107 protein-coding genes and 2 pseudogenes are annotated in these 110,662 nt (G+C 73.4%); 54 read left to right on the forward strand and 55 right to left on the reverse strand.

What is annotated here, in order from left to right; genetic code table 11:
* Positions 1–2,205 precede the first annotated feature (2,205 nt).
* The 3 genes from ACFYVJ_RS29505 (at position 2,206) to ACFYVJ_RS29515 (ending at position 5,059) form a co-directional block, all read left to right on the forward strand.
* Positions 2,206–3,057: a class I SAM-dependent methyltransferase gene (locus tag ACFYVJ_RS29505; RefSeq protein ID WP_388897795.1), complete on the forward strand. Its 852-nt coding sequence runs from the start codon at positions 2,206–2,208 to the stop codon at positions 3,055–3,057.
* A 126-nt stretch (positions 3,058–3,183) separates the two neighbouring features.
* Entirely contained in the window at positions 3,184–4,527 is a 1,344-nt protein-coding gene (gene mshA / locus ACFYVJ_RS29510) for a D-inositol-3-phosphate glycosyltransferase (RefSeq protein WP_388897798.1), read from the forward strand.
* Positions 4,520–5,059, forward strand: a complete 540-nt coding sequence (locus ACFYVJ_RS29515; RefSeq protein ID WP_388897801.1) for a YbjN domain-containing protein — start codon at positions 4,520–4,522, stop codon at positions 5,057–5,059. Before mshA ends, ACFYVJ_RS29515 begins: the two co-directional genes overlap by 8 nt.
* Here ACFYVJ_RS29515 and ACFYVJ_RS29520 read toward each other — a convergent pair.
* Positions 5,010–5,687, reverse strand: coding sequence for a TetR/AcrR family transcriptional regulator (locus ACFYVJ_RS29520; protein ID WP_388897804.1), 678 nt, complete (start codon positions 5,685–5,687; stop codon positions 5,010–5,012). The two genes, ACFYVJ_RS29515 and ACFYVJ_RS29520, sit on opposite strands and share 50 nt — an antisense overlap.
* A gap of 79 nt (positions 5,688–5,766) precedes the next feature.
* On the opposite strand from ACFYVJ_RS29520, the gene ACFYVJ_RS29525 reads away from it, so the two are divergent.
* The gene (locus ACFYVJ_RS29525; RefSeq protein ID WP_388897807.1) at positions 5,767–6,183 is read left to right on the forward strand and encodes a VOC family protein; all 417 of its coding nucleotides are present in this window, start codon (positions 5,767–5,769) and stop codon (positions 6,181–6,183) included.
* A 49-nt stretch (positions 6,184–6,232) separates the two neighbouring features.
* On the opposite strand, the gene ACFYVJ_RS29530 is transcribed toward ACFYVJ_RS29525, so the two are convergent.
* From ACFYVJ_RS29530 to mshD, 4 genes are all read right to left on the reverse strand, one after another.
* Positions 6,233–6,667 (reverse strand): NUDIX hydrolase, encoded by a 435-nt coding sequence (locus ACFYVJ_RS29530; RefSeq protein ID WP_388897810.1) that lies wholly within the window; start codon positions 6,665–6,667, stop codon positions 6,233–6,235.
* Complete coding sequence (locus ACFYVJ_RS29535; protein ID WP_388898071.1) at positions 6,664–7,740, reverse strand: hypothetical protein; 1,077 nt, start codon at positions 7,738–7,740, stop codon at positions 6,664–6,666. Before ACFYVJ_RS29535 ends, ACFYVJ_RS29530 begins: the two co-directional genes overlap by 4 nt.
* A 577-nt stretch (positions 7,741–8,317) precedes the next feature.
* Positions 8,318–10,573 (reverse strand): RNA degradosome polyphosphate kinase, encoded by a 2,256-nt coding sequence (locus ACFYVJ_RS29540; protein WP_388897813.1) that lies wholly within the window; start codon positions 10,571–10,573, stop codon positions 8,318–8,320.
* A 148-nt stretch (positions 10,574–10,721) separates the two neighbouring features.
* Positions 10,722–11,666: a mycothiol synthase gene (mshD, locus tag ACFYVJ_RS29545; protein WP_388897816.1), complete on the reverse strand. Its 945-nt coding sequence runs from the start codon at positions 11,664–11,666 to the stop codon at positions 10,722–10,724.
* Positions 11,667–11,798: 132 nt separating this feature from the next.
* Between mshD and ACFYVJ_RS29550 the strand changes: the two genes are divergently transcribed.
* Positions 11,799–13,634 carry a bifunctional metallophosphatase/5'-nucleotidase gene (locus tag ACFYVJ_RS29550; RefSeq protein WP_388897819.1) on the forward strand — a complete coding sequence of 612 codons (1,836 nt, stop codon included), beginning with the start codon at positions 11,799–11,801 and terminating at the stop codon, positions 13,632–13,634.
* 159 nt (positions 13,635–13,793) lie between these two features.
* Positions 13,794–14,597: an SAM-dependent methyltransferase gene (locus tag ACFYVJ_RS29555; RefSeq protein ID WP_388897822.1), complete on the forward strand. Its 804-nt coding sequence runs from the start codon at positions 13,794–13,796 to the stop codon at positions 14,595–14,597.
* Positions 14,598–14,639: 42 nt separating this feature from the next.
* Here ACFYVJ_RS29555 and ACFYVJ_RS29560 read toward each other — a convergent pair whose 3' ends face one another.
* The 5 genes from ACFYVJ_RS29560 to ACFYVJ_RS29580 form a co-directional block, all read right to left on the reverse strand.
* On the reverse strand, positions 14,640–15,062 hold the full coding sequence (locus ACFYVJ_RS29560; protein ID WP_388897825.1) for an SSI family serine proteinase inhibitor: 423 nt from the start codon (positions 15,060–15,062) through the stop codon (positions 14,640–14,642).
* 244 nt (positions 15,063–15,306) lie between these two features.
* Positions 15,307–16,767: a sensor histidine kinase gene (locus ACFYVJ_RS29565; RefSeq protein WP_388897828.1), complete on the reverse strand. Its 1,461-nt coding sequence runs from the start codon at positions 16,765–16,767 to the stop codon at positions 15,307–15,309.
* Positions 16,764–17,498: a response regulator transcription factor gene (locus tag ACFYVJ_RS29570; RefSeq protein WP_388897831.1), complete on the reverse strand. Its 735-nt coding sequence runs from the start codon at positions 17,496–17,498 to the stop codon at positions 16,764–16,766. The genes ACFYVJ_RS29565 and ACFYVJ_RS29570 overlap by 4 nt, the downstream gene beginning before the upstream one ends.
* Positions 17,499–17,502: 4 nt before the next feature.
* Positions 17,503–18,531, reverse strand: coding sequence for a S1C family serine protease (locus ACFYVJ_RS29575; protein ID WP_388897834.1), 1,029 nt, complete (start codon positions 18,529–18,531; stop codon positions 17,503–17,505).
* A gap of 154 nt (positions 18,532–18,685) precedes the next feature.
* Entirely contained in the window at positions 18,686–18,922 is a 237-nt protein-coding gene (locus ACFYVJ_RS29580; protein WP_388897837.1) for a hypothetical protein, read from the reverse strand.
* A gap of 2,543 nt (positions 18,923–21,465) precedes the next feature.
* Here ACFYVJ_RS29580 and ACFYVJ_RS29585 point away from each other — a divergent pair.
* Both ACFYVJ_RS29585 and ACFYVJ_RS29590 read left to right on the forward strand, forming a co-directional pair.
* Positions 21,466–22,284, forward strand: a complete 819-nt coding sequence (locus ACFYVJ_RS29585) for an SAM-dependent methyltransferase (protein WP_388897840.1) — start codon at positions 21,466–21,468, stop codon at positions 22,282–22,284.
* 13 nt (positions 22,285–22,297) lie between these two features.
* Positions 22,298–22,951 carry a hypothetical protein gene (locus ACFYVJ_RS29590; protein ID WP_388897843.1) on the forward strand — a complete coding sequence of 218 codons (654 nt, stop codon included), beginning with the start codon at positions 22,298–22,300 and terminating at the stop codon, positions 22,949–22,951.
* Here ACFYVJ_RS29590 and ACFYVJ_RS29595 read toward each other — a convergent pair.
* Together ACFYVJ_RS29595 and ACFYVJ_RS29600 are read right to left on the reverse strand one after the other, a co-directional pair.
* The gene (locus tag ACFYVJ_RS29595; RefSeq protein ID WP_388897846.1) at positions 22,923–23,117 is read right to left on the reverse strand and encodes a DUF397 domain-containing protein; all 195 of its coding nucleotides are present in this window, start codon (positions 23,115–23,117) and stop codon (positions 22,923–22,925) included. The two genes, ACFYVJ_RS29590 and ACFYVJ_RS29595, sit on opposite strands and share 29 nt — an antisense overlap.
* 10 nt (positions 23,118–23,127) lie before the next feature.
* The gene (locus ACFYVJ_RS29600) at positions 23,128–24,000 is read right to left on the reverse strand and encodes a helix-turn-helix domain-containing protein (protein WP_388897849.1); all 873 of its coding nucleotides are present in this window, start codon (positions 23,998–24,000) and stop codon (positions 23,128–23,130) included.
* A 196-nt stretch (positions 24,001–24,196) separates the two neighbouring features.
* On the opposite strand from ACFYVJ_RS29600, the pseudogene ACFYVJ_RS29605 reads away from it, so the two are divergent.
* Positions 24,197–24,511, forward strand: a pseudogene (locus tag ACFYVJ_RS29605) (ATP-binding protein); the annotation flags it as partial.
* Between the two features lie 149 nt (positions 24,512–24,660).
* Here ACFYVJ_RS29605 and ACFYVJ_RS29610 read toward each other — a convergent pair.
* Positions 24,661–25,677 (reverse strand): LacI family DNA-binding transcriptional regulator, encoded by a 1,017-nt coding sequence (locus ACFYVJ_RS29610; RefSeq protein ID WP_388897852.1) that lies wholly within the window; start codon positions 25,675–25,677, stop codon positions 24,661–24,663.
* Positions 25,678–25,752: 75 nt separating this feature from the next.
* Positions 25,753–26,490, reverse strand: a complete 738-nt coding sequence (locus tag ACFYVJ_RS29615; protein WP_388897855.1) for a response regulator transcription factor — start codon at positions 26,488–26,490, stop codon at positions 25,753–25,755.
* A 160-nt stretch (positions 26,491–26,650) separates the two neighbouring features.
* Here ACFYVJ_RS29615 and ACFYVJ_RS29620 point away from each other — a divergent pair, with 160 nt between their 5' ends.
* Entirely contained in the window at positions 26,651–27,589 is a 939-nt protein-coding gene (locus ACFYVJ_RS29620; RefSeq protein WP_388897858.1) for an alpha/beta hydrolase family protein, read from the forward strand.
* Here ACFYVJ_RS29620 and ACFYVJ_RS29625 read toward each other — a convergent pair.
* The 3 genes from ACFYVJ_RS29625 to ACFYVJ_RS29635 form a co-directional block, all read right to left on the reverse strand.
* Entirely contained in the window at positions 27,570–28,169 is a 600-nt protein-coding gene (locus ACFYVJ_RS29625) for a Uma2 family endonuclease (protein ID WP_388897861.1), read from the reverse strand. The genes ACFYVJ_RS29620 and ACFYVJ_RS29625 overlap by 20 nt on opposite strands.
* An 89-nt stretch (positions 28,170–28,258) precedes the next feature.
* Positions 28,259–30,097 carry an ABC transporter ATP-binding protein gene (locus tag ACFYVJ_RS29630; RefSeq protein ID WP_388898074.1) on the reverse strand — a complete coding sequence of 613 codons (1,839 nt, stop codon included), beginning with the start codon at positions 30,095–30,097 and terminating at the stop codon, positions 28,259–28,261.
* A gap of 133 nt (positions 30,098–30,230) precedes the next feature.
* The gene (locus ACFYVJ_RS29635) at positions 30,231–31,976 is read right to left on the reverse strand and encodes an ABC transporter ATP-binding protein (RefSeq protein ID WP_388897863.1); all 1,746 of its coding nucleotides are present in this window, start codon (positions 31,974–31,976) and stop codon (positions 30,231–30,233) included.
* Between the two features lie 98 nt (positions 31,977–32,074).
* On the opposite strand from ACFYVJ_RS29635, the gene ACFYVJ_RS29640 reads away from it, so the two are divergent.
* The 7 genes from ACFYVJ_RS29640 to ACFYVJ_RS29670 all read left to right on the forward strand — a co-directional run bounded on the left by ACFYVJ_RS29640 (position 32,075) and on the right by ACFYVJ_RS29670 (position 37,033).
* Complete coding sequence (locus tag ACFYVJ_RS29640) at positions 32,075–32,332, forward strand: MoaD/ThiS family protein (protein ID WP_388898077.1); 258 nt, start codon at positions 32,075–32,077, stop codon at positions 32,330–32,332.
* 7 nt (positions 32,333–32,339) lie between these two features.
* Complete coding sequence (locus ACFYVJ_RS29645; RefSeq protein ID WP_388897866.1) at positions 32,340–34,202, forward strand: hypothetical protein; 1,863 nt, start codon at positions 32,340–32,342, stop codon at positions 34,200–34,202.
* A gap of 97 nt (positions 34,203–34,299) precedes the next feature.
* On the forward strand, positions 34,300–35,028 hold the full coding sequence (locus ACFYVJ_RS29650; protein ID WP_388897868.1) for a DUF2993 domain-containing protein: 729 nt from the start codon (positions 34,300–34,302) through the stop codon (positions 35,026–35,028).
* Positions 35,029–35,288: 260 nt separating this feature from the next.
* Entirely contained in the window at positions 35,289–35,387 is a 99-nt protein-coding gene (locus ACFYVJ_RS29655; RefSeq protein ID WP_367648459.1) for a putative leader peptide, read from the forward strand.
* A gap of 165 nt (positions 35,388–35,552) precedes the next feature.
* The gene (locus tag ACFYVJ_RS29660; protein ID WP_388897871.1) at positions 35,553–36,395 is read left to right on the forward strand and encodes a sulfurtransferase; all 843 of its coding nucleotides are present in this window, start codon (positions 35,553–35,555) and stop codon (positions 36,393–36,395) included.
* Positions 36,396–36,439: 44 nt separating this feature from the next.
* Positions 36,440–36,727: a DUF1416 domain-containing protein gene (locus ACFYVJ_RS29665; protein WP_101423859.1), complete on the forward strand. Its 288-nt coding sequence runs from the start codon at positions 36,440–36,442 to the stop codon at positions 36,725–36,727.
* Positions 36,728–36,781: 54 nt separating this feature from the next.
* Positions 36,782–37,033 (forward strand): DUF3099 domain-containing protein, encoded by a 252-nt coding sequence (locus tag ACFYVJ_RS29670; protein WP_388897874.1) that lies wholly within the window; start codon positions 36,782–36,784, stop codon positions 37,031–37,033.
* Between the two features lie 69 nt (positions 37,034–37,102).
* On the opposite strand, the gene ACFYVJ_RS29675 is transcribed toward ACFYVJ_RS29670, so the two are convergent.
* Positions 37,103–37,465 (reverse strand): DsrE family protein, encoded by a 363-nt coding sequence (locus ACFYVJ_RS29675; protein ID WP_047016435.1) that lies wholly within the window; start codon positions 37,463–37,465, stop codon positions 37,103–37,105.
* Positions 37,466–37,549: 84 nt separating this feature from the next.
* Here ACFYVJ_RS29675 and ACFYVJ_RS29680 point away from each other — a divergent pair, with 84 nt between their 5' ends.
* From ACFYVJ_RS29680 to ACFYVJ_RS29705, 6 genes are all read left to right on the forward strand, one after another.
* Positions 37,550–38,503 (forward strand): hypothetical protein, encoded by a 954-nt coding sequence (locus tag ACFYVJ_RS29680; RefSeq protein WP_388897876.1) that lies wholly within the window; start codon positions 37,550–37,552, stop codon positions 38,501–38,503.
* Positions 38,500–39,330, forward strand: coding sequence for a hypothetical protein (locus tag ACFYVJ_RS29685; protein WP_388897878.1), 831 nt, complete (start codon positions 38,500–38,502; stop codon positions 39,328–39,330). Before ACFYVJ_RS29680 ends, ACFYVJ_RS29685 begins: the two co-directional genes overlap by 4 nt.
* The gene (locus ACFYVJ_RS29690; protein ID WP_388897881.1) at positions 39,327–40,367 is read left to right on the forward strand and encodes a hypothetical protein; all 1,041 of its coding nucleotides are present in this window, start codon (positions 39,327–39,329) and stop codon (positions 40,365–40,367) included. Before ACFYVJ_RS29685 ends, ACFYVJ_RS29690 begins: the two co-directional genes overlap by 4 nt.
* Positions 40,368–40,581: 214 nt before the next feature.
* Positions 40,582–41,148 carry an FABP family protein gene (locus tag ACFYVJ_RS29695; RefSeq protein WP_388897884.1) on the forward strand — a complete coding sequence of 189 codons (567 nt, stop codon included), beginning with the start codon at positions 40,582–40,584 and terminating at the stop codon, positions 41,146–41,148.
* Positions 41,149–41,275: 127 nt separating this feature from the next.
* Complete coding sequence (locus ACFYVJ_RS29700) at positions 41,276–41,728, forward strand: Fur family transcriptional regulator (protein WP_388897886.1); 453 nt, start codon at positions 41,276–41,278, stop codon at positions 41,726–41,728.
* Positions 41,729–41,826: 98 nt separating this feature from the next.
* Positions 41,827–42,795 (forward strand): YgfZ/GcvT domain-containing protein, encoded by a 969-nt coding sequence (locus tag ACFYVJ_RS29705; protein ID WP_388897889.1) that lies wholly within the window; start codon positions 41,827–41,829, stop codon positions 42,793–42,795.
* A gap of 181 nt (positions 42,796–42,976) precedes the next feature.
* On the opposite strand, the gene dtd is transcribed toward ACFYVJ_RS29705, so the two are convergent.
* Positions 42,977–43,402, reverse strand: a complete 426-nt coding sequence (dtd, locus tag ACFYVJ_RS29710; protein ID WP_388897892.1) for a D-aminoacyl-tRNA deacylase — start codon at positions 43,400–43,402, stop codon at positions 42,977–42,979.
* A gap of 182 nt (positions 43,403–43,584) precedes the next feature.
* On the opposite strand from dtd, the gene ACFYVJ_RS29715 reads away from it, so the two are divergent.
* The 3 genes from ACFYVJ_RS29715 (at position 43,585) to ACFYVJ_RS29725 (ending at position 46,697) form a co-directional block, all read left to right on the forward strand.
* Complete coding sequence (locus ACFYVJ_RS29715; RefSeq protein WP_388897895.1) at positions 43,585–44,277, forward strand: ABC transporter substrate-binding protein; 693 nt, start codon at positions 43,585–43,587, stop codon at positions 44,275–44,277.
* A 61-nt stretch (positions 44,278–44,338) separates the two neighbouring features.
* The gene (locus ACFYVJ_RS29720; RefSeq protein WP_388897898.1) at positions 44,339–45,367 is read left to right on the forward strand and encodes an asparaginase; all 1,029 of its coding nucleotides are present in this window, start codon (positions 44,339–44,341) and stop codon (positions 45,365–45,367) included.
* A gap of 73 nt (positions 45,368–45,440) precedes the next feature.
* On the forward strand, positions 45,441–46,697 hold the full coding sequence (locus ACFYVJ_RS29725) for a GNAT family N-acetyltransferase (RefSeq protein ID WP_388897900.1): 1,257 nt from the start codon (positions 45,441–45,443) through the stop codon (positions 46,695–46,697).
* Positions 46,698–46,719: 22 nt separating this feature from the next.
* Here ACFYVJ_RS29725 and ACFYVJ_RS29730 read toward each other — a convergent pair whose 3' ends face one another.
* A complete protein-coding gene (locus ACFYVJ_RS29730) occupies positions 46,720–46,935 on the reverse strand; it encodes a hypothetical protein (RefSeq protein WP_101423848.1) in 216 nt (71 codons plus the stop codon).
* A gap of 230 nt (positions 46,936–47,165) precedes the next feature.
* Here ACFYVJ_RS29730 and ACFYVJ_RS29735 point away from each other — a divergent pair, with 230 nt between their 5' ends.
* From ACFYVJ_RS29735 to ACFYVJ_RS29755, 5 genes are all read left to right on the forward strand, one after another.
* A complete protein-coding gene (locus ACFYVJ_RS29735) occupies positions 47,166–48,056 on the forward strand; it encodes a winged helix-turn-helix domain-containing protein (protein ID WP_388897903.1) in 891 nt (296 codons plus the stop codon).
* 279 nt (positions 48,057–48,335) lie between these two features.
* A complete protein-coding gene (locus tag ACFYVJ_RS29740) occupies positions 48,336–49,202 on the forward strand; it encodes a winged helix-turn-helix domain-containing protein (RefSeq protein WP_388897906.1) in 867 nt (288 codons plus the stop codon).
* Positions 49,199–49,906: an HAD family hydrolase gene (locus ACFYVJ_RS29745; RefSeq protein WP_388897909.1), complete on the forward strand. Its 708-nt coding sequence runs from the start codon at positions 49,199–49,201 to the stop codon at positions 49,904–49,906. The genes ACFYVJ_RS29740 and ACFYVJ_RS29745 overlap by 4 nt, the downstream gene beginning before the upstream one ends.
* 238 nt (positions 49,907–50,144) lie before the next feature.
* A complete protein-coding gene (locus ACFYVJ_RS29750; RefSeq protein ID WP_388897912.1) occupies positions 50,145–51,110 on the forward strand; it encodes a phosphotransferase family protein in 966 nt (321 codons plus the stop codon).
* A gap of 9 nt (positions 51,111–51,119) precedes the next feature.
* Complete coding sequence (locus ACFYVJ_RS29755) at positions 51,120–51,524, forward strand: ankyrin repeat domain-containing protein (RefSeq protein WP_388897914.1); 405 nt, start codon at positions 51,120–51,122, stop codon at positions 51,522–51,524.
* A 213-nt stretch (positions 51,525–51,737) separates the two neighbouring features.
* On the opposite strand, the gene ACFYVJ_RS29760 is transcribed toward ACFYVJ_RS29755, so the two are convergent.
* Positions 51,738–52,499 carry an ABC transporter permease gene (locus ACFYVJ_RS29760; RefSeq protein ID WP_388897917.1) on the reverse strand — a complete coding sequence of 254 codons (762 nt, stop codon included), beginning with the start codon at positions 52,497–52,499 and terminating at the stop codon, positions 51,738–51,740.
* Positions 52,492–53,433 (reverse strand): ATP-binding cassette domain-containing protein, encoded by a 942-nt coding sequence (locus tag ACFYVJ_RS29765; protein ID WP_388897920.1) that lies wholly within the window; start codon positions 53,431–53,433, stop codon positions 52,492–52,494. The genes ACFYVJ_RS29760 and ACFYVJ_RS29765 overlap by 8 nt, the downstream gene beginning before the upstream one ends.
* Positions 53,434–53,552: 119 nt before the next feature.
* Between ACFYVJ_RS29765 and ACFYVJ_RS29770 the strand changes: the two genes are divergently transcribed.
* Entirely contained in the window at positions 53,553–54,362 is an 810-nt protein-coding gene (locus ACFYVJ_RS29770) for a TetR/AcrR family transcriptional regulator (RefSeq protein ID WP_388897923.1), read from the forward strand.
* A gap of 62 nt (positions 54,363–54,424) precedes the next feature.
* Complete coding sequence (locus ACFYVJ_RS29775) at positions 54,425–55,288, forward strand: GNAT family N-acetyltransferase (RefSeq protein ID WP_388897926.1); 864 nt, start codon at positions 54,425–54,427, stop codon at positions 55,286–55,288.
* Here ACFYVJ_RS29775 and ACFYVJ_RS29780 read toward each other — a convergent pair.
* Together ACFYVJ_RS29780 and ACFYVJ_RS29785 are read right to left on the reverse strand one after the other, a co-directional pair.
* Complete coding sequence (locus ACFYVJ_RS29780; protein ID WP_388897929.1) at positions 55,191–56,210, reverse strand: hypothetical protein; 1,020 nt, start codon at positions 56,208–56,210, stop codon at positions 55,191–55,193. The genes ACFYVJ_RS29775 and ACFYVJ_RS29780 overlap by 98 nt on opposite strands.
* A 175-nt stretch (positions 56,211–56,385) precedes the next feature.
* Positions 56,386–57,447: a MerR family transcriptional regulator gene (locus ACFYVJ_RS29785; RefSeq protein ID WP_388897931.1), complete on the reverse strand. Its 1,062-nt coding sequence runs from the start codon at positions 57,445–57,447 to the stop codon at positions 56,386–56,388.
* 133 nt (positions 57,448–57,580) lie between these two features.
* Between ACFYVJ_RS29785 and ACFYVJ_RS29790 the strand changes: the two genes are divergently transcribed.
* From ACFYVJ_RS29790 to ACFYVJ_RS29810, 5 genes are all read left to right on the forward strand, one after another.
* Positions 57,581–57,955 (forward strand): VOC family protein, encoded by a 375-nt coding sequence (locus ACFYVJ_RS29790; RefSeq protein ID WP_388898080.1) that lies wholly within the window; start codon positions 57,581–57,583, stop codon positions 57,953–57,955.
* Positions 57,956–58,060: 105 nt separating this feature from the next.
* Positions 58,061–58,807 carry a phosphotransferase family protein gene (locus ACFYVJ_RS29795; protein ID WP_388897934.1) on the forward strand — a complete coding sequence of 249 codons (747 nt, stop codon included), beginning with the start codon at positions 58,061–58,063 and terminating at the stop codon, positions 58,805–58,807.
* Positions 58,808–58,950: 143 nt separating this feature from the next.
* The gene (locus ACFYVJ_RS29800) at positions 58,951–59,421 is read left to right on the forward strand and encodes a helix-turn-helix domain-containing protein (protein ID WP_388897937.1); all 471 of its coding nucleotides are present in this window, start codon (positions 58,951–58,953) and stop codon (positions 59,419–59,421) included.
* Positions 59,418–60,041 (forward strand): hypothetical protein, encoded by a 624-nt coding sequence (locus tag ACFYVJ_RS29805; RefSeq protein WP_388897940.1) that lies wholly within the window; start codon positions 59,418–59,420, stop codon positions 60,039–60,041. Before ACFYVJ_RS29800 ends, ACFYVJ_RS29805 begins: the two co-directional genes overlap by 4 nt.
* A 103-nt stretch (positions 60,042–60,144) precedes the next feature.
* Positions 60,145–60,477, forward strand: coding sequence for a DUF2516 family protein (locus ACFYVJ_RS29810; RefSeq protein WP_388897942.1), 333 nt, complete (start codon positions 60,145–60,147; stop codon positions 60,475–60,477).
* A gap of 15 nt (positions 60,478–60,492) precedes the next feature.
* Here ACFYVJ_RS29810 and ACFYVJ_RS29815 read toward each other — a convergent pair whose 3' ends face one another.
* From ACFYVJ_RS29815 to dacB, 3 genes are all read right to left on the reverse strand, one after another.
* Positions 60,493–61,908, reverse strand: a complete 1,416-nt coding sequence (locus ACFYVJ_RS29815; RefSeq protein ID WP_388897945.1) for a PP2C family protein-serine/threonine phosphatase — start codon at positions 61,906–61,908, stop codon at positions 60,493–60,495.
* Positions 61,909–62,220: 312 nt separating this feature from the next.
* Positions 62,221–63,279, reverse strand: a complete 1,059-nt coding sequence (locus ACFYVJ_RS29820; RefSeq protein WP_388897948.1) for an NlpC/P60 family protein — start codon at positions 63,277–63,279, stop codon at positions 62,221–62,223.
* 553 nt (positions 63,280–63,832) lie between these two features.
* Positions 63,833–65,395 (reverse strand): D-alanyl-D-alanine carboxypeptidase/D-alanyl-D-alanine-endopeptidase, encoded by a 1,563-nt coding sequence (dacB, locus tag ACFYVJ_RS29825; RefSeq protein ID WP_388897951.1) that lies wholly within the window; start codon positions 65,393–65,395, stop codon positions 63,833–63,835.
* 86 nt (positions 65,396–65,481) lie between these two features.
* Between dacB and ACFYVJ_RS29830 the strand changes: the two genes are divergently transcribed.
* Positions 65,482–65,976 (forward strand): inorganic diphosphatase, encoded by a 495-nt coding sequence (locus ACFYVJ_RS29830; RefSeq protein WP_018835994.1) that lies wholly within the window; start codon positions 65,482–65,484, stop codon positions 65,974–65,976.
* A 108-nt stretch (positions 65,977–66,084) separates the two neighbouring features.
* On the opposite strand, the gene ACFYVJ_RS29835 is transcribed toward ACFYVJ_RS29830, so the two are convergent.
* The 7 genes from ACFYVJ_RS29835 to ACFYVJ_RS29865 form a co-directional block, all read right to left on the reverse strand.
* Positions 66,085–67,743 carry a threonine/serine exporter ThrE family protein gene (locus tag ACFYVJ_RS29835; RefSeq protein ID WP_388897954.1) on the reverse strand — a complete coding sequence of 553 codons (1,659 nt, stop codon included), beginning with the start codon at positions 67,741–67,743 and terminating at the stop codon, positions 66,085–66,087.
* A 226-nt stretch (positions 67,744–67,969) separates the two neighbouring features.
* On the reverse strand, positions 67,970–68,812 hold the full coding sequence (locus ACFYVJ_RS29840; protein WP_388897957.1) for an ABC transporter permease: 843 nt from the start codon (positions 68,810–68,812) through the stop codon (positions 67,970–67,972).
* Positions 68,809–69,885 (reverse strand): ATP-binding cassette domain-containing protein, encoded by a 1,077-nt coding sequence (locus ACFYVJ_RS29845; RefSeq protein ID WP_388897960.1) that lies wholly within the window; start codon positions 69,883–69,885, stop codon positions 68,809–68,811. Before ACFYVJ_RS29845 ends, ACFYVJ_RS29840 begins: the two co-directional genes overlap by 4 nt.
* 81 nt (positions 69,886–69,966) lie before the next feature.
* Entirely contained in the window at positions 69,967–70,584 is a 618-nt protein-coding gene (locus ACFYVJ_RS29850) for a PadR family transcriptional regulator (RefSeq protein WP_388897963.1), read from the reverse strand.
* Between the two features lie 138 nt (positions 70,585–70,722).
* Positions 70,723–71,166 carry a CBS domain-containing protein gene (locus ACFYVJ_RS29855; protein WP_388897966.1) on the reverse strand — a complete coding sequence of 148 codons (444 nt, stop codon included), beginning with the start codon at positions 71,164–71,166 and terminating at the stop codon, positions 70,723–70,725.
* Between the two features lie 161 nt (positions 71,167–71,327).
* Complete coding sequence (locus ACFYVJ_RS29860; protein ID WP_388897968.1) at positions 71,328–72,785, reverse strand: aldehyde dehydrogenase family protein; 1,458 nt, start codon at positions 72,783–72,785, stop codon at positions 71,328–71,330.
* Positions 72,786–72,875: 90 nt separating this feature from the next.
* Complete coding sequence (locus tag ACFYVJ_RS29865) at positions 72,876–73,736, reverse strand: helix-turn-helix domain-containing protein (protein WP_388897970.1); 861 nt, start codon at positions 73,734–73,736, stop codon at positions 72,876–72,878.
* Between the two features lie 284 nt (positions 73,737–74,020).
* Between ACFYVJ_RS29865 and ACFYVJ_RS29870 the strand changes: the two genes are divergently transcribed.
* Complete coding sequence (locus tag ACFYVJ_RS29870) at positions 74,021–74,509, forward strand: ATP-binding protein (protein WP_388897972.1); 489 nt, start codon at positions 74,021–74,023, stop codon at positions 74,507–74,509.
* 545 nt (positions 74,510–75,054) lie between these two features.
* On the opposite strand, the gene ACFYVJ_RS29875 is transcribed toward ACFYVJ_RS29870, so the two are convergent.
* A complete protein-coding gene (locus ACFYVJ_RS29875; protein WP_018835984.1) occupies positions 75,055–75,294 on the reverse strand; it encodes a DUF397 domain-containing protein in 240 nt (79 codons plus the stop codon).
* A 187-nt stretch (positions 75,295–75,481) separates the two neighbouring features.
* Positions 75,482–75,676: a hypothetical protein gene (locus ACFYVJ_RS29880; RefSeq protein ID WP_027753143.1), complete on the reverse strand. Its 195-nt coding sequence runs from the start codon at positions 75,674–75,676 to the stop codon at positions 75,482–75,484.
* Between the two features lie 171 nt (positions 75,677–75,847).
* On the opposite strand from ACFYVJ_RS29880, the gene ACFYVJ_RS29885 reads away from it, so the two are divergent.
* Positions 75,848–78,256 carry a phosphoketolase gene (locus tag ACFYVJ_RS29885; RefSeq protein WP_388897975.1) on the forward strand — a complete coding sequence of 803 codons (2,409 nt, stop codon included), beginning with the start codon at positions 75,848–75,850 and terminating at the stop codon, positions 78,254–78,256.
* Between the two features lie 89 nt (positions 78,257–78,345).
* Here ACFYVJ_RS29885 and ACFYVJ_RS29890 read toward each other — a convergent pair whose 3' ends face one another.
* Entirely contained in the window at positions 78,346–79,755 is a 1,410-nt protein-coding gene (locus ACFYVJ_RS29890; RefSeq protein ID WP_388897976.1) for a family 2B encapsulin nanocompartment shell protein, read from the reverse strand.
* A 155-nt stretch (positions 79,756–79,910) separates the two neighbouring features.
* Between ACFYVJ_RS29890 and ACFYVJ_RS29895 the strand changes: the two genes are divergently transcribed.
* The gene (locus ACFYVJ_RS29895) at positions 79,911–80,963 is read left to right on the forward strand and encodes an NAD-dependent epimerase/dehydratase family protein (protein WP_388897978.1); all 1,053 of its coding nucleotides are present in this window, start codon (positions 79,911–79,913) and stop codon (positions 80,961–80,963) included.
* 50 nt (positions 80,964–81,013) lie between these two features.
* On the opposite strand, the gene ACFYVJ_RS29900 is transcribed toward ACFYVJ_RS29895, so the two are convergent.
* On the reverse strand, positions 81,014–82,162 hold the full coding sequence (locus ACFYVJ_RS29900) for a sensor histidine kinase (protein WP_388897981.1): 1,149 nt from the start codon (positions 82,160–82,162) through the stop codon (positions 81,014–81,016).
* On the reverse strand, positions 82,159–82,992 hold the full coding sequence (locus tag ACFYVJ_RS29905; protein WP_388897984.1) for a response regulator transcription factor: 834 nt from the start codon (positions 82,990–82,992) through the stop codon (positions 82,159–82,161). The genes ACFYVJ_RS29900 and ACFYVJ_RS29905 overlap by 4 nt, the downstream gene beginning before the upstream one ends.
* 124 nt (positions 82,993–83,116) lie before the next feature.
* Between ACFYVJ_RS29905 and ACFYVJ_RS29910 the strand changes: the two are divergent.
* The 3 genes and pseudogenes from ACFYVJ_RS29910 to ACFYVJ_RS29920 form a co-directional block, all read left to right on the forward strand.
* Positions 83,117–83,809, forward strand: a pseudogene (locus tag ACFYVJ_RS29910) (glycosyltransferase family 2 protein); the annotation flags it as partial.
* A 254-nt stretch (positions 83,810–84,063) separates the two neighbouring features.
* Positions 84,064–84,822 carry a DUF2064 domain-containing protein gene (locus ACFYVJ_RS29915; protein WP_388897987.1) on the forward strand — a complete coding sequence of 253 codons (759 nt, stop codon included), beginning with the start codon at positions 84,064–84,066 and terminating at the stop codon, positions 84,820–84,822.
* Entirely contained in the window at positions 84,819–85,649 is an 831-nt protein-coding gene (locus ACFYVJ_RS29920; protein ID WP_388897990.1) for a class I SAM-dependent methyltransferase, read from the forward strand. Before ACFYVJ_RS29915 ends, ACFYVJ_RS29920 begins: the two co-directional genes overlap by 4 nt.
* On the opposite strand, the gene ACFYVJ_RS29925 is transcribed toward ACFYVJ_RS29920, so the two are convergent.
* Together ACFYVJ_RS29925 and ACFYVJ_RS29930 are read right to left on the reverse strand one after the other, a co-directional pair.
* Positions 85,537–86,133: a hypothetical protein gene (locus ACFYVJ_RS29925; protein ID WP_388897993.1), complete on the reverse strand. Its 597-nt coding sequence runs from the start codon at positions 86,131–86,133 to the stop codon at positions 85,537–85,539. The genes ACFYVJ_RS29920 and ACFYVJ_RS29925 overlap by 113 nt on opposite strands.
* On the reverse strand, positions 86,130–87,401 hold the full coding sequence (locus ACFYVJ_RS29930) for a molybdopterin-dependent oxidoreductase (RefSeq protein ID WP_388897996.1): 1,272 nt from the start codon (positions 87,399–87,401) through the stop codon (positions 86,130–86,132). The genes ACFYVJ_RS29925 and ACFYVJ_RS29930 overlap by 4 nt, the downstream gene beginning before the upstream one ends.
* Before the next feature lie 113 nt (positions 87,402–87,514).
* Here ACFYVJ_RS29930 and ACFYVJ_RS29935 point away from each other — a divergent pair, with 113 nt between their 5' ends.
* Positions 87,515–88,957, forward strand: coding sequence for a hypothetical protein (locus ACFYVJ_RS29935; protein ID WP_388897999.1), 1,443 nt, complete (start codon positions 87,515–87,517; stop codon positions 88,955–88,957).
* 70 nt (positions 88,958–89,027) lie between these two features.
* Entirely contained in the window at positions 89,028–89,249 is a 222-nt protein-coding gene (locus ACFYVJ_RS29940) for a DUF2277 domain-containing protein (RefSeq protein WP_388898002.1), read from the forward strand.
* Between the two features lie 139 nt (positions 89,250–89,388).
* Here ACFYVJ_RS29940 and ACFYVJ_RS29945 read toward each other — a convergent pair whose 3' ends face one another.
* Entirely contained in the window at positions 89,389–90,207 is an 819-nt protein-coding gene (locus ACFYVJ_RS29945) for an SAM-dependent methyltransferase (RefSeq protein WP_388898005.1), read from the reverse strand.
* A gap of 171 nt (positions 90,208–90,378) precedes the next feature.
* A complete protein-coding gene (locus ACFYVJ_RS29950; protein ID WP_388898008.1) occupies positions 90,379–90,924 on the reverse strand; it encodes a MarR family winged helix-turn-helix transcriptional regulator in 546 nt (181 codons plus the stop codon).
* 63 nt (positions 90,925–90,987) lie between these two features.
* Here ACFYVJ_RS29950 and ACFYVJ_RS29955 point away from each other — a divergent pair, with 63 nt between their 5' ends.
* A complete protein-coding gene (locus ACFYVJ_RS29955) occupies positions 90,988–91,704 on the forward strand; it encodes an SDR family NAD(P)-dependent oxidoreductase (RefSeq protein WP_388898011.1) in 717 nt (238 codons plus the stop codon).
* 155 nt (positions 91,705–91,859) lie between these two features.
* On the opposite strand, the gene ACFYVJ_RS29960 is transcribed toward ACFYVJ_RS29955, so the two are convergent.
* The 4 genes from ACFYVJ_RS29960 to ACFYVJ_RS29975 all read right to left on the reverse strand — a co-directional run bounded on the left by ACFYVJ_RS29960 (position 91,860) and on the right by ACFYVJ_RS29975 (position 94,347).
* On the reverse strand, positions 91,860–92,057 hold the full coding sequence (locus ACFYVJ_RS29960; RefSeq protein WP_388898014.1) for a hypothetical protein: 198 nt from the start codon (positions 92,055–92,057) through the stop codon (positions 91,860–91,862).
* Positions 92,054–92,476 (reverse strand): recombinase family protein, encoded by a 423-nt coding sequence (locus tag ACFYVJ_RS29965; RefSeq protein ID WP_388898016.1) that lies wholly within the window; start codon positions 92,474–92,476, stop codon positions 92,054–92,056. The genes ACFYVJ_RS29960 and ACFYVJ_RS29965 overlap by 4 nt, the downstream gene beginning before the upstream one ends.
* A gap of 124 nt (positions 92,477–92,600) precedes the next feature.
* Positions 92,601–93,791, reverse strand: coding sequence for a helix-turn-helix domain-containing protein (locus ACFYVJ_RS29970; RefSeq protein ID WP_388898019.1), 1,191 nt, complete (start codon positions 93,789–93,791; stop codon positions 92,601–92,603).
* Positions 93,792–93,876: 85 nt separating this feature from the next.
* A complete protein-coding gene (locus ACFYVJ_RS29975; RefSeq protein ID WP_388898022.1) occupies positions 93,877–94,347 on the reverse strand; it encodes a GNAT family N-acetyltransferase in 471 nt (156 codons plus the stop codon).
* Between the two features lie 78 nt (positions 94,348–94,425).
* On the opposite strand from ACFYVJ_RS29975, the gene ACFYVJ_RS29980 reads away from it, so the two are divergent.
* Both ACFYVJ_RS29980 and ACFYVJ_RS29985 read left to right on the forward strand, forming a co-directional pair.
* A complete protein-coding gene (locus ACFYVJ_RS29980) occupies positions 94,426–95,049 on the forward strand; it encodes a TetR/AcrR family transcriptional regulator (protein ID WP_388898024.1) in 624 nt (207 codons plus the stop codon).
* Positions 95,033–96,724, forward strand: coding sequence for an acyl-CoA dehydrogenase family protein (locus ACFYVJ_RS29985; RefSeq protein ID WP_388898027.1), 1,692 nt, complete (start codon positions 95,033–95,035; stop codon positions 96,722–96,724). The genes ACFYVJ_RS29980 and ACFYVJ_RS29985 overlap by 17 nt, the downstream gene beginning before the upstream one ends.
* 174 nt (positions 96,725–96,898) lie before the next feature.
* Here the strand turns inward: ACFYVJ_RS29985 and ACFYVJ_RS29990 are convergent, their stop codons facing one another.
* The gene (locus tag ACFYVJ_RS29990) at positions 96,899–97,285 is read right to left on the reverse strand and encodes a hypothetical protein (protein WP_388898029.1); all 387 of its coding nucleotides are present in this window, start codon (positions 97,283–97,285) and stop codon (positions 96,899–96,901) included.
* A 54-nt stretch (positions 97,286–97,339) separates the two neighbouring features.
* On the reverse strand, positions 97,340–98,686 hold the full coding sequence (locus ACFYVJ_RS29995) for a hypothetical protein (protein ID WP_388898031.1): 1,347 nt from the start codon (positions 98,684–98,686) through the stop codon (positions 97,340–97,342).
* Between the two features lie 276 nt (positions 98,687–98,962).
* Here ACFYVJ_RS29995 and ACFYVJ_RS30000 point away from each other — a divergent pair, with 276 nt between their 5' ends.
* A complete protein-coding gene (locus tag ACFYVJ_RS30000; protein ID WP_388898034.1) occupies positions 98,963–99,850 on the forward strand; it encodes a phosphatidylinositol-specific phospholipase C/glycerophosphodiester phosphodiesterase family protein in 888 nt (295 codons plus the stop codon).
* A gap of 25 nt (positions 99,851–99,875) precedes the next feature.
* Here ACFYVJ_RS30000 and ACFYVJ_RS30005 read toward each other — a convergent pair whose 3' ends face one another.
* Positions 99,876–100,484, reverse strand: a complete 609-nt coding sequence (locus ACFYVJ_RS30005; RefSeq protein ID WP_388898037.1) for a TetR/AcrR family transcriptional regulator C-terminal ligand-binding domain-containing protein — start codon at positions 100,482–100,484, stop codon at positions 99,876–99,878.
* 98 nt (positions 100,485–100,582) lie between these two features.
* Here ACFYVJ_RS30005 and ACFYVJ_RS30010 point away from each other — a divergent pair, with 98 nt between their 5' ends.
* A complete protein-coding gene (locus ACFYVJ_RS30010; RefSeq protein WP_388898039.1) occupies positions 100,583–102,043 on the forward strand; it encodes an MFS transporter in 1,461 nt (486 codons plus the stop codon).
* Between the two features lie 65 nt (positions 102,044–102,108).
* Here ACFYVJ_RS30010 and ACFYVJ_RS30015 read toward each other — a convergent pair whose 3' ends face one another.
* On the reverse strand, positions 102,109–102,675 hold the full coding sequence (locus tag ACFYVJ_RS30015) for a TetR/AcrR family transcriptional regulator (protein ID WP_388898042.1): 567 nt from the start codon (positions 102,673–102,675) through the stop codon (positions 102,109–102,111).
* A 93-nt stretch (positions 102,676–102,768) separates the two neighbouring features.
* Between ACFYVJ_RS30015 and ACFYVJ_RS30020 the strand changes: the two genes are divergently transcribed.
* Together ACFYVJ_RS30020 and ACFYVJ_RS30025 are read left to right on the forward strand one after the other, a co-directional pair.
* On the forward strand, positions 102,769–103,182 hold the full coding sequence (locus tag ACFYVJ_RS30020) for an organic hydroperoxide resistance protein (protein ID WP_388898044.1): 414 nt from the start codon (positions 102,769–102,771) through the stop codon (positions 103,180–103,182).
* A gap of 51 nt (positions 103,183–103,233) precedes the next feature.
* On the forward strand, positions 103,234–103,986 hold the full coding sequence (locus ACFYVJ_RS30025; RefSeq protein ID WP_388898047.1) for a M23 family metallopeptidase: 753 nt from the start codon (positions 103,234–103,236) through the stop codon (positions 103,984–103,986).
* An 82-nt stretch (positions 103,987–104,068) separates the two neighbouring features.
* On the opposite strand, the gene ACFYVJ_RS30030 is transcribed toward ACFYVJ_RS30025, so the two are convergent.
* The 4 genes from ACFYVJ_RS30030 to ACFYVJ_RS30045 all read right to left on the reverse strand — a co-directional run bounded on the left by ACFYVJ_RS30030 (position 104,069) and on the right by ACFYVJ_RS30045 (position 110,580).
* Positions 104,069–107,173 carry a ThuA domain-containing protein gene (locus tag ACFYVJ_RS30030; RefSeq protein WP_388898050.1) on the reverse strand — a complete coding sequence of 1,035 codons (3,105 nt, stop codon included), beginning with the start codon at positions 107,171–107,173 and terminating at the stop codon, positions 104,069–104,071.
* Between the two features lie 229 nt (positions 107,174–107,402).
* Positions 107,403–108,272, reverse strand: coding sequence for a sugar phosphate isomerase/epimerase family protein (locus ACFYVJ_RS30035; protein WP_388898052.1), 870 nt, complete (start codon positions 108,270–108,272; stop codon positions 107,403–107,405).
* A complete protein-coding gene (locus ACFYVJ_RS30040; protein WP_388898058.1) occupies positions 108,272–109,513 on the reverse strand; it encodes a substrate-binding domain-containing protein in 1,242 nt (413 codons plus the stop codon). The genes ACFYVJ_RS30035 and ACFYVJ_RS30040 overlap by 1 nt, the downstream gene beginning before the upstream one ends.
* A complete protein-coding gene (locus ACFYVJ_RS30045) occupies positions 109,510–110,580 on the reverse strand; it encodes an ABC transporter permease (RefSeq protein ID WP_388898065.1) in 1,071 nt (356 codons plus the stop codon). Before ACFYVJ_RS30045 ends, ACFYVJ_RS30040 begins: the two co-directional genes overlap by 4 nt.
* Positions 110,581–110,662: the final 82 nt, after the last annotated feature.

Consider the following 110,662-nt stretch of genomic DNA (forward strand, 5'->3'; position numbering starts at 1 on the left):
TCGCCCGGGAGATCTACCACCACCTACCCCACACGACCCACACCACTAAACCGCTCCCACAAACCACTTGACGATCCATAGGAGCTTCAGCGCGGGGGTGGCGGGGCGTTGAGCTGGTACGTCGTGGGTGGGTCCGGGGGTACGTTGCCGGGCCCGCGGTGGTGCGTGAGGTGGCCCCGGAGGGAGCGGGCGCCCTGATGCTGTGCGAGGGACGCAGAGCCCCACGGACGGGGTGACCGGACCCGGCCGCGGGGCCTTCCCTGAGCGCTGATGCCCCGGGGCGATGCGGGGAAGAGGCCGGAGGCGGGCCGGGGCCTGTTGCGGGTTGCCCCGGTGGACGGGGGCGAAAACCGGCGCGGGGCCGGCCAGGTTGCGGGCGTTCCCGGCGCCGGGGTGGGGGCCCGGTGCAGGCGGGCCGGGGGCGGGGTGCTCCCGGAATCGGGGGGCGACGGCGGTGGAGGTGCGGACCCTGGTCGCCGGACTTGCCGACGCCGTAGGGGAGACGGGCGTCGGGGTGGGCGAACTCGTAGGCGAAAGGGCCCGACGTGTGTTTTGGAGCATCGGGCCCACCACGCCGGAGCCAGCCACGCCCCCGAAGGAACCCGCCCCGGCCGCAGCGGCGATCACACGCGACAAGCCGCGCCGTCCAGTGCCCGGAAATCGCGCACCCGGGGAGGCAACGCCCGACCCGCCGCCGCACGACGTTCGCCCGCCCGGTGACGGTTGCGCGCCGGGGTTCCGCGCGGCGTCGACCGCGCAGTGCGCGCGTGCCACCGGGCGAAACTCAGGCCCCAGGGCCCGAATCCGGCCCGGCCCCGGGGGTGTTACCGCGAGTTACGACCCAATCCCTCCGCCCGGACGCCACGGACCACGGCCAGCAGCCCTCGGAACCGCCGCGTGCGCCCCGATGCGCGAAAGCAGCGCGGGTAGGTGATTTGCCCCGTTCAGCGGGGGCGTTACCGCGAGTCCGGCCGCACTTCTCCGCATGGGCGCTCTGAACGGGCGTGGCCGGGCTCGGCATCGGGCGGGTGCGTACCGATGGGCGAAAGTCCGCCCGCGGGGGTAATTTGCCCCAGTTCAATGGAGGTGCCGCCCGGAGTTCCGCCCGCTCGCGTTCAATCGGGGTGGTCTGGGCGGTGGTTGGCGTGGCCGGGCGGGCGAAAGTCGGGACCGGTGGGCGTTTTGATCGGTTTTCGGGGCGGGTTGCCGCGAGTTTCTTCCCGGTCGCGTTCGTTCCGTGCGGTCCGGGTGGCTGTGGCCTGGGGAGTGCGCTGGGTGGGCGAAAGTCGGCGCCTGGGCGCCAAGACGAGCCGTATCCAGGGGTGTTCCGTAAGTTACGACCCAGTTTCTCCGCTCCGGTCGGGATCGCGGGGCGTATGCACGTCGCGTGGCAGGCGTTGGGCGTTGCATCCCCGGGTGCGCGGGTTCTGGGCACTGGCGGGCGCCGGGTGGTGTGCGCAATCGCCGCCGGGGCCGGAACCGGGCCCTCCGGGGTGCCGGCCGCCGGGCGAGGTGGGGCCCCGATGCTCCAAAAACCCCGTACGAACCGCTCCCACGCGACACCGCTCCACCCCCACCCGGACCCCCGGCACCGGCAGGCCCTCCCGTCCGCCAGGACCCCGGCCCCGGCCCGCCCCACGAACGCACCCCGACCCGGCTTCCCCGGTGCACCCCGGCCCCCGCGCACCCCGGCCTCCCGGCTCGGACCCCGCGTACCCGGCCCCACCCCCACGACGTACCAGCTCAACGCCCCGCCACCCCCGCGCTGTCACACCAGCCGCATACCCTTGGGTGGGTGTGAGGGGGAATGGCTACGGGGCGGGCGAGGCGGTGCAGCTCCGCAAGCCCTGCCGGAGGGAACTGATCGCAGAACTGCGCGCGGCGGGGGTACGGGTCCCGCGGTGACACGGCGGGGCAGGGGCGGGCGACACCCGGCACCCCGCACCCGGCACCCGGCACCCGGCACCCGGCACCCGGCGGGAACCCGCTCAGGGGCCGGCACGCTCCCGCGGGTCCGTGGCATCCCCCCGAAGGTCCCGCCCTCCGCCACCCCGCACCTGCGGCCGCGACGTGGTCGGCGGCTCGTACGCTGGACGCATGGTGTCCGGCACACTCCCCCGGGTCCGTGGCACCCCCCGAAGGTCCCGCCCACCGCCGCCCCCCACGTGCGGCCGGGAAGTCGCCGGCGGCTCGTACGCTGGACGCATGGTGTCCCAGCGGCGGCCCGGTCAGGCCGCGCCCCCGGCGCGGTCCGCGCGGCCCGTCGGGTCCGCGACCCGGGGGACGACCAACCCCAACCGGCTGCGCCGCATGGACCGCTGGATCGCCGCCGCCCACGGCCCCGCCCTGCGCCGCACCGCGCGCGCCGAGGGCCGGGCCGTCGCCGTCGACCTCGGGTACGGCGCCGCCCCCTGGACCGCCGTCGAACTGCTGGAGCGGCTGCGTACCGCCTGCCCGCGGGCCGAGGTCGCGGGCGTGGAGATCGATCCGGAGCGGGTGGCCGCGGCGCGCCCGTACGCCCGCGAAGGGCTGACGTTCCTGCGCGGCGGCTTCGAGGTCCCGCTGCCCGGCGGCGCCCGCCCGGCGCTGATCCGGGCGGCCAACGTGCTGCGGCAGTACGGGGAGGAGGAGGTCCCGGCCGCGTGGGCGCGGCTCACGGCACGGCTCGGCGCGGACGGGCTGCTGGTGGAGGGGACCTGCGACGAGGCGGGCCGGCGGCACGTGTGGGTGGCGCTGGGTACCGAGGGCCCGCGCACCGTCACCTTCGCCGCCCATCTGGCGACCCTCGCCGCGCCCTCGGACCTGGCGGAGCGGCTGCCGAAGGCGCTGATCCACCGCAACGTCCCGGGCGAGCCGGTGCACGCGTTCCTCCACGACTTCGACCGCGCCTGGTCGACGGCGGCCCCGTACGCCCCCCTGGGCGCCAGGCAGCGCTGGATCCGTACGGCGAGCGCCCTGTCGGCGGACTGGCCCCTGACCGACGGCCCGGGCCGCTGGCGCCAGGGCGAGCTGACGCTCCCCTGGGCCGCGGTGGCCCCGCGGGGCTGGGCGTCCTAGCCCGCCCGCACCGCCGCGGCCTGGGCCCCCGTGCCGGAGCCGCCCCGCGGGAATGAAGCCCCCCGCCGCCGGTGTTCCTCCCAGGACGGCGGGGAGGACGGCGATTCCGAGGAGGAAACAGCAGCCGTGAGCCACCACCTGTCCCGGCTCCGCGCGCTCGCGCGGCACCGGCGGCCGCGTCGCGTCGCCATGCTCTCCGTGCACACCTCGCCCCTGCATCAGCCGGGTACCGGCGACGCCGGGGGCATGAACGTCTACATCGTCGAACTGGCCCGCCGCCTCGCCGAGGTCGGCGTCGAGGTCGAGGTCTTCACCCGCGCCACCACCGCCGGCCTCCCGCCGGCCGTCGAGCTGGCGCCCGGCGTGCTCGTCCGGCACGTGGCCGCCGGCCCGTACGAGGGGCTGGCCAAGGAGGATCTGCCCGCGCAGCTCTGCGCGTTCACGCACGGCGTAATGCAGGCCGAGGCCGGGCACCGCCCCGGCTACTACGACCTCGTGCACTCCCACTACTGGCTCTCCGGCCAGGTCGGCTGGCTCGCCGCCGAGCGCTGGGGCGTGCCGCTCGTGCACGCGATGCACACCATGGCCAAGGTCAAGAACGCCGCGCTGGCCACCGGCGACAGCGCCGAGCCGGCCGCCCGCGTCATCGGCGAGAGCCAGGTCGTGCGGGCCGCGGACCGGCTCATCGCCAACACCGACGACGAGGCCCACGACCTGATCCACCACTACGACGCCGACCCCGCCCGCGTCGCGATCGTGCGCCCGGGCGTGAACCTCGACGTCTTCCGCCCCGGGGGTCCCGGCCGCCCCGGCGACTCCCGCGCCCGGGCCCGCGCCGCGCTCGGGCTGCCGCAGGGCGCCTTCGTGCCGCTGTTCGCCGGCCGCATACAGCCGCTCAAGGCCCCCGACGTGCTGCTGCACGCCGTGGCGCTGCTCCTGGAGCGGGAGCCGGCGCTGCGCGAGCGGCTGGTGGTGCCGGTGGTGGGCGGGCCGAGCGGAAGCGGTCTCGCCAGGCCGGCGGCGCTGCAGAAGCTGGCGGCGAAGCTGGGGATCTCCGATGTCGTACGGTTCACGCCGCCGGTGGCGCAGGAGGCGCTGGCCCGCTGGTTCCGGGCGGCGTCGGTGCTGGTGATGCCGTCGTACAGCGAGTCGTTCGGGCTGGTCGCGCTGGAGGCGCAGGCGTGCGGGACGCCGGTGGTGGCGGCGGCGGTCGGCGGGCTGCCGGTCGCGGTGCGCGACGGCGTCACGGGGCTGCTGGTCGACGGGCACGACCCGGCGGACTTCGCCGACGCGCTGGGGCGGCTGGCCGCCGACACGGCGCTGGCGGGCCGGATGGGCACGGCGGCGGCCGGGCACGCGGCGGGCTTCGGCTGGGACGCCGCGGCCCGCGCGACGGCGGACGTGTACGCCGCGGCGATCGCCGGGTACCCCCACGCCGTAGAGCCTCGCCTACGATCGCCGCATGGCTGAGGCAGCGAGCACGGACACGGCCGCGAGCGCGGCGGGCAAGGTCGTCGAGGACACTCTCCGCGAGGCCGGGATCGAGTACGAGTCGCCCGCCCCGGGCACGTACGTCGCCTCCCTGCCCGGCACCCGGAAGCTGTCGACCACCTGCCAGCTCATCGTCGGCCGGCACTCCCTGTCGGTGAACGCCTTCGTGATCCGCCACCCCGACGAGAACGAGGCCGGGGTCCACCGCTGGCTGCTGGAGCGCAACACCCGGCTGTACGGGGTGGGTTTCGCCGTCGACCGGCTCGGCGACATCTACCTCGTCGGACGGCTGCCGCTGGCCGCGGTGACGCCGGAGGAGCTGGACCGGGTGCTGGGCACGGTGCTGGAGACGGCGGACGGCAGCTTCAACAGGCTGCTGGAGCTGGGGTTCGCGACGGCGATCCGCAAGGAGTACGCGTGGCGCACGGCCCGCGGGGAGTCGACGCGCAACCTGGAGGCGTTCACGCACCTGACGCGGGCGGAGCAGCCGGAGCGCCGGGAGCAGCCTTAGCAGCCGGAGCAGCCGGAGCAGCCGGAGCAGCCGGAGTAGTACGCAGCGAGTCCAGCATCCGCGCCAACGCCGCCCAGGTGTCGGCGAGATCACCGGGCCCCGCGTCGGCGGCCAGCCACAGCGCCGCCTCGTTCATTGCGCCCGACAGCAGGTGCGCCAGCGGCGCCACCGGCTGCCGCACGACCACCCCCGCCGCCACCAGCTCCGTCAGCGCCTCGGTCAGATGCCGCGCGGAGGCTGCCTCGTCCATCGCCCGCCACTCGCTCCACCCGAGCACCGCGGGCCCGTCGACGAGCATGATCCGCTGCAAGTCCGGGTCGGTGCTCGCGGTAAGGAACTCGCGGCAGCCGGCGGTCAGTTGCCCCCAGGGATCCGGCTCCCGCCCGGCGGCCGCCGCGACCCGCCGGCCGACCTCCTGCTGCACCTCCTCCAGGACGGCGCGGAAGAGGTCGGCCTTGCCGTCGAAGTGGTGGTATAGCGCGCCCTTCGTCACGCCGGACGCGCGCACGATCTCGGCCAGCCCCACGGCCCCGTAGCCGCGGCCCGCGAACAGCCGCCGGCTCTCCCGCAGCAGCGCCCGCCTGGTCTGCGCCCGCTGCTCCGCCCTGACTCCGCCGCGCGTGGTCATGCGCACCTCCCGATTTGACGTACCGATGGTATGCGAACTACGGTTTTGACATACCGATGGTACGCGAAAGGAGTCGGCCATGGAGCTGACCAGTTTCTATCCGGTGATCGGCACGAGCCGGCTGACCGAATCCCGGGACTTCTACGTCCGGCTGATGGGCTTCGAGGTCACCTTCGAGGCCGACTGGTACGTGAGCCTGCGCCGCCCGGGCGACCCGGCGTACGAGCTGGCCCTCCTCGACCCCGAGCACCCCACAGTCCCCGAGGGCTACCGGTCGGCGGCGCGGGGGCTGCTGCTCAACTTCGAGGTCGCGGACGTGGACGCGGAGTGGGAGCGGCTCGTCGTCCGCGAGGGGCTGCGGCCCGAACTGGAGCTGCGCAGCGAGGACTTCGGGCAGCGGCACTTCATCGTCGCGGACCCGAACGGGATCCTCATCGACGTGATCACGCCCATCGCGCCGGCCGGCGAGTTCGCCGGGCAGTACGCGGCGCAGTAGGGCCGCGGCAGGCGGCAGCGGCCGGGCGCCCCTTTGCCGCCCGGGACCCTCAGGCCGCCTCGGAGGGCAGGGTCGCCAGGAGGGCGTCGACGAGGGCGCGGTCGTGGCCCTGGGTGAGCCGGCGGCGGGCCGCGGCCGGGGGGAGCCAGTCGACCCGGTCCACCTCGTGGTTGGGGACGAACGCGCCCGCGGCCGCCCGCGCGGCCCAGTAGCGGACCTCCTTGGGGCGGCCGTCCGCCACCCGGTAGTGCGTCGTGGGCAGCGGGGCGCCGGGCTCGCAGGCCATGCCGGTCTCCTCGGCGACCTCGCGGACCGCGGCCGCCAGGGGCTCCTCGCCGTGCTTGAGCTTGCCCTTGGGGTGGGACCAGTCGTCGTACTTGGGGCGGTGGACGAGAGCGATCTCCAGCCCGCCGGGGACGTCGGGTGCGGTACGCCACAGGACGCAGCCCGCGGCGCGGATCGGGTGGATCGGGTGCTCCTTCACTCCTGCTCCCCTCTCGTCTGCCAGAGCCTGCCGAAGGTGAAGCGCGCGGCTTCCACCTCGTGGCGCTGGTCGGCGTGGAGTACGCCGAGGGCGTAGGCGGTGGCGGGGGCGATCCGCGGCGTCGCGGCGGCGGCCGCGGCCGCGGCGGCGGCCTCGACGGCCTCGCGGTCGCGGTCGAGCGCGGCGGCGGCCGCGGGCAGCGGCGGTCCCGCGGGGCGTACGGGGACGGTGCCGGGCGGGCAGGCCGCGAGGATCTCCGCGGCGTGCCGGGCGCGGCGGACGAGGGCGTGCACGTGCCGCCAGGGGGCGTCGTCGCGGTCGTCGGCGGCGGATGCGCGGGAGGCGGCGAGCCCGCGCGCGAGCGCGGCGGCGTTGTACGGGCGGCCGGCGCGGGCCAGCGGCAGCGCGGCGACGGCGGCGGCCAGCACGCGGCGCAGCTCGTCGTGGTGCTCGGGCAGCGCGGCGGCGGACCGCCGGGCGGCGCCGGTCAGGGGCGCGTCGGAGACCAGCAGCGCGACGGCGTCGGCGAGCGCGTGGTAGCGGGCGGACGTCAGCGCGTCCAGCGCCTCGGAGTGCGCCCGGCTCCGCGCCAGCCCCAGCCGCCGCTCCAGCAGCGCCCCGGCCCGGGCCGCCCCCACGCTCCGCGGGGCGCCTGCCGCGGGCACGGCGGCGGTGGCCACCCCGGTACGGCGCCCGCGGTCGGCAGCCGTCCACCCGGCACCGGAGCCGGAGGAGCCCGAAGCGCGCGATGCGGAACCGGCGGCGGAAGGATCACCGGCCGCGGACGCGGAGACGCCGGAGGCGGAACGGGCGGAAGGGGAGGTCTCGGAGGCATGTCGCCCGGCCCCGCCCCGGGACCGCCCGCCGCGGGCCGCGCTCGCGAGCGCGCCGCCCGGCCGCCGCGCCGCGGCGGTGGCCGCGGTGCGTGCGTCGCCGGTGGCGGGCTCCCGGTCGGGATCGCCGGGTCCACCCCGCGTCACGCCGCCGCCCGCGGGCACGGCTCCGGCGCCGCTCCCAGGCCGCGCCCCCGGCACCGCGCCGGGGGAGCGGGCCGTACCGGCCGGGTCCGCGATCCGGTCCGGCCGTTCCGCCGCTTCCGGTGGCGCCTCGCCGGACCCGGCGTGACCCGCCGGCGCGAGCACCGTGCCCCGCGTGTCCCGTACACCCGCGCCCGGACCCGCGGGCGCGCTGCCCTCGGCGGCCTTGCCGGTATCCGCGTCGCCACCGGCCGCGCCGCGGGCCGCGGCGTCCACGACCCGGCCCCGGTCCGCCGCGCCGGCCGCGAGGTCAGCCGCGTCCTCCTCGCCCGACAGCCGCCGCAGCGCCGTCACCAGCCGGTCCCGGCGCGCCGCGTACACGTGCTCGCGCAGCACCGTCGTGCCCAGCCAGTACAGCTCGCCTTCCAGGCGCTCCGCCCACTCCGGGTCCAGTAACGGGCCGAAGCAGCCCAGCGCGTCCGCGATGCGGAACGCCGCGTCGTGGACCGCGCCCGCGACCGCCGCCGCGCCCGCCTCGGCGCCCGCCTCCTGGGCCGGCAGGTCCCGCAGGCCGCGGAGCAGCTCGGTGGCCTGCGTGCTCAGGTACCGGGCCAGCACCTCGCCCGCGGCGAGCGTGCCGCCGCCCGGCGCCACCGTGGCCGTCACGGATGTCTCATGCGGCGATGACACGCCGGCGCCTCCGGGCGTCGATGAGCATTTCCTGTACGTTCGCCAGCCGGTTCCCCGCGTCGTCCACCGCGTTGCGCGTCCAGTCGCCGTTGGAGTCCAGGTGCCAGGAGTCGACCGTGTCCGACATGCCCGTCTCCAGCAGCCGGTTCAGCGCCTCGCGGTGCGCCGGTTCCGCGACCCGGACCAGCGCCTCGATGCGCCGGTCGAGGTTGCGGTGCATCATGTCCGCGCTGCCGAACCACACCTCCGGCTCGCCCCCGTTGCCGAAGGCGAAGACCCGGGAGTGCTCCAGGAACCGGCCCAGGACGCTGCGCACCCGGATGTTCTCCGAGAGCCCCGGCACCCCGGGCCGCACGGCGCAGATGCCGCGCACCCAGATGTCGACCGGCACGCCCGCCGCCGACGCCCGGTAGCAGGCGTCGATGACCGCCTCGTCGACGATCGAGTTGACCTTGATGCGGACGTACGCGGACTGCCCGGCCCGGTGGTGGGTGATCTCGCGGTGGATCCGGTGGACCAGGCCCTCGCGCACCGACGTCGGCGCGACCAGCAGCCGGCGGTAGTTCTCCCGCCGCGAGTAGCCCGAGAGCCGGTTGAACAGGTCGGAGAGGTCCGCGCCGACCTGCGGGTCGGCGGTCAGCAGGCCCAGGTCCTCGTAGAGCCGGGCGGTCTTCGGGTGGTAGTTGCCGGTGCCGACGTGGCTGTAGCGGCGCAGGGTCTCGCCCTCCTGCCGTACGACGAGCGACAGCTTGCAGTGCGTCTTCAGCCCGACGAGCCCGTACACGACATGGCAGCCCGCCTCCTCCAGCTTCCGCGCCCACTTGATGTTCGCCTGCTCGTCGAAGCGCGCCTTCAGCTCCACCAGCACCAGCACCTGCTTGCCGCTCTCCGCGGCGTCGATGAGGGCGTCGACGATCGGCGAGTCACCCGACGTGCGGTACAGCGTCTGCTTGATGGCCAGTACGTCCGGGTCCGCCGCCGCCTGCTCCAGGAACGCCTGGACGGAGGTGGAGAAGCTGTCGTACGGGTGGTGCAGCAACACGTCGCGCTCGCGCAGCGCCGCGAAGATGTCCGGCGCGGACGCCGACTCGACCTCGGCGAGGTCGCGGTGCGTGCCGGCGACGAACTTCGGGTACTTCAGCTCCGGCCGGTCCTGCGAGGCGATGCCGAAGAGCCCGGTGAGGTCGAGCGGTCCCGGCAGCGGATAGACCTCGGCCTCGGAGATCTTCAGCTCGCGGACCAGCAGGTCCAGCACGTACGGGTCGATGGACTCCTCCACCTCAAGACGCACCGGGGGCCCGAAGCGGCGCCGCATCAGCTCCTTCTCCAGCGCCTTCAGCAGGTTCTCCGCGTCGTCCTCCTCGACCTCCAGGTCCTCGTTGCGCGTGACCCGGAAGGTGTGGTGGGCGAGGACCTCCATGCCCGGGAAGAGGTCTTCGAGGTGGGCCGCGATGACGTCCTCCAGCGGCACGAACCGCTGCGCGCCGCCGACCGTGGCGGTCTCCAGGAACCGCGGCAGCAGCGGCGGCACCTTGACGCGGGCGAAGTGCCGGTGGCCGCTGACGGGGTTGCGGACGACGACCGCGAGGTTCAGGGACAGTCCCGATATGTACGGGAACGGGTGCGCCGGGTCGACCGCCAGCGGCGTCAGCACCGGGTAGATCTGCTGCCGGAACAGGGTGAAGAGCCGGGCCTGCTCCTTCTCGCCCAGGTCGGCCCAGCGGATCAACTGGATACCCTCGTCGGCCAGCGCCGGCTGCACGTCCTGCTGGAAGCAGGCGGCGTGCCTGGCCATCAGCTCGCGCGAGCGGTTCCAGATCAGGTCCAGCACCTCGCGCGGCTGCAGCCCGGAGGCGGAGCGGGTGGCGACGCCGGTGGCGATACGGCGCTTCAGGCCGGCGACGCGCACCATGAAGAACTCGTCCAGGTTGCTGGCGAAGATCGCCAGGAAGTTCGCCCGCTCCAGCAGCGGGGTGGCCGGGTCCTCGGCCAGCTCCAGCACCCGTTCGTTGAACGCCAGCCAGCTTCGCTCGCGGTCCAGGAAGCGGCCCTGGGGCAGTTCTTCGTCCGCCTCCTGGCCGTCGTAGTCGTCGGCGTCGGCGTCGATGTCCGGGTCGATCTGCTGGGCCGCGCGCTGCATGGCGGGGGCCACCGCGTGCGGGCGGCGGGCGGCGATCGAGCCCACCGACGGCTGGGCCGGCTGCGCGGGCTGGGTGACGAGGGGCGAGCTGTCGTCCATGCCCCTATTCTCCCGTGTCCGGGCCTGACCCGGCACGGCGGAGAGGTTCGCGGCGGAGCGCTGCATCCGTCGATGCTCGCAATTGAGGTTGAACCGAGGGTAACGACACGACTAACCCTCGGTGTGTGCTACGGCCCGCCCGCCCTGGTCAGCCCTCCGTGCGGTACATCAGATCCGTCTCGTGGGTGCTGAAGCCCATGCCCTCGTAGACGACGACCGCCGGGGTGTTGTCGGCGTCGACGTACAGCATGGCCGTGGGCATGCTGCGGTCGTACGCCAGATGGCGCAGCCCGATCGTCGTCAGCGCCTTGCCGAGCCCGCCGCCCTGCGCGTCGGGGTGCACCCCCAGGACGTACACCTCGCCCAGGTGCTCGGCGCTGTGCACCTTCGTCCAGTGGAAGCCGACGAGCTTCCCGGCGCGCTCGGCGAGGAAGAAGCCGCGCGGGTCGAACCACGGCTCGGCCATCCGGTCGTCCAGGTCGGCCTGGGTGAGCGAGCCCTGCTCGGGGTGGTGGGCGAAGGCGGCGGCGTTGAGGGCCAGCCACTCCGCGTCGTCCTCGCCGGGCCGGAACGTACGCACCGTGACCCCCGCGGGCAGCCGCGGCTCGGGCGCGGCCTCGCCCCCGTACGCGTCGAGCGGCATCCGCAACTGGCGCAGCTCGCGGAAGAGCGTGAGCCCGAGCAGTTGCGCCAGGTGCCGGGCGGCGGGGTGGCCGCCGTGCGCCCACAGCCGCATCCGCTGCCCCGACTCGGTGAGCAGGGCGCGGCCCAGCGCCCGGCCGTGGCCGCGGCGGCGGTGGTCGGGGTGGACGACGAGTTCGGCGGCGGGCGGCTCGACGGGGTCGGTCTCCTCCAGTTGCGCGTAGCCCGCGGGCTCCGTGCCGTCGTAGAGGAGTAGGTGCTTGACGCCCTCGCGGTGGCCTCTGCGCAGGGTGAGCCGGCCCTGCTCGGAGACGGCCTGCCGGCCGTCGGTCGCGGCGGCGGCGTCGATGATGCCGAGCACGGCGTGGGACTGGGACGGGGTGAGCTCGTCGAGCACCTCGATGCGCCTGCCGCGCGGCTTCCCCGTGTCGGTCTTACCGGACTCCGTCATGGAGAAAGCCTAAGGCCGGCGGGACGCCCCACAAGCTTTGGGAATAGTTCAGTCCTTGTTGGAGACGCGCTACGCGCGTCGACCTTAAGCTGCCGAACGGTGTTTCCACGTCGCGCCGAGGGGGCGTTTGCAGTGAGGTCTGGGAGAACAGAGCCGTCAGGCAGATTCCGTACGACACGAAGAGGGCGGCGGGCCGCGGCCGGTGCCGCCGCGCTGGCGGTGGCCGGCAGCCTCTTCGCCGCCGCGCAGCCGGCGGGTGCGGACAGCACGGACAAGCAGGACCGCGGCCGTACGGTCGACGTCCAACTGCTGTCCTTCAACGACTTCCACGGCAACCTCGAACCCCCGCAGGGCTCCTCGGGAGAGGTCGCGGAACTCCAGCCGGACGGCTCGAAGGAGACCGTCAAGGCGGGCGGCGTCGAGTACCTCGCCACCTCGCTGCGCGACGCCCGCAAGGGCAACCGCTACTCCGTCACCGCCGCCGCCGGCGACCTCGTCGGCGCCAGCCCGCTGATCTCCGGCCTCTTCCACGACGAGCCCACCGTCGAGGCCATGAACGGCCTCGGCCTCGACGTCGCGGGCGTCGGCAACCACGAGTTCGACGAGGGCATCGCCGAGCTGCGGCGCCTCCAGGACGGCGGCAACCACCCGGAGGACGGCGGCTACCAGGAAGGCCGCACCTACGAGGGCGCCGACTTCCCCTACCTCGCCGCCAACGTCACCGACGAGAAGACCGGCAAGCCGGCCCTCGACCCGGTGTACGTCTGGGAGAAGAAGGACGTGAAGATCGGCTTCATCGGCGTGACGCTGGAGGCGACCCCGGACATCGTCTCCGCGGAGGGCGTCAAGGGCCTGAAGTTCCACGACGAGATCGAGACGATCGACAAGTACGCGAAGCAACTGCGGCGCCAGGGCGTGGAGTCCATCGTCGCCCTGGTCCACGAGGGCGGGTACCCCGCGGCCTCGGCGGGCGGCGCGTACAACTTCGACTGCGACACCCCGGGCCCCGGCGCCGGGATCTCCGGTCCGGTCGCCGAGATCGCCAAGGGCACGACGGCGAGCGTCGACGCCTTCGTCACGGGCCACACCCACCAGCCGTACGCCTGCACCATCCCCGACCCGGACGGCAACCCGCGCAGCGTCACCTCCGCGTCGTCCTTCGGCCGGCTCTACACCGACACCACGCTGACGTACGACCTCCGCACCGGCGACATCGTGCGCACCGCGACCAAGGTGCCGAACGCCGAGAACCACGTGGTCGACCGCGAGCAGCGCCGGGCGCGGGACATGACCTCGCTGGTGAAGGAGTGGAACGCGCTCGCCGCGCCGATCGCCGCCAAGCCCGTCGGCTACGTCTCCGGCGACATCCTGCGCAAGGGCACCGAGTCCCCGCTCGGCGACCTCATCGCCGACGCGCAGTTGGCCCACGCCAAGACGCTCGACGACAGCGCCCGGGTGGCGCTGATGAACCCCGGCGGGATCCGCGCGGACATCACGCACGCGGCGGCGGGCGACGAGGGCGACGGGGTCGTCACGTACGGGGAGGGCTTCACGGTCCAGCCGTTCTCGAACACCGTGAACCTGACCAGCCTGACCGGCGAGCAGCTCCTCCAGGTGCTCCGCGAGCAGGTCAGTGGCGCCAACGAGGCGGCGCCCAAGGTACTGCAGCCGTCCGCGGGGCTGACGTACACGCTGGACTTCACGAAGTCCGGCGCCGACCGCATCGTCGCCGACTCGGTCAGGCTCGACGGGCAGCCGCTCGACCCCGCGGCCACCTACCGGGTCGCCGTCAACTCCTTCCTCGCCGGCGGCGGCGACGGCTTCCCCACCCTCGCCGACGGTACGGACCCGCTGGTCGGCGGGGACGACCTGGCCGCCCTGGAGGGCTACCTGACGGCGAACTCCAGCGCGGACAAGCCGCTGGCGCCCCCGGCCGCCGACCGGATCACGGTGATCGGGCAGCCGTAAGCGACCGGGGAGACCCCCCGGGGGGTGAGCGGCGGGGCGGCCGGAATCGCCTGCGCCGCTCACCCCCTTCTGCTGTGATGGTCCCCCGGCGCGTCCCTCGCCGACCCCCCGGCGGGACGGGCCCTTCCGGCGCAGCCCCCTCCCGGCAGGACGGTCACGATGAGCAACGAGGACGCGGCACCACCGGCGGTCGACCCCTCCGTGCCGCACGCGGCGCGGATCTGGAACTACTGGATGGGCGGCAAGGACAACTACGAGTCCGACCGCGCCGCGGGCGACGCCGTGGCGGAGGTCTACCCGGACATCGTCACGATGGCCCGGCAGTCCCGCCAGTTCCTCATCCGCGTCGTCTCCCATCTGGCGGAGGAGACGGGGATCCGGCAGTTCCTGGACATCGGCACCGGCCTGCCCACCATGCAGAACACCCACGAGGTGGCGCAGCAGTGCACCCCCGCGGCCCGCGTCGTGTACGTCGACAACGACCCGCTGGTGCTGGCGCACGCCCGCGCCCTGCTGGTCAACACCCGCCCCGAGGGCGTGACCGCCTACGTCCACGCCGACTACCACGACCCGGAGCGGATCCTCGCCGGCGCGGCGGACACGCTGGACCTCACCGAGCCGGTGGCGGTGATGTTCATGGGGGTGCTGGGCTACGAGCCGGAGCTGGGCGAGCTGCGCCGCATCGTGGGCCGGGTCATGGACGCCGTGCCGCCGGGCAGCCACCTGGTGCTGTGGGACGGCACCGACACCGGCGAGGCCGTCGTCGAGGGCGGCGAGAAGCTCATCGAGGCCGGCGGCGTCCCGTACCACCTGCGCGGCCCGGACGAGCTGGCCCGCTGCTTCGAGGGTCTCGAACTGGTCGAACCCGGGATGGTGCCGATCACCCGCTGGCGGCCCGGGGTGGCGAAGGTGGGCGCGGCGAAGCCGATCGACGCGTACGGCGCGGTGGGGCGCAAGCCGTAGGGCGCTCGCGCCCCACCGCGGTGGTGGCCGGGGCCGGGACGGCTAGAAGTTGAAGACGTTGCCGCCGGTCGCGAGGTCCGCCATGCAGGGGTTGGGGAAGACCTCGGAGACGTAGTCGACGGGCTTGCCGCGCCAGGTGCCGGTGGCGTGCAGCTCCACGGGCTCGTACTGCATCGTGCAGGCGCCCTGCTTGTCGGACAGGTCCTCGAACCGCCCGTCGACCTGCGTCAGGTCCGTGCAGGCCGACTCCGCCGCGGGGTGCGTGCCCCCGACGGGGTCGCAGTTCAGATAGGTGAAGCCGCCCTTGGCGCGGTCGCTGACGTACTTCGTCGTCAGCCGCAGGTGCGTGGCGTCGAACGGCTCGGGCAGCGGGCGCTCGGCGGAGGCGGTGGTGGCGGCGGTCAGCGGCAGCAGCACGGCCGCGGCGGTGGCGGCCAGGACGGCGGCGAGGGGCCGGACGGTCATGGGGGGTTTCTCCTCGACGGGGCGTGGGGCGTACGGGCGTCTGGCACGTCAGAGATACCCCAGTTGGTCAGCGGCGCGCGGTACCGTCACCCGAAGGAGGCATGTCCTTCGATTCCGTTTCCCCGTCCCGTACGGCCCCGCGGCCGCTTCCGCCGCTCCGGGCCCCCTGGGCCGAACGGCCCAGCGCCCGCCGCCCCGCACTACGCCGATCGGGCCGGGCCGCCCGGACCTACGACGCCCGCGCCTACGCCGATCGGCCGGGACCGCGCCCCCGGATCGCGGCTAAGGACCCCGGCGGCGGCTCCGGCGCCCCCGGCAGCCGCAGCAGCGCCTCCGTCCCGCCGCCGGCCGCCCGGCGCAGCTCGACGGTGCCGCCGGCCTGCTGCACCGTACGCGCCACGATCGAAAGACCGAGCCCGCTGCCCGGCCGGCTGCGCGCCGAGGGCGAGCGCCAGAACCGCTCGAAGACGTGCGGCAGCTCCGCCTCCGGGATGCCGGGCCCGTGGTCGCGCACCCGCAGCAGCCCGTCGCGGCCGAGCCCGACCTCGACCCGGCCGCCGGCGGGCGAGAACTTCACCGCGTTGTCCAGCAGGTTGACCACGGCCCGCTCCAGCGCCGCGGGCTCGGCCCGTACGAACCAGGGCGCCAGCTCCGCGTCGATCCGCACCTCCGGCGCCCGCAGCCGCACCCGCCTCATCGCCCGCTCGGCGATCTCGTCCAGCGCGACGACCTCCAGTTGCGCCCTGTCGGGCGCCGCGTCGGGCCGGGACAGCTCCTGGAGGTCACCGATGAGCGCGGCCAGCTCGGTCATCTGCGCGGTGACGGACTCCAGCAGCTCCCTGCGCTGCCGCGGCGGCAGCTCGCGACCGGACTCCTCGCTGCGGGCGAGCAGCTCGATGTTCGTACGCAACGAGGTCAGCGGCGTGCGCAGCTCGTGCCCGGCGTCGGCGATGAGCTGCTGCTGCCGCTCCTGGGAGGTGGCGAGGGCGGCGGTCATGGCGTTGAACGACCGGGACAGCCGGGCGATCTCGTCGTCGCCCTCGACGGGGATCTCGACGGCGAGATCCTCGGTACGGGCGATGTGCTCGACGGTGTGCGTCAGGCGCTCCACGGGGCGCAGCCCCGCGCGGGCGACGCCGAGGCCGATCGCCCCGGCGCCGAGGACGCCGCCGCCGGCGACGAGGGCGAGGACGAGGGCGAGGGTGTTGAGGGGGTCGGTGACCTCGCTGAGGGGGCGGGCGAGGGAGATGGCGGCCGGCTCGCGGTTCACGGTGAGGCCGCCGCTGATGGTGCGGACCCGCCACTCGGCGCCGTCGACCGTGACGTCGTGCACGACCTCGGTGCGCTGCGGGCCACCCTGGGCGGCGATCGCCCGGTCCGTCTCGGTGACGGGGATCGTGTGCTCACCCTTGAGCCAGCAGGCCGTGCCGTCCGCGAGCACGATCTGCGCGATCGTCCGGTCCGTGTTCAGTTCGTCCGCCGGGCCGGGGGGGCGTTCGTCCACGCAGCCGACGGTGCGGAAGACCTCGGGCAGGGTGTTCGGCACCTCGGCCTGCATCAGCGAACGGTCGAACTGGTTCATGAGCTGGTCGCGGGTGATCAGCCAGCAGGAGACCGCCGCCGCCGCGATCGCCACCGCCATCGCCGCGGCGGTGAGCAGGGCCAGCCGGGAGCGCAGGGGCAGGCGGCCGAAGCGGGACGTCACCTGGCGGCGCCCCTGCCGCCGGGCTCCGGGGCGCGCAGGACGTAGCCGACGCCGCGGACCGTGTGCACCAGCCGGGGCGCGCCGCCGGCCTCGGTCTTGCGGCGCAGGTACATGACGTACACGTCGAGGGAGTTGGAGGACGGCTCGAAGTCGAAGCCCCAGACGGCCTTCAGGATCTGCTCACGCGTGAGCACCTGCCGCGGGTGGTTGAGGAAGAGCTCCAGCAGCGTGAACTCGGTGCGGGTCAGCTCCACGGGACGGCCGCCGCGGGTGACCTCGCGGGCGGCGAGGTCCATCCGCAGGTCGCCGAACTCCAGCGTCTCCGAGGTGTCGGCCGGCTCGGCGCCGTCGGCGTACGCGCGGCGGCGCAGCAGCGCGCGGATGCGGGCGAAGAGCTCGTCCAGCTCGAACGGCTTGACGAGGTAGTCGTCGGCGCCTGCGTCGAGGCCCGTCACGCGGTCGCCGACGGTGTCGCGGGCGGTGAGCATGAGGATGGGCGTCCGGTCCCCGGCGGCTCGCAGCCGCCGGGCGGCGGTCAGGCCGTCCATGCGGGGCATGAGCACGTCGAGGACGACGAGGTCGGGCCGGTACGAGGCGGCCTTGTCGAGGGCGTCGAGACCGTCGACGGCGAGTTCGGTCCCGTAGCCCTCGAAGGCGAGGCTGCGCTCCAGCGCCTCGCGTACGGCCGGCTCGTCGTCGACGATCAGGATGCGCTGCTGCTGCTCGGTCACGGCCTCAATTGTTCCTGAGGTCGCCGAGGATGTGCTTCACATCGTTGATGGGGATGGCGAAGCCGAGGCCGACGCTGCCCGCGGAGGAGTTGTCCTGCGGCGCGTACATCGCCGAGTTGATGCCGACGATCCGGCCGTTCATGTCGACGAGCGCGCCGCCGGAGTTGCCGGGGTTGAGCGAGGCGTCGGTCTGGATGGCCTGGTACGTGGTCGTCTGCGACCCGAGCCGCCCGTTGTACTGGCCGCCACCGAAGCCGAACGGCCACTGCTCGCCGCTCTGCGGCTGCTGCTGCTCCTTCTCGACGGTCACGTCGCGGTCGAGCGCGGAGACGATGCCGCTGGTGACGCTGCCGCTCAGGCCCTCGGGGGAGCCGATGGCGACGACCTCGTCGCCGACCTTCAGGGAGTCGGAGTCGCCGAGGGTGGCGGGCTTGAGGCCGCTCTTGCCCTGCACCTTGATGAGGGCCATGTCGAGGTCGGGGTCGGTGCCGACGACGTCGGCGGCGGCGGTGGAGCCGTCGCTGAAGGTGACCTGGACCTGGTCGGCGCCGGAGACGACGTGGTTGTTGGTGAGGATCTCGCCGCTCTCGGTGACGATCACCCCGGAGCCCGTCGACTGCCCGGCGGTCGAGGAGGACTGGATCTCCACGACGCTGGGGCTGACGGCGGCGGCGACCCCGGCGACGGAGCCGCTGTTCCCGGAGGAGACCTGGGTGCCGCTTGCGGGGCTGGAGGCGCTGGTCGTCGTACCGGGCGAACCGGTCAGCTCGCCGACGAGGGCGGCGCTGCCGCCCCCGACGATGGCGGCGACCAGCGCGGCGGCGGCGAGCAGCCCGAGGGGCCCCTTGGCCCGCCCGCGCCGCGGCGGCCCCGCGGGGGGCGGCGGCGGGGCGCCGAACCCGGCGAACCCGCCGCCGTGCGTCCCGGCGAGGGTCTGGGGGTGGCCCGCGCCGGCCCGGTCGGCGGGCAGGACCCCGTCACGGCCGGCTACGAAGGCGGGCTGGGTGCTGGTGCGGTATGTCTGCTCCGTCATGCCATCGACGATCCCCGCGGATTCTGAGAGGCGTCTGAGACTGATGTAAGAAGCGGAGTAAAACCGCGTTTGCCCGATATAAAGCCGGGGGCGGCCGGACCGGCCGGAGCCCTCAGGACGTGGGGGAGGCCGGATCGGCCGGCGCCTCGGGACGTCAGGCGGCCGACTGCACGTCGATGATCTCCGCGAACAGGGCTCCGGCCCGCAGCAGGGCGGGCGTGCGCGCGGTGATCGCCTCCAGGTGGGCGTCGAGGGGGGCGAGGGCGGGAGGGCGGTGAGTGGGCGGCTCACGTAGTGGAGGTCGCGTACGGCCGTCACCGCCCTCCGTACGTCCGGGATGCGGCGCCCGCCCGCGCGCCCGCGCGCAGGGCGGCGGTCTGGACGACGGCAAGGAGTGCCACCGCCCGGCGCGCTCGCCCGCGCGCGCAGGGCGGCGGTGATGCGTGCCTCCCGGACGGCGGCGAGCGGGTAGCGCCGCGCGGTCCCGGCGCGGGTGGCGACCCGGTCGGGTGTCGCCGGACCGGCCTGCTCCCGGAAGCGGAGGGTGGAGGCTTTGACCCGAGCGCCTGCGACGGCTCGGGGCTCGGGGATGGTCATGGAGTCCGCCTCGACGGGCTCGGCGTCGGTCGCCGCCTCGGCGCGGATGGCTTCCAGCGCGCGCCGGGCGGCGAGCGCCCGCTCGCGTTCCTGCCGGAGCCCGACGTGACACCCGCCGATCACCGCCGCCCCCTCGCCCCGCGGCGGTACGCGGATCTCCCGCATCGCCTGCCGCGGGGCGGTGGGGCCCACGGCGAAGGCGAGGTCGATGGTGAAGGCGGGGCCGATGGTGAAGGCGGGGTCGCGGTACGCGCGCAGGGCGCGGACGTGCGCAGGGCGCGGACGTGCGCAGGGCGCGGACGTGCGCAGGGCGCGGACGTGCGCGGCGGAGAAGCGCCGGGAGCGGTGCCCGCCCCGTGGACGGAGGGCGGGCCGCCGAGTGCCGGCTCTGCCCCGAGCGCCGATGCCTGGACGACGGGGGGAGAGACCTGAGACGTGCCGGGCCCGGTTGCGGATTGGCCCGGTGGACGGGGGCGGGCGCCGGGATGGCTGCGCTCCGCCGCCGGGTTGTCCCCGGCGGGCGTGGGCGGGTGCCACGGATCCGGGCTCAGTCGGGTCGCCGAGGTCGCCGGTGGTCGGGGGGCGAAGGCCGGCGCCGGGCCTGATCCGGTCGCGGGCGGCCCCGGCGGGTGAGGCGAGGACCGGTGCGGGGTGGGCCGGTTGCGGGCACTCCCGGCGCCGGGGCGGGAGCCCGGTGCGGGGCCGGACGGATGCGCGTGTTCCCGGCGGGTGAGGCGAGGACCGGACCGGGCCGGACCGGTTGCGGGCACTCCCGGCGCCGGGGCGGGAGCCCGGTGCGGGGCCGGACGGATGCGCGTGTTCCCGGCGGGTGAGGCGAGGACCGGTGCGGGGTGGGCCGGTTGCGGGCACTCCCGGCGCCGGGGCGGGAGCCCCGTAACGGGGTCGGCCGGGATCGGGAGGCTCCCCGGCTCTGGGGGCGGCGGTGCGGTGGGCGCGAGCCCTCGTCGCCGGACTGCCCGGTGCCGGGGGAAAGGCGGGCGTCGGGGTGGGCGGTGTCGTGGGCGAACACGGCCGACGTGGGTTTTGGAGCATCGGGGCCCCCGGCCGCCGGAGCCCAGCCACGTCCCCGAAGGAACCCGCCCCGGCCGCAGCGGCGATCACACGCCACGCCCCGCGCCCGCCAGCACCCCGAGCCCTCCCGCCCGGGGAAGCGACCGGCGACGAAGCTGCCCCCGCCGTATGCAGCACCGGAACCCGCCCACCCAGGGAAAGCCGCGCCCCACTCCCCGCCCCACGGCGCACTTTTCGCCGCCCCGAACGCCCCGCGACGGCGCGCCCGTGGCGCGGGAGCGGAGGGATTGGGCCGTAACTCGCGGTAACACCCCCGGATCCGGGCCGAATCGGCCCTCAAGGGCCGACTTTCGCCCGCCCAGAAGCACCCACCCGGCCATCCACCCCCGAGGCGACTCGGAATGCACGTGGCGGGGATGAACTCGGGTAACCCGCCCCGGGAACCGGACCAAATCGCCCACCGGCCCCGACTTTCGCCCACCCAGACGCGCCAGCCCCGCCCAGAGCGCCCCGGGCGACCGCAGACGGGCAGAACTCACCTCAACCCCTCCACGGAACTGGGGCAAATCGCCCCTACGGGCCGACTTTCGCCCATCGGCGCGCACACAGCCGCTCCCAGGCCGGGCAACCGCCATCCCAGGCCCGGAACGCAGGGAATGGGTCGTAACCCGGGGTAACACCCCCGGATCCGGGCCGGATCAGGCCCCGGAACCCGAATTTCGCCCCGTGGCACGCACACGCTGACCAATCGACGCCACAAAGAGCCCCACCCGCCTGCCGCCGCCAGGCAGACACGCGCCACGCGGCCCGGAGCAGGGCGCCGCTTCCCGAACACACGGGTTCCGGTGCTGCAAACGGCCGGGGGCAGCCCCCTCGCCGGTCGCTTCCCCGGGCGGGCCGGTTCCGGCTACCGGCGGGCGCGGGGTGCTGCGTGTGATCGCCGCTGCGGCCGGGGCGGGTTCCGGGGGCCCCGATGCTCCAAAACCCACGTCGGCCCTGTTCGCCCACGACACCGCCCACCCCGACGCCCGCCTTTCCCCCGGCACCGGGCAGTCCGGCGACGACCGCCGACGGGAACCGCACCGCCGCCCCCGACACCGGGACACCTCGCGAACGCGCCTTACCCGCCGCCGGCTTCCGCCCGCCCCCGCCGCCGGTTCCACCGCCCGCCCCCGCGGCCGGTGCCGTCCGCGAGCAGGTCCGTCCAGCGGCCGGCCGTCGCCACATCCGCCTGCCCTGCGTCTGCGGGCGCTCCTCGCGCTTGCTGTAGCTTGGCCGCCACTCGCGAAGCGGAGGACAGCTCCCATGGGACACGACGCGTTACCCCCCGACGGATCCGGATCGCCGATCGACGCGACGGTGCCGCACTCGGCGCGGATCTGGAACTACTGGCTGGGCGGCAAGGACAACTACGCCCCCGACCGGGAGATGGGCGACCGGATCGCCGCCTACTTCCCCGAGATCCGTGAGAACGCCCGCGGCAACCGCCGCTTCCTGGACCGCGCGGTCCGGTACCTGGTCGGCGAGGCGGGCATCCGGCAGTTCCTAGACATCGGTACGGGGCTGCCGACGGCGAGCAACACCCACGACGTCGCCCAGGGCATCGCCCCGGAGTGCCGCATCGTCTACGTGGACAACGACCCCCTGGTCCTCGCCCACGCCCGCGCCCTGCTGAACTCCGCCCCCGAGGGCGCGACGGCCTACCTGGACGCCGATGTCCGCGACCCGCGGCGGATCCTGGCCGGGGCCGCGGTGACGCTGGACCTCACCCGCCCTGTCGCGCTGGTCCTCTGCGGAGTCCTGCAGTTCGTCCAAGAGGACGCCACCGCCCACGACATCGTCACCACCCTGCTCAACGCCCTGCCCCCGGGCAGCCACCTGGTCCTCACCCACCCGACGAGCGAGGTGAGGGGCGAACGGATGGAGGCGGCGGTCCGGCAGTGGAACGAGGGCGGCGGCAATCACATGGTGCTGCGCGACCCGGCCCAGGTGACCCGCTTCTTCGACGGCCTGGACCTGCTCCCCCCGGGAGTCGTACCGACGACACTGTGGCGCCCGGCCGCGACGGACATCGGAACCCCGGACCCGATAGACGACTTCGGCGGCCTGGCCCGCAAACCCTGACGAGGGGGGTGCCGTGCTGGCACTGATCATCTCCGCGTTCGCCGTTCTGGTGTCGCTCGGCTCGTTCGTCGTCGCCTACATGTCCGACCGCAGGTCCCAGATGCCCGTCCTTCAGTTCATGTGGGAGAGCGCGCAGAACGACGCCGCGGAACCGAAGTGGTGGCTGATGAACGTCGGCAGGGGCCCGGCCACCAACGTCGTGGTCGCCCAGACCGCACGTACGTCCCTGACCCGCGGCCTCAACCGCGAGGTCTGGTACAACCCCGTGCTCGTACCGTCGATCCCGGCGGACGGGAAGCTGGCCCTCACCTGGCTCGGCGGCACCATGGGGCTCGACTGCGGACTCGGGGCGAGCTACACGGACGGGCACCGGTGCTTCTACACGACCAAGTGCGGAGACGACGTCAACATGGTCTACGTCGGCCTCCACATACCGCGTTGGCCGCTGCTGAAGCTCCACGGCCGGAAGGCCGTCAAGACGTGGTGGGGCGTGGAGGACCTGTCGGGCCCGCAATGGTCGCCCGCCACGGACGGCCACGTACGAAGGCGCTGGTGGCTCCCCAGACGCTTCGGCCTGAGCCGCCGCCTCGGCGGCTGGGCCGACCCCGTGAGGTCGTACAGGCCACCGCCGGGAACACCTACGTCTGCGGGAACTCCCCCCGCCTGACGGCCGCGACGAAGTCGGCCCAGGCGGCATCGCTGACGGCGAGAACACCGCCCCCGGGATCCTTGCTGTCTCGTACGCCGATCGCGGAGGCGTCCCGACGTATCTCGACGCACTCACCGTTCTGGCCGCTATAGGAACTCTTGAACCACTCGGAACGAGATGACACGGACTCTTCCTTAGGGACGAGGCAGTTCGTTCGCAATCCTGCCGATCAAAGACTCGGACTCCAGCGCACTGAGAGCCGTAGCCCGGATGTGGTCGAAGGCGCTGCCCAGCCGGGCCGTGTCCTCCCTGGCCTCCAGGTAGGCGTGGCTCGCGAAGTTCTCCAGAAGCACTACTTCCAGGGCTGCCGGAGGCGGAAAACTGTAGATCAGGAACGGATATGGCCCGCCCTGGTAGGCACCCGCCGTGAAGGGTAGTACCTGCAACGTCACGTTCGGAAGCTGTCCCATCTCCACGAGATGAAGCAACTGGTCGCGTAGCACCCCCGGTCCACCCACCTGCTGGCGGAGAGCGCCCTCACCGAGCACCATCCACACCCTGAGGGGCGCGGGTGCCGAACGGGTCAGTGCCTTCTGACGCTCCAGCCGCACGCGCAACTTCGCCCGCTGGCCGGCGTCCAGGACCCCGGGCAAGCCGCCCTGGATCACTGCGGTCGCGTAGTTCTCGGTCTGGAACAGTCCCGGGACGATGCCCGGTTGAAAGCCCCGGCACTCGAACACCTCGTCCTCAAGCCCGACGAGGTCAAGGAAGTCCTGGGGCAGTTGATCCTCAAGGACCCGCCACCACCGCTGCCGCCGCCCCTCCCGTGCGAGCGCCAGCCACCCTTCCCGCTCGGCGTCGTCGGTGACCCCGTAGAGATCGAGCAGCGCTCGAAGGTCAAGCTGCCGAATACCGCTGCGCCCGGCCTCGATGCGACTCACCTTCGCCGGGTGGCAGCTCAGGTGTTCCGCCGAGTCCTCAAGGAAGAGGGCCTTGCCCTCCCTCAGTCGACGCAGATTGGCGCCCAGCACACGTCGGCGCACGGTCGGTCTCTGCTCCGCAACCATGGCCCACCCCTTCGCCCCGTGTTCACACCGTGATCGCCACGATACTCACCGCAGGGGGGCTGCAAGTCAAATATTCTGTTCCATTTGCAAAGTGGAGAGCATGCGAGGAAGCTCACCAAGAGTCGAGTTCCAGACACGATGCGTATTCAAGCTCGATCTTCGGCGAGCCTTGATGCACCTTCGCAAGGAGGCCACGATGTCCGTACCACTGGGTCCGAACGCCACCGACCACGACCTTCGCCTTGCCACCGCCGCCCATCTGTTCACTCGTCACCGGAAGAGTCCGGGCCGAGCGCGGGACGTGCTGCGGATCCAACTCGCTCGTTGGCAGGTCGACAGCCGGACGGCAGAGACGGCCGTGCTGCTGCTCTCCGAACTGGTCACCAACGCGGTGTGCCACGGACGGGATCCGCTGGGACGGCGTGTGGGTACGCGGTTCACGCTTGAGGTCGGATGCCTGCGGCTCGAAGTCGCCGATGCCAACGATGACCGGCCCGAGCCCCGCACCGCGGGCGAGGACGACGAAACCGGGCGCGGGCTGGCGCTCGTTGATGCGCTGGCCGATGCGTGGGGGGACCTATCGGCGGGCCAACGGCATCGGGAAGTGCGTGTGGGTGGAGATCCGGCTGCCGGCCGACCAGGGCTGACGCCCCGTACCACCTACGCGCAGCCGCAGGAGCGGCGGGTGACCAACTGGGAGGGGAACTGCTTCAGGCGTTCGCGGCGCGTGGCCAGGGGGGTCTCGTCCAGGACCAGGTCCACCGCCGCGCGGGCCATCGCCGGGCGGTCCGAGGCGACCGTCGTCAGGGGCGGGTCCGTGAGGCCCGCCTCCTTCACGTTGTCGAAGGCCGCCACCGCGAGTTCGCCCGGGACGTCGATGCGGAGTTCGCGGGCCGCGCGGAGCAGGCCGATGGCCTGGTCGTCGGTCGCGCAGAAGATGGCCGGCGGGCGGTCAGGACCGGAGAGGAGCTTCAGGCCGACCTGGTAGGAGTCGTAGCGGTTGTACGGGGACTGGAAGAGCCGGCCCTCCGTCGGGCGGCCCGCCGCGCGCATCGCGATGCGCCAGCCCTCCACGTGGTCGGTGACCGGGTCGCCCGTCGTCGGCGTCGTCTCGACGCCGCCCAGGCAGGCCACGTACGCGTGGCCGTGGTCCAGCAGATGGCTCGTCGCCAGCCGCGCGCCGCCGACGTCGTCCGTGACGACGACCAGGTCCTCCGGCTGGTCCCGGCGCTCGTGCATGAGCACCACCCGCGCGTCCCACGCGTCGATCTCCGCCGCCGCGGCCGCGCTCGGGCCCTGGCTGACGAGGATCAGGCCGGAGACCCGCATCCCGAGGAACGCCCGCAGATAGTGGACCTCGCGGTCGTCGAGATAGTCGGAGTTGCCGACGAGCACCATCTTGCCGCGCTCGGACGCCGCCTGCTCCACCGCGTGCGCCATCTCGCCGAAGAACGGCTGCCGCGCGTCCGGCACGATCATGCCGATGAGGTCCGTACGCCGCGAGGCCATGGCCTGCGCCACGCGGTCCGGGCGGTAGCCCAACTCCTTTATCGCCGCGAGCACCCGCTCCCGGGTGGCCGGGGCGACCGGCCGGGGTCCGTTGTTGATGACGTAGCTCACGACCGCGGTCGAGGTCCCCGCCAGCCGTGCCACGTCGTCCCGCGTCACCTTGGCCACGGCGCAAGTCTACGCGTGATGACTCCCCGCACTACCCCGCCTCTGTGATGCCCCGGCCAGCGCATGAGGGCTTACCTACGCGCGGTGCCGCGCCTCCTGCGCGACGCCCTTCTGCTCGTGCTTCTCGGACTTCTTCTCCGCCTTCTCCGGCACGACGAAGCGGTAGCCGACGTTCCGCACGGTGCCGATCAGCGACTCGTGCTCGGGGCCCAGCTTCGCCCGCAGCCGCCGCACGTGGACGTCGACGGTGCGGGTGCCGCCGAAGTAGTCGTAGCCCCAGACCTCCTGGAGCAACTGGGCCCGGGTGAACACCCGCCCCGGGTGCTGCGCCAGGTACTTCAGCAGCTCGAACTCCTTGAAGGTCAGGTCCAGCACCCGCCCCTTCAGCTTCGCGCTGTACGTGGCCTCGTCCACCGTCAGATCGCCGTTGCGGATCTCGGTGGGGCTCTCGTCGGCGGGCAGTTGCTGCCGGCCGAGCGCGAGCCGCAGCCGCGCCTCCACCTCGGCGGGACCCGCGGTGTCCAGCAGTACGTCGTCCACGCCCCACTCGGCGGTGACGGCGGCGAGCCCGCCCTCCGTCACGACGAGGATCAGCGGACAGCCGGGGCCGGTGGACCGCAGCAACTGGCACAGGCTGCGCACCTGCGGCAGGTCGCGGCGGCCGTCGACGAGGATGACGTCGGCGCCGGGGGTGTCGATCAGGGCGGGCCCCTCGGCGGGCGCCACGCGCACGTTGTGGAGCAGCAGCCCGAGCGCGGGGAGCACCTCGGCGGAGGGCTGCAGGGCGTTGGTCAGAAGCAGCAGAGAGCTCACGGGCGCACCTCCCGGAGGGGGACGCCGGTCGCTGTCGTCTCGGTCTCGGCTCTGCCTCTGCGTTTGCCCATGTGGTCGGCCTCCTCAGAAGGTGGCATGAAAGCACGAAAGGACCCGGGGGCAACCTTGCCCGGGTCCTTCACACGTCAGAATAGCCCACATGAGCTCCACCTCCGCGGCCTCGTCCGGACGACGAGACGCCGCGCCCGGTCCCGCCGCACCCGTCCCGCCCGCTTCCCGCAGGGCTCTGCTGCGCGCGGCGGACGGGGTTCCGATCGAGGCGGCGTACGCCCCGGGCCCCGGCCCGGACGCCCCGGCGATCGTGGTGGCGCACGGCTTCACGGGCGCTCTGGAGCGGCCGGCGATCCGCCGGGCGGCGGCGGTGTTCGCGCAGCGTGCGGGGGTGGTGACGTTCTCGTTCCGGGGCCACGGCGGGTCCGGCGGGCGGTCGACGGTCGGGGACCGGGAGGTGCTGGACCTGGCGGCGGCGGTGGCGTGGGCCAGGTCGCTGGGGCACGCGCGGGTGGCGACGGTGGGCTTCTCGATGGGGGGCTCGGTGGTGCTGCGCCACGGCGCGCTGTATCGCCCGGAGGCGCGGGACGACGAATGGGAGCGCGGGGGGCGCGAGGGGCGCACGGGGGCGTACGGACACGCTGCCGCGGGAGGCGGTGGCGACGCCCCGGGCACGGTCCCGTACGCGGACGCCGTCGTGTCCGTCAGCTCGCCGGCCCGCTGGTACTACCGCGGCACGGCGCCGATGCGGCGGCTGCACTGGATAGTGGAGCGCCGTACGGGCCGGGCGGTCTCCCGCCTCGCCCTGAAGACCCGCATCCACCACCGCCGCTGGAACCCGGAGCCCCTCTCCCCCACGGCCGCGGCCCCCCTGATCGCCCCGACCCCGCTCCTGATCGTCCACGGCACCCGCGACACGTACTTCCCCGTGGACCATCCCCACGCCCTGGCCGCGGCGGCGGACCCGGAAACGTCGGAACTGTGGCTGGAGGAGAACTTCGCCCACGCGGAGAACGCGGCGAGCGAGGAGTTGCTGGAACGGATCTCGGAGTGGGCGGCGGACGCGGTCAGCGGACGTAGTCCTTGAGTTCCTCGGTGTCGAGTTCGAATTCCACCGGCTCGGGGAGAACGAGCTTCTCGCCGAACTTGGTGGTGCGCGTCGCGCGGTAGCCCTCCGAGGAGGGCTCGCTGTACACGGTCAGGGTGCACGCGTCACGGTCGATGAGCAGGTAGGCCGGGATACCGGCGGCGGCGTAGGCGACCGGCTTCTCGACGCGGTCCCGACGATGGGTGTCCGAGTCGTACGAGGTCACCTCCACCACCATCGCGACGTGGTCGGGCTCGGCCCAGTCGCCCTGGCCGGCGAACGTTCCCTTCGGTGCGAGGACGACATCGGGCTTGGCCCGGCCGTTGCGGTACTCGCCGATCTTGAGACCGAGGTCGCCGGGATACACGCCCAGGTGGCTCCCGCTCCGGATGGACTGCTCCACCAGCCACCTCATGATCTCGCTGTGGTCGCCGTCCGGCACGCCCTTGACTCCGATCCGCCCGTCGATGAACTCGAACCTGACGGCGTCGTTCAGCTTCTCGGCAGCCTTGGCGATCTCCTCGAAATCCTCGACCGTCATCTGCGATGTGCGTGCCGTGCGCTCTGCCATAACCGTCATGGTGCACCCCCTTCCGGGCCGCGGCCAGCCTCTCCGGCCCGCGCCGGGACGATCATCGGTTCGGCGGGCACTCCACTCGTACGGGTGACCTAGATCGTTTCTGCTGCCGGTTCCGCGAACTGGGCCTGGTACAGGCGCGCGTACGCGCCTTCCGCCGCCAGGAGTTCCGCGTGCGTGCCCTGTTCCACGATCGTGCCCGACTCCATCACCAGGATCACGTCCGCGTCGCGGATCGTCGAGAGGCGGTGGGCGATCACGAAGCTCGTGCGGCCCGTGCGGAGTTCCGCCATCGCGTGCTGGATCAGGACCTCCGTGCGGGTGTCCACCGAGCTCGTCGCCTCGTCCAGGACCAGGATCGCCGGTTCCGCGAGGAACGCGCGGGCGATGGTGACGAGCTGCTTCTCGCCCGCCGAGACGCCCGTGCCCTCCTCGTCGATCACCGTGTCGTAGCCGTCCGGGAGGGTGCGGACGAAGCGGTCCACGTGGGTGGCCCTCGCGGCGGCGACGATCTTCTCCTGCGGTGTGCCCGCCGGTGCCCCGTACGCGATGTTCTCCGCGATCGTGCCGCCGAACAGCCACGTGTCCTGGAGCACCATCCCGATCTGCGCCCGCAGCTCCTCGCGGCTCATCTCCGCCACGTTCACGCCGTCGAGCAGGATCCGGCCCCCGGCCACCTCGTAGAACCGCATCAGCAGGTTCACCAGCGTCGTCTTCCCCGCCCCCGTCGGGCCGACGATCGCCACCGTCTGGCCCGGGCGGACCGTCAGCGACAGGTCCTCGATCAGCGGTTTCTCCGGGTCGTACGAGAACGAGACGCCCTCGAACGCCACCTCCCCCCGCACCGGCGACGCCGGGCGGGCCGGGGCGGCGGCGTCCGGCTCCTGCTCGTCCGCGTCCAGCAGCTCGAAGACCCGCTCCGCCGACGCGACGCCCGACTGCACCAGGTTCGCCATCGACGCGATCTGCCCCAGCGGCTGGCTGAACTGCCGCGAGTACTGCACGAACGCCTGCACGTCGCCGATCGACAGCGCCCCCGAGGCCACCCGCAGCCCGCCGACGACGGCGACCAGCACGTAGTTGAGGTTGCCTATGAACATCATCGCCGGCTGGATCAGCCCGGAGATGAACTGCGCCCGGTAGCCGGCCCGGAACAGCTCGTCGTTCTCCTTGCGGAACGTCTCCGCCGCCTCCTCCCGGCGGCCGAAGACCTGCACCAGCGAGTGCCCGGTGTACATCTCCTCGATGTGCGCGTTCAGCTTGCCCGTGGACGCCCACTGCGCCACGAACTGGGGCTGCGCCCGCTTGCCGACCCGCGTCGCCACCGTGATCGACAGCGGCACGGTCACCAGCGCGACCAGCGCCAGCAGCGGCGAGATCCAGAACATCACCGCCAGCACCCCGGCGATCGTCAGCAGCGACGTCACGATCTGGCTCATGGTCTGCTGCAGCGACTGCCCGACGTTGTCGATGTCGTTGGTCGTACGGGAGAGGATCTCGCCCCGCTGGTGGCGGTCGAAGTACGACAGCGGCAGCCGCGACAGCTTCGCCTCCACCTCCTCGCGCAGCCGGAAGACCGCCCGCTGCACCACCACGGCCGTGAGCCGCGCCTGCGCGAGCCCGAGGCCCCACGCGGCGGCGTACACCAGGGCCGCCCACAGCAGCGTCCGGCCGACCGCGTCGAAGTCGATGCCGTCGCCGGGGCGGGCGGAGCCGGTGTCGACCCGGTCGCCGTAGACGCCGGCGACGACGAGGTCGGTGGCGTGGCCCAGGAGCTTCGGGCCCGCGACGGTGAGCGCGACGCTGGCGGCGCCGAGGACGAGGATGACGCGGATCAGGGTGCGGTCGGGGCGCAGGGTGCGCAGGAGGCGGAGGGCGGAGCCGCGGAAGTCGAGGGAGCGCTCGACGGGCGGGCCGCTGAACATCCGCATGGGCCCGCCGCCGGGGCGCGGGCCGGGCGGCGCCGGCTGTTTGGCGGGTTCCTTCGCCGGCGCACTCATGCCGCGGCCCCCTTCGGCGGCGTACTCACGCGGCCGCCTCTCGCGGTGGATCCGGCGCCCGCGCTCATGCGGCCGCCTCCTTCTCGGTGAGCTGCGAGAGGACGATCTCGCGGTACGTCTCGTTCGCCGCCATCAGCTCCGCGTGCGTCCCCGCGCCCGCCACCCGGCCCCCGTCCAGGACCACTATCCGGTCCGCGTCCCGGATCGTCGCGACCCGCTGGGCGACGATCACGACCGTCGCGTCCCCGAGCCGGCCCGCGAGGGCCGCGCGCAGGGCGGCGTCGGTGGCGTAGTCGAGGGCGGAGAAGGAGTCGTCGAAGAGGTAGATGTCGGGGCGGTGCACCAGCGCGCGGGCTATCGCCAGGCGCTGCCGCTGGCCGCCGGAGACGTTCGAGCCGCCCTGCGCGACGGCCGCGTCGAGGCCGCCGTCCATCTCCCGGACGAAGTCCGCCGCCTGCGCGGTGCGCAGCGCGTCCCACAGCTCGTCGTCGGTGGCGTCGGGCTTGCCGTAGCGGAGGTTCGAGGCGACGGTGCCGCTGAAGAGGTACGGCTTCTGCGGTACGTAGCCGATGGCCAGCGCCAGCGCCGCCGGATCCAGGTCCCGTACGTCCACGCCGCCCACCGCGACGCTGCCCCCGGTGGCGTCGAAGAGCCGCGGCACGAGCGCCAGCAGCGTCGACTTGCCGCTGCCGGTGCTGCCGATGACCGCCGTCGTACGCCCCGGGCGGGCCTCCAGGTCGACGTCCTTGAGCACCGGCTCCTCGGCGCCCGGGTAGCGGAACTCGACGCCGCGGACGTCGAGCCGGCCGCGCTCGCGCGGCTCGGCCGCCGCGGGCACCGGGGCCGCGGGCGGGACGACCGACGACTCGGTGTCCAGCACCTCCTGGATCCGCTCGGCGCAGACCTCCGCGCGCGGGATCATCATGAACATGAACGTGGCCATCATCACGCTCATGAGGATGTACATGAGGTAGGACAGGAACGCCGTGAGCGCACCGACGTCCATGGCACCGCTGTCGATCCGCCCGGCCGCGAACCAGACGACGGCGACGCTCGACAGGTTCACCGCGAGCATCGGGGTGGGGAAGAGCAGCGCCAGCAGCCGCCCGGCCCGTACGCCCACGTCCATCAGGTCGGCGTTCGCCTTGCCGAAGCGGCGCTGCTCGTGGCCGTCGCGGACGAAGGCGCGGATGACGCGGATGCCGGTGATCTGCTCGCGCATGATCCGGTTCACCTCGTCGATGCGCTTCTGCATGCTGCGGAACAGCGGGCGCATGCGGCGCACGATCAGCGTCACGACGACGCCCACCGCGGGCACGACGACGAGCAGCAGGGACGTCAGCGGCACGTCCTGGTTGAGCGCCATGACGATGCCGCCGACGCACATGATCGGCGCCGCGACCATCATCGTGAACGTCATCAGGGCGAGCATCTGGATCTGCTGCACGTCGTTCGTGGTGCGCGTGATGAGCGACGGGGCGCCGAAGTGGGCCATCTCACGGGCGGAGAACGACTGCACCCGGTCGAAGACCGAGGCGCGCATGTCGCGGCCGAGCGCGGTGGCCGTACGGGCGCCGAGGAACACCGCGCAGCCGGCCGCGCAGAACTGCACGAGGCTGAAGACGATCATCCAGCCGCCGGTGCGCAGGATGTAGCCGTTGTCGCCGGGGATGACGCCGTGGTCGATGATGTCGGCGTTGAGCGTGGGGAGATAGAGGGTCGTCACGGTCGCGACGAGCTGCAGCGCCACGATCCAGCCGAGGTCCCGGCGGTACGGGCGCAGGTGAGCGCGGAGGATTCGGACGAGCACGTCCGCAGCGTACGTCGAAGGTTGCCCGGGGCGACGAGAATTTCGCCAGGGGCATCATGGGGGGTCGGGAGTCGGCGGACGGGGAAGGGCGGGACGCCATGGCGGCGAACGGCACGATCCGGTACTGGGCGGCGGCCAAGGCCGCGGCGGGCACCGCGGAGGAGCCCTACGCGGCGGATACGCTGGCCGAGGCGCTGGCCGCGGCCGGTGCGCGGCACGGGGAGGGGCTCGTACGGGTGCTGGCGCGCTGCTCGTTCCTGGTGGACGGACGGGCCGTCGGCGGGCGCGACCACGCGGGGGTGGCGCTGGCGGACGGGGGGACGGTTGAGGTCCTGCCCCCGTTCGCGGGAGGCTAGGCGCACGATGAGCGACCAGAGACACGACCCCACGCCGTGGTCGGCGGCCCCGCCGGCGCCCGCGGGCTGGGCCCCGTACGAGGAACCGCGCGAGGGCGCCGAGGCAGGCACCCCGAGCGGGCACACGCAGTTCCCGCCGGCGGCGGGCCAGGGCGACGACGGGTACGCGGGCCCGGAGACCCAGTTGGGGATGGCCCTGCACGAGGAGTCGGCGGCGGCCCAGCAGACGTCGTACCTGCCTCCGGTGACGGACGCGGGCCCGTACGGGGGCGGCTACGGCGGGTCGGCGGGCGCGGGCGGGCCCGGGGCGCCGTACGGCGGCGGCCAGGATCCCGCGGGCGCGGGACAGCCCGGCGGGATCGGCGCGGGGTACGGCGAAGGCTCGTACGGCGGCGGGCAGGTCTCCCCGGCCGGGGGGCAGCAGCCGGGGCCCGGCCGCGGCCAGGGCTCCGCGGATGCGGGCCGGGCCGGCAGGCACGCGGCGCCCTACGGCGGTCACGGCCGGCAGCAGCCCGGCGGGCCGGGAGGGTCCTACGGCAGCGGCTCACCCGGCGGCGGTACGGGCCCGGGCGGGCCCCCGCAGGCGTACGCCGCCGGAAGCGACGCCCCGGGCACGGCGTACCCGGCACCGGCCGGGAGCGACGGCCGCGGCGCGGCAGCACCGTACGGGCCGGGGGCGGTCGAGGAGACGGCCTACATGCCGCCGGTGACGGACGCCGGACCCGCCGGGTACGGCGGGACCGGCGCCGGGGCGCCCGCCGAGCAGACCGCCTACCTGCCGCCGGTCACCGGGCACGAGCCTCCGGGCGGGGGTGGCGCCCAGTGGCCCGACGGCTGGGACCGCGGCGGCACCGGCGCCGCCGGTACGGGCCGGGTGGGCCACGGCGGCGCCCCAGCCCACCCGGGCACCGCAGCCGGGCACCCCGGGACCGCGGCCGGGGCCCACGGCCCCGCGGCCGGACATCCCGGCGCCGGACACCCCGCCGACGTCCACCCCGACGTCCCCGCCGCAGGCGGCCACGGCCACCCCGGGACCCCGGGCGCCGGCTTCCCCGGCCCCGGCGGCCCCGAGACCGGCACCCTCTACGGCGCCCCCACCCCGCGCCGCCCCAAGCCCCCCGCCGAGGTGCTCCGCGAGGAGGGCACCTCCGTCCTCATAGCGCCCGGGCCGCAGCCCGCCGCGCTCACCGCCGTGCTCGCCGGGCTCCTCGCCGTCACCGCCGCGCTCGACGTGCGGCCCGGGCTCGCCGCTGCCGTGGCGCTGCTCCAGGGCGTCACCGCCGCCGGCTGGTTCCGGCTGAACGGCATGTGGCCCGCCCGCGAGGGCATCGCGCTGGCCGCGGCCGCCGGGCTCACCGCGACCGGCGCCGTCCTCGCCGTCGACGAGGACGACGCCACGATCGCCGCGCTCGGCTCCCTCGGCGGCTGGTTCCTCCTCATCTGCCTCGTCCAACTGCGCCACACCACCGCGCCCAAGGAGCGCCTCACCGCGCTCAACGTCGCCCTCGCCGCCGCCACCCTCGCCGTCCTCGCCGCCGGCTACCTCGCCGCCGAGCGGCACGCCGTCGTCGTCGGTGCCGTCGCGGTGGCCGCCGGGACGCTGGGCCGCGCGGTGCCGCTGCCGCCGAACGCCTCGCCCGTCGCCGCGGTCGCCGCAGCCGGGGCCGGCGGGCTCGCGGCGGGGCTCGGCACCGACATGGGCGCGGACGGCGGGCTGCTGGGTCTTGCGGCCGGGGTGTGCGTGCTCGTCGCGGTCCGGGTGGCCAGCTACGACTACCCGTCGCGGTTCGTGCACATGACGGCCGGGGTCTCCCTGCCGCTCACGCTCTCGGTGCCCGCGGTCCACCTGCTCGGGCTGGCCCTGCTCTGACCCCCGGCCGCAGGCCGCCGCTCCCGCCAACCTGCGGGTACGGAGCCGTACATATGTCTAAGCTCTCAGGCACGACCGACCGGGGGGCGGAGAACCGATGCGCGCGTTGAAGATCACAGCGGTGGTGCTGGTCGTGCTCGGCCTGCTCACGCTCGCCGCCGACCGCATCGCGCTGAGGATGGCCGAGTCGGACGCGGCCGAGCGCATCGAGAAGGAGTACGGGTTCTCGCAGCGGCCCGAGATCGACATCAAGGGGTTCCCCTTCCTCACCCAGGTGATGTCGCGCGAGTTCGAGTCCGTGGACGTACGGATCGACGGCATCGACGCCGTCGGCAGCGGCGGCCGCACACTGCGCCTGGACGGCGTGCGCGGCGAGCTGGCGGGGGTGCGGATCTCGGGCGACGACTGGAACCGGGCGACGGCGGACAAGGCCGACGGCAAGGTGAACATCACGTACGAGGACATCTCCGCGGCGCTGCCGGTGGTGGACGTCTCGTACGGCGGGAAGGGCGCGGCCGGCGAGAACAAGGTGAAGGCGACGGTCGGCACGTCCTTCCTCGGGCAGCGGCTGGAGGAGTCGCTGCTGGGCAAGGTCAGCGTGGTCGACGGCAACACGATCCGGCTGCGCGCGACCGGGGTGGACAACCTCAAGGGCGTGCCCGGCCTGGAGGACTTCGTACGCGACCACATGGACTACAACTGGACGATCAACGACCTGCCGCCCGGGATACGCCTGACGGACGTCGAGGTGACGGAGGACGGCATCGTCGTCACGGGCAGCGGCACGGACGTGGAACTGGGCGACGAGCGCTCGGCCGGGAAGTGACCGGGCGCCCCGCCCCCCACCCGACGGGATACGGCATCGACACGGCCGCCGTACGCCGCGGAGACCCGCCCCCGTCCGTAAGCTGAGACCGCCGCGTCCATACCGCAGAAACCCGGCCTCGGCCACCCCCCGTCCACCCGGCCGCGCGACCCCGCCACCCCGCCTCTCGTCCCATATTCCGGACGAAGCCGTCTCATAATCCGACACAACGGTGACACATGCGCACGTCCCTCCGTACGATCGACCGCATGCTGTGCTCGATGAGCGGTCCCCGCCCCAGGGGACAGGCAGATCACCTGACCCAGCGGCGCGCCGTCGACCTGTGCCGCGTCGCCGCCATGCTCTGTCGCACCGCCTGACCGGGGTCCGGGTCCGCAGCTCCCGCCCCCAGCCGGGTCCGTGCCTCGCCGCACCGTCCGCCCGGCTGTCCGCACACTCCGCCCCCGGCGCTCCGCCCTGCCTGCTGCGCGCGCCGGCGGCACCCGCCCGAACCCCTGTCCCAGCGCTCCGGAGGAGAGAAGCAGATGAGTCGCCGCAGTGACGTCCTGGTGGACGCCGACTGGGTCGAGGCCAACCTCGACAACCCGAAGGTCGTCCTCGTCGAGGTCGACGAGGACACGGCCGCGTACGACAAGAACCACATCAAGAACGCCGTCCGCATCGACTGGAAGACCGACCTCCAGGACCCGGTACGCCGCGACTTCGTCGACCAGGCCGGCTTCGAGAAGCTGCTGTCCGAGCGCGGCATCGCCAACGACGACACGGTCGTCCTCTACGGCGGCAACAACAACTGGTTCGCCGCGTACGCCTACTGGTACTTCAAGCTCTACGGCCACGGCGACGTCAAGCTCCTCGACGGCGGCCGCAAGAAGTGGGAGCTGGACTCCCGCGACCTGGTCGCCGAGGTGCCGCAGCGCGCGGCGACCGCGTACGAGGCCAAGCCGCAGGACACCGCCATCCGCGCCTTCCGCGACGACGTCGTGGCCGCGATCGGCACCCTGAACCTCGTCGACGTCCGCTCCCCCGACGAGTTCTCAGGCAAGCTGCTGGCCCCGGCGCACCTGCCGCAGGAGCAGTCGCAGCGGCCCGGCCACGTGCCCTCCGCGCGGAACATCCCGTGGTCGAAGTCGGCCAACGACGACGGCACCTTCAGGTCCGACGAGGAGCTGAAGGAGCTCTACGAGGGCCAGGGCGTGGACCTGTCCAAGGACACCATCGCCTACTGCCGCATCGGCGAGCGCTCGGCGCACACCTGGTTCGTGCTGCACGAGCTGCTGGGCCAGGAGAACGTCAAGAACTACGACGGCTCCTGGACCGAGTACGGCTCGCTCGTCGGCGTGCCGATCGAGCTGGGCGCCGGCGACTGACCGCCGACCGCCCGGTCACACCCCGAGAAAGGACACCACCCTTCATGTGCGGAGCCAAGGCAGGCGGCCCCGACGCCGCCAGCGTCAAGGCCGGCGAGACCACCATCCAGGGCTCCGTGACCCGCGACGGCGAGCCCGTCACCGGTTACGTGCGGCTGCTGGACGCCTCCGGCGAGTTCACCGCCGAGGTGCCCACCTCGGCGACCGGCCAGTTCCGGTTCTACGCCGCGGAGGGCACCTGGACCGTACGGGCCCTGGTGCCCGGCGCCACCGCCGACCGCACCGTGGTCGCCCAGCAGGGCGGTCTCTCGGAGGTCGCGATCGCGGTCTGAGACCGCGCCGTCCGCGCGAAGCCCCGCACCGCCTCCCCGGCGTACCGTGGAGGTATGCGGGGCTTTCGCCGTTCCGGCATCCAGACGGACCCCCGCGCACCGCGGAGTCAGCCGCGGCGCCGGAGGCGGTACTTCCTGCTCATGGGCACCGCCGTGCTGCTGTTCGTCCTCGCCGGCGCCGTCGTCGCCCCCTTCTCCGCGCCCGCCGCGATCGCCATGTGCGTGGCCGCGGCGGCCCTCGTGCCGGTGGCGGTGATCATCGGCAACCGGCGGGAGGAGGGCGACACATGGTGGGACGAGAAGTGACGCCCCGCATGAGAGGTGCGGTGCGGCAAAAGAGGACGCACGCCGGTGGGAAGGGGGCGGCGGACGGGCTCAGTAGACGAGGGCCTGGCTGCCGTCCGCCATCGCCTCGCTGACGAACACCTGCGCCCCGGCGATCCGTACGCCCTCCAGCACGTCCTTCTCCTCGATCCCGCGGCGCGCGGCGCACTGCGTGCACAGCGTGATCCGCCCGCTCGCCAGCACCCCGTCGATCAGCTCCGGCAGCGGCGCGGCGTGCGGCAGCTCGAACTCCGCGGCCCGCCCGGGCAGCGCGAACCACGCGGACTCGCCGGTCAGCCAGAGCGACACCTCCACCCCGCTGGCGGCGGCGACGGCCGCCACCGTGAACGCCTGGGAGCAGCGCTCCGGCGCATCCGTACCCGCGGTCACCTTGATCACAAGCTTCTTGGCCATGGGCCAACTGTAGGTAGTACCGCGAGGGTGACATTCTGGCGGCACCGCGCGCTGTACAGGTATGGACCGGAGCAGGGGGCGCTTGTGACCTTTCCCGACGGAACGAGCGGCCCGCAGGCGGCCGACGACCCGCCGACGACCCGGCTCACGCCGATCAGACCCGACACCCGGCCCCCGGGGACCTCGTCGTACGGGACGTTCGGGAGCGCGGCGCCGGGAGCGTACGGGAGCACGGCACAGGGGGCGTACGGGACGGCCGCCGAAGCGGGACCGGCCCCGGCGGAGACGGGCGGCGGGCAGCGCCGCCGCGGGAAGCGCACCGCGCTGCTGCTGGCCGCCGCCGTGCTCGCGGGCGCCCTCGGCGGCGTCACCTACGGCTACTTCGAGCAGGCCGGCAACCCCCCGACCCCGCTCCCCCCGCTCAACCAGCCCGGCCTCGCCCACCCCGAGAAGCCGCTGCCCGCCGACGAGGCGGAGCCGCTGTCCGCCGCACAGGACCGCCGGGTCAGGACGGACGGCGACCTGCGTGAGCTGCTCGTCTCCCGGCCGGACGGGACGGTCGACGCCGAGATCGACATCGGCGGCGAGGGCGAGGGCTGGCTCGCGCCGTACGAGGTGGCCGCCGACACGGGTGCGCCCGATGAGGTGCTCACGTTCATGCTGGAGAACGGGCTGCGGCGGACCGCGTTCACCGCGTGGCGCAACGAGGGGGACACCGAGTCCATCGCCATGGTCAGCCTCTACCAGTTCCGCAACGACGCCACCGCGGGCTCCGTGGACTACCTGGAGAACCAGCAGTTGTACTCCTCCCTCACTCCCGGCGGCCGGGTGCCTGCCGTGTCGCTGGAGGGCTCCGCGGACGGCAAGGCGTACTTCCCGGAGGAGCCGTACCAGGAGGCCGGGGTGCCGCCGCTCTACCAGGGCATGGCCATCGCGCGCCGCGGCGACATCGTGATGGAGATCTACCTGATCGAGAGTTCCCCGCTGGAGCAGAAGGACCTGACGAAGCTCGCCGAACGCCAGTTGGAGCGCCTGTGACCGGCCACTACCCCGCACCCGTTCCGCCGCCGGCCGCCGCGCCCGCCCCGCCGCCCCCGGCCGCACCGCGGTCCGGTCGGCGGCGGCTCGTGCCCGTCGTGCTGGCCGCGGTGCTCGTCGCCGGGGCGGCGGCCACCGGGATCGTCGCCACCGCGCTGAAGGTGCGGGACGCCGACCGCGGCGGCGGCAGCACCGACGTGTGGCAGAAGCCCGAGGAGCGCGGCCTCGAAGGCGACGCGGCCAAGGACCCGGGCGTCGCCGCGCCCCCCGGCGGCCCGATCGGCGACGCGCTGCTGCCGATGCCGACGGGCTACCACCCGGGGCCGGACATCGACGAGTTCGGCAACGACACCGTCCTGACCGCCAAGCAGGCGGAGGCCGTCTACGAGCAGAGCGCGCGCGGACTGCCGCCCGACCAGCGGCGGTTGCAGCTCGACGCGCTGGACGACCTGAAGCTGAAGGGGATGGCCATGCGGTCCTACGCGGCCGACGAGTCCGACCTCGTCGTCGAGGTGCAGCTCGCCGAGCTCTCGGGCGAGGGCAAGGCGGCGGGGCTCGCGGCCGTACAGGAGGAGCTGACGCGCACGATGGACCTCTTCGAGGAGGGGCCGGAGGTCGACGGGCACAAGAGCGCCGCGTGCTTCCTGGTGCCCGAGACCGCCCTCAGCCCGGAGGGCGACGCGGTGAAGATGATGACCTGCTCGGCCGCCAAGGGCGAGATGCTGGTCACGGTCACCGCGTACGGGCCCGCGGGCCACGGCAAGCGGGCGGTACGGCTCCTGGAGGAGCAGCTCGACCACATCGACGCCCCGGGGAAGTCCATATGAGCGGATACGACCCGGCCCCCCGGCACCCGGACCCCACCCCCCTGCCGTCCCACGCCGCCCCGCCGGAGCAGCCGCAGCCCCAGCCCCAGCAGCCCCAGCCGGCCCAGCCGCAGTACGGGCAACCGCAGTACCAGCAGCCGCAGTACGCGCAGCCCGCGCCCGAACCGGCCGCGCCCGCCCCCGCGTACGCCCAGCAGCCCCCGCCCCCGTACCAGGGCCAGGTCCAAGGCCAGGTCCAGGGCCAGCCGCACCTCCAGCCGCCCGCCCCGCCCAGGCCGCCCCGCCGGTGGCTGCGCCCCGCCCTGCGCTGGGGCGCCGCCGTCGTGCTGCTGGCCGGCGCCGCGCTCGGCTCCGCGTACGCCGTCACCGGCGCCGAGCGCGGCGACCTGCCGGGTCTGGCCACCGAGAGCGACGGCCGCTGGGACTACCCCGAACTGGAGCTGCCCGCCCTGCCCGAGGGCGAGCCGCCGCCGTTCGCGCCCGCCAACGCCGGTGAGATCCACCACGCCGACCTGCGTGACCTGCTGCTGCCCGCCCCCGCGGGCGCCGAGGACGACGACGAGCTGAAGACCGAGGACGGCTGGCTGGCACCCGCCGACTTCGCCTCCATCTACGTCAAGGAGGAGCGCAAGGAGCTGCGGCAGGCGCTCACCGACGACGCCGTGCGGCACATCGCCGCCACCGGCTGGACCATGCCCGACGGCACCCGCGCCCGGGTCTACCTGCTGCAGTTCAACACCGGCGCCCTCGCCGCGCACTTCTACGACGAGCAGTTGGCCGGCGGCATCTCCACCGCACGCGACCTGACCGGCGCCCCCGAGGTGGCGGTCGACGAGCGCTGGTCGGACAAGGACCAGTTGCCGGAGATGGAGCTGTACGTGTACGACGAGGCGAAGCCGCGCGGCAAGGAGCACCTCCGGCAGGCGTACGTCGTGGCCGGCGACACGGTGGGCCTCGTCACCGTCGAGGCGCCCGGGGAGGCGGAGCTGGTCCCGTTCCAGCAGACCCTCGTCCTCCAGCACCAGCTCCTGGGCTGACGCCCCTCCGGCACCCGCCCGGCACCCCCGTCCGGCGCCCGCCGGGCCGGTGCCGGGCCCGGCGGTTAGACTCGCTGGCGGTACGTCCCTCATCGTTACGGAGCGCCCTCGTGCTTGTCGTCACCTTCGACATCCTGCTCGCGCTGGTCTGCGTGGGCACACTCGCCTTCGCCGGCCTGGTCGTGAAGAAGCTGTACCAGGGCCAGCGCTGACGATGCCGATCGAAATCCCCTCCGACCTGCACAAGGACCTGGTCCCGCTGGCGTTCCTGCTGGGCGACTGGCAGGGTGCGGGCGTCTTCGACTTCCCCGGCAGCGAGAAGTGCAACTTCGGCCAGGAGGTGCGCTTCGGCCACGACGGCCGGGACTTCCTCGCGTACACGTCGTACACCTGGGTGCTCGACGAGGACGGCGAGAAGGTGCGCCCGCTGGAGAGCGAGTCCGGCTACTGGCGGATCCGGCCCGGCCGGCAGCTCGACGTCGTCATGGTCCGCGACCAGGGCGTCGCCGAGGTCTGGTACGGCGAGCTGGCCGAGGGCAAGCCCCAGCTCGACCTGGCCACGGACGCGGTCGCGCGCAGCGCGGCCTCCCCGCCCTACGTGGGCGGCAAGCGGCTGTACGGGTACGTGAACGGCGATCTGATGTGGGTCGGCGAGAAGGCCACCCCGGAGGTGGAGCTGCGCCCGTACATGTCGGCCCAGCTCAAGAAGGTCGTCAACCCGCGGGAGTGGGCGAAGGACCTCAAGGACCTCCCGGACGACGGGATCGCCTTCTTCCGCTGACGCCCGGCCCTGCGCGCCCCCGGCCCGGCCGCCCCGCGCGCCCCGGCCCGGCCGCGCGCGGGCCCCGTCCGGGGGCGCTTTCCGCCAACCGGCCGGGGTTCCGCCGCGACGCTCATACACTTGAGCCGTGGAGACCACCGACTGGAAGCGCGACCTGCGCGAGCGCGGCTACCGGCTGACGCCGCAGCGGCAGCTCGTGCTGGAGGCCGTCGACTCCCTGGAGCACGCGACGCCCGACGGCATCCTCTGCGAGGTCCGCAAGACGGCCGCCAGCGTGAACATCTCCACGGTCTACCGCACGCTGGAGCTGCTGGAGGAGCTGGGCCTCGTCAGCCACGCGCACCTCAACCACGGCCCGCCGACGTACCACATCGCCGACCGCCACCACCACCTGCACCTCGTGTGCCGCGTCTGCGACCGGGTGATCGAGGCGGAGAACGCGGTGGCGGAGCCGTTCGCGGAGACGCTGCGGCAGCGCTTCGGGTTCGAGAGCGACGTACAGCACTTCGCGATCCTCGGCCGCTGCGCGACCTGCGCCGAGCCGGGCGCGTCCGACGCGGCCGCCCCGTCCCGCCCCTGAGGCGCGAAGCCCGACGGTCCCCGCGGCACCGGGACTCCCCGAAGGCGGCCGAATCCGGCCCGTGACCGCGGGTGGCCACCCGGACGTACTCTTGAAGCATGAACGCGCCTTCTCCCCTCCTCTCCCTGCCCGGGGCGGTCGCCGCCGAGGCTCCCGACGAGGGCGTCGCCGCGCACTACGGCGATCTCTTCCGGGAACAGCGCGCGCTGGACGCCGGCGAGGGCTTCGTCGACCTCTCCCACCGCGGTGTCGTCTCGGTCACCGGCCAGGACCGGCTGAGCTGGCTGCACCTGCTGCTGACGCAGCACGTGGAGGCGCTCGCGCCGGGGCACGCCACCGAAGCGCTGGTGCTGTCCGCCCACGGGCACATCGAGCACGCGCTGTACCTCGTCGACGACGGCGAGACGACGTGGGCGCACGTGGAGCCGGGCACGCAGAAGGACCTCATCGCGTACCTGGAGAGCATGAAGTTCTTCTACCGGGTGGACATCGCGGACCGCACGGACGACGTCGCCGTCGTCCATCTGCCGGCCGGCTCCATCGCGGAGGCGCCCGAGGGCGTCGCCGTCCGCGAGACGGCATACGGGCGCGACCTCTTCCTGCCGCGCGAGTCGCTGGCGGACTTCGCCGCCGCCGCGGGCCCGCCCGCCGGGGTGCTGGCGTACGAGGCGCTGCGGGTGGCGGCGCACCGGCCGCGGCTCGGCCTGGAGACCGACCACCGCACGATCCCGCACGAGGTGGGCTGGATAGGCACCGCCGTGCACCTGGAGAAGGGGTGCTACCGGGGGCAGGAGACCGTCGCGCGGGTGCAGAACCTGGGCCGGCCGCCGCGCCGGCTGGTCTTCCTGCACCTGGACGGCAGCGAGGTGACGCTGCCGCCGCACGGCGCGGCGATCCGGCTGGCTGCCGAGGAGGAGGGGCGCAAGCTGGGCTTCGTCACGACCTCGGTCCGCCACCACGAGCTGGGGCCGATCGCGCTGGCGCTGGTGAAGCGGAACGTTCCGGCGGACGCGGCGCTGCTGGCGGACGAGACGGCGGCGGCGCAGGAGACGGTGGTCGAGCCCTGAGCCCGCGGGGCGGCGGCGCCCCGAGCGCGGGGGCGTGCTCCCGTGCGCCTCGGATGTCGCGTACGCCCCCCGTGCCCCGCGCGATGGGCACACCTGTGCGCCGCGAGTTCGTACGCCTTGCTTCTTACGGCTGCCTTCGCCCGCCGCCGTCCGGCCCCCGTCCGCCTCCGGCTCGTACGGCTCAGACCTCGACCAGCACCGTGAACGGGCCGTCGTTCGTCAGCGTCACCCGCATCTTCGCGCCGAACGCCCCCGTCGCCACCTGCGCGCCCAGCGCCCGCAGTTGCGCCACGACCTCCTCCACCAGCGGCTCCGCGACCTCCCCCGGCGCGGCCGCCTGCCAGGTCGGCCGGCGGCCCTTGCGGGGGTCGCCGTAGAGGGTGAACTGGCTGATCACGAGCAGCGGCGCCGATACGTCCGAGCAGGACTTCTCGTCGTCCAGCACCCGCAGCGTCCACAGCTTGCGGGCCATCTGCGCGGCCTTCGCGGGGGTGTCGTCGTGGGTGACGCCCACGAGTACGCACAGCCCTTCGCCGATCACCTCGCCGACCGTCTCGCCGCCGACCTCGACCCGCGCGCCGTCCACCCGCTGCACCACCGCTCGCATACGTCGCATTATCCCGGGCGCGCCACGTGCGCCGCCGTGCCCCCGGGCGCCGCAACGTGCGCGGGGCCGAACGGGCGCAGTCTCCCTGCGATTCGACCGTGCGCAATGGCACGATTGCCTACGGTGTCCGGAAGGTCGCCACGCCGACGCGGCATCTTCGGACGAAGGGGACTGACACTCGCATGAGCTCTCCCGGAGCCGGGCGGCCCACGCCGCCCGTACCGACCGCGCGCAGCAGCCCGCCCGCCGACCGCCCGCCCCGACCGCCGGGGCCGCGCGCCCCCGACGGCGGCCCCGCGCACGGGTCCCAGGCGGCGCAGGCCGCGCGGGCCGCGGCGATCGCGCCCGCGGCGGCCGGCGCCACCGCCGTGCGCGCCGCCGCGGGACCCGCCACTCCCTCCGCGCCACTCGACGCGCTGGGCCTTCCCGAGCTGCGCCGGCTGCGCCGCTCCGCACAGCAGGAGGAGGCCGACCTCAGCTACGTACGCCGCCTGCTGCACGGCCGGATCGACATCCTCCGCGCCGAGCTGGGCCGCCGCGCGAGCCCTCACTCGCCGGTGCTCGACCGGCTCCCCGAGATCCTCACCGACGGCCCCTCGCCCCGCCCCGCCTCGGCCCGGCACGTCACCCTGGGCACGCCGCTGCGCGAGGAGTACCGGGAGCTGGCGGAGGAGATGCTCGCCGAGGTCGCGCTCTCCGACCTCTCGGCCCGTACGGACGAGGAGCTGCACCTGGGCCTCGCCCGGCTGGCCGGCTACGAGGCCCGGATCTCCGGCCGCCGGCAGCGGCTCCAGCGGACCGCGGACGAGTGCAGCGCCGAGATCGCCCGCCGTTATCGTGAAGGGGAGGCGCAGGTCGACGACCTGCTGTCCTGAGTTCTGACCGAGCGACGGAGCGGAGATCCCGAGGCCGTCCCGGCACGGAGGGCGCCCGCGCATGCACGACGACACCTGGATATCCCCGCCGCCGGTCCCCGCTCCCGCGGCGGCCGAGGAGGGCGCGTACGCCGGTGCCGCGCCGGTGCTGGCGGAGGTGGTGCGCTCCGGCTTCGCCGAGGGTCGGCACCGCGGGTCGCTGGTGCTGCTGGGCCCCGACGGCGAGGTGGAGCGGGCCTGGGGGGACGTGACGGCGCAGGTGTTCCCGCGGTCGTCGAACAAGCCGTTCCAGGCGGTGGCGGTGCTGCGGGCGGGGGCGCGTACGGACGCGGGGCCGCTGGCGGGCGAGCGGCTGGCGCTGGCCGCGGCCAGCCACTCGGGCGAAAGGTTCCACCTGGATCTCGTACGCAAGGTGCTCGCCGAGACCGGGCTGTCGGAGGACGACCTGCAGACCCCGCCCGACCTGCCGCTGGACCCGGAGGAGCGGGAGGCGTACCTGGCCGCCGGGGGGCGGCGGGACCGGGTGACCATGAACTGCTCGGGCAAGCACGCCGCGATGCTCGCCGCCTGCGTCGCGAACGGCTGGCCGCAGGCGTCGTACCTCGCGGCCGGCCACCCGCTGCAGCGGCTGGTGCGGCAGGTGGTGGAGGAGACGGCGGGCGAGGAGGTGCGGCACGTCGGCGTCGACGGCTGCGGCGCGCCGCTGATGTCGCTGTCGCTGACGGCGCTGGCGCGTGGCTTCCGGCGGCTGGTACTGGCCGCCGAGGGCACGCCGGAGCGGCGGGTGGCGGACGCGATGCGGGCGCATCCGGAGTACGTCGCGGGCACCCGGCGGTGGGACACCTGGCTGATGCGCGGGGTGCCGGGCGCGCTGGCGAAGGTCGGCGCCGAGGGCGTGCAGGCGGTGGCGCTGCCGGACGGGCGGGCGCTGGCGTTCAAGGTCGACGACGGGGCGCTGCGGGCCGTCGGTCCCGTGCTCGCGCGGGGGCTTGCGCTGCTGGGCGTACGGTCGCCGGTGCTGGCCAGGATCGGGGCGGCGCCGCTGCACGGCGGTGCTGAGCGGGTCGGGGAAATTCGGGCGACGTTCTGACGCCCGCCACCTAGCGTGGGCGGATGATCGATATCTCCGGCACACCAGCGCACCACCCGGACGGGGTGCGGCCATGAGCGACGGCATCGAGATCCGTACGCTCACCGAAGGCGACGTGGGCGACTGGATGCGCGCCCTGCACACCGGCTTCATCCGCTCCCCCGCGGTCACCGGGGAGGACGTGGCGCTGTTCGTCGCGGAGCGCGACCTGGCCCGGGTGTGGGGCGCGTACGACGGCAGGCGGTGGGTCGGCACGTACCGCAGCTTCGATCAGGAGCTGACGGTGCCGGGCGGGGCGGCGGTGCCCTCGTGCGCGGTGTCGAGCGTCACGGTCTCGCCGACGCACCGCAGGCGCGGGCTGCTGAGCCGGATGCTGCGGACGGACATGGCGGCGGCGAAGGAGCGCGGCGACGTGGTCGCCAGCCTGATCGCCGCGGAGTACCCGATCTACGGCCGCTACGGCTTCGGCCCCGCCACCTGGACCACCTCGTACGACGTGACCACCCCGCGCGCCCAGCTCGACCCGCGCTACGCGGGCCCGGACGACGGCGGCACCGTCGAACTCCTCGACGGCGCCGAGTTCATGGCGATCGCCCCGGCGCTGCACGATCGCTTCCGCACGCTGATGCCCGGCGCGGTGAACCGGAGCGAGTACCGGTGGAAGGTGCACACGGGCGCCGCCCGCTTCAGCGTCGACGAGCCGTGGCACGAGCCCTTCTACGCGGTCTACCGCTCGGCGGCGGGCGAACCGGAGGGCGTCGTCACGTACCGCACCAAGTGGGGCGAGTGGCCCGGCAAGCTCTCCGACGACGAGCTGACGGTGACCGACCTGATCGCCGTCACGCCCGCCGCGGAGCGGGCGCTGTGGCGCTATCTGGTCTCCTTCGACTGGATCACGACGATCCATACGGGCCACCGGGCGCCCGACGATCTCCTCCCCCTCTACCTAGGTGACCCTCGGGCGGCCCGGGTGACCACGCACGCGGACTACCTGTGGCTCCGGCCACTGGACGTCCCGCGATTTCTGGAGGCCCGCACGTACGCGGCCTCCGGCTCCCTGGTGCTCGACGTACACGACCCGGCCGGCCTGGCCGGCGGCCGCTTCCTGCTGGACGCCGGTGGCCCGGGCGGCACCGGCTGCGTACCCACGGACCGGCCCGCCGACCTCGCCCTGAGCGTGGCCGAGCTCGCGAGGCTCGGCCTGGGCGACGAGTCCGCGGTACGGCTGGCCGCCCTGGGCGTGGTCGACGAGGAGCGCCCGGGCGCCGCCGCACGGGCGGACACCCTGCTGCGCACCTCGCGCCGACCGTGGTGTCCCGACATGTTCTAGATTTCCTCTGTCTTCTTCTGTCTCACTGCCCGGCCGCGGCGCGGCCGGGCTCGGCGGACTGGAGGAGCAGCACGGCGAGCGCGAGGCCGCCGATGGTCATGCACGTGACGTTCTGCGCCTTGAGCCCCACGAGCAAGGTGGTGAGCCCGATCGCTCCCACCGTGCCGAAGCGCCACTCGACGAAGCGCTCGAAGCCGACGAGCAGCGCGGACATGGCCAGAGTGATTCCGACAGGCATGGTGGGTCCCTCCCTTCTGCTTACGCAGCGGTCCCCCTCCCCCCATGCGCCTTCGGACAGCGGGAGAGCGCGAACCCGGGCGACGACCATCACTGCCAACTTCTCCCAGTTGCCGCCAGGGTCGCAGAGTTGGTTACCAACTCTGCTTAACTTGTGCCCAGTTGGTAACCAACTCAAAACATTATCGAGACAACCCCCGCCGGTTGGCCGGAAGTTGTAAGGTTGGCAGGGTGAGCAGGGACCAACCTTCGGCAACCAGCGCCCGGGCCGAACGCGACCGCGTCGCCGACGCACTGCGCGCACGCATCGACTCCGGCGAACTCCGCCCGGGCGACAGCCTGCCGACGCAGAAAGCCCTGATGGACGAGTTCGAGGTCGAACGCGGCGTGGTCCGCAAGGCCCTCGCCCTCCTCAAGAGCGAACACCGCCTCGCCGACGTAGGCCGAGGCTCACCCCCGACGGTCGCGGAGCCCGCCAACCACCGCGAGGGGGTCCCGGCACTCACCGCGGATGTGGAACTGGCAGAGCGGCTCGACGTCGCTTTTCAGGCCACCGATGTCACCCTCGACGTGTTCGGTCTGACCACCGAGACCCTCAACAGCGCGATTGCGCCCACCCTGATGACCATCAGAGCTGGCCGCGCAGCCCCTCACTCGGTCACCTGCCGCATCATGGTCCCCAGCCCCGAGGCGCACCTGGCCCTGCCCCTCCTGATCGCCGACCCGGCGGACCCCCGCCCCCTCCAGCGCCTCAACCGCCTCATCGAACTGCACACGCGCGCCTTCCGCCACAGCATGCAGTACCTCGGCGAACGCGGCCTCGTACAGAACCTTTCCGTCGAAGTTCGCGGCGTGGCCCTCACCCCGACCACGAAGCTCTACCTCCTCAACGGCACCGAAGCGCTCACGGGCTTCTACGAGGTCGTCCCCAACCACGTCCCCGCTCCGGCCGGCGGCGGCCAGATGGACATCTACGACGTCCTCGGCCTCAACTCGCGGCTGTTCCACCACTCCGCTGGCCCCGACAGCCGCGACGAACACGACGCGGCCTTCGTCGACCACTCGCGGAAGTGGTTCGAGTCGATGTGGACGAGCATCGCCACGCCGTACCACTTCGGCTAATGAGCCGTGACTCACGGTAACCCCGCCGACAGCATCCGCGCGGGGATCGGGCAGCGCCCCGGCACACTGTTCGGTGATCGGGAAATGGGCCATACCTGCCTCCGAGATCACACATCGTCACTCGCTGACCTTCGTGGATGCGAATCTACGGAGTTGCACCAGTTGCACACAGCGGACAGCGACACCGAAGATGCCCGGCTTTGTAGGCTCGAAGGCACACACCAGCCTCGATGGCATTGCCAACTGTCCGAAGATGCCAAGGCGTTGTACCTTCCTGAGATGCATCAAGCTGCAGCGGAAGATGACGCCCGTGCTCCCGCATTCCAGCGGATCGCCGACGACCTCCGCCGCCGGATCAGCGAAGGCGAGTTTGCCGACGACACCACGCTGCCTACCCAGGAGTCCCTGGCCGACCAGCATCATGTCTCGCGGCCGACCGTGCAGCGCGCCATCGACCTGCTACGCAAGGACGGTCTGGTCGACGCTCCGAAGAAGGGCCGCCCGCCAAAGGTGCTGCGCACGACTCCGGCCTCGGACGACCTGGCTCCGGTCGACTGCCTGATGCGGGCATTCGGCGAAGAGGACGTCACGCTGGACGTGGTCTCGGTCACGATGCAATCGCTGGTCAGTACCTTGAAAGAGCCGTTCCAGGCGGTGTCGCGTGGAAGCCTGACGCCGGCCAGCATCACCGTCAGAGCACTGATCCCGCGGCGGTCGGCGTTCGAGGATCTTCCCCAGCTCATCCAGCAGCCGCAGGACCGGCGACCAGGCGATCGGCTCCACGAGATCGGCAACAGCTTCGCCCGGGTGCTGTGGGCCGACCTGAACCACCTGGAGGAGAGCGGCCAGGTCAAGGTTTCCGTGCGGATAAAAACAACGGGGCAGCTCCCGGGACACAAGTTCTACATCCTGAACAGTGCCGAAGTCCTGTTCGGCGCCTACACGGTGCAGCCGAACGAGGTGCCGCTCGATCCCGGTTCGGAGAGACGTCACGCCATCTACGACGTCCGCGGCATGGAGACCCCGTTGCTGCACTTCCACGGGACCGAGTACGGCGGCAGCACACATGACGCGGCCTTCATCGACCAGCAGCGCGCGTGGTTCGAGACGCGTTGGCAAACCATAGCCGTACGGTGGAGCGGATGAACGTGACTGCTCTGGAAGAAGTGCTCGAATCGGTAAAGTGCGTGTTCTTCGACTTCGACGGCCCCATCTGCCGGTTGTTCTCGGCGCACCCTGCGGCACAGGTCGCCGGACAGCTCCATACGATGTTGGACAGTTGCGCACCTGGCATGGTCGGCCCATCCGAGTACGACTCGAACGACCCGCACAGCATCCTCGCGGCGGCCCGGAAACTGTTGCCCGACGACGACATGGTCCGGAAGGTGGAGATGCTGCTGACGCAAGAGGAGAAGGCGGCGGCCGCGACGGCCACACCTACCGCAGACGCCCACGAACTGGTTTCCGAACTACACGGGCTCGGGCGTAGCTTGGCCATCACGTCCAACAACTCGGCGGCTGCCATTCAGGTTCACCTGGAGAGGCAGGAACTCAGCCAGTACTTCTCTTCGCACGTACACGGGCGTCGACCCGACGGATCCGGGCTGAAGCCCGACCCCGACTGCCTGTGGCGTGCGATTGGGTCAACCGGCACCACGCCCGATCAGTGCGTGATGATCGGCGACACACCGTCCGATTGGCATGCCGCAATGGCCGCGGGTGTCGCCTTCATCGGCTACGCACGCGCGCCTCACAAGGAGCAGGCACTCAGGGAGACAGGCGCACCACTGGTCGTCGATTCAATGGGTGCCATGCTCCACGTGCTACGCGGTACAGCCCCTTCGCGCTGACACCATCTCGACAATTGATCTGTGTCCATGGGGCGCCGTGCGGCAGACGGAGTAATCTTTCCCGATCACGCCCGCAGCAGAGGACACTTCGCCAGTGCCGGCCTCCGCAACATCCGTTTTCCAAGTCCTCTCCGCCGCAACGGAGCAGGTCATCGGCCCGTTGCCCGGATACCATCACGAGACGTATGCGGTTCGACTGGGCGCCGTTCCGGGGTTGTTCGGGGAGTCGGCCGGGTGGGTGAAGTTGCGGGATCCGCGGCCCGGGTTGTTGTGGTTCGACCGTAGGTGCTTCGGGTCCGAGGACGAACTGCTCGCCGCGCTGGCCGGTCGTGTCTCCCACATTCCCACCGTCGGCCACATCGACTCCCTCACCGTCCAGGGCTTCATCGAAGGGTGCACGCTGGCCGAGGTCGCGCCGCCCGGGGAGGACGTGCCCGCCGAGTTCGTCGGTCAGATCATCCGGCTCTTCCGGGAACTGCTCGCCGTCGAGCCCTACGATCCCGCGCTGCTCGCGCAGCACGCGCCGCTGCCGGCGGAGCGCGGCAGTGCGGAGTTCGCCCAGGATCTCGTCCGTTTCACCTTCACCGACGTGGTCGAGCACTCCCTGCCGCACTTCGACGCGCTGTTCCACAGCCTGGGCATCCACCCGCGGTCCGCCCCCGCCACCGCCTCCTCCCTCGAAGCCCGGCTCCGGGGCATGACACCGCGCCCCTTCGGGCTGCTGCACGGGGACGTGCACCGCGCGAACCTCATCGTCGACGAGCACGACGCCCTCTGGACCATCGACTGGGAGCTGGCCCTCATCGGCGATCCGCTGTACGACCTGGCCACCCACCTGCATCTGATGCGCTATCCGGCCCGCCAGGAGAGCGACGTCATCGCCCGCTGGGCCGACGTGGCGGAGCAGTCCCGGCCCGGTGCCGCCGAAGGTATCGAGGCCGACCTGCCCCGGTACCTCGCGTTCAAGCGGATCCAGTCGGTGTACACGGACGTGATCCGGCAGGCGTACTCGACGGAGCGCGGTGAGACGTCGACCGCCGAGGCGGCCAAGGTGATCAACACCGCGCTCGACCGGGCGGCGGACTCGCTGCTGTTGCCCACGGTGGCCGGTGCCGGCGAGATCGAGCACGAGTTGCTGACATGGCTGGCCACACCGCGGCGGCAGCGCGCGGCCAATACCGGGGGATCACCTTCCGCATCGTAGGGTGACGGCATGAGTGGAGCCGACGAGCCCGCGCACGACCCCGCCGTGTTCGAGCTGGCCACCAAGGCTTTCGAGCTTGCCCGGCAGGGGCAGACCGACACGCTGGCCGCCTACGTGGACGCCGGGGTGCCGGCCGGGCTGCGGGACGACGATGGAGACACCCTCGTCATGCTCGCCGCCGTCAACGGGCACCCCGGGACCGTAGCCGCGCTGCTGCAGCGGGGGGCCGACGCGGATCAGGTCGGGGCCGCGGGTGCGACGCCGCTGGCCGCGGCGGTACGGGCGGGGGCCGACGAGGTCGTGCGGGTGCTGCTGCGGCACGGGGCGGATCCGCAGGCCGGATCACCCTCGGCGGTCGCGACGGCACGGGTGGCCGGCAAGACGGAACTGCTGGAGCTCTTCGGCGGGGTGTGAGGCCCGTGCCGGGTCCTGGTCCGGCCGGCACGGGTTTCCGGAGTCGGCTCACGCGGGTTTCCGGGGTCGGCTCACGCAGGATTCCGGAGGCGGCCCACGCGGGTTCCCGGGGGCGGGCGACGCCCGTTTCCTGGGGTCTCCGTTTCGGTCCAATGCCGTCGTTGCAGCGCGTGGCCCGCCCCCATCGGGCATCGGTCCCTTCCCGTACCCCCCTTACGTCATCCGCCTCCTGAACAGCACCGCCGCTGCCGCCATCGACCCCACCGTCAGCGCCGCGCACCAGGCCAGGGCCTCCCACGGGCTGCTGCCCGCCGGCTGGCCCAGCAGCAGTTTCCGCAGTGACTCGATCACCGGTGTCAGCGGCTGGTGCTCGGCGAAGCCGTGGAGCCAGCCCGGCATCGAGTCGACCGGGACGAAGGCGCTGGACGGGTAGGGCAGGAAGGCCAGGAAGAACGTGAAGCCGCCCGCCGCCTCCGGGGAGTTGGCCAGCAGGCCGACCGCCGCCGCGAGCCACGATATGGCCGTGATCACCGCCAGCAGGATCCCCGCCGACGCGAGCCAGCCGCCGGGGCCCGCGTCCGGGCGGAAGCCGATCGCGAAGGCGACCGCGAAGACCAGCACCGTCGCCGCCAGGTTCCGCACGACGCTGGCGGCGACGTGGCCGGTGAGGACGGCGGTGCCGCCGACGTCGAGGGAGCGGAAGCGGTCGATGACGGCGCCCTTCATGTCGTCCGCGACGCTCATCGCCGTCGTGCCGGCGCCGAAGCCGGCGCACAGGACGAGGACGCCGGGCGCGACGTAGTCCACGTAGCGCCAGGCTCCGCCGGTGTCGATCGCGCCGCCGAAGAGGTAGACGAAGACGAGCATCAGCAGCACGGGCAGCGCCAGCGCCGTGATCACGGCGTCGGGGTTGCGGGAGCTGAGCCGCACGGAGCGGCCGACCATCGTCGCCGAGTGGGTCAGGGCGTCAGCCATCGCGGGTCACCTTCAGGAAGACGTCGTCGAGCGTCGCGGAGTGCAGGGCGAAGCGCTCGACCTGGGTGCGGTCGGGGTCGATGGCGTCGAGCAGGTCGCGTATGTGGGCGGCGCGGCCGTCGGTGGTGACGCCCAGGGTTCGGGTGCCGGCGTCGCGGCGTACGACGAGGTGGTCCAGGGCGTGGGCCGCCTTCTCGTACGCCTCCGGGGAGACCAGCGTGAGGTCCAGCCGCTCGGCGGAGACCTGCTGCTTCAGCTCCGCCGCCGTGCCCTCGGCGACGAGCCGGCCGCCGTCGAGGAGCGCGATGCGGTCGGCGAGGCGGTCGGCCTCCTCCAGATACTGCGTGGTGAGGAAGACCGTGACGCCCGCGTCGGCGAGGCGGCGCACCTCGTCCCAGACGGCCTGCCGGCTGCGGGGGTCGAGGCCCGTGGTCGGCTCGTCGAGGAAGATCACGGAGGGGTCGCCGACCAGGCCCGCCGCGAGGTCGAGACGGCGGCGCATGCCTCCCGAGTACGTACGGACGCGGCGCCCGGCGGCCTCGCCCGCGAGCCCGAACCGCTCCAGCAGCTCGGCCGCGCGGCGGGCGGCGGCGGGGCGGGACAGGCCGGTGAGGCGGGCGACCATGCGGAGGTTCTCGGCGCCGGTCAGCTCCTCGTCCAGCGCGGCGTACTGCCCGGTGAGGCTGATGGCCCTGCGGACCTGCGAGCGCTCCGCGACCACGTCGAACCCGGCGACGCTCGCCGTGCCCGCGTCGGCCCGCAGCAGCGTCGCGAGGATGCGGACCGTCGTCGTCTTCCCGGCGCCGTTGGGCCCGAGGAGGGCGAAGACCGTGCCGGGCCGGACGGTCAGGCCGACGCCGTCGAGCACCTTCGTGCCGCCGTACGCCTTCGTGAGGCCGGCGGCCTCGACGGCGGGGCGGGTGGGCTGGGGCACAGCTCCCCCTTTCTCCGTGAATGCTCCGCAGAGCTGCTTCTGCGCAGGCGCTTCTGCGTATGCCTTACGCACTACTGCGTAGACCATACATGGCACTGCGTATGCCGTAAACTGAGCAGATGGACGCCATGGACACCGCCGGCGAAGGCCGGGGCGGCGAAGACAAGCGCGACACCGGAGCCATTCCCGCCAGCGTCGAGGCCGCCTGGGGCCTGCGGCCGCGGCCCCAGAAGGGACCCAAGCGGGGGCTGACGCTCGACGGGATCGTCGCGGCGGCGGTCGCGGTCGCGGACGCGGAGGGGCTGGAGGCCGCGTCGATGGGGCGGGTGGCCAAGGAGCTGGGCGTCTCGACGATGGCGCTGTACCGGTACGTGGCCACGAAGGACGAGCTGGTCACGCTGATGGTCGACGGGGCCTTCGGCCCGCCGCCGCCCCTGCCCGCGGAGGCCGAGGGCGACTGGCGGGCGGGGCTGCGGCACTGGTACCAGGCCGTGGGCAACGCGATGTTCGCGCACCCCTGGGCCGTGGCGCACGTGCCGAGCGGCGGCCCGCCCGTCACGCCGAACCAGCTCGCGGCGCTCGACCAGGCCCTCTTCATCCTCCGCGACACCCCGCTCACGGAGTTCGAGAAGGTGGCCACGGCGCTGCTGGTGAGCAACCAGGTGCGCGCGGAGGTCACGATCGCCCTGGCGATGGGCGGCAGCCCCGACGTGGAGCGGCTGATGAACGAGTACAGCCACTTCCTGCTCCGCGTCTCCGATGCCGGCCACCTGCCCCATCTGCGTACGGCGGTGGAGGGCGGCGCGTTCGACGAGGCGGACGTGGAGGCGCCGCAGAACCCCTCGGACTACGACGAGTTCGCGTTCGGCCTGGAGCGCGTGCTCGACGGCATCGAGGCGCTGATCGAAGGGCGCCGCCGCCAGGACTGACCACGGCTTCCGCACGCCGATCACGGGCTTCCGCACACCCGGGCCCCGGGGGATCATGTGGCATGCGCGCGGACGGCTGGCACCTCACCGATGACCTCGACGAATTCCTGGCCGAAGCGGAGGGGTTCCTGCGCGCCCGGCCCGTACCGCACATCATGGCGCTGACCTGGGCGGCCCGGCTGAAAGCGCGCGGCACGGGCCCGTACGGCGGTGGGCGCCCGCTGCTCGGCCGGCTGTCGCACGCGGGGGCGGTCACCGGCGTGTGCCACCAACTGCCGGGCCGCAGCCTCGGCCTCACCCCGCTCACCCCGGCACAGACCGACTCCCTCGCCGCGCGTCTCGCGGCCCTCGGCCACACCCCGCCGGGCGTCGGCGGCGACCACGACACCACCACCGCCTTCGCAGCCGCCTGGCAGCGGCACACGGGCGCCACCCCGACCCCCGCGGTCCGCCTCCGGCTGCGCCGCCTCGGTACGCTCACGCCGCCGGAACCCGCGCCGGCGGGTCGGGCGCGGGCGGCGCGCGAGGCGGACCACGAGCAACTCATGGACTTCTGCCGCGGCTTCGCGGCCGACGTCCGCGAGGACGTCACCATCGACGCCGCCACCTGGCCCACGACCCGCTACGCCGACAAGCACTACACCTTCTGGGAGACCCCGGACGGCACCCCCGTCTCCATGGCGGGCATCAACCCGGCGGTCGCCGGCCTCGCCCAGGTCGACCCGGTCTACACCCCGGCCGCCCACCGCGGCCACGGCTACGCGGCCGGGGTGACGGCGGCGGTGACCCGCACGGCGCTCGCCGCGGGCGTCACGGAAGTGGCGCTCTTCACCGACGCGACCAACCCCACGAGCAACGCGCTCTACCAGCGCCTCGGCTACGACCTGTTCGCCGACTGGACGACGTACACGTTCGCGCAGGGCTGACGAGCATCCTCAGCATGCCGAGCCCCGCCACGACCGCGGCGAGATGCAGCGCGGCGGCGACGGCGGGGCTCTCGGGCAGGGTCACGCCTGCGGGGCGGGCGAGCGCCACGTACACCGTGAGGGGCAGCTTCCAGCCGCTCCACGCGAAGAGCGAACCGGAGCCGAGCCAGCCGAGTCCGAGCAGGAGCGGACGGGGCACGCGGGCCGGGCGCGCCCGGACGAGCACCAGGACGGCGGCGGACCCGGCGAGCGCCCAGAACGCGCTCAGGCCGGTCAACAGGTATCCGTCCGTGCTGCGTTCGCCCGGGTGCGCCGCGCCCGCGGTGCCGCCCGCGGCCCAGTACAGCCACACCAGTCCGACGGCGGCGGCGACGCCGGCGGACCAGGACGCCGCGGTACGGGGCCCGTCCCCGGCCCGCCCCGTGAACGCCTCCGGCCAGCGCCGCCGCAGGTAGGCGGGCAGGGCGAGGGCGAGACCCAGGCCCATCGACACGAAGCCGAACTGGATCAGGGCGGCTTCCCAGCCGGGCATTTCGGGTCCGTCGCCACCGCCACCCTCCCCACCGCCACCGCTACCGCCACCGCCGTCGCCGTCGCCGTCCCACAGCGTGCTGAACACCGCGTAGGGAAGGATCGACACGAGGAACCCCGACCCGACCCAGGCGCAGAACGCCACCAGCCACCCCGGTATCCGCATGCCCCAGGGCCGTACCAGCGCGAGCGCCAGGGCGATGCCGATGGCCGCCATCCCGATGGTCACCGTGTTGAGGACCAGCCAGCCGGCCAGATCGAAGCCGCCGCCGACCGGCGCCACCCCCAGGAGCGCGCCGACGACCCACGACACCTTGATCAACGCATACGGCGCCAGGGCCAGCGCCGCCCCGTACCCCGACCACCGGCCGACTCGGTCCCAGCCTTCCACCGGATGTCCCTCCCTCCGCAGGAACACCAGGCTCGGCCCTCACCCCGCCCCCGTACGTCCACCGCCGGAGGTGTCCGCCTCCCCCGGACGGCGGGGACGGGTCTCGTCATCGAGGCGGACGGGCGTGCCGGATGCGCCTGTACGCGCCGCGCCGAGACGGAGTTCGTACACGCGTCTACCGCGCCCGGCGCTCCACGACATCGGCCACCACGCAACTCACGTTGTCGGGGCCGCCGGAGCCGTTGGCCAGGGCGACAAGCGCGCGGACCGTCTCCTCGGGTTCGCCGCCCTCCGCGAGCACCCCGCGGATGTCCCCGTCCGGCACGACGGCCGGCAGCCCGTCCGAGCACAGCAGGTACCGGTCCGCCGGCCGGGCGTCGTGCAGGCGCATGTCCGGTGTGGCAGCGGGGTCGTGGCCCAGGGCGCGGAGCAGCAGGGAGCGCTCGGGGTGGGAGGCGGCTTCCTCCGGGGTGAGGCGGCCTTCGTCGACCATCGACTGCACGACGGTGTGGTCGTGGGTGATCAGGAACAGCTCGCCGTCGCGCAGGAGGTACGCGCGGGAGTCGCCGATGTGGACGAGGGCGAGCTGCGAGCCGGTCCAGAGCATCGCGGTGAGAGTGGTCCCGGCGTCCGCGGGCGACGAGGCGGCGACGGCGCGTACGGCGTGCCCGGCCTGCTCGATCGCGTCCTCCAGCACGTTGAGGAGACCGCCCGCCGGAATGCCGTCGGTCCCCAGGCGCCGGAGCGCGTCGACGGCGGCCGCACTCGCGGGCGCGCCCAGCCCTCCGTACCCGTCGGCGACGGCGAGGAGCCGGTCCCCGGCGTAGGCGGTGTCCTGGTTGCTCTCCCGTACGAGACCGGGGTCGGACAGGGCGGCGTAACGGATGTCCAGGGGCATGGCGGGTTCCTTCCACGACAGATGGCCGACGAGGAAGGCGGCCAGCTCCCGCCGCGCGGCGGTGTCGGCCTCGACCTGCGCCCAGTACGCCCGGACCTCCGCCGCGGCGCCCGCGGCGTCCAGCGAGCAGACGTACCGGATACGGGCCAGGGGCATCCCGAGCCGCCGCAGCCAGGCGACGAGCCGCGCCTGCTCCAGTTGCCCGGGCGCGTAGAGGCGGTAGCCGGTCACCGGGTCCACGCGGGCGGGGGTCAGCAGCCCCAGCTCGTCGTAGAGCCGCAACGCCTTGGGCGACAGCCGCGCGGCGCGCGCGAAGGCCCCGATGGTCAGCAACCCCATGCCGTTCCTCCTCGTACCGGGCGGCCGCCCGGTACGGCCGATGCTGCGGCTTGCCCCAAGGTGAAGGTCAACCACGGCGTCTAGGCTCGTCAACGGTCAGTCCACCGGCCGGTCCCCGGGAGCCGTCATGCAGATGAAGCTGAGCGCGATCACCCTCGACTGCCCCGATCCCCCGCTGCTGGCGGCGTTCTACCAGCAGGCGACGGGCCTCGAGCTCCACCCGAAGTCGGACGCCGGCTTCGCGGGCCTCACGGGCGCCGGCGGACTCGTCATCGGCTTCCAGCGGGTCGACGGCTACCGGGCCCCCACCTGGCCCACCCAGGTGGTGCCGCAGCAACTCCACCTCTGCTTCACGGTCGAGGAGGACCTGGTCGAGGCCGAGGCCCGGCTCCTCTCCCTGGGCGCGGCCAAGCCGCCAGGCCAGCCCGAGGAGGACAGATGGCGGGTCCTGACCGACCCGGCGGGGCACCCCTTCTGCATCGTCGGAGCGGCTGCCGCGTCCGGGTGAAGGGCTGCGGCCGCGTCTTACGCCCGGCGCCTCGGGATGGGCGGTGCGACGCCGCACGCGAAAACCCGGCGACGCCGGCGAACCTCCCCGGGATACTCGTCGCCCATGGATGAGGTCAACGTCGTCGTCGCCCATTCCGAGCGTGCGACGCTGCGCGTCGGTGACGTGTTCCTGAAGGTGGACACCGATCAGGCGCGCATCGACGTCGAGGTCGAGGCGATAGCCCTGGTGCCAGTGCCGACCCCGGAGGTCCTGTGGCGCAAGCCGTCCGTGCTCGCGATCGCCGCGGTCCCGGGGGCCGAGCTCGGCCGCCTCGGTGAGCCGTCGGCCGCCTCGTCGGCGGCGTGGGCCGCGGCGGGTGCCGCCGTCCGGCGGTTGCACGACGCCCCGTTGCCGCCCTGGCCCGGCCGGCGGCGCCGGGGTCCCGGCGAGTGGGCGGCGGAACTCGACGGCGAGTGCGAGCTGCTCGTGAAGAACGGCATCCTGCCCGCCGACCTCGTCACCCGCAACCGCCGGGTCGCCGAGGCCGCACTCCAGCCGTGGACTCCGGTGTTCGCGCACGGCGACCTGCAGATCGAGCACGTCTTCGTCGAAGGCAACGAGGTCACGGGCATCATCGACTGGTCCGAGGCGGGCCGGGGCAATGCCCTGTTCGACCTCGCCACCCTGACGATCGGACACCCGGACCACCTCGACGACGTCATCGCCGGTTACGGCACCGGCGTCGACACCGACGCGATCCGCGCGTGGTGGTCGCTGCGCAGCCTGCTGGGGGTGCGCTGGCTGGTCGAGCACGGCTTCGACCCGTTCGCACCGGGCTGCGAGGTCGACGTACTGAAATCCCGGATGTGACGCTCCGCGGGCCCGCTGCCGCGAGCGTCGATCCCGCGATCGTCACGCTCGAGGCACTCGCGATAGTATCGCGATATGTGGCGTGCGACACACTTGCAAGCAAGTGCTTGCAATAGTTAGCACCGGTGCGGCAGCCTTGAAGCATGGGTTCGATACACGTCGGCAACCTCGGGGAGTTCCTGCGGGAGCAGCGGCGCAGTGCGCGGCTCAGTCTGCGGCAGCTCGCCGATGCCGCCGGGGTCTCGAATCCGTACCTCAGTCAGATCGAGCGCGGGCTGCGCAAGCCCAGCGCCGAGATTCTGCAGCAGCTCGCGAAGGCGCTGCGGATCTCCGCCGAGACGCTGTATGTGCAGGCGGGGATCCTGGACGAGCGCCGGGGTGACGGGGCCGACGGGATGGCGGTGCACACCGCGATACTCACCGATCCCGCGATCAGCGAGCGGCAGAAGCAGGTGTTGCTGCAGATCTACGACTCCTTCCGCAAGGAGAACGCGCGCGACGACGCGGGCGGCGGTGCGGAGGAGGAACAGACGGAAGGGGATGCCCCGCGGCCGGGTGGCGGGCGGGGTGAGGGCGACGCGAGGCCCGCCAGTGACCGGAGGAGAACACCATGACCATGACCGACGACGTACGCAAGACGCTCAGCGACCCCACGCCTCTCTACGCCGTCGCGGGTACCGCCGATCTGGCGCTGGAGAAGCTGCGTGAGGTGCCCGCGCTGGTGGAGCGGCTGCGGGCCGAGGCGCCCGAGCGGCTGTCCGCGGTGCGCGAGACCGACCCGCGGGAGGTCCAGGAGCGGGTGTCGAAACAAGCCAAGGAGGCGCAGGCGAAGGTCACCGAGCGGCTCGGCGACCTGGACACCGACATCAAGAAGCTGCGCGAGACGGCGCAGGACCTCGCCCTTCAGGGCGTCGGTCGCGCCGCCGAGTACGCGGTGAAGGCCCGCGAGACCTACGACGAGCTGGCCGAGCGCGGCCGCGGTGCCGTCGCGGAGTGGCGCGGGGAGACCGCCGACGCGGTGCAGGTGACCACCGAGATCATCCGGCCCGGTGGCGAGAAGGCGGCCGCCGACGAGGGTGTCGCTGCCGACGAGGCTCCCGCTGCCGCCAAGCCCGCCGCGAAGAAGGCCGCTGCCAAGAAGGCCGCCCCCCGTAAGCGCGCCCCCCGGGCCAGCGCCAACGGCACCGCGAAGAAGTCCGCCCCCAAGAAGAACACCCCCAAGGCGGACTCCTGAGCTCCGCGTCCCGGGCACCCCTCGCGTGCCCGGGGCGTTATCCGGGTACGGTGTCTGCGCCGGACCCCTGAACAGTTAGTCGGACTAATAGGCGGTGGACCGCGTGCTCATCTCTGGCTTCTACTCGTTGCTCGGGCTGCTCAGCCTGGCCTTGACGGTGTTCGCCGGGGCGGCCCTGATCCTGGCGGCCCTGGCCCGCGAGGACGCGTACCGCGCCGCCGACAAGAACACCAAGCAGTTCTGGCTGATCATCCTCGGCATCGGCTTCGCCGTGATGGTCATCTTCCCGATCATGTCGTTCCTGCCGATCATCGCGCTGATCGCGGCCATCGTCTTCATGGTGGACGTACGGCCCGCGCTCAAGCAGGTCGGCGGCGGGCGGCGGCGCGGGGGCAGCAGCTCCGACGGGCCCTACGGCCCGTTCAACGGGCGCTGACCCGCGCGTCGGCGATCACGGCATCCGGTCCCCGGGTCCGCAAGGGCCCGGGGGCCGGTCCAGTAGCAGGACCGCCACGTCGTCGGTGAGGTCGCCGCCGTTGAGCGCCCGGGCCTCGGTGACCGCGCCGTGCAGCAGATCGTCGCCGGCCAGGCCCTGGTCCAGCAGCCTGCCGACCAGCGCGAGCATGCCGTCCTGGCCCAGCCGGCCGCGCCCTGGTCCCGTACGGCCCTCGATGAGGCCGTCGGTGTAGAGCATCAGGCTCCAGGCGCCGCCCAGCTCCACCTGCTGGCGCGGCCAGCGGGCGCGCGGCAGCAGACCGAGCGCCGGGCCGCCCAGCTCCTGCGGCATCAGCCGCGGCCGGCCGCCGGGGACGGCGACCAGCGGCGCCGGGTGGCCCGCCAGGTAGAGGCCGGCGCGGCGGGCGTCGGGGGAGACGTCGACCGTGCACATCGTGGCGAATATCTCGTCGTCCGCCCGCTCGTTCTCCAGCACCTGCTGGAGCGTCGCCAGCAGCTCGTCGCCGACCAGGCCGGCGAACGTCAGCGCCCGCCAGGCGATGCGCAGCTCCACGCCGAGCGCGGCCTCGTCCGGGCCGTGGCCGCAGACGTCGCCGATCATCGCGTGCACCGCGCCGTCGGGGGTGCGCACCGCGTCGTAGAAGTCGCCGCCTAGGAGCGCGCGGGTGGGGGTGGCGCCGGCGGCGGGCGGCGGCAGCCCGGGGCGGTAGCAGGCGGCGAAGCCGAGGCCGGAGCCGGCGAGCAGCGGCGTGGGCAGCAGCCCGCGCTCCAGCCGGGCGTTCTCCTGTGCCCGCAGCCGCGAGGCCGTCAGCCGGCTCTGCGCCAGGTCGGCGCGCTTGCGCTCCACCGCGTAGCGGATGGCGCGGCCGAGCACCCGGCCGTCCAGCTCGCCGCGGAAGAGGTAGTCCTGCGCGCCGACGCGGACCGCCTCTGCGGCCAGCTCAACGTCGTCCTCGTCGGTGAGCGTCAGCACCGCGTGCAGCGGCGCCATGGCCAGCACCTCGTGCAGCGCCTCCAGCTCGTCGCCCTCTTCCGCCGGTTCGGCGTCGTCCGCGACGGCGGCCTCGCCGGTCACGCTGAGGTCCAGCAGGATGCAGTGCACGTCGGGGCCGAGCAGCCGCTCCGCCTCGGTGAGATTGCGCGCCGTACGCACCCGGATGCGCTCGCCGTGGCGGCCGGAGCCCGCCTGCTCCAGCATCCGCGCGATGCCGGGTCCACTGCCCGGCTCCGCCTCTATCAGCAGCAGCGTCAGCGTCTCCGGCACCGCCCGCTGGCGCGCGTGCGGCTGCCCGGGGACCGGGCCGTGCCCCGAGCGCTGCGCCGGCAACGGCGCGTGCGGCTGCGGCGACGGCGCGTGCGCGGCCGGCGGCAGTGGGTGCCGCCGCCGCGTCGCGGCCTGCGTCTCGGCCACGCCGGCACCTGCGGCGGACTGGTCAGGTCCGCCGGACGGTCCGGAGGCCGGGGAACGCCCGGGTACGGGCATCGCTCTTCCTTCCCTCCCCCCGAGGGTGACGGCCGAGCGCGAGCGCGCTCGCGGCCGTTTTCCGCGGCTCGTGCCGTCTACAGCAAAACCGCCAAGGAGGGACCCTAGCGTGATCACCCGCCGGTAGGAACGGGCGACGCGGCCCGGAACGCGGCCGCTCCCCCGGTCCTTTGCCCTGCTGGGAGCGCCCGCGCCGGGCCCTGCCGCCCCGAATCCCGCAGGCCGGCCACATGACGCAGATCACGCGTCGGGACGCACCACGCCCTTGATCGGCATGCTGCCCGCGCCCGCGACGGTCACCTGCCGGCCGGGCCGCGGCGCGTGCACGATCGCGCCGTCGCCGACATATATGCCGACGTGACTGGCGTCGGAGTGATAAATGATCAGGTCGCCGGGGCGCATTTCGCTCACGTCGATCCGCGCCAGCCCCGCCAACTGGGTCTGCGAGGTCCGCGGGATCCGCACCCCGGCCGCCTCCCAGGCGCGCATCGTCAGCCCCGAGCAGTCGAACGTGTCCGGCCCTTCGGCGCCCCACACGTAGTCCTTGCCGATCTGGTCCGACGCGTACGCGATGGCCTTCCGGCCGGCGGGCGTCGCCTCGGCGTCGATCTCGTCGAGGACCCCTGAGTCCAGCCAGCGCGCCTGCGCCTCACGGGCACGCTCCCGCTCCAGCCGGCGCAGCCGCTCCCGCTCCTCGGCCTTGAGCTTCTTCTCCAGCTTCCTCGCCTCGGCGAGGCGCTCCTCTATCCGCTCCTTCGCCCCGGCCCTGGCCTCGCGGCTGTGCTCCAGCCGCTCATACGTCCCGGCGGCCTCCTTCGCATAGCCGTCCAGCCGCTGCTGCGTGCCGGTCACCTCGGTGATCAGCCGCCGCTGGGCGTGCTGCCCCTTGCGGGCCAGCCGCAGGTCGTCGACGAACTCCTCCGGATCGTCGCTGAGCAGCAACTGCGCCTCCATCGGCAGCCCGCCGCCGCGATACTGCGCCCGGGCCAGCGCGCCCGCCTCGTCCTTCAGCCCGGCCAGCCGCTCGCTCGTGTCGGCCACGGCCTTGTCGAGCCGCTCGACCTCCTTGCGCTGCTTCTTCGCCTTCTCCTCCGCGTCGTTGTACGCGTCGGTGGCGGCCTCCGCCTCGCGGTACAGCCGCTCCACGCGGGCGTGCACCTCCTCGACCGTCGGCTTCGGCTCCGCCTCCGCGGCCGGCCCGGTCAGCGGCACGAGCAGCGCCAGCAGGCCGGTCACAGTCAGCACGACGCCTCTGCGCCGGCGCGCTCCCGCCGCCGGCGCCTCCCCGATTCCGCGCATGCGTCTCCCCCACTCCCCCGATCGTGGTCCGCGGGCCCCTCCTCCAGCGGGCCCGTCCCGGGGCTCTGGCCAGCCCCGCGCGATCACATGCCTCGGATGCTGCCATATCGGCCACAACTCCCGCAGCCCTCATCCACAGACCTGTGGATAACCGGATGAGGAGTTGCAACACGGCTGCGACACAGGGTGGTTCGGGGAGGTTCGAGTGATTCAGGGGGTTCGGGGAGGTCGAGTGGTTTTGGAGGGTCGGGTGGTTCGGGTGGTTCGGTGGTTCGGGAGGGGTTGAGGAGGTCCGGAGGCTGCGGGGTTCTAGGGAGGCCCGGAGACTTCGGAGGTGGGTAGGAGGCGCCGCGGAGTTCGGAGGCTCCAGGGCGGTGGGTCCGGGTTTCGGGAGGTTCCCCGGGGTTCCGGGAGGATCCGGGGGTGGAGGTTCCGGGGGACGGAGGGTTCGAGGGCCGGGGTCGGAGGGGTTCGGCGGTCGGCGGTCGGCGTTCGAGGGTCGGCGGTCCGGGAGGTTTCGGGAGAGACGCCGCCCCTCAGCGGCAGCCGCAGCTCAGCGGCAGCCGCAGCTCGCCACCGCTGCCGCCATCCGGTCCAGCGCGTCCCCCGCACCCGTGCGGTCCGTCGCGTCCATCGTGAAGAACGCGAACGCCAGCAGCCGCCCGTCCGCGTCCACCACCGTCCCCGCCAGCGAGTTGACCCCCGTCAGCGTCCCCGTCTTCGCCCGCACCACGCCCCGCGCCGCCGCCGTGCCCCCGGCGTCGGAGCCGTCCGTGCCGGCGTCCCCGTAGCGGTCCCGCAGCGTGCCGTTGAATCCCGCCACCGGCAGCCCCGTCAGCAGCGACCGCAGCTCCGGGCGGTCCGGGTCCGCCGCCGTGACCAGCAGCCGGGCCAGCAGGTCCGCCGAGACCCGGTTGTCGCGGCTGATGCCGCTGCCGTCGGCGAACCGCGCCCCGCGCACCGGCAGCCCCAGCTTCTTCAACTGCCCGGCCACCGCCTTCCCCGACCCCGCGAAGCTCGCGTCCCGCCCCGCCGCGATCGCCGTCTGCCGGGCCAGCGCCTCACCGAGGTCGTTGTCGCTGTACGTCAGCATCCGCTCGGTCAGCTCCGCCAGCGGCGCCGAGTACGTCGCCGCCAGCTTGTCCGCCTTCTCCGGCACCCGCCCGGCCCGCGGCCCGCCCGCGACCCGTACGCCCGCCTCGCGCAGCTCCCCCGCGAAGGCGTCCGCCGCCTCCCGCGCCGGGTCCGTGCCGCGGGGCGCCGGGCCGTGCCAGGAATCGTCGAGCCGGGCCTCGTTGACCATCAGCGGGGTGACGGGGGCGATGTTCTCGTTCGGCCCGATCTCGTGCAGGACGTCACCGGCGTACGCGGTGGCGTCGTACCGTACGGCCACCTTCCGCACGCCGTCCTTCTTCAGCTTCCGCGCCGTGTCCCGCGCCAGCCCCTTCAGCCGCTTCGCGGACAGCGTGGGGTCGCCGCCGCCGACGAGGAAGACCTCCCCGCCCTCGGCGAGCGAGGCGGTCGGGATGCGGTGGTCGGGGCCGAGGGCGGCGAGGGCCGCGGCGCCGGTGGCCAGCTTGACCGTGGAGGCGGGGACGACGCCGGTGGTCTCGTGCGCGCCGTACAGTTCGCGGCCCGTGGTCACGTCCCACACGGCCGCGGTGGTCGGCGAGCCGAGCGCGGGGTTCTTCAGCAGCGGCGCCAGCTCCCTGGCGAGCCCGGCGCCGGTCGGCCGGGGGGCGGCGACGGGCCTGGTGCCGTCCTGCGGGCCGAGCGGGGTCAGCACCCGCGGGGCACCCGCGCCGGCGCCTTGCAGGCCGTCTCCGGGGGCGCCTTTGCCCGGTACGCCGTCGGAGGAGCCGTGATCCGCGTCACCTGTACGGCCTCCGGCGGCATCCGCGCGCGCGGCCGTCTGCTTCTCCGCCGTACGCTGACCCGAGTCCCAGGGCCCCGCCGCGGCGATCACGCTCGCGGCGAGGACCCCGCCCAGCGCACCGGACGCGGCCACCAGCCGCACCGTACGCCGGGTGTGCAGGGGCTGCGCTTCCCACCGCCGGGTCCAGTGCCGTACCCAGCGGGCGGCCTTCCGCCGTGCCACCGCGACCCCGACCCTCACCAGGGACCAGCCCCTTTCGCCACCACCCCGCTGCGTGGGGGACACTTAATCATCTGAACCATGCTGATCTTGAAGGAGAGCCACCCGTGGAGTTCGACGTCACCATCGAGATCCCGAAGGGTTCGCGGAACAAGTACGAAGTCGATCACGAGACGGGCCGGATCCGCCTGGACAGGCGGCTCTTCACCTCGACCAGCTACCCGGCAGACTACGGCTTCATCGAAGGCACGCTCGGAGAGGACGGCGACCCGCTGGACGCGCTGGTCCTTCTGGACGAGCCCACGTTCCCCGGATGCCTCATCGCGTGCCGCACGATCGGCATGTTCCGCATGACCGACGAGGCCGGCGGCGACGACAAGGTGCTGTGCGTGCCGGCGCACGACCCGCGGGTCGAGCACCTGCGGGACATCCACCACGTGTCGGAGTTCGACCGGCTGGAGATCCAGCACTTCTTCGAGGTGTACAAGGACCTGGAGCCCGGCAAGTCCGTGGAAGGCGCCAGTTGGGTGGGCCGGCAGGACGCGGAGGCCGAGATCGAGGCGTCCAAGAAGCGCCTGGAGGCCGCGGGCGGGCACCACTGACCGGCGGCCGCTGACGTACGTCCCACGCCGCCGGCTTCCGCGAGGAGGCCGGCGGCGGCGGTCGGTACGGCACGGGAGGCGGCGCGAACGCCGTGGCGGCGACGGTCCCTAGAAGCCTCTGGTGCGTTTGACGCCCCGGCGGGCGGGTGTCGTTTTCACGCCCGGGCGTTTCATGAACAGGCGGGCCATCTCGCTGCCCAGGTTCACCCCGATCGCGATGGCCAGCGCCAGCGCGGCCGCGGTCAGCAGCGAGCGGGCGCCCGCGTTCAGGTTGTCCTGGGCGAAGCCCAGCAGGCCGAAGTACGTGGCGCTACCGGGCAGCAGCGGGCCGATGGCGGCCGTGACGTACGGCAGCGCGGAGATGAACCGGTAGCGCGAGAAGAGCTGGCCGAAGAGCCCGACGAGGCCCGCGGCGAGCGCCGTGGCCAGCACCGGCGACTTGTTCGCCTGGTGGGCGATGACCGCGTAGATCAGCCAGGCGACGCCGCCGTTGAGGGTCACGACGATCACGGTGGAACGCTCCTGCTGGAGCAGCACCGCGAAGGCCAGCGTCAGCAGCATCGCCGCGAGCAGCGAGACGATCGGCCGCTCCTGCCGGTGCAGCGCGGCGTCCGGACTCAGCTCGGCACCGAGCTGGACGCCCACGTAGAGCACGATCAGCACCCCGACGACGATGCCGACGACGAGGTACAGGACTTCGAGCAGGCGGGCCGAGGCGGTGATGTAGTAGCCGGTCAGCCCGTCCTGGACGGCGGCCACCAGGGCCCGCCCGGGGATCAGCGCGAAGAGCCCACCGGTGATGACGGCGGAGGACTGGGCGTTGACGGCGGCGATGTTGAGCGTGACGCCGACCGCCGCCGGGGCCATCGCGGCGGCCACGAACTGGTAGAACTCCGGCAGCCCGCGCCCCGCCGCCAGCCACGCGAGCCGGTCGCCGAGCATCGCGCCGATCGCGGCCGCGCAGAACACCAGCGGCCCGCCGCCCACCAGCGTCGCCGCGGCGCCCGACAGACCGCCGCTGGCGAGGGTGAGGGCCCACTTGGAGTACGGGTGCCGGTTGCGCCGGATCTCGGCGAGGCCGCGGTACGCCTCCTCCAGGCTCACTGCGGCGGCCTCGTCGACGATGGCGTCGACGAGGCGGTAGACGGCGGAGAGCCGGTTGTAGTCGGTGCCGCGGCGGCGCACCGTGCGGCTGAGCGTCACCGGATCGTCGACCAGGGACGGCTGGTACGTGACCGTCAGAAGGGTGAACGTGACGGTCGGCTCGCAGCGGTCCAGGCCGAACGCGTGGGCGATGGCGAACATCGCGGCCTCGACGTCCTCCGCGCCCTCGCCGCCGGCGAGCAGCAGTTCGCCGATGCGCAGGGTGAGGTCGAGTACGCGCGGGACCGGCAGCGCGGTCTCCTCGGTGGGCGACAGCGCCCGTTCGGGCGTGGGGCGTTCCGTCATGGGCGTACGGAGCATGACACGCATCCGGTCCTGCCACGGCGTGGATCGTGACAGAGGACCCGTAGCGGGTGCGGGCGGCGGGGCGACCCCGGCGGCGGCCCCGGGGCCGCCGCGCGGGGGCCGGAAGCCGGAGTGGCCGTTGCCGTGGTCCTCGGCGGCGTGCTCGCCTACGCCCGCGGGGCGGGCGAACTCCGAGGTCGTCTGCCCGTCTTCAGGCGGCGGGGGGAGGGGCACGCCGAAGGGCGGCGTGAACGCGCTGTGCGCTTCGTCGGACTGCGGCTTCTCCTCGCCGTTATCCGGTTCGGGCTCCTGACCCACTGGACCATCACCCCCCGCGGACGTGCCGAAAGGTTTACGCCCGCGAGCATAAGTCGGCCGCATGAAGAACGCCCCCGGGGGGTCGGAAGGGTACGGAGGCACGGCGGCACATCGGATCAAGTCGTACGAACGGGGCGCCACTGGCGCGCAGCGGGGGCGCCACCCGCGTCGAGAGCGCCGTCGCCCACGCCCGCGGGCGCCGCCCACCACCCGCTCGTACGCGCCCTCAGCGCCCCAGGCCCCGGTACCGGCGGACCGCCAGCGGGAAGAACACCGCGAGCAGCACCAGCGGCCACACCACCGCCAGCAGCACCGGGTGCTGCGCCGCCCACGAGTCTCCGGTCCAGCCCGGGTTGCCGAACAACTCGCGGATCGCGCCCGCCGTCGCCGACATCGGGTTCCACTCCGCGACGGCGCCCAGCCAGCCCGGCATCGTCTCCGGCGAGGTGAACGCGCTGGACAGGAACGCCACCGGCCACACCAGGATCTGCACGGCCACCACCATCTCCGGCTTGCCCGCCACCAGACCGAGGAAGATCCCGGCCCACAGCATCGCGAACCGCAGGAGCAGCAGCAGCCCGAACGCGGCCAGCGCCTCCGCCCACGTACCGTGCCAGCGCCAGCCGACCGCGAGCCCCGCGCCGGCCATCGCGGCGAGGCCGACGGCGGACTCGGCCATGTCGGTGAGCGCACGGCCGACGAGGACCGCGGACGGGGCCATCGGCATGGTCCGGAAGCGGTCGACGACGCCCTTGCCGAGGTCGGAGGTGAGGGAGACCATCGTGGCCTCCAGCCCGAAGGACATGGAGAGCGCGAGCATGCCGGGCACCAGGTACTCGCGGTAGCTGCCGCCGCCGCCCACGGCGATGCCGCCGCCGAGCAGGTAGGTGAAGACCAGCATCATCATCACCGGGAAGACCAGGCTCACCACGGCCTGGCCCGGCCGGCGGGCCCAGTGCGCGAAGCCGCGGCCGGTCATCGTCAGCCCGTCGGCGACCGCCCACTTCAGCCGCGCGCCCGCGGTGCGGGCGGGCGGCGGGACGGCGAGGGCGGTGGCGGTGGCGGTCATACGGTGCTCCCTTCCGCTACGGCGCGCGCCGGGCCGCCGGCGCCGCCGTCCGCCGGGTCACGGCCCGGCTCCTGGTCCTTGTCCCGGCCCGGCTCCCCGTCCCCGTCCCGGTCCTGATCCGGTCTGCGGCCGGTGAGGTGGAGGAACACCTCGTCCAGCGTCGGCCGGCGCAGCGACACGTCCTCCGCCGTCACCCCCGCCGCGCCCAGCCCCGCCACGGTCTCGGCCAGCGCCGCCATCCGGTCGGCGACCGGTGCGCTGATCCGCCGGGCGTCCGCGTCGACCTCGACGTCGTCCTCCTCGGCGCGGGCGGCCATGCCGATCACGGCCGCCGCGGCTGCGAGCAGGTTCGCGTCCCGTACGACGACGTCGATGCGGTCGCCGCCGAGCCGCGCCTTCAGCTCGTCCGAAGTGCCCTCGGCGACGGCCCGGCCGTGGTCCACGACCGAGACCCGGTCGGCGAGCTGGTCGGCCTCCTCCAGGTACTGGGTGGTGAGCAGCACGGTCGTGCCGTCGCCGACGAGCGAGCGGACCGCCTGCCACACCTCCGTACGGCCGCGGGGGTCGAGGCCCGTCGTCGGCTCGTCCAGGAAGAGCACCTGCGGCCGCATGAGGAGGCTCGCGGCGAGGTCGAGCCGGCGCCGCATGCCGCCGCTGTACTGCACGACCGGCTTGTCCCCGGTGCCTTCGAGGCCGAACTGCTCCAGCAGCGCCGCCGCCCGCCGCCGGGCGCCGGCCCGGCCGAGGTGGTAGAGCCGGCCGAACAGCTCCAGGTTCTGCCGGCCGCTGAGCACCTCGTCGACGGCGGCGTGCTGGCCGAGCAGCCCGATGCGGTAGCGGACCTCGTCCGGCTCCCGTACGGGGTCGTGTCCCGCGACGCGCGCGGTGCCGCCGTCAGGGCGCAGCAGGGTGGCCAGGATCCGTACGGCCGTGGTCTTGCCCGCGCCGTTGGGGCCGAGCACGGCGTGCACCGTGCCCGCGGGGACCGCGAGGTCCAGGCCCGCGAGCGCCGCCTTCGCGGCGCCCTTCTTCCCGTAGGTCTTGCGCAGTCCTTCGGCGAGGATCGCCGTCATACGCCTCCTCCACTCCCTCAGGTAGTCAAGTTTGACCACCGGGGCGAAGGTATCCCCGGTCCGACCATTAGTCAAACTTGATTAATGGGCCTCCGGAGCGCCGGGCCCCTCCGGGCTCGTGGCCATCCCGGCCCACGGATCGCCCTCGCCCGCCATCACGTACGCGCCGCCCTCCAGCCGGGCGATCAGGGCGCGGGTCCACTCCGCGCCCGCCTCGGCGGTGTGCAGCCAGAGCCGCATGATCTCGCCGATGTGGCCGTAGTCCTCGCCGTCCTGGGGCGAGTAGTGCTGGAGCACGGCGCCGCGCCACTCCTCCATCGCCGCGACCCGCTCCTTGAGCAGCGCGATGGCCTCGGCGCGCGGCAGATCGACGAGGAAGCCGACGCCCGCCGTCAGGAAGTCGATCTTCTCGTCGTGGCGGCGCAGCGCCTCGCGCAGCAGCCGGAAGTACTCGGCGTCGCCCTCGGCCGTCATCTCGTACTCGGTGCGCGGCGGGCCGCCGGCCGTGCTGGGCGCCACCTCGTGGGCGATCAGCAGGCCCTGCTTGGCCATCTGCTTGAGCGCGTGGTAGATCGAGCCCGGCTTGACGTTGGACCACTCATGGGCGCCCCAGTACTCCAGGTCGGCCCGGACCTGGTAGCCGTGCGCCCGGCCGTGCCGGCGGACGGCGCCCAGGACCAGGAGGCGAGTTGCGGACAATGGACCTTCTCTCCCGCGGGAATGTGTGCCCTCCCAGCCTAGTCAACCTTGACTAGCAGCAGCCGTGGGGGCGCACGACGAAGGGCCGGGCTCCCCGCGCGGGAGCCCGGCCCTGCGCCGGTCGGGTGGCGGTACGGGTCAGTGGTGCCCGCCCGCGTACACGCTGCGGCAGAAGGCGGCCATCTGCTCGTCCGACAGGGCCCTGCTCAGGTCCGCCTCGCTGATCATGCCGACGAGCCGGTGGTTCTCGATGACCGGGAGGCGGCGCACCTGGTGCTGCTCCATCGTGCGCAGCACCTCGTCGACCGGGGCGCCGGCGTCGACGTACACCGGGCGGCCCTCGGCCAGCTCGCCGGTCATGCAGGTGGTCAGGTCGCGTCCTCTGGCGACGCACTCCACGACGATGTCGCGGTCGGTGATCATGCCGGCGAGCTTGCCGTCCTGGCCGCACACCGGCAGGCAGCCGACGTCCATGGAGCGCATCTTCGCGGCGGCGGTGGCGACGGACTCGGTGGAGTCGATGCACTCGGCGCCCTCGTGCATGAGATCGCGGGCGGTCCGTGCGGTGGTGGGAGCGGTCATCGCGGTGGGCTCCTGTTCGTGAGGCCGGGAAGTCCGGAGGGGGTACGGGAAGGGGTACCGGAAGGGATACCGTCACCGCCATGCTCCGGGCCCTCGGCCGGCCGGGCGAGGTGCGCGCCGCCGAACGGGTGACGGGCGCGCGCAGGAGGCCGTACGGGCGCTCAGAAGGGGAAGTGCGTCCGGCCGTGCTGTACGGAGATCCACTTCAGCGTGGTGAAGGCGTCGACCGTCGCCTCGCCGTTCAGCCGCCCAAGACCCGAGCACTTCTCGCCGCCGAACGGCACCAGCGGCTCGTCGTGGATCGTGCCGTCGTTGACGTGCACCATCCCCGAGTCGATCCGCCCCGCCAGCCGTACGCCGCGCTCCAGGTCCCGGGTGTGCACCGCGCCGCTCAGCCCGAACGGGGTGTCGTTGACGATCCGTACCGCCTCGTCCTCGCCCTCGAACGGCAGCAGGAACGCCACGGGACCGTAGAACTCCCGCCGCAGCAGCTCGCTGTCCGCCGGCAGCCCGGTGAGCACGGTGGGCTCCATCAGCGTGCCGTCCGTGCGCCCGCGCAGCAGCGCGGTGGCGCCCGCGGCGAGCGCCGCGTCGACCCGGGCGGTGAGGTCGGCGGCCTCACGGGCGCCGATGAGCGGGCCGAGCTGGGTCGCGGGATCCGACGGGTCGCCGGCCTTCAGCGCGGCGGCCTTGGCGACGAACTTCTCCGCGAACTCCGGCAGCACCGCCCGGTCCACCAGCACCCGGTTGGCGGCCATGCAGACCTGCCCCTGGTGGGCGAAGCGGCTGAAGACGGCGGCGTCCACGGCGTAGTCGACGTCGGCGTCGGCGAGCACGACGATGGCCGAGTTGCCGCTCAGCTCCAGCACCGTGCGCTTGAAGTGCCGGGCGGCGACGCCCGCGACGTGCCGGCCGGACTCGGTGGAGCCGGTGAAGGACAGCACGCGCGGCACCGGGTGCTCGATGAAGGCGTCGCCGATCTCGGCCGTGTCGGTGATGACGACGTTCAGCAGCCCGGGCGGCAGCCCGGCGTCCTGGAGCAGCCACGCGAGCAGCGTGCCGCCGACGACGGGCGAGTAGTCGTGCGGCTTGAGCACCACGGCGTTGCCGAGCGCGAGCGCGGGCGCCACGGACTTCGCGGCCAGGAAGAGCGGGAAGTCGTACGAGCCGATGACGCCGACGACGCCCACGGGCAGCCGGTAGACGCGGTTCTCCTTGCCGGGCGTCGGCGACGGCAGCACCCGGCCCTCGGCGCGCAGCGCGTACGACACGGACTCGCGCAGCACGTCCTTGGTGAGGGCGATCTCGAACGCGGCCTTCAGCCGGGTGCCGCCCAGCTCCGCCACGATCGCGCGGGTGATCTCCTCCTCGCGCTCCTCCACGAGCCGCAGCGCGCGCTCGAAGACCAGCCGCCGCTCGTACGGCGAGCGCTCCGCCCAGAGCCGCTGCGCCCGCTCCGCCGCGCGGTACGCGGCGTCCACCTCGGCGGCGGTCGCGACGGTGATGGCCGCGAGCCGCTCGCCGGTGTACGGGTCGAGGTCGATGACGTCCCACGAGCCCGCGCCGGGGCACCACTTGCCGTCGATGTACTGCAGGGCCAGGTCGGAGAAGAGAGACATGAGCGAGGCTGCACCCCCCTGCGCACAGCGGACGGCGGGCACGGCTGTGACCGCTGACCCGCCATCGTACTGGTGCGCGAAGGGCGCCCCCTACACCTCCCGGATGAGCCTGTGCAGCAACTCCCTTGATTCCGACTCGTCTTGGGCGGCGACGCGCAGCAGGTCCATGGCCTTCGTGTACGTCGCGACGTCCTCCGGCTTGTCCAGGTAGAGGGCGCTCGTCAGATGCTCCACGTACACGACGTCGGAGAGGTCCTCCTCCGGGAAGTTCAGGATCGTGAAGGCACCGGAATCGGGGGTGTGGCCGTGCTGCGCCAGCGGGATGACCCGCAGCGACACGTTCGGCATCTCGGAGGCGTCGAGCAGGTGCTGCAACTGCTTGCGCATCACTCCCCGGCCGCCGTACGGGCGGCTGAGCGCGGCCTCGTCGAGCACCGCCCTGAGCTGGGCGGGGTGCTCGGCGTACAGCCGCTTCTGCCGCTCCAGCCGGGCGCCCACGCGCTTGTCCGCCTCGGCGGGCGAGATGGGCAGCCCGGCGGTGACGACGGCGTGCGCGTAGTCCTCAGTCTGCAGCAGGCCGTGCACGAACTGGACCTCGTACACGTCGATACCGGCCGCGGCCGACTCCAGCCCCACGTAGGTGGGGAACCAGCCCGGCAGCACGTCGCTGTAGCTGTGCCACCACCCGGCGGTGTTCGCCTCGCTGACGAGGCCGACGAGGGCGTCGCGCTCGGTCTGATCGGTCACGCCGTACAGCGTGAGCAGGTCCTCCACGTCTCGGCTCTTGAAACTCACCCGGCCCAGCTCCATCCGGCTGATCTTGGATTCCGAGGCCCTGATCGCGTATCCGGCGGCGTCGCGCGAGATCCCCTGCTCTTCCCGCAACCGTCTGAGCTGGGAGCCCAGCAGGATACGGCGCACGACCGATCCGCTTGATCCGTCCACGGCCATCGGAGCCCTCCACCCACCTCGGCGACATGGCACTTACACAGGACATGGCACTACAAGCGCGCCCCCGGCGCCACCGGCCCATACTGCCACCACTCCGTATCATTGCGTGCCCGAACGGTTACCCAACCGAGAAAATCTTGCCGGGCAATGCCCATGAACCGGTAAGTTGCTAGACATTCCTCGCGCGTGCACGTGCATCTGCCCTTGCATCTGCCAAAAGCATTCGGAACCATGGGCATCCGCACGGTGACGACAGACACGCACGCGACTGGGGAGTGCCGCGCATGGGGACCGAAGCAGCAGCCGTGCTCGCGCCCTTATGGCGAGGGCTGCCCCCGCTGGACTCCGGCTCGGTCGACGGTGCCGCGTCCTGTGCGATATCCGGCAGCCACGAGTCGGTGAGCGGCGCGCGCGCCTTTACGCACACCACGTTGCGGCACTGGGAGCTGACCGACCTCAGCGACGACGTCGCACTGGTCGTCTCGGAGCTGGTCACCAACGCGCTCCGGCACGCGCTGACCGAGTGCAGCGGGCAGGATCCCGCGGTGCGGCTGCACCTGATGCGCTGGGCGTCCCGGCTGGTGTGCGCCGTACGCGACCCGAGCACCGCGAGCCCGGTGGCCGGGGTGGCCGACGTGGGCGCCGAGGGGGGGCGCGGCCTCTATCTGGTCGACTCCTTCAGCGACAGTTGGGGCTGGCACCCGCTGGACGGCTCGCTGCGCGGCAAGGTGGTGTGGGCCGTGTTCCACCTGCCGTCGCCGGCGGCGGACTGACGGCCCGCGGCCGCACTCCCCGTACGGCACCCGCACCCGCCCTCCGTACAGAGGTACGGACGCACGCGGCGCGGAGCCGCGGCGTACGTGCACGGCGTACGGACGGCGGGGCCCCCGGCCCCAACGCCCGGGGCGCCACGCGGGCTTGCGGGCACGCCGGCGCGCACTCCTCGCCCTTGCCCGCCGCGAGGCCCCCGAGCCGCCCCCGTAGAACGATTCGTGGAACGCGGTGCCGGCCTCCGGGCCCGTCGCCGACGGCGCGGCGGCACGCGACGCGGGGGTCGCGAACGTCCGGGCCGAAGTGCCGGAGGCGGAACTGCCGTGCAGCGACGACTACTCTTCGCCGCGCCCTGGATACCGGGTGATTGACGCTCCGGACCGTTCGCGGACGGAAAGGGAGCGATCGCATTCTGTGCGGATCGACGGACGTGCCGCGATCAACGCCTGCTGTGGGCGATATCTCAGCCGGGATCCGGATGACGGCCGGCCGCGGTGTCACGCCGCCGATGGCGGAAGCGGGCGGTGCAGCCGGGAATAGGGGGGTGTCAGTCAACTATGAGGTGGTCGAACTCTCCGTCCTTGACGCCCAGCAGCATCGCCTCTACCTCGGCACGGGTGTAGACGAGGGCGGGTCCTTCGGGAAATCGGGAATTGCGAACGGCTATCTCGCCGCCGGGAAGCCTGGCGAACTCCACACAGGAACCCTGCGAGTTGCTGTGCCGGCTCTTCTGCCAGGCGGCGCCGTGAAGATCTCTGGCCGCAATGCCGTTGTATGCGTGGGCCACAGCGCTTCTCCAAGGTGGTTGCCAATGTCAACTGTCGGGGATCATAGCTGTGTTGGCGGCTAGGTGCACGCGCAAATGCACGTGCACACAGCGTGTGCGCTTGATTCCGATCAGGCACCCACCAAGGTCATCCCCCCGGGGGTTCAACGCACAAGGCGGTACCGAATAGTTCCCGGCCCGGCCACATTCACGGCCGGATGCTGCTCACCACGTTCGCCGTGGCCTCCAGACCGGACTGGATCGTGGGCGCCACGGTGGTTCCGGAGAGATAGAAGCCGAGGAGCACACAGACCACCGCGTGCGAGGTCTTCAGTGAACCGCTGCGCAGAAACACCACGGCCAGCACCAAGAGCAGCAGCACGACCGACACCGACACGGCCATCTGATCACCGGTCCCCGGGTTCGCCGTCCACATACGTGGCAGTCTGTCCCACCTGTACCCCCCGTTCCGCGCGAAGCGTGCCCGCCATCCGGGTGATAGAGGGGCCGTCCGGGGCGGACGGGCGCGCGTCGCGCGCCGTCCGGTGGTGGGTGCGCCCCCGGGCCGTAAGACTTGGCCGTACCGCCTACCGCCCCCTTCGTCGATGGGACGACGATGAAGAAGCAGGAGCTGGCCGACCTCGACGCCCACTGGCGCGCCCTCAACTACCTGGCCGCGGGCCAGATCTACCTCACCCGCAACCCGCTGCTCGCCGAGCCGCTGACGCCCGCCGACATCAAGCCGCGGCTCCTCGGCCACTGGGGCACCTGCCCGGGCCTCAACCTCGTCTACACCCACCTCAACCGCGTCATCGGCGCCCGCGACCTCGACGCCGTCTGCGTCTGGGGCCCGGGACACGGCGGCCCCGCCGTCTACGCCGGCGCGTGGCTCGACGGCTCGTACGGTGAGGTGCACCCCGACGTCTCGCGCGACGCCGCCGGGATGGCGCGGCTGTTCCGGCAGTTCTCCTTCCCCGGGGGCACGCCGAGCCACGTCGCGCCCGTGATCCCCGGTTCCTTCCACGAGGGCGGCGAGCTGGGCTACTCGCTCGCACACGCCTACGGCGCCGCCTTCGACAACCCCGGGCTCGTCGCGGCCTGCGTCATCGGCGACGGCGAGGCGGAGACCGGGCCGCTGGCGGGGTCGTGGCACGCGAACAAGTTCCTCGACCCCGCGTACGACGGCGCCGTGCTGCCCATCCTGCACCTCAACGGCTACAAGATCGCCGGCCCCACCGTGCTCTCCCGCATCCCGCAGCGCGAGCTGGACGAGCTGCTGCGCGGCTACGGCCACGAGCCGCTGCACGTCAGCGGCGGCTCCTCTCCCCAGGACACAGCACGCGTCCACCGCGACATGGCCGACGCGATGGACACCGCGCTCGACCGGATCGCCGAGTTCCAGCAGACCGCCCGCGCCCGCGGCGGCCTGCGCGGGCGCCCCCGCTGGCCGGCGATCGTGCTGCGCACCCCCAAGGGCTGGACGGGCCCCGAGGAGGTCGACGGCACGCCCGTCGAGGGCACGTGGCGGGCCCACCAGGTGCCGCTGCCCGAGGTGCGCGAGAACCCCGCGCACCTGGCGGAGCTGGAGCGGTGGCTGCGCTCGTACGAACCGGAGAAGCTCTTCGGCACCGACGGCAGGCCGCGCCCGCAGGTGCTCGCCTGCGTGCCGCACGGCGACCGCCGCCTCGGCGCCAACCCGCACGCCAACGGCGGCCGGCTGCTGCGCGCGCTGCCGCTGCCGGGGCCCGAGACGTACGCCGTCGCCGTCGACCGGCCCGGCGGCCGGATGCACGAGCCGACCCGGGTGCTCGGCGCCATGCTGCGCCAGGTGATGGCGGACACCGCGGAGCGCCGCGACTTCCGCGTCTTCGGCCCGGACGAGACCGCGTCCAACCGGCTCCAGGAGCTGTTCGAGGTCACCGACCGGGCGTGGCAGGCGGAGACGGAGCGGACCGACGAGCACCACGGGCCGCACGGCCGGGTCATGGAGGTGCTCTCCGAGCACCTGTGCCAGGGCTGGCTGGAGGGGTACGTCCTCACCGGCAGGCACGGGCTGTTCTCGTCGTACGAGGCGTTCGCGCACATCGTGGCGAGCATGGCCGCGCAGCACATCAAGTGGATCCAGACCGCGCACGAGGAGCCCTGGCGGGCGCCGGTCGCCGGGCTCAACTACCTGCTCACCTCGCACGTCTGGCGGCAGGACCACAACGGCTTCAGCCACCAGGACCCCGGCTTCGTCGACCACATCCTCAACAAGAGCCCGGGTGTCGTACGGGTCTATCTGCCGCCGGACGCCAACACCCTGCTGTGCGTGGCCGACCACGTGCTGCGCACCCGCGACGTCGTCAACGTCGTCGTGGCCGGCAAGCAGCCGTCGTTCGACTGGCTGACGCTGGAGCAGGCCCGCGCGCACTGCCTGCGCGGCGTCGGCATCTGGGAGTGGGCCGGCACCGAACGCCCCGGCGAGGCGCCGGACGTGGTGCTGGCGTGCGCCGGAGACGTGCCGACGCAGGAGGTGCTGGCCGCGGCGGCGCTGCTGCGCGAGCATCTGCCGGAGGTGGTGGTACGGGTCGTCAACGTCGTCGACATCGCCCGGCTGATGCCGCACGAGGACCATCCGCACGGGATGACGGACCGGGAGTTCGACTCGGTGTTCACCCGCGACACCCCGGTCATCTTCGCGTACCACGGCTATCCGTGGCTGATCCACCGGCTCGCCTACCGGCACGCGGGCCACGACCAGTTGCACGTCCGCGGCTACAAGGAGATGGGCACCACGACCACGCCTTTCGACATGGTCGTACGCAACGACCTCGACCGCTACCGGCTGGTGATGGACGTCATCGACCGCGTCCCGGGCCTGGCGGTGCGGGCGGCGGCGGTGCGGCAGCGGATGGAGGACGTACGCGGCAGGCACCACGCCTGGATCCGCGAGCACGGCACGGACCTGCCGGAGGTCGCGAACTGGACCTGGCCGGGCTGAGGGCGGGCTGAATGCGCGCCGCGGGCCGCGGGCGGCTACCGGCCGGGCGGCGCGTTCCGCCGGGCCGGCCGGGAGCCGTCACGCCTCGGTCAGTTGGCGCCGATCTGCACGTCCTCCAGGATGCCGAGCGCGTCGGGGACGAGCACCGCCGCGGAGAAGTAGGTGCTCACCAGGTACGAGATGATCGCCTTGTCGCTGATCCCCATGAACCGGACGTTCATCCCCGGCCGGATCTCGTCCGGCAGCCCGGTCTGGTGCAGCCCCACCACGCCCTGGTCCGCCTCGCCGAGCCGCATCGCGATCACCGAGCTGGTCCCCTCCTGGGTGACCGGGATCTTGTTGCAGGGCAGCAGCGGGATGCCGCGCCAGTTGTTGACCTCGCTGCCCAGGTACTCCGTGCGCGGCGGGTAGATGCCGCGCTTGTTCCACTCCCGGCCGATCGCCGCGATCGCCTTCGGGTGCGCCAGCAGCACGTGCGTCTGCCGGCGGCGGGAGATCAGCTCGTCCAGGTCGTCGGGCGTGGGCGGGCCCGAGCGGGTGTGGATGCGCTGCTTGAGGTCGGCGTTGTGCAGCAGGCCGAAGGAGCGGTTGTTGATCAGCTCGTGCTCCTGGCGCTCGCGCAGCGCCTCGACGGTCAGCCTCAGTTGCTGCTCGACCTGGTTCATCGGGTCGTTGTACAGATCGGCGACCCGGCTGTGGACGCGCAGGACGGTCTGCGCGACCTCCAGCTCGTACTCCCTGGGCGTCAGCTCGTAGTCCACGAACGTGCCCGGCAGGTCCGCCTCGCCGTGGTGGCCCGAGGCCAGCTCGATCTCGGCCTCGCCCTTGCTGTTCTGCCGCTGCTGCGGGATGGAGCCGAACGCCTCCAGGTGCTCGCGCAGCCCCGCCGCCTGCGCCAGCAGTTCGTCGAGCGCGGAGCGGGCGAGGACCAGCACCGTGCCGCGGGTCTGGGCCCGCACCGTGAACGGCCAGGTGCCGTCGGCCTCCAGGAGCACCTCCCCGCCGACGTAGTCGCCGTCGGCGAGGAGACCGAGGACGGTCTCGTCCCCGTACTTCCCGGCGCCGACCCGCTCCAGCCGGCCGTGCGCGACCAGCACCACCTGGTCCGCCGCCGCCCCCGCGGACACGATGGCGTCCCCCGGCGCGATCTCCCGCTGCTCGAACCGGTCGGCCAGCGCCGACAGCACCTCCTCGTCCTCGTACGCGCGCAACTGCGGCAGCTCGCGCAGCTCCTGCGGGATGACGCGCACCTCGCCGCCGACCGAGGTGAACTCGACCTGCCCGTCGCCGAGCGTGTGGGTGAGGCGCCGGTTCACCCGGTACGCACCGCCCTTGACCTCCGTCCACGGCAGCGCCTTGAGCAGCCAGCGGGAGGAGATCCCCTGCATCTGCGGGGGCGTCTTGGTGGTGGTCGTGAGGTTCCGCGCGGCGGCGGTGTCGAGGCTGAGCCGGGCGGGGAGTTCGACGGACGCGGACGTTTCTTCTGGCGAGGTCGTCATGGCACCGAAGCTAGGCTTCGGGCAAAGCGGCAGCAATCGCTCGAAAGAGTAGGAATATCTGTCTTGATTCCTGGATAGGGCTGGCTCTTACCGGAGTATGACGGTGGGCGTGGCAGTCGCCGCCCGCCGCGGCCGGCGACCCTAGGCTCGCCGGCATGCGCGTACTCGTCACCGGCGGCGCCGGGTTCATCGGATCGCACGTGGTCTCGGCCCTCGCCGAGCGGGGGCACGAGGCGGTGGTGCTGGACGTACGGGACGGGGGACCGCCCGGTCGTACGTGCGAGGCGTACGTGCGGGGCGACGTGCGGGACCGCGACGCCGTCGCCGCGGCGCTCGCCGGCGCGGACGCCGTCTGCCACCAGGCCGCGATGGTCGGCCTCACCGAGGACTTCGCGGACGCGCCCGCGTACGTCGGCGTCAACGACCTCGGCACCGCCGTGCTCCTCGCCGCCATGGCCGACGCGGGCGTGCGGCGCCTGGTGCTCGCGGGGTCGATGGTCGTGTACGGGGAAGGGCGCTACGACTGCGCCGCGCACGGCGCCGTACGGCCGCGGCCGCGGGCGGCGGCGGACCTCGCGGGCGGGCGCTTCGAGCCGCGGTGCCCGCGCTGCGGCGCGGAGTTGGCGCCGGGTCTGGTGGCGGAGGACGCGCCGGTGGACCCGCGGAGCGTGTACGCGGCGACGAAGCTGGCACAGGAGCACGTCGCCGGCGTGTGGGCGCGCGTCACCGGCGCGCGTGCGGTGTCCCTGCGCTACCACAACGTCTACGGCCCGGGGATGCCCCGCGACACCCCGTACGCGGGCGTCGCCTCCTTCTTCCGCTCGGCGCTGGCGCGCGGCGAGGCGCCGCGGGTGTACGAGGACGGGGCGCAGCGGCGGGACTTCGTCCACGTACGGGACGTCGCGGAGGCCAACGTCCGGGCGCTGGAGGCGGTGTACGCGGACGAGGGCGGCGCGGCGGCGGGGGCGCTCACCGCGTACAACGCGGGCAGCGGGGACGTGCACACCGTCGGCGAACTGGCGGCGGCGCTGGCCGCGGCGTACGGCGGGCCCGCGCCGCGGGTCACGGGCGAGTACCGGCTGGGGGACGTGCGGCACATCACGGCGGACTCGGCGCGGCTCCGGGCGGAGCTGGGGTGGCGGCCGGCGGTGGGGTTCGCGGAGGGCGTGACGGAGTTCGCGAAATCGCCGCTGGGGGCGGCGCCCTGAGGCGTCGGCCGGCGGCCGCGGGGAACGCGGCCGTGGGTGGCCGCGGCGCGTCAGCCGGTGGCCGCGGGCAGGGTGACCTCGAAGCGGCAGCCGCCCGGCACGTTGCGCACCTCCGCCCGCCCGCGGTGCGCCTCCACGATCCCCCGCACGATCGCCAGCCCCAGCCCCGCGCCCGCGGGCGGCACCGGCGTACGGGCGTGGTTGCCGCGCCACCCCGTGTCGAAGACCCGCGCCAGGTCCTCCTCCGGGATCCCGCCGCACTGGTCGGTGACCGAGACGACGACCGCCGCGCCCTCCCGCTCCCGGACCGCGACGGTGACCGCGACCGTGCCGTCCGCGGGGGTGCGGCGGATGGCGTTGACGAGGAGATTGCCCAGCACCCGGGTCATCTCCTTGCCGTCGACCTCCACCGGCACCGCCGCCGCCGGCTCCGGCGGCTCGCCGACGAGCCGTACACCGTGCTCGCGCGCCAGCGGATCCGCGCCCGCGAGCGCGTCGCCGACGAGGTCGTGGACCGACATCCGGGTGGGCGCGAGGGCGAGGGCCCCCGCGTGGATGCGGGAGAGTTCGAAGAGGTCGCCGACCATGGCGTCGAGGCGCTCGGTCTCGGCGCGGATCTGCCGGTGGTAGCGCCCGGGGTCGGCGGCCATGCCGTCCTCCAGCGCCTCCGCCATGGCGCGCAGCCCGGCCAGGGGCGTACGCAGGTCGTGCGAGATCCACGCGACCAGCTCGCGCCGGGAGGCGTCGAGCGCCCGCTCCCGCTGCCGCGACTGCGCCAGCCGCTCGGCGGTGGCCGCCAGCTCCCGGCTCAGCGCGGCCAGTTCGGCGGTCGCGCCGCCCGCGGGGGGCGCGAAGGAGCCGCCCGCGTCGAAGGCGTGGCCGAACGAGCGGGTCGCGGCGGCCAGGGCGTTGCTGCGGGCGACGACCCAGCGGCCGAGCAGCACGGCGGTGGCGAGGGCGACGACGGCGGCCATGAGGCAGACGATGCTGACGACGGTGAGGTCGTGTCCGGAGAGGAACATCTCGCGGGCGACGGCGAGGGTGCCGAGGAGCATGGCGGTGACGGCGGTCGCCGCGACGACGGAGACGGAGACGACGAGGGAGCGGTTGCGCAGCAGGCGCAGGGCGACGGCGCCGAGGATGCCGGCGACGGCGGCGCCGAGGAAGGCGAAGGCGGCCATGAGGAGGATGTCGTTCACGGGCGGCCGCCCGGGTCTTCGCCGCGTACGGGGCCGGGGCCGGGGCCGGGGCCGGGGCCGGGGCCGGGGGCGTGCTCCGGGGCGTTCTCGCCGTCGTACGCCCCGTCCCGTACCGCCGTGTCGAAGCGGTAGCCGACGCCCCAGACCGTGGTGATCAGCCGGGGCCTGGCCGGGTCGTCCTCGACCTTGCCGCGCAGCCGCCGTACGTGCACCGTCACCGTCGACAGGTCGCCGAACTCCCAGCCCCACACCTCCCGCATCAGCTCCTCGCGCCCGAACACCCGCCCCGGGTGCCGCAGGAAGTGCGCGAGCAGGTCGAACTCCCGCAGGGTCAGCGCCAGCTCGGCCCCGTGCTTGGCGGCCCGGCGCGCCGCGGGGTCCAAGGTGAGCCCGGCGCCGCTCAGTTCGCCGCCGCGGGGCGCCGCGGCGCGGCTGCGGCGGAGTACGGACTCCACGCGCAGCACCAGCTCGCGGGGGCTGAAGGGCTTGGTGACGTAGTCGTCGGCGCCGAGTTCGAGGCCGAGGATGCGGTCGTCCTCGTCGCCGCGGGCGGTGAGCATGATCACCGGTACGGGTCCCGCGGCGCGCAGCTTCGCGCAGACCTCCAGGCCGTCCATGCCGGGCAGCATCAGGTCGAGCACGACGAGGTCGGGACGGGCGGACGCGGCGGCGGCCAGCGCCTGCGGGCCGTCTTCGACGCGGTCGACGGCGTAGCCGGCGCGGTCGAGGTAGCCGGCGACGACCTCGGCGACGGTGGGGTCGTCGTCGACGACGAGCACGCGGGCCGGGCGGCCGGGCGGCCCGGTCCTGGCGGGCGGGACGAGGTCCATGGCGCCAGCGTGGCACGGCCGGGCGACGGTGGGCGGGGGCCGAACGGATGGCGGCGGGCGACGTCCGTGATTCGTAAGAACCGTGCGTCCGCTATGCGGCTTTTGCGCTCGTAGGGTGGTGGCCATGACCGACGTCGTACTCCCCTGTCTGGACGAAGCCGCCGCGCTCCCCCGGGTGCTGGCCCGGATCCCCGCCGGCTGGCGCGCGATCGTGGTCGACAACGGCTCCACGGACGGCTCCGGCGACCTCGCCCGCGCGCTCGGCGCCACCGTCGTGCACGAGCCGCGGCGCGGCTTCGGCGCCGCCTGCGCGGCGGGCCTCGCGGCGGCCACGGCCGAGCTGGTCTGCTTCTGCGACTGCGACGGCTCGCTGGACCCCGGCCTGCTGCCCCTGCTCACCGGCCGCATCACCGGCGGTACGGCGGACCTCGTCCTCGGCCGCCGCCGCCCGACCGCGCGCGGGGCGTGGCCCCTGCACGCGCGGGCGGGCAACGCGGCGCTGGGCCTGATGCTGTACCGCCGCACCGGGGTGCGGCTGCACGACCTGGGCCCGATGCGGGCGGCCCGGCGGGCGGCGCTGCTGGACCTCGGGGTGGCGGACCGGCGCAGCGGGTACCCGCTGGAGACGGTCGTACGGGCCGCGGACGCGGGGTGGCGGATCGCGGAGCTGCCGGTGCCGTACGCGCCGCGGACGGGGAAGTCGAAGGTGACGGGGACGTGGCGGGGGACGTGGCAGGCGGTCCACGACATGAGCGGTGTCCTGCGGGGCGACCTGCGGCCGGCACCGGATGTCCCGCGGCCCGCGCCGGAGGAGGGCGCGGGCGGCGGTGCGGGTACCCCTTCCGGCCCGGGCGGGCGAGCCAGGGGAACGACGGCTGCCGGGGCGGGGCCGGGTGAGGGCGCGGGTGGCCGCGGCGCAGGGCCGGGGTCCGGTTTCGGGGCTGCACCCCGGTCGGGTTCCGGCCGTCCGGAGGACGACGGCGCCGGTACCCGCGCGTCCGGGGCCGACGGGACGGTACGCCGTTCCGGCAGCGGTGCCGCCGCGGCCGGGCGGGGTGCGGGGGCCGGGCGGTGAGCGGCGGGGGCGTGACCGTACTCGTCATCGCCAAGGAGCCGCGGCCCGGCCGGGTCAAGACCCGGCTCACCCCCGCGTACACCCCGGCGGAAGCGGCCCGGCTCGCGGAGGCGGCGCTGGCCGACACCCTCGCCGTCGTACGGGACCTGCCCGCGCGGCGCCGCGTGCTCGTGCTCGACGGCGCGCCCGGCGACTGGCTGCCGCCCGGCTTCACCGTCGTACCGCAGGCCGCGGGCGGGCTCGACGAGCGGCTGGCCGCCGCGTTCGGCGCCTGTACGGGCCCCGCGCTGCTCGTCGGCATGGACACCCCGCAACTCACCGCCGCCCTGCTGGCACCCGCCCTGGCCGACGACGCCTGGTCCACCTGCGACGCCTACCTCGGCCCCGCGCCGGACGGCGGCTTCTGGGCGCTGGGGCTGGCCCGGCCGGACCCGGAACTGCTGCGGGGCGTACCGATGTCGACGCCGCACACGGGCGCGGCGCAGCACCGCCGGCTGGTCGAGGCGGGCCTGCGCGTACGGGAGTTGCCGCCGCTACGGGACGTGGACACCCCGGCGGACGTCCCCCGGGTCGCCGAAGCCGCCGCCCGCGGCAGCCGCTTCGCCGCGACGGCGGCCGACCTGGGCGCGTGGTCCCGCGCGGGTGGTGCGGCAACCGCACCGGGCGACGCGGCACCGGGCGAGGCGACCATGCACCCCGCGACCACGCACCCCGCGGCGGCGGACAGCGCGGCACCCGGCCGAGCCGCCGGATGACCTCGCCCCCACCCCGCCGCACCCCCGACCCCGCCCCGCCGGGCCGCGCGGCTGCCCGCTCCGACGCTCCCCAGTCCCTGCCCCACCCCGCCGCTCCCCCGGCCCTCCGCGACGTCCCCGACGACGCCTGGGACCGCGCCGATCCCTACGCCCGTGCCCTGCGCAGCGGTGCCGGGCCGCTCTTCCTCCGGCGGCGCGACGGGTGGCTGCTGCCGCTCGACGTGGAGCGGTGGTGCGGGGTACCCGACGGGGGTGACGTGACCGTGCTGCGGCGGTGCACCGGGCCGGTGCTGGACATCGGCTGCGGGCCCGGCCGCCTCGTCGCCGCGCTGGCCGCGCTGGGGCGGCCCGCACTCGGCGTCGACGTCAGCTCCGAGGCCGTCGCGCACGCCCGGTCGCGGGGCGCCGCCGCGCTGCGCCGGTCGGTGTTCGAACCGCTGCCCGGCGAGGGCCGCTGGGGCACCGCACTGCTCGTCGACGGCAACGTCGGCATCGGCGGCGACCCCGCCGCACTCCTCGCCCGGGCCGCCGCGCTGCTGCGCCCGCGCGGGCGGCTGGTCGTGGAGGTCGCCGCGGACGACGACGTGGACGAACGCGTGCACGTCCACGTCACGGACGGAACCCACGGCACCCCCGGCACTCACGGCCCCTTCGCGGGCCCCCGCCCCGACCGCACCCCCTTCCCCTGGGCACGGGTCGGGCTCCCCGCCCTGCTCAGGTACGCGGCGGCGGGCCGGTGGGGGGAGGAGGACCGCTGGACCGCGGGCGGGCGACGGTTCGCCGCGCTGCGAGCACCAGAGCCGACGCCGCGAACAGCGCGGCGGTGATGAGCAGCCAGCGGTGCAGGAAGACACCGGCGGGCAGCGCGGTGACGGTCTCGTAGCGGCCCACCTGGCGGGTGATGAGCGGGAAGTAGACCAGCAGCAGCAGCCCGGAGACGGCGGCCGGGAAGCGCACGTAGTTCACCAGCCGCGGGCCCAGGACGCGCTGGGCGCCGCGGTCCGCGAGCGAGTAGAGGGGCAGCAGCGCCAGGTCGTGCAGCACCGCCGCACCGGCCAGCCACAGGGCGACGCCGAGGGGGTCCTTGCCGAAGAGGCGGACACCGGCGTAGCCGGTGAGCGCGAAGGAGGCGAGGAGGAGGGCGAGGGTGGGCAGCGGCCCGGGCGCGAGCAGCCGGCGTACGGCCCCGGGAGCGGCCCGTTCGGTACGCGATCCGCCCGCTCCCCCCGTACCGCCCGTACCGCCGGACCCGCCCGATCCCTCCGTACCTCCGGACCCGCCCGATCCGCTCTCCTGCCGGCCCGGGGTCACGGCAGTTCCCCGAACGTCAGCCTCGTGACCCACTTCGTGTTGTGCACCCCCGGGTTCGCCGGGACGATGATCCGCGCCGGGTACCCGTGATCGCGGGACAGCGGCGCGCCGTTGACGTGGAGCGCCAGCAACGACCGTGGATCGCGTACCTGGTTGGCCCGCAGCGACGCCGCGCGGAACGCCCCCTTCTGCTGCGCCGACTCCGCGAACACCCCGTCCCCTTCCCCCGCGCCCACCAGCGCGGCCAGGTCCGCGAGCCGGACCCCGCGCCACAGTTGGTCGTCCGTCGACCAGCCCTCCACGCACGCGATCGGCAGCGCCGCCGTGTGCTGCGGCAGCGCCAGCAGTTCCGCCCGGGTGAGCACCGTGGGGCGGCCGTTCCCTGCGCGTACGGCCAGGCGCCAGCGCTCGCCGATGTCGGCCGGTTCGATGCCGAGGTCCGCGGCGGTCTTGTTGATCTGGAAGCCGTTCGGCCCCTCGCCCGGGTCCGCGCCGCCGTGCGGGGCGAGCAGCGCGGTGCGGCGCAGCGGGCCGCCGATGCTCTGCCCGGCGGTGACCGCGACCAGGCCCAGCGACCCCGCCCCCACCAGCGCCGCGGCCCCGCGGCGCGAGATCGTCGGCGGCGCGGGGTCCGTGGCCCGCAGCTCGTCCATCCCCCGGTCGTGCAGCCCCCGGCGCAGCTTGCCCACGCGGGTGGCGAGGTGGACGGCGAGGGCGCCGAGGAACACCCAGGCGCCGTAGAAGTGGAGGGTGTAGAAGGAGCCGGGGAAGACGTAGAAGAGCTGCATGTTGAGGATGCCGGTCGCGAACTCGAAGAGCCCGCTGCCCACCAGCAGCAGCGTCGAGGCGCGCTCCAGCGCGTGCCGGGCGGAGCGCAGCGGCGGCCAGGCGAAGAGGCGGGGCAGCACGGACCAGAGCTTCGCCAGCAGGACGGGGACGAGGGCGACGCCGAGGGTGACGTGGACGCCCTGGTTGAGGCGGTAGAGCCAGTACGGGTCGGTGGGCCAGGAGAAGAGGTAGAAGCCGAGGAGGCCCTTGCCGGGGGTGGTGTCGTTGCCGGGGAGGCCGGGGTTGTAGGCGGCGTATGACAGGAAGCCGGTCAGCAGCACCAGGGGCAGACCGGCGAGGAGGACCGTGCCCATGAGCGCGGTGAACCACGGGCCGCGCAGCGGGCTGCGCCAGAAGGCGGGGCGGAACGGTCCTGGCGGGGGCAGGCCGGGCCCCGGGGCGGTGCCGGGGCGGGGGGCCGGCGGGCGTACGGCGGACATGGACCGACCGTAGGCCGGGGATACGCCCGTATCACCGCACCGACTCCTGACGAAAGCGTGACGTCGCCGCGCGTTCCCGGCGCGGGCGCCCCGCGGCTGCCTAGCGTGACGGCGTGACCTCCTCGCCCATCCGGCCGCCCGCCGCTGGAGCCGTGCCCGCCCCCGGAGCCGGGACGGGGGCCGGGACCGCCGTCGCCGCCCCCGCCGCCGGGCGCCGCTGGGACCTCCTCGCCGCCTTCCTCGCCGCCGCCGCGATCGCCGCGGCCGTCGTCATCGGGCGGGCCATCAACGGCTACGACATCCTCCACGTACGCTTCCCGCCCCTGTCCGCCGTCTGGCTGCCGCACTACGGGCCCGGCACCCCCGCGGCGCTCGCCGTCGCCGCCGCCGTCGTCGCGTACGGGCCGCCGCTCGCCGACCGGCTGCCGTGGCGGCTGCTGCTGCCGGCCACCTGGGCGGCGGGCATGGCGTGGATCTGGTCGCTGGCGCTGGTCGACGGCTGGCAGGAGGGCGTCGCGGACCAACTGACGGCGCCGAACGAGTACGCCCGGCCCGAGACCGTCGCCCGCTTCGCCGACCTGGGGCACGCCGTACGGACCTTCACCGAGCACATCCTGATCCAGACCCCCGACAACTGGCCCGCGCACATCGCCGGGCACCCGCCCGCCGCGATCCTGACCTTCGTCGGCCTGGACCGGGTGGGGCTGGGCGGCGGGGCGTGGGCGGCGGTCTTCTGCATCACCGTGGGCGGGTCGGCGGCGGTCGCGGTGCTGGTGACGCTGCGGGCGCTGGGCGGCGAGGAGCGTACGCGGCGCGCGGCGCCGTTCCTGGTGCTGGGGCCGTGGGCGATCTGGGCCGGGGTGTCGGCGGACGCCTACTTCGCGGCGGTGGCCGCGTGGGCCCTGGCGCTGCTCGCGCTCGCCGCGACGGGGACGGCCCGGCGCCCCGCGGTGGCGGCGGCGGGTGCGGGGCTGCTGCTGGGGTGGGCGGTGTACCTCTCGTACGGGCTGACGCTGCTGGTGCTGCCGGTGGCGGCGGTGCTCTGGTACGCCGCCCGCGGCGGGCGGCGGGGCGCGGTGCTGCGGACGGTGCCGTGGGCGGTGGCGGGCGCGCTGCCGGTCGCGGTGGCGTTCACGGCGGCGGGCTTCTGGTGGTGGGAGGGGTACGAGCTGCTGCACGAGCGCTACTACCAGGGCTTCGGCGGAGACCGCCCGTACGGCTACTGGGTGTGGGCGAACCTGGCCGTCGCGGCGCTCAGCGCGGGCCTGGCGGCGGTGGCGGGCGCCCGCCGCGCCGTACGGACCGCCTGGCGGCGGGGCACGGCGAGCCCGCCCGCGTACGCCCTGGCGGTGATGGCGGTCGCCGGGCTCGCGTGCCTGGTGGCGGCGGATCTCTCGGGGCTCAGCAAGGCGGAGACGGAGCGGATCTGGCTGCCGTTCACGCTCTGGCTGCTGCCGGCGGCCGCCCTGCTCCCGGCCCGCGACCACCGGGCCTGGCTGGGCGCGCAGGCGGTGGTAGCGCTGGTCGTGAACCATCTGCTGGTCACGAGCTGGTAGCGCCCGGACCCTTCCCGGCCCCCGTCCCGGTCGTCTCCGGATGTCAGTGGTACGGCGTACCGTCGTACATATGTGCCGAAGCATCAAGACCCTGCGCCCCCCGTTCGCCGACACCGTCACCGACGACGACATGCGGGCGGCGGCTCTGCAGTACGTACGGAAGATCTCCGGATTCCGCCACCCCGCGCCGCACAACGCCGAGGCGTTCGACAAGGCGGTGGAGGAGATCGCCGCGTCGACGCGGGAGCTGCTGGACTCGCTCGTCGTCCGCGGCGGCAAGGGCGCGGCGTAGCCGCCGGCAGGCCGCGGGAGGCCCGGTTGCAGGCTCCCGCCCCACTTGTGCCTGCCGTACCGGCTTCCCCGGGATCGGAGACCTGCGAGGCGGCAGGGAAATCCGAGTCCCCCGGCTACCGGCCGACCGCCCGCCCGCGCTACGGCTTGCGCCCCACCCCGGCCAGTCCCAGGACCTTGGGCGGCTCGCCGAACACGGTGGGCTCCGGGCGCCAGCGGCTCATGGAGACCACCCCCGGCTCCTGGAGTTCGAGACCGTCGAAGAAGCGGCCGAACTCCTCCGGAGTGCGGGGGAACAGCGGTGTCGCCGCCCGCTCGTCCCAGTCCTCCCGGGCCTCGGCGTTGGCCCTCAGTTCGGTCTCGTCGGCGAGCGCGGGATCCATGGTGGCGTGCGTCGCGACCAGGAAGCTGCCGGAGGGCACGGCGTCGAGCAGCCGGGCGACGATCCCGTACGCCTCGTCGAACTCGGGCACGAAGTGCAGGATGCCCAGCAGCATGACGGCGACGGGCTCACCGAAGTCCAGCGTCTTCGCCGCCCCGGCGAGGATGTCCGCCGGCCGCCGCAGATCGGCCTCGATGTAGCTGCAGCGGCCCTCGGGGGCGCTGGTCAGGAGCGCGCGGGCGTGCGCGAGGACCAGCGGGTCGTTGTCCACGTACACGATGCGCGCCTCGGGCGCGGCGCGCTGCGCGACCTCGTGCGTGTTGTCCATCGTCGGCAGCCCGGTACCGATGTCGAGAAACTGCCGCACCCCCGCCTCCCCCGCCGTGAACCGCACGGCCCGCCCGAGGAACGCGCGGTCGGCGCGGGCGATGTCCACGATCTGCGGAAAGACGGCCTTGAACTGATCGGCGGCGGCGCGATCGGCGGGGTAGTTGTCCTTCCCGCCGAGAAGGTAGTTCCACACCCGAGCCGACTGCGCCACACCGGTGTCCACCACATGGCGGGGGCCGTGGTCCATGAGGAGTGCCCTCCTTCTCGTCGGACAGGCGCCGGTCGGCGACGGAATGCTGTCCCACTGCCGCAGCATGTCCCGGTCGGCCGGCCTGGCCTCTGCACCCAGCCTACGAACACCCCGCATCACGGCATCGTTTTGGCTGGCTCTTTAAGGTCGGCGGCACAGGCCGCCCGTTCAGCTTCCGGGGTTGTGTGTGCGCCGCCGGGCGTCGGTCATCAGTTTCTCCAGCAGTTCGATGAGCAAGTCGCGCTCCTGCGCCGACAGATCACTGACGAGTGCGGCCTCGCGGCCGAGGACGACGTCGACGGACCGCTCGATGAGCGCATGGCCGTCGGCCGTCAGTGAGACGTCGACGGCCCGGCGGCCGGTGGTCCCCGGCGCGCGCTGGACGAGGCCGTCTCGTTCGGCCCGGGCGACGCGCTGTGAGATCGCTCCGGCCGTCACCAGTGTCCGCCGGGCGATCTCGCGGGTGCTGAGCGCGTAGGGCGGCCCTGAGCGGCGGATGACGGACAGCAGGTCGAGGGTGGCCGCGTCGATCCCCGCTTCGCGCAGTACCCGTGTGCGGTCGTCGGCGAACAGCTTCGCCAACCGCCAGATGGGGGTGACGATCTCGATCGACTCGGTCGGGGTCCCGGGGCGTTCCCGCCGCCAGGCCGCGGCGATCTCCGCGGCCGGATAGGGAGGCGGGGAGTCCCCTGATGCGGCGGTGCCGTCAGCCACGGTGCAGTCCCTTGCAAGAGGCGGGTATGTTTAGATCTAAACGTACAGTGAGGAGGGGGAACCTTGACCCGCACCGTGCTTGTCACCGGAGGAACCAGCGGCATCGGCTACGCCATCGCCGCACGGTTCGCCGCCGACCGGGACCGAGTCTTCATCACCGGACGCCGTCCCGGCACCGTCGGCCAGGCCGCAGAAGAGCTGGGCGTGCACGGCGTGACGTGCGACGCGACCGACCCCGCGCAGGTCGCGGAACTCGCCGCCAGGTTCGGTGAACTGGACGTCCTGGTCAACGCGGCCGGCGGCCTGCCCCGGGCGGCACCCGGAAACGTACCGCCCCTGGAAGCGGTGCTGGCCCAGTGGCACTCCAGCCTGGCCCAGAACCTGCTCGGCGCGGTCCTGACCACCACCTCCGTCCGGGACAAACTCACCGCGGGCAGCTCCGTCATCAGCATCGGCTCGATCGGCGCCGAACGCCGGGGCGGCTCGTACGGCGCGGCGAAAGCGGCACTGGCCGCCTGGAACGCCTCGCTGTCCGGCGAACTCGGCCCTCACGGCATCACCAGCAACGTCATCTCCGCGGGCTACATCGCGGGCACCGACTTCTTCCGGGGCCAGATGACCGACGAGCGCCACGACGCGCTCGTTCAGGAGACACACGACAAGCGACCGGGCACGGTCGAGGACATCGCCGAGATGGCGCACTTCCTTGCCTCCCGGGGCGCCCGGCACGTCACCGGCCAGACCGTTCACGTCAACGGCGGAGCCTTCACCACGCGGTGAACTCCGCGTCGTGAGCGACACACCACCCGTCGGCGACAAGGTTACGGCCGACGTCGATCAAGTCCGTGCGTCCCGGCGATCCGTCCTCGCTCCACGGTGACCGGTTCGCGGGGCCCGCCCCCTGGCGCGAGTACCGGGAGCCAGGGGGCGGGAGTTCAGTGCCCGGGGTGTCTGCGGAGGAGGACGTTGGCGTCACTGACGGCGGACAGGTCCCCCGAGGCGCGGGCCGCGGTCCGGCCCGCGGCCAACTCGGCACACCGTCCGCACCCGGCGACGGGCTCGGGCTCCACGAGCGGCCACGCGTCGGGCAGTTGCACCGGATCCGCCATCCGCGTCCACGGACCGTCGCTCACGGCCGCGCCCTTCGCGGCAGCGGCGCGGTTACCGTGATCCGCCCGCGGCCGAGTTCGAGGTCGTTCTCGCCGCCGGTGGTCATGCAGTACCCGCCGGCCTGGTGGACCGCCAGCCGCAGGATGGCGCTGCCCTCCCGGTCCCGGCTGATCCGGTCCCACGAGTCGACCAGGCATAAGGGGCGGGCGGCGGCCTGCCGCATGGCGTACGTCATCGCCTCCCACCGCGGCCGCGGCCAGTTCGTCAGCGCGGCATCCCCCCGGTCGACCCACTCCCCGGCGACCACCCAGCCCCGCTCGACGGCGTACCGGCGGCATCGCGTTATCCGCTCGTCCAGAGCGGCGGTCGCGAGCGTGGCGTGCCGGTCGTAGAGAAACGCGAGTGCGGGCCGGGCGGGTGTGCCGGGGGCTGGGGTTTCCATGACGCTCACCTGTCGTCGGTGATCAGATCGTCACCGACCGTAAGGCCCGCGCAGGCGCGGCCACCATGGCACTATGCCCCGGGGCCGATCGAAGGTGCTAATGAGCGTGAGGACGACGTGCAGGTCACAGGGGCAGTCGTACGGTGTCCGCCAGCTCGCGCATCTCCGGGGTCAGCGTCCGTCGACGTTCGACCACCCGGCCCACGATGTCCCGCGCATACCGCTGATGCGGCAGCCATTGCGGCGCCGCCGAGCGCACCTGACGCAGCGTCGTCATTGCGTCCGAATAACGGCGCAACCGCACCTGCGCGTTCGCCACGTCCAAACGATGCCGACTCCAGTTCGCCAACGTCGTGCGCATCCCTCCGGTCGCCAGCGGTTCCGCCAAGGCCAGCACATGATCGGGCTGATCCAGGATCATCGCGTTCTCGCACTCCTTGAGTGCGACCGTCGTGGGGCCGAACATGCGAATCGGGTCCGCGCCAGACTGCTGCTCATGACCGATCACGACGGCTGCTGCCTGCGCCATCCGCAGAGCATCCGCTGCTGCGCCGTCCCGGGCATCCCGCACCGACGAGTTGGAGACGCGGAGCAGCATCCAACCCCACGCGGCCAGTTCGTCCGCGGTTGCCCGGGACAATCGGGCTGGCTCCGCATCATCCGCCCACCGCACTGCATACTCATGTGCTTCTCCGAGTCGCCCCTGCCGAAGTAGCAGCCAACACAGAGAGTTGACCATCGCAATGCCCTGGACGTGATCCCCCGCGTCCTGCAAGTGCCGGGACATCAGCTCCTCGGCGGCGTCGAACTGACGAGTCTGAGTGAGCAACCATCCAGTCAGAAGCATCACCCGGAACCGCAGGTGACGCCCTTCCCGCGTATGGGCGGCCAGGATCTCGGCGTCTCGGAGCAGGCGCGGCAGCACGTCCGCGATCTCGACAAACTGGTGCCGGGCACGGAGCTTCAGCATGTCCTCTAGAGCGGACCGCACGCCCTCAGCGGTGGGAGGCTCGGTGATGTCGTCCGGAGGTGGAGAGGAAAGGGCCTGCCGCACGGGCGCCCACCGGTCGAACGTCGGCGGGTCGGCGGCTTCATCGGTACGGCTGCGGATGAGACTGCTGGTAGGTACGCGCAGTGCGACGGCGAATCTCCGGGCGGTCTCCAGCCGCGTGTCGGTGAGTTCGCCCTGCTCCAGCTTACGGACCAGAGAGACGGACAGGCCGGCGGCTGCGGCTAGCTCCCGCTGCGTCAGTCCACGGCGCTTGCGTACCGATCGCAGACGGTCGCCGATGTGCTCTTCGGGATGATCGGGCATGCTGACTCCCGTTCTGAGACGACACCAAAACCGTACCCGCGGGACACCCCGCGATTACCCCGCAAACGGCCCCGTCCGCAGACGGTTACGCCGCCGCGTCCGCCTCCCCCAGGACCAGCATCACGTGTTCGTCCTCGCCGTTCCAGTCCGAGCCCGTTTGCTGGAAGCCCAGCCGCTTCAGCAGCCGGACCGAGCCCTCGTTGCCCACGTACGGGTCCGCGTGGAGGGGGCGGTTGGGTTCCAGGTCCAGGAAGGCGGCCACCGCGCGGGTGCCTATGCCGCGGCCCCAGAACTCCCGGCCGAAGACATAGCCCAGGAACCGGCGGTCTCCGTCCCACCAGGCCACCACACCACCCGCGACCTTGCCGTCGACCTCCACCGTCTGCACCAGGCCCGTCGGGTCCCCCAGGATCCGCTCCCGCCAGTGCGTCATGAAGCGCTCCCGCTCGCGCGGCGGGAAGTGGGACCGGCGGACGTTCTCCGGGTCGTGCTCGTGCGTGAAGAAGACCTCCAGGTCCTCCTCCACCACATCTCTCAGCAGGATGTTCTCCGTCATGCCACCGAGTCTCGCACCCACCACTGACATCGCCCCCCGGCCTTGCTGAAGCCATGAATCACTGCTTCAATCCTTCCCATGCCCTACCGCCGCACGCCCGCCGTCCAGGCGCGGATGGACGGCCGGCGGGACGCCGTCCTCGGCGCCGCCCGCGCGCTGCTCGCCGACGAGGGGTACGCGGGGTGCACCGTCGCCGCCGTCGCCGCGCGGGCCCGTATCGCCACCGGCAGCGTCTACCGGCACTTTCCGAGCAAGTCCGTGCTCGCCGTCGAGCTGTTCCGCAGCGTCGTCACCGCCGAGGTCGACGCCGTGTCCGCCGCGGCCCGCAGGCCCGAAGACCCCGCGGAGGGGGTCGCCGCCGCCGTGGAGACGTTCGCGCGCCGGGCCCTCGCCAGTCCGCGGCTGGCGTACGCGCTGCTCGCCGAGCCCGTCGACACCGCCGTGGAGGCCGAGCGCCTCGTCTTCCGGCGGGCGTTCCGCGACGTCTTCGCCGCGCGCATCGCCGAGGGCACCGCCAGCGGGCGGCTGCCCCGGCAGGATCCGCTGCTGACCGCCGCCGGTCTCGTCGGGGCGTGCGCGGAAGCCCTCATCGGGCCGCTTTCCGGTGCGGTCACGGGGGGTGCCCCCGGGCCCCGCACCCCCGCGCACCTCGTCGCCTTCACCCTGCGAGCCCTGGGAGTCCCCCGTGCCGACCACCCATGAGGTCACCAACCAGCCCCCGCCCCTCACCTCCTACGACGTCTCCGCCTACCCCGCCCTCCTGGAGTCCCTCCGCACCCACGGTGCCGGCTGGGCCGAGGACGAGGTGCGCGAGCTGGGGCTCCTCGCCGGCGGGCCGGAGGCCCAGGAGTGGGCCCGCTGCGTCGAGGAGCAGCCGCCAGTGCTGCGTACGCACGACCGCTACGGGCACCGGATCGACGAGGTCGACTTCCATCCGCACTGGCACGACCTGATGCGTACCGCCGTCGGGCACGGACTGCACGCCGCGCCCTGGCGCCGGCGCACCCCCGGCACGCACGTCGCGCGCGCCGCGAAGCTCTTCGTCTGGGGCCAGACCGACGCCGGGCACCTGTGCCCCGTCTCCATGACGTACGCCGCCGTCCCCGCCCTGCGCACCTCGCCGGACCTCGCCGCCGCGTACGAGCCGCTGCTGACCTCCGCCGCGTACGACTTCGGGCTTCGCCCGCCCACCACCAAGTCCGGCCTCATCGCGGGCATGTCGATGACGGAGAAGCAGGGCGGCTCCGACGTACGCGCCAACGCCACCCGCGCCGTACCGAGCGGCGACGGCGACGGGCTGTACGCGCTCACCGGGCACAAGTGGTTCACCTCCGCGCCCATGTCCGACGTCTTCCTCACCCTCGCGCAGGCGCCGGGCGGGCTGTCCTGCTTCCTCGTCCCGCGCGTGCTGCCGGACGGCACCCGCAACGCCATCCGCCTCATGCGCCTGAAGGACAAGCTCGGCAACCGCTCCAACGCCTCCGCCGAGATCGAGTACGAAGGGGCGGTCGGCCACCTCGTCGGCGACGAGGGCGCGGGGGTGAAGACCATCATCAAGATGGTCAACATGACGCGGCTCGACTGCGCGCTGGCCATCGCGGGCGGCATGCGCCTCGGCGTCGTCCAGGCGCTGCACCACGCCGACCACAGGCGGGCGTTCGGCGCCCGGCTCGCCGACCAGCCGCTGATGGCGAACGTGTTGGCCGACCTCGCCGTGGAGGCCGAGGCGGCGACGGTCGCGAGCATGCGGCTGGCGGCCGCCGTCGACCGGGGCGAGACGGGCACCGCCGGCGAGACGAACGGCGCCGACGGGACGGACGCCGGACAGGAGGCGCTGTTCCGGCGGATCGGGCTCGCGGTGACCAAGTACTGGGTGTGCAAGCGCGGTCCCGCGCACGCCGCGGAGGCGCTGGAGTGCCTGGGCGGCAACGGGTACGTCGAGGAGTCCGGCATGCCGCGGCTGTACCGGGAGGCGCCGCTGCCGTCGATCTGGGAGGGCTCGGGCAACGTCGCCGCCCTGGACGCGCTGCGCGCGATGGCCCGCAGGCCGGAGACGGTGACGGCGTTCTTCGCCGAGGTCGACGCGGCCGCGGGCGCCGACGCGCGGCTGGACACGGCGATCGGGCGGCTGCGCAAGGACCTGGCGGACGTGACGGCGGTGGAGTACCGGGCGCGGCGCGTGGTCGAGTCGATGGCGCTGGTGCTCCAGGGCGCGCTGCTGCACCGGCACGGCGACGCGGCGGTGGCGGACGCCTTCTGCGCGAGCCGTCTCGACGGCGACGGCGGCCTGGCCTTCGGCACGCTGCCGCCGGGGGTGGACACGGACGCGATCCTCAAGCGGGCCCGCCCGTCGGGCGGCCAGTACGGCAGAAGCTGAGGCGGGTGGCAGAAGGGCGCGGGTCCTGGTGATCATGGAGTTGCGACGCTCTGTGATAACTGGGGAGACCCGTGCCCGCGCTGCCGTCATGACTCACCGAACCGCTCTGGTAGCCAGCGCCGAGACCCTCTCGCCTCGCACATCGACGGAGCCCGGGGCGGTTCCGGGGCTTCCTCACCTTGACGAGCGGGAGAGGTCTGCCACGTGAACCCGAATGTCTTTGGCCTGGCCGTAGGTGCCAAAGGCCCCGACATTCACGGCTTCGCCGGGATTCAGGCCGAGGTCGACTCTGTCCTGGTCGAGAACCTCACCGGAGGGGTCGACGAACCGGATCTGCGCGGATACCTGGGAAGTGACGGATGATTCGTTCTTCAGCCGGATGCTGGCGCGAACCAACGCCCCGTCGATCCGGCACGTCACGACCGTAGCCGTGGCGCCATCCGCCCGTGTGGGTTTCGACTGCGGATCACAGCTCACCTCGCCCGCGCCATCACCGCACCCCCCAACCGCCGGAGAAACAGCAAGCAATACGGCCACAACGGCGACAATGCCGCGACGCATACCCCACCCTTTTTCTCGCACAATGCCGCACAAGAGGCTACGTGAACCAGGCGATCAGAGGCCGAGGTCGGCGGTGTAGGTCGGGTCGCGGTCGGCCAGGAGCCGGGAGATGTCGGTGGCGCGGTGCTGGGCGCGCTGGGCGGCGGGCTGGTCGCCGGTCGCCTGGGCGGCTTGGGCGAGCACGGTCAGGGCCACCACCAGGGCAGCCTGGAGGCGGTCCGGCTGGTCGCTGAAGCGCATCAACTGCCGTACGGCCTGGTCGGCGAGGTCACGGGCCGCGGCGGGCCGGCCGGCGTCGGCCAGCAGTTGTGCCTGCCGGGCCATGGCCAGCCCTCGCAGGGGGCCGTAGTAGCCGGGGTCGGCGGGCTCGTGCGCGTGGAAGCGGTCGGCGGCGGCTGCGGCCCCGGCGACGGTGTCCGGCAGGGCCGCGGGGGTCCGGTCGTTGCCCGGGGGGCCGCCCAGGTCCCGGGCGGCTCGGGTGAATGCCTGCGGTGGGAGCGGCAACGCCTGCGTCGAGGAGGCGGGGAGGTAGCCGCGCAGGCCGTCCCGTTCCGCACGCAGACCCTGGAGCAACGCCCGCAACGCCGGGCCCCGGTCAGCCACGCCGGACACCAGCGTCGCCGCCTCGTCGAGGGTGGCCGCCGCGTCGGCCACCTGGCCCGCGACGGTCTGCAGCCGACTGACCACCTGCAGAATCCTGGCCAGCTCGGCCGTCTCCGACACACCCTCATCGGCGTGCCGCCGCAGGACCGCCGCCACTTCCAGGCCCTCGCCGATCGCTTCGCGAACCTTGCCCGATATCTGCTCCCACAGGCCCTGCATCCGCGCCTCGGCAAAGAAGTCGGCGCTGAACGTGAGCCCGTACACCGCAAGTCGGGCCCGGGCCTGGCGCCCCCGGGGACCGTCGGCGCGGGCGGCCGCGGCCACGCCGGCCTCGTAGACACGTTGCGCCTCCTCACGCAGGTCTGCCGCCTCCAGCGCCGCTGTCACCACACTCAGGTAGCCGACGACCTCACCGACGACATCGTCGACATCAGGCGCCGCAGCGGCGGTCCGGCCGGTGGTCTCCAGGATCTCGGCGCAGAGTTCCCAGCAGCGCTGCGCGGGCCGCAACGCGGACGCCGGGTCGCCGGCCACCATGAACGCGGATGCCTGACGCCACAAGGCCCGTGCGAGCCGCCGCCTGTTCGCCACGGTGCCGGACCTGCCCGCCAGTTCCTCGGCGGCCTCGGCGGCGCGCCGCGCAGCGTCGATGGCGGGGCCGCTGCCGGGGGCGGACACCGCCAACTCGTCGGCGAGATCGGCGAGGTCGGTGGACTCGGCAGGAGCGTCGGGATCGTCGGCATGCTCAGCGCCGGAGGCCGGCTGGGGCCGTTGCCGTGACCGTCGCCAGAAACCCATGTTCCCCCCGGCCTTGAATCGGCAGAACTCCCGTACCGCTGCACCTCATTGGAACAGCGCCGCGCACCCCGGCACACCCCAGCGTTCGAACATGACCGATTACGGACTCTCTGCGACCGACAACATCGTGGACCGCTCACACCGGCCACCGCGCCGGACCCCGGCCACCCCTGCCCCGCGCGGGTCAACTCCCGTTCATCGCGGGCACCCTGTGCAAGTCGTCCCGGTCGTTCGATACTTCGGTCCATCCTGCACGCCGCACCAGGGGAGGGACACTTGTCCGCCTACTCCAGACGCCGCGCCGTCGCCACCCTGTCCGCCGCCGTCGCCGGTGGCGCGCTCGCCGGGGGGCTCACCTCGTCCGCCCAGGCCGCCGACCGGGGCGACGGCAACCGCGGCCGGGGCCGCGGGCCCGCGCCGCTCAAGCGGGCGCACGCGCACAACGACTACCTCCACGAGCGCCCGCTCCTCGACGCGCTCGACCACGGCTTCGCCAGCGTCGAGTCGGACATCTGGCTGGTCGACGGCCAACTCCTCGTCGCCCATGACGAAGCGGAGCTCGACCCGGCGCGTACGCTCCAGGCGCTCTACCTCGACCCGCTGGCCCGCCGCATCCGGGCCAACGGCGGCCGCGTCTACAAGGGCCACAAGCTGACGCTGCAACTGCTCATCGACCTCAAGACCGCCGGCGACCCCACGTACCGCGCGCTGTCCGAGGTACTGCGCGGCTACGGGTCGGTCTTCAGCTCCGCCACCGGCGGCAAGGTCCGGCGCCGCGCGGTGACCGCCGTCATCTCCGGCGACCGCGGCGCCCGCGCGCCGATGGAGGCGGAGAAGCTCCGGTACGCCTTCTACGACGGCCGCCACGACGACATCAACTCCGGTGTCCCCGCCTCGTTCATCCCGCTCATCAGCGGCAACTGGAACTCCAGCTTCACCTGGCAGGGCACCGGCACGATGCCGGCCGCCGAGCGCGACTGGCTGAACCTGATCGTCCACACCGCCCACCGGCAGGGCCAGACCATCCGCTTCTGGGCCACGCCCGACGCCCCGGGTGAGGCGCGCGACAACCTGTGGCGCACGCTGCTCGACGCGAACGTGGACTGGATCAACACCGACGACCTCGCGGGCCTGCAGACCTTCCTCCGCAAGCACGACGCCTGACGGGCCGCCGCCGGGGCCGCGGGACTCACACCACGTACGCCCCCTCCCGCGCCGCCACCGCCGCCGCCTCGGCGGCGCGGTCGGCGGCGGCGGGGTCGAGGGGGTCGCCGCTGGCGAGGAGGCGGTAGTACAGGGGGGCGGAGACGGCGCGGACGACCTCGTGCGGATCCGTGCCCGCGGGGAGTTCGCCGCGGGTCACCGCCTGCTCGACGCAGGGGGCCCACTCGGCGATCCGGATCGCGTAGAACCGGTGCAGGGCCGCCGCCGCACGGTCGTCGCAGGTGGCCGCCGCGATCACGGCGCGGAACAGCGCGCCCTGCCGCGGGTCGGTGAGGGTGTCGAGCACGAGCCGGGCGTTGGCGCGCAGGTCGCCGATGAGGGTGCCGGTCTCGCTACGCGGTACGGACTGCTCCGCCATGTCCGCGAGCAGGTCGGCGACGAGCCCGGTGGCGGAGCCCCAGCGGCGGTAGACGGTGGTCTTGCCGACCTCCGCGCGGCGGGCGACGTCGGCGAGGTCGAGGTGGGCGAAGCCCTGTTCCGCCAGGGCGTCCCCGGTGGCCCGGAGGACCGCCGCGCGGACCCGGGCGGTGCGGCCGCCGGGCCTGAGGGTGCCGGGATCGGGCTCGGAACTCATTAACGGTTCTCCAGTTTCATTAGTGCCGGGTTCTCTGCTACCTTCGGTTCAGCTTAACGGAACATTAGTCCCGTTAGCTCGCTCCGAAGGGAACCTCCATGTCCGTCCTCGACCGAGCCGTCACGGCGCCCACCGCGCGCATGACCCGGCGGCAGAAGCTCGTGCTCACCCTCCTCCTCGGCGCCCAGTTCATGGTCGCGGTGGACTTCTCCATCCTCAACGTCGCCCTCCCCGTCATCGGCGCGGGGCTCGGCTTCCCCCTCGCGCACCTGCAGTGGATCGCCACCGCCTTCGCCCTCGCCGCCGCCGGCTTCACCCTCCTCTTCGGCCGGATCGCCGACCTCTTCGGCCGCAAGCGGCTCTTCCTCGGCGGCATGGCGCTGCTCGGCCTCTCCTCCGTGCTCGGCGGCCTCGCCACCTCCCCCGGGATGCTGCTCGTCGCCCGCGTCCTCCAGGGCCTGGCCACCGCCGCCGTCACCCCGGCCGGGCTCTCGCTGCTCACCACCGCCTTCCCCGAGGGCCCGCTGCGGCAGCGGGCCCTCGGGCTCAACGGGGCGCTGATGTCCGCCGGGTTCACCGCGGGCGCCGTACTCGGCGGACTGCTCACCGACCTGCTCTCCTGGCGCTGGGCGTTCCTCGTCAACGTGCCGGTGACCGCCGCCATCCTCGCCGTCGCCCCGGCCGTCATCGCCGACTCCCGCCCCGCGGACCGGCCCCGGCTCGACCTCCCCGGCGCGGTCACCGTCACCGGCGGGCTGCTCGCCGTCGTCTACGGGCTCACCCACGCCGGCGAGGCCGGCTGGACCGAGCCGGTCACCCTCGCCGCGCTCGGCGCGGGCGCCGCGCTGCTCACCGCGTTCTGGTTCGTGGAGAAGCGGGCGGAGAAGCCGCTGGTGCCGGTACGCATCCTGCGGCGGCCCACCGTCGTCTGGGGCAACGCCGCCGGGCTGGTCGCGTTCCTCACCGAGACCTCGCTGGTCTTCCTCCTCACCCTCTACCTCCAGGAAGTCCTCGGCTACACCCCGCTCGCCACCGGCCTCGCCTTCGGCGTCCTCGGCCTGGGCACCGTCCTCGGCGGCACCCTCGGCGGCCGGGTCGTCGGCCGCGTCGGCAGCCGCGCGGCGATCGTCTACGGCGGCGCGGCGCAGGCCGTCGCCACCGCGGCGCTGCTCGCTCTCGGCACGTCCGGCGACTGGATCTGGCTGCTGCTGGCGGCGACGTTCGCCGGCGGGGTCGGCAACATGCTGATGATCACCGGCTTCATGGTCACCGCCACCTCGGGCCTGCCCGACTCGGAACAGGGCCTGGCCACCGGCCTCGCCACGATGACCCAGCAGGTCGGCATCACCATGGGCATCCCGGTGATGAGCGCCATCGCCACCGCGCGCATCACCGCCGCCGACGGCACGGGCCCGGAGGCGGTGCTCGACGGGGTCAGGACCGCGGTCGGCGTCAACGCCGCGCTCGTGCTCGCAGGGGCGCTGGCCGCGGGGGCGCTGCTCGGCCGTCGGCGGCAGGCGAAGACGACACCGGGGACACCGGCGGCGCCGGGGCGGTGAGTCTCGTACGGGGCCGCCGGTCCGCGGGCGTACGGGCGGCCGGTCCGCAGGCGTACGCGCCCGGATCAGGCCGCCCGCGGGGTCAGCACCCGCTCCACCGCGTCCCGCGTCAGCTTCCGCAGCGCCGCGGCGTCGTCCAGGTCGTTGCCCACGACGAGGCCGTCGCGCAGCACCAGCAGGATGTCCGCCGTGCGCTCGGCGTCCGGGTGGCCGTCCTCGGTCAGCAGGTCCCGCATCAGGCCGCGGAACCAGCGCCGGTAGTCCGTCACCGCGCGGCGCACCGGGTGGTCCGGGTCGGGGTACTCGGCGGCGGCGTTGATGAAGGGGCAGCCGCGGTAGCCGGGGCCCGCGCCGGCCTCGCCGATGGAGTCGTAGACGGCCAGCACCGTGGCACGCGGGGCGGTGCCCGCGAGGGCCGCGGCGGCCTCCTGCTGGCGCCGGCACTGGTCGGTCACGTACGCCGCGACCAGGTCGTCCTTCGTACGGAAGTGGTGGTAGAAGGTCGCCTTCGCCACCTCCGCCTCGGCGATGATCCGGTCGACGCCCACGGTGTGCACGCCCTCGGCGTAGAAGAGCCGCGTCGCGGCGTCGAGGACGCGGCTGCGGGCGGGGGGCTTCGGTGGCGCGGTCACGTGTTGACGGTAGCAGACAGGTCTGTCTAGTCTGAGGGACCGCAATCAGACAGACCTGTCTGTTCGATTTGGACTCCCGGAGAGGCACCTCCCATGAGCGTTCTCTACACCGCGGTCGGCACCGCCAACGGCCGCGACGGCCGCGGCGTCAGCTCCGACGGCAAGCTCGACGTCACGCTCGCGCCGCCGCCCGAGCTGGGCGGGACCGGCGAGGGCACCAACCCCGAACAGCTCTTCGCCGTCGGCTACGCGGCCTGCTTCACCAGCGCCATGGGCGTCGTCGCCAAGCGCATGGACCTCGACGTCTCCGACGTCTCGACCACCGCCGAGGTCGGCATCGGCCCGAACGACTCGGGCGGCTTCGCGCTGGACGTGACGCTGCGGGTGGAGATGCCCGACGCCATCTCCGCGGAGCAGGGCAAGGAGCTGCTGGAGGCGACCCACCGGGTCTGCCCGTACTCGAACGCGACCCGCGGCAACATCCCGGTACGGCTCGTCGTGGAGTGATCCCGGCGCGCCGTCGCCAAATCGGGGTGGGCGCGCACCTAGCGTGACGCCGTGTCAACAAGACGTTATCTCTCCCCCCGAAAGCGGCGCACCGCCGTCGCCGTTGTCCTCGCCGCCCTGCTCGCGGCCCTCACCGGAGCGGGCGCGGCGAGCGCCACGGGCTCCGCTGCCGCCGCGGGGCCGCCCACCGCGTACGCCCGGCACGTCGCCGCGCCCGGCGCCGCGCCCGCGGAGCCGGCACCGCCCCCGTACCGCGTACGCAAGGGCGACACCCTCACCGCGATCGCCCGCCGGCTGGGGGTGCCGCTGGACCGGCTGTACACAGTCAACAGGTCCGTGATCGGCTCCGACCCGAACCTGCTGCGGCCCGGCCAGGTCCTCCGCGCCCCCGCGCCCGGCTGGACAGCCCCGGTCGACGCCGAATACCGGATCTCCGCGCGCTACGGCCTCCCCGGCGACGGCTGGATCGCCGGCTACCACACCGGCGTCGACCTCGCCGTCCCCACCGGCACCCCGGTGTACTCCGTCGGCCCCGGCGAGGTCCACAGCACCTCCACCGAGGGCGCGTACGGCAACCACATCCTGATCCGCATGGCCGACGGCCACTACGTCCTCTACGCCCACCTCGACCGGATGTCCGTCGCGGAAGGCGACCGCGTCGAGGGCGGCGCCCGCATCGGCGACTCCGGCAACACCGGCAACTCCACCGGGCCGCACCTGCACTTCGAGGTGCGCACCGGCACCGACTACGGCACGGACGTCGACCCCGTCGCCTACCTCGCCGGGTACGGCATCGACATCTGAGGCACCTCGGAGACACCCCGCACGCACAGCGGCGCCCCGGGCTCATCGCCCGGGGCGCCGCCGCCCTTTCACCTCCCGGTCGCTAGCTGAAGGTCACCGAGTCGACGTCGAACGAGTTGTTCTGCGGCGACGTGAACTTCAGATAGAGCTTGTGCGACCCTTCCAGCGCCTCGACCGGCACGGCCGGCGTGGCCTGGTAGGTGTCCCAGTTCCCGGTGTTGTGCACCGGCGTCGTCGCGAGCAGTTGCCCGTCCGGGCCGTCGGCGCGCAGTTCGATCGCGCCCACGCCGTACGGCGACGACAGCTTGTACGAGACCTGGCTCATGCCCTCGACGGACATCGGTTCGAAGGCGACCCAGTCGCCGTTGGAGATGTCGCCGATGCGCTTGCCGTTCTCGGCCCCGGCCTGGTTGACGATCCGGGTACCGGACTGGTCGTCGTAGTACTCGGCCTGCTTGTGCTTGGGCTGCAGGACCGACTTGGCGTACCCGGTCAGCGCGGAGGCGCCGTCGCCGCCGCCGTCCTGGTAGCGGGCGTTCAGCACGTACGTCAGGTCCGCGCCCTCCGGGTGGCCGCCGAGGTCACCGGTGTCGACGGTGCCCTCGCAGCCCGGCAGGTCGGTCGTCGAGTGCTCGTGGTCGTCGTGCCCGAGCGCCGGGTTGACGAAGACCTTGGAGCAGTCGATCGTGCCGTCCTCCGGGTCGGTCACGGTGACCTTGTACGGGATCTTGTCCCCGAACTCGATCAGCTTGCCGTTGACCGGGGTGTCGATCTTCACCTCGGGCGCGGTGTTGCCCGCGGTGATCGGGATGTTGGCGTACCCGGTCTTGCCGGAGGAGTCGGTGACCTTGAGCTGGGCGGTGAAGTCGCCCTTGTTCGCGTAGGTGTGGCTGGGGTTGGCCTCGGTCGAGTCGAAGGTGCCGTCGCCGTCGAAGTCCCACTCGTAGGAGAGCGAGTCGCCGTCGGGGTCGTTGGAACCCTCGCTGGAGAAGTCGACCGCCAGCGGCACGGGCCCGTTGGTCGCCGAGGCGGTGGCCTTGGCGACCGGGGAGCGCTTGCCCTGGCTGTAGTCGATGCGGTACAGCCCCGAGTCGCTGTTGCCGCCGCCGAACGCGCTGCCCCACTCCAGGACGTAGAGCGAGCCGTCAGGGCCGAAGGTCATGTCCATCGGCTTGTTGAACTTCGCCGAGGCCAGGAAGTCGTTGATCTTCAGCAGCTCCTCGTTCTCGTCCCAGCGGACCTCCTTGACGTAGTTGCGGGTCCACTCGTAGAGGAAGCCGGCGCCGTCGAAGTACTCGGGGAACTTCGTCTCGGAGGGGTTGTCCGGGTCGTAGTTGTAGACCGGGCCGCCCATCGGTCCAGAGCCGCCCTGGCCCAGCTCGGGGAAGTTCTCGGAGGCGCCGTAGCCGTACCAGATGTCCGGCTTCTGGACCTTCGGCAGCTCGGTCAGGCCGGTGTTGTTCGGCGAGGGGTTCGTCAGGTTGTCGCAGTCGAACTTCGCGCCGACCTCGCCGGTATCCGGGTTGTACGGGGCGTAGGGCTGGTTGTCACCGTGGCAGAAGGGCCAGCCGAAGTTGCCGGGCTTCTTGATGACGTTGTACTCGACCATGCCCTCGGGCCCGCGGTCCGTCGTCGGCAGCCCGCGGTCGGGGCCGTAGTCGGCGGCGTGGACGTAGCCCGTCTCCTGGTCGACGGTGAAGCGGAACGGGTTGCGGAAGCCCATCGCGTAGATCTCGGGACGGGTCTTCGTGGTGCCCTGCGCGAACAGGTTGCCCTTGGGGATCGTGTAGGTGCCGCCCTTGGTGGGCTTGATCCGCAGGATCTTGCCCCGCAGGTCGTTGGTGTTGCCCGCGGTCCGCGCCGCGTCCAGCATCTCCTGGCCCTCGCGCCAGTCGATCGGCGCGTAACCCTGCCAGTCGGGGCTGAGGTTCGGCGGCACGTCGTCGCCGGTGCCCAGGTACAGCGTGCCGTCGGGGCCGAACTCGACGGCGCCGCCGGTGTGCCCGGGCTCGGGGAAGGTGCGGTCCCGGTACGCGGGCACGTCGAGGAGCTTCTTCTCGCTGGCGGTGTCGAGCTTGCCGTTCTTGAGCGTGAAGCGCGACAGCCTGTTCACGTCCTCGGCGCTGCCGGCCGGGGCGTAGTAGAGGTAGATCCAGCCGTTCTTGGCGAAGTTCGGATCCAGCTCCATGCCGACCAGGCCGTCCTCACCGCCGGTGTAGACGTCGAGCTTGCCCGCGGTGGTGGTCTGGTGGGTGGCCGGGTCGAAGACCTGGACCTCGCCGGCGCGCTGGACGTAGTAGACGCGGCCGTCCTTGGCCACGTCCAGCTCCATCGGGTCGGCGGTGTCGTCGTCGAGGGTGACCTTCTCGTAGCCGTTCCAGACCGTGCCGCCGCAGTCGCCGGGCTCGGCGCCGGCGGCCCACTTCACGCCGCCGATGACGTGCTCACGGAACTCCTCCTCGCTGTACGCGGGGGTGTCGTGGCCCATGGCGGTGGCCCAGACCTTGCCGCCCTCGGCGTTACGGCACCAGGAGATCGGGTGGTCGGCGCCCATGGCGTCGTTGCCCGGGTTGTACGTCGTCTCGTCGGCGGTGACCAGGACGTGCACGTCGCCGCGCGGGTTGACGTCGAAGTTGTACCACTCCTCGGGGCGCTCCCACCGCTCGGGCAGGCCCTTGGTGGAGGGGTGCACCTTGTCGGCGACCTTCGCGGTGCCCTGGAGCACGCCGGGCGAGTGGCTCGGCATGTGGGCGCCGCCGTTGATCAGCTCGTCCCACCACGGGAACTCGTTCTCGATCCCCATGTCGAGCGTGTTGTGGATGGCCGCGACGCCGCCGCCGGACTGCACGTACTTCTGCATGGCGGCGCGCTGCTCGTCCGTGTCCCAGACCATGCCGGAGTTCTGCAGCATGATGATCACGTCGTACTCGGCGAGCGCGGCGTCGTTGAAGACGGTCGAGTCGTCGGTCTGGTCGACCTCGAACCCGTTCTCCTCCGCCTCCTCCTTGACCATCTGGATGCCCGCCGGGATGGAGCCGTGGACGTAGCCCACGGCCTTGGTGAACAGCAGCGCCTTGAAGGCCGGCGCCTTCTCCGCCGCTGATGACGGCAGCGCGGTGAGTGCGAGCAGGACGGCGGCCAGCAAGGTGACCAGCGACCTGCCTATGTCACGAGCATGACAGCTCATGAATCGGTCCTCTCCTTCGGTGTGCGGGTTGGGATGGGCGTACCGGTCGGTGAGAGGGGTTCGTGGGGCGCCGAGCGCGCGGGGGTGCGCGCAGGGGTGGTCCGCCGGGCCCGGATCGGGGTCCCGGAGCTCCGGGCCCGGCGGCGTGTGGCGCGGGGGGTGCGTGCGGTGTCGGTGCGGGTGCGTACGTGGTCAGGGTGCGTACGGGAGGACGGGCGGGGCGGGTACGTCAGGTGCGTAAGGCGCGGCGCAGGAAGGCGAGTCCGTCGACGGCGATGGCGTCCTGGGTCGGCGCCAGCGCCCGCCACACCGACGCGGCCACCGCGATGGTCGCGTTGTGCGCCGTGAACGACTCGATGCACAGCGGGCCGCGGTAGCCCGCCTCGTCCAGCGCGCCGAGGAAGCCGGGCCAGTCCAGGTGGTCCGCGCCGGGCGCGCCCCGGTCGTTGGCGCACACCTGGACGTGCGCGATCCGCCCGGCCGCCGCGCGTACGGCGCCGGACAGGGAGCGCTCCTCGATGTTCTGGTGGTACGTGTCGAGGGCGACCCCGATCGTCTCGCCGGGCAGCCCGTCCAGCGCCGTCACGGTCTGCGCGACGGTGTTGAGCAGGCTCGTCTCGTACCGGTTGAGCGGCTCGACGGCGAGCAGCACCCCGGCGGCCGCGGCGTGCGCGACGACCGGCGCGATGTTGTCCCGCCACTCGGCGTACGCCGCCGCCCGCTCGTCCGCGTCCATCCGCCAGGTCCTGCCCACCGCCGCGTACATCGGCCCGGCGACCACCGGCGCGCCGATCTCCCGCGCGGCGTCCACGCAGCGGCGCAGGTAGTCCTGCGTCGTACGGACCGCCAGCGGCTCGGCGCGGACGAGTCCGCGCTCAGGCGGCATCACCGCGAGCACCGCGGCCGCCGCCAGGCCGTTGCCGTCGAGCAGCTTCGCCGCGGCGGCCGGCTGCCAGTCACCCGGCTGTTCCAGCGGCAGCTCCGCGCAGTCGAACCCCCAGTCCGCCAGCCGCGGCAGCACCCCGGCCAGCGCGCGCTCGGTCACCGGGGAGTGCCAGATCCACGGGTTGGCGCCGATCAGCCGTCGTCCGGCCGGCATCACTCACCGCCCCAGTCGCCGGGGTAGCCGGGCAGGTCCTCGCAGCCGCAGGCGCCGTAGTGCAGCGGGGGCATGCCCTCCTTGTAGTACTCGTCGAAGTTCTCCTCGGTGACCACCGGCTGCGGCAGGGTCCACTCCTTCGGGACCTCCTCGCCGGCCAGGATCTTGAGCGCGGCGATCACGGGCGTACGCCACTGGAACGTCGGGTACGCCGGCGCGATGGCGGTCAGGTCCTTGTCCTTCCACGCCTGGAGGAAGTCCTGCTGGTCCTCGCCGGTGATCGGCGGGATGTCCTCGCCCGCGTCCTCGAACGCCTCGACGGCCGCGACCGACGTGGCGCCGGAGTCCATCCACACGCCGTCGATCTGGCCGTGCCGCGCGATGGCGTCGGAGACGATCGACTTGGCCTTCGACGGGTCGCCGTCGGTGAACTTCACCTCGACCACGTCGAGTCCCGCCTTCTCGAACGCGATCTCTGCCGCCGACCAGCGGGTCTCCAGCACGTCCACGCCGGGCGAGATGCGCAGGGCCACGATCTTGCCGCCCTTGTCCACCTCGTCCACCAGGAAGTCCGCGGCGGCGGCGCCGTAGGCGTAGCCGCCGATGGGGCTGATGAACGTCACGGCGCAGTCGGTCTCCACGCCGCGGTCGAAGACGATCACCGGGATCTTGCCGCACGCCTCCTCGACGGCGGGGGTGAGGGTGGCGGTGGTGTTCGGCGAGACGATCAGCGCGTCGCAGTTCTGGCCCGACAGCTCCTGGATGTCGGAGATCTGCTTGTCGTCCTTGCCCTGCGCGTCCAGGACGGTGAAGTCCTCGATCTCGTCGTGCTGCGCGACCTCCGCCTTCATCGTGTTCAGCCCCACCTGCCGCCAGGGGTTGAAGACGCCGGCGTTGGAGAAGCACAGCTTGACGCCGCCGTCGCCCTTCTTGGCGTACTCGGAGGTGTCGACCATCCCGCCCGACTGCGGATCGAGCATCTGCTCCCAGGGCTTGCCCTCGGGACCCTCGGGGGTCGCCTGGGTCAGCTCCAACTGCCGGTCGTAGTCCGCCTGGTCGAAGAACTCCGACTGCTTGTCACCGTCCTCCGCCTGCTCGGAGGCGGCGGGATCGTCGGCCAGATCGTCCTTCGGCGCGTCCGACGAGCAGGAGGCGAGCAGCGCTGCGGCCAGCAGCGCGGCGGCCGGTGCGGCCAAGCGGTTGCGAGCGCCGGGGCGGGTCGTGCGGCGCGTACGGCTCATGAGGAGGACTTCCCTTCCGAGGGCGTTGACGGTGCGGAGGGTGGTGGTGCGGTACGGCGCGGGCGCAGCCGGGAGAAGCCCGACCTGCCGGTGGCGCCGAGGCCGACGGCCGCGATGACGATGAATCCCTGGACCGTGGACTCCAGCGCGCCGGAGACGCCCTGGAGGTTGAGCAGCGTGAACAGCGCCTGGAGCGAGAACGCCCCGGCCATGGCGGCGACGACCGAGCCGCGGCCGCCGCCGAGGATGACCCCGCCGAGCACGACGGCGGTGATCGCCTCGAACTCCAGCCCCCGGCCGGCCTGCGCCGAGACCCCGGAGAAGCCGGCGACGAGCACCGCGGCGAGCGCCGCGGCGGTGCCGGAGAGGACGAACGCGAGGGTGCGCACGCGGGGTACGCGCACGCCCGCGAGCGCGGCGGCCCGCTCGTTGTCGCCGGTGGCCAGGAGCGTACGGCCGAAGTCGGCGCGCATCAGCCACACGGCGATGGCGCCGACCGCGAGGCACGCGAGCACCGCCCAGGGCAGCCAGCCCCCGGCCTCGCCGCGGCCGAACTCGCGGAAGCTCTGCGGCAGTACGCCCTGCGGGGAGCCGCCGGTCCAGTAGAAGACGGCGCCTTCGAGGATCAGCATCATGCCGAGCGTCGTGATGAACGACGGCACCAGCAGCACGGTGGTGATGAGCCCGTTGACCAGGCCGACGATCGCTCCGGCGAGCAGCAGCCCGGCGGTGACCAGCAGCCAGGGCGCGTCCGGGTACGAGCCGTAGAACTCGGCCCCGGCGACGACCCCCGCCGTGACCACCGCGCCGACGGACAGATCGAAGCCGCCGGAGACGATGACCATGTACTGGCCGGCGGCGAGGATCACCAGCGGGGCGGCGCGCTTGACGAACGCGAGGAAGGAGTCGGGCTCGTAGAACCCGGGATCGGTGATCGCCAGCGCGGCGAGCAGCACGGCGAGGAGGACGTAGACGGGGGCACCGGTGCCGAGTGCGGCGACCAGTCGCCGCCCCGGCCGGTCAGTGTTTCCGGCGGTGTCGGCGGTCGCGGTGGTTGCGGCGGTCATGCGGGCGACTCCTTACCGGGCGCATCCTGTGCGTCCCGCCGTGATTCGGCGCGGGACCTGCCGCGGGATTCGGCACGGGAAC

This window comes from Streptomyces sp. NPDC004134, assembly GCF_042874195.1.
Lineage (GTDB): Bacteria > Actinomycetota > Actinomycetes > Streptomycetales > Streptomycetaceae > Streptomyces.

Coding starts and splice junctions, on each gene's coding strand:
- ACFYVJ_RS29505 (WP_388897795.1), top strand. CDS start 2,206: ATGGTGTCCCAGCGGCGGCCCGGTCAGGCCGCGCCCCCGGCGCGGTCC.
- ACFYVJ_RS29515 (WP_388897801.1), top strand. CDS start 4,520: ATGGCTGAGGCAGCGAGCACGGACACGGCCGCGAGCGCGGCGGGCAAG.
- ACFYVJ_RS29520 (WP_388897804.1), bottom strand. CDS start 5,687: ATGACCACGCGCGGCGGAGTCAGGGCGGAGCAGCGGGCGCAGACCAGG.
- ACFYVJ_RS29525 (WP_388897807.1), top strand. CDS start 5,767: ATGGAGCTGACCAGTTTCTATCCGGTGATCGGCACGAGCCGGCTGACC.
- ACFYVJ_RS29540 (WP_388897813.1), bottom strand. CDS start 10,573: ATGGACGACAGCTCGCCCCTCGTCACCCAGCCCGCGCAGCCGGCCCAG.
- mshD (WP_388897816.1), bottom strand. CDS start 11,666: ATGACGGAGTCCGGTAAGACCGACACGGGGAAGCCGCGCGGCAGGCGC.
- ACFYVJ_RS29555 (WP_388897822.1), top strand. CDS start 13,794: ATGAGCAACGAGGACGCGGCACCACCGGCGGTCGACCCCTCCGTGCCG.
- ACFYVJ_RS29560 (WP_388897825.1), bottom strand. CDS start 15,062: ATGACCGTCCGGCCCCTCGCCGCCGTCCTGGCCGCCACCGCCGCGGCC.
- ACFYVJ_RS29575 (WP_388897834.1), bottom strand. CDS start 18,531: ATGACGGAGCAGACATACCGCACCAGCACCCAGCCCGCCTTCGTAGCC.
- ACFYVJ_RS29585 (WP_388897840.1), top strand. CDS start 21,466: ATGGGACACGACGCGTTACCCCCCGACGGATCCGGATCGCCGATCGAC.
- ACFYVJ_RS29600 (WP_388897849.1), bottom strand. CDS start 24,000: ATGGTTGCGGAGCAGAGACCGACCGTGCGCCGACGTGTGCTGGGCGCC.
- ACFYVJ_RS29620 (WP_388897858.1), top strand. CDS start 26,651: ATGAGCTCCACCTCCGCGGCCTCGTCCGGACGACGAGACGCCGCGCCC.
- ACFYVJ_RS29625 (WP_388897861.1), bottom strand. CDS start 28,169: ATGACGGTTATGGCAGAGCGCACGGCACGCACATCGCAGATGACGGTC.
- ACFYVJ_RS29630 (WP_388898074.1), bottom strand. CDS start 30,097: ATGCGGATGTTCAGCGGCCCGCCCGTCGAGCGCTCCCTCGACTTCCGC.
- ACFYVJ_RS29640 (WP_388898077.1), top strand. CDS start 32,075: ATGGCGGCGAACGGCACGATCCGGTACTGGGCGGCGGCCAAGGCCGCG.
- ACFYVJ_RS29645 (WP_388897866.1), top strand. CDS start 32,340: ATGAGCGACCAGAGACACGACCCCACGCCGTGGTCGGCGGCCCCGCCG.
- ACFYVJ_RS29650 (WP_388897868.1), top strand. CDS start 34,300: ATGCGCGCGTTGAAGATCACAGCGGTGGTGCTGGTCGTGCTCGGCCTG.
- ACFYVJ_RS29655 (WP_367648459.1), top strand. CDS start 35,289: ATGAGCGGTCCCCGCCCCAGGGGACAGGCAGATCACCTGACCCAGCGG.
- ACFYVJ_RS29660 (WP_388897871.1), top strand. CDS start 35,553: ATGAGTCGCCGCAGTGACGTCCTGGTGGACGCCGACTGGGTCGAGGCC.
- ACFYVJ_RS29665 (WP_101423859.1), top strand. CDS start 36,440: ATGTGCGGAGCCAAGGCAGGCGGCCCCGACGCCGCCAGCGTCAAGGCC.
- ACFYVJ_RS29670 (WP_388897874.1), top strand. CDS start 36,782: ATGCGGGGCTTTCGCCGTTCCGGCATCCAGACGGACCCCCGCGCACCG.
- ACFYVJ_RS29675 (WP_047016435.1), bottom strand. CDS start 37,465: ATGGCCAAGAAGCTTGTGATCAAGGTGACCGCGGGTACGGATGCGCCG.
- ACFYVJ_RS29690 (WP_388897881.1), top strand. CDS start 39,327: ATGAGCGGATACGACCCGGCCCCCCGGCACCCGGACCCCACCCCCCTG.
- ACFYVJ_RS29695 (WP_388897884.1), top strand. CDS start 40,582: ATGCCGATCGAAATCCCCTCCGACCTGCACAAGGACCTGGTCCCGCTG.
- ACFYVJ_RS29705 (WP_388897889.1), top strand. CDS start 41,827: ATGAACGCGCCTTCTCCCCTCCTCTCCCTGCCCGGGGCGGTCGCCGCC.
- dtd (WP_388897892.1), bottom strand. CDS start 43,402: ATGCGAGCGGTGGTGCAGCGGGTGGACGGCGCGCGGGTCGAGGTCGGC.
- ACFYVJ_RS29715 (WP_388897895.1), top strand. CDS start 43,585: ATGAGCTCTCCCGGAGCCGGGCGGCCCACGCCGCCCGTACCGACCGCG.
- ACFYVJ_RS29720 (WP_388897898.1), top strand. CDS start 44,339: ATGCACGACGACACCTGGATATCCCCGCCGCCGGTCCCCGCTCCCGCG.
- ACFYVJ_RS29725 (WP_388897900.1), top strand. CDS start 45,441: ATGAGCGACGGCATCGAGATCCGTACGCTCACCGAAGGCGACGTGGGC.
- ACFYVJ_RS29730 (WP_101423848.1), bottom strand. CDS start 46,935: ATGCCTGTCGGAATCACTCTGGCCATGTCCGCGCTGCTCGTCGGCTTC.
- ACFYVJ_RS29740 (WP_388897906.1), top strand. CDS start 48,336: ATGCATCAAGCTGCAGCGGAAGATGACGCCCGTGCTCCCGCATTCCAG.
- ACFYVJ_RS29745 (WP_388897909.1), top strand. CDS start 49,199: ATGAACGTGACTGCTCTGGAAGAAGTGCTCGAATCGGTAAAGTGCGTG.
- ACFYVJ_RS29755 (WP_388897914.1), top strand. CDS start 51,120: ATGAGTGGAGCCGACGAGCCCGCGCACGACCCCGCCGTGTTCGAGCTG.
- ACFYVJ_RS29760 (WP_388897917.1), bottom strand. CDS start 52,499: ATGGCTGACGCCCTGACCCACTCGGCGACGATGGTCGGCCGCTCCGTG.
- ACFYVJ_RS29770 (WP_388897923.1), top strand. CDS start 53,553: ATGGACGCCATGGACACCGCCGGCGAAGGCCGGGGCGGCGAAGACAAG.
- ACFYVJ_RS29775 (WP_388897926.1), top strand. CDS start 54,425: ATGCGCGCGGACGGCTGGCACCTCACCGATGACCTCGACGAATTCCTG.
- ACFYVJ_RS29785 (WP_388897931.1), bottom strand. CDS start 57,447: ATGGGGTTGCTGACCATCGGGGCCTTCGCGCGCGCCGCGCGGCTGTCG.
- ACFYVJ_RS29790 (WP_388898080.1), top strand. CDS start 57,581: ATGAAGCTGAGCGCGATCACCCTCGACTGCCCCGATCCCCCGCTGCTG.
- ACFYVJ_RS29795 (WP_388897934.1), top strand. CDS start 58,061: ATGGATGAGGTCAACGTCGTCGTCGCCCATTCCGAGCGTGCGACGCTG.
- ACFYVJ_RS29800 (WP_388897937.1), top strand. CDS start 58,951: ATGGGTTCGATACACGTCGGCAACCTCGGGGAGTTCCTGCGGGAGCAG.
- ACFYVJ_RS29805 (WP_388897940.1), top strand. CDS start 59,418: ATGACCATGACCGACGACGTACGCAAGACGCTCAGCGACCCCACGCCT.
- ACFYVJ_RS29820 (WP_388897948.1), bottom strand. CDS start 63,279: ATGCGCGGAATCGGGGAGGCGCCGGCGGCGGGAGCGCGCCGGCGCAGA.
- ACFYVJ_RS29840 (WP_388897957.1), bottom strand. CDS start 68,812: ATGACCGCCACCGCCACCGCCCTCGCCGTCCCGCCGCCCGCCCGCACC.
- ACFYVJ_RS29845 (WP_388897960.1), bottom strand. CDS start 69,885: ATGACGGCGATCCTCGCCGAAGGACTGCGCAAGACCTACGGGAAGAAG.
- ACFYVJ_RS29855 (WP_388897966.1), bottom strand. CDS start 71,166: ATGACCGCTCCCACCACCGCACGGACCGCCCGCGATCTCATGCACGAG.
- ACFYVJ_RS29860 (WP_388897968.1), bottom strand. CDS start 72,785: ATGTCTCTCTTCTCCGACCTGGCCCTGCAGTACATCGACGGCAAGTGG.
- ACFYVJ_RS29865 (WP_388897970.1), bottom strand. CDS start 73,736: ATGGCCGTGGACGGATCAAGCGGATCGGTCGTGCGCCGTATCCTGCTG.
- ACFYVJ_RS29870 (WP_388897972.1), top strand. CDS start 74,021: ATGGGGACCGAAGCAGCAGCCGTGCTCGCGCCCTTATGGCGAGGGCTG.
- ACFYVJ_RS29880 (WP_027753143.1), bottom strand. CDS start 75,676: ATGGCCGTGTCGGTGTCGGTCGTGCTGCTGCTCTTGGTGCTGGCCGTG.
- ACFYVJ_RS29890 (WP_388897976.1), bottom strand. CDS start 79,755: ATGACGACCTCGCCAGAAGAAACGTCCGCGTCCGTCGAACTCCCCGCC.
- ACFYVJ_RS29895 (WP_388897978.1), top strand. CDS start 79,911: ATGCGCGTACTCGTCACCGGCGGCGCCGGGTTCATCGGATCGCACGTG.
- ACFYVJ_RS29905 (WP_388897984.1), bottom strand. CDS start 82,992: ATGGACCTCGTCCCGCCCGCCAGGACCGGGCCGCCCGGCCGCCCGGCC.
- ACFYVJ_RS29920 (WP_388897990.1), top strand. CDS start 84,819: ATGACCTCGCCCCCACCCCGCCGCACCCCCGACCCCGCCCCGCCGGGC.
- ACFYVJ_RS29930 (WP_388897996.1), bottom strand. CDS start 87,401: ATGTCCGCCGTACGCCCGCCGGCCCCCCGCCCCGGCACCGCCCCGGGG.
- ACFYVJ_RS29940 (WP_388898002.1), top strand. CDS start 89,028: ATGTGCCGAAGCATCAAGACCCTGCGCCCCCCGTTCGCCGACACCGTC.
- ACFYVJ_RS29945 (WP_388898005.1), bottom strand. CDS start 90,207: ATGGACCACGGCCCCCGCCATGTGGTGGACACCGGTGTGGCGCAGTCG.
- ACFYVJ_RS29965 (WP_388898016.1), bottom strand. CDS start 92,476: ATGGAAACCCCAGCCCCCGGCACACCCGCCCGGCCCGCACTCGCGTTT.
- ACFYVJ_RS29970 (WP_388898019.1), bottom strand. CDS start 93,791: ATGCCCGATCATCCCGAAGAGCACATCGGCGACCGTCTGCGATCGGTA.
- ACFYVJ_RS29975 (WP_388898022.1), bottom strand. CDS start 94,347: ATGACGGAGAACATCCTGCTGAGAGATGTGGTGGAGGAGGACCTGGAG.
- ACFYVJ_RS29980 (WP_388898024.1), top strand. CDS start 94,426: ATGCCCTACCGCCGCACGCCCGCCGTCCAGGCGCGGATGGACGGCCGG.
- ACFYVJ_RS29990 (WP_388898029.1), bottom strand. CDS start 97,285: ATGCGTCGCGGCATTGTCGCCGTTGTGGCCGTATTGCTTGCTGTTTCT.
- ACFYVJ_RS29995 (WP_388898031.1), bottom strand. CDS start 98,686: ATGGGTTTCTGGCGACGGTCACGGCAACGGCCCCAGCCGGCCTCCGGC.
- ACFYVJ_RS30005 (WP_388898037.1), bottom strand. CDS start 100,484: ATGAGTTCCGAGCCCGATCCCGGCACCCTCAGGCCCGGCGGCCGCACC.
- ACFYVJ_RS30010 (WP_388898039.1), top strand. CDS start 100,583: ATGTCCGTCCTCGACCGAGCCGTCACGGCGCCCACCGCGCGCATGACC.
- ACFYVJ_RS30020 (WP_388898044.1), top strand. CDS start 102,769: ATGAGCGTTCTCTACACCGCGGTCGGCACCGCCAACGGCCGCGACGGC.
- ACFYVJ_RS30030 (WP_388898050.1), bottom strand. CDS start 107,173: ATGAGCTGTCATGCTCGTGACATAGGCAGGTCGCTGGTCACCTTGCTG.
- ACFYVJ_RS30035 (WP_388898052.1), bottom strand. CDS start 108,272: ATGCCGGCCGGACGACGGCTGATCGGCGCCAACCCGTGGATCTGGCAC.
- ACFYVJ_RS30040 (WP_388898058.1), bottom strand. CDS start 109,513: ATGAGCCGTACGCGCCGCACGACCCGCCCCGGCGCTCGCAACCGCTTG.
- ACFYVJ_RS30045 (WP_388898065.1), bottom strand. CDS start 110,580: ATGACCGCCGCAACCACCGCGACCGCCGACACCGCCGGAAACACTGAC.